Origin of the sequence: Novosphingobium sp. PY1 (assembly GCF_017312445.1) — a bacterium.
Taxonomy (GTDB): Bacteria; Pseudomonadota; Alphaproteobacteria; order Sphingomonadales; family Sphingomonadaceae; genus Novosphingobium.
Genome location: NZ_BLTI01000001.1, coordinates 225,603 through 340,945, shown reverse-complemented (window position 1 = coordinate 340,945; position 115,343 = coordinate 225,603). Strand labels below are relative to the sequence as shown.

The window sequence follows — 115,343 nt, the reverse complement described above, 5'->3', positions numbered from 1 at the left end:
AAGCCGAGGGGCTCGACAGGATCTTCCTTTCCGCCGGGTTCGAGTGGCGTGAGGCCGGCTGCTCCATGTGCTTCTTCGCCGGCGGCGAGAGCTTTGGAGAAGAAGAGCGCGTGATCAGCACGACCAACCGCAACTTCGAGAGCCGACAGGGTCCGCGCACACGCACCCACATCGCCTCACCAGCAACGGTCGCGGCTTCTGCCATTGCCGGCAGGATCGCCGATCCGCGGACGCTGGAGGCGCACTGATGGAAAAGTTCCTGACCTTGCGTTCCACCGCAGCTCCGCTGATCCGCGACAACGTCGATACCGACGCGATCATCCCCTCGCGCGAGATGAAGTCGGTAAGCAAGAGCGGGCTTTGCGAAGGTCTTTTCGCAGGCTGGCGCTACAGCGATGTCGATGCACGTATTCCCAATCCCGCCTTCGTCCTGAACCAGCCGGAATACGCGGATGCCCGGATCCTGCTGGGCGGCGCCAACTTCGGTAGCGGTTCGAGCCGCGAGCACGCCGTATGGGCGCTGGCCGAATATGGATTTCGCGCCGTCATCGCCAAGGGGTTCAGTCCGATCTTCAGGGGCAACTGCATTCGCAACGGGATGCTGCCCATCGTGCTCGATCCCGAGCCGTTCGACCGACAGGGGCTCGTGCTGGAAATCGACTTGCCCGAACAGGAAATACGCGCCGGCGCAAAGACCTGGCGCTTCGACATTGACGAGGAAGCGAAACTCATGCTGACCGAAGGGCTCGACCCGATTGCGCTGACCCTGATCAATAGCGCCGACATAGAATCGCACGAGACCGCCGACCGCACAACGCGGCCCTGGGCCTGGTCGGTACTCCCAAAGGGAGACGAGGCATGAGCGAGACGATGCATGTCCCCGTCGTCGTGATCGGGGCCGGCGCCACCGGGCTTTGCGCAGCGCTCGCCGCGACCGATGCCGGCGTCGAGGTCCTCGTGATCGAGCGTGACGATACACCGCTGGGCTCGACGGCGATGTCGACAGGCCTTATTCCTGCCGCTGGAACACCCGAGCAAGCCGAGCAGGGCATCGTCGATTCCCCGGAAATCTTCGCGCAGGACATCGCAAGGAAAACCAAGGGTACAGCCGATCCGGACATGGCGCTGAATCTCTCGCGCGAGTCCGCGGAGACCGTCGGCTGGCTGCGTAAGAAGCACGGTATTCCGCTCGACCTGCTGGACGGCTTCACCTACCCGGGCCACAGCGCCCGGCGCATGTACGGCACCCCCAAGCGTTCTGGCGGAGAGCTCATGGGCTGCCTCCAGGGCGCCGCCGAAGACGCCGGCGTCATGCTGCTGACCAGCGCGACCGTCACCGAGCTCGTCGCCGAGAACGGCCGCGTCACGCTTGTCCGCTTCCAGCGCCCCGACGGCGCCCTTGAGGAAGTGTCCTGCGATGCCCTGATTCTCGCCTGCTCGGGCTTCGCCGGCAATGCCGAACTCGTCGCACGGCACATCCCCGAGATGGCCGAGGCGACGTTTCATGGGCATCCCGGCAACAAGGGCGATGCCTTGCGCTGGGGCGAGCAGCTGGGGGCAGCCATGGCCGACCTCACCGCCTATCAGGGGCATGGGGGACTTGCCGCCGGACACGGAATCCCGATCCTGTGGCCGCTGATCATGCAGGGCGGTTTTCAGGTCAATCTGCAAGGCGAGCGGTTCAGCAACGAGGCCGCCGGCTATTCCGAGCAGGCGGCCAAGGTAAATGCCCAGCCAGGCCATGTCGCCTGGTCCATATTCGATGCCCGCCTGCACGAACTGATGTGCGATTTCGAAGACTATCGCGATGCTCTCTCGGCCAATGCGGTGGTCAAGGCAGGCACGCTCGAAGAGCTTGCCAAGGCGACGAAATTACCCGCCGATGTGCTGGCGCGGACCACGGAAGACGTAGCTGCAATGACCCGCGGGGAAGCGCCCGATCCTTTCGGACGCGATTTTACCGGCAAGCCGCAACTGGCCGCTCCCTGGTACGCCGCCAAGGTGACCGGGGCACTGTTCCATACGCAAGGCGGCCTTGTGGTCGACGATCATGCCCGCGTGCTGCGCGCCGACGGCAGCCCGCTGCCCAACCTCTATGCCGGCGGAGGAGCTGCGCGGGGAATCTCCGGCGACGGAGCAGACGGCTATCTTGCCGGAAACGGCCTGCTTACGGCTACAACCCTCGGGAAACTGGCAGGAAGGGCTGCTGCAGCGCAAGTCGAGGTGAAATAGGGACGAAGCCGCGACCGGCGCCTGTCGCCAGTCCGGTCAAAGAATTTGCCATATATGTATTACATTTGTAGCATTGGTGATCTCCACTCCCCGCTCCCAACCGCAAGCAAATGGACATTCAGCGCATGGCTTCATCCGCGATTATCCCGCTCAATCGCAGATCGTACGAAATTCCAGAGACAGCCAACGATGCCGAAGACGGCGCGGCAGGCGGCCGCGGCATTCCCATTCGAGCCATAAGCCGCGCGATCAGCGTGCTGCAGGCCATCAACCGCGCCGGTTCGCTGAACATGATGGAAATTTCGCAGGCCTCGCAGGTTCCCTATCCCACGGCCTGCCGGATCGTGCAGACGCTGCTGCACGAAGGCCTGATCGAGCGCGAGGAACGTCGCAAGCGCTATCGCCCGACCGCGCTTGTCCAGACGCTCTCGCACGGTTTTCAGGGCCACGGCGATCTGGTGCGGGCCGTTCACCCGCACATCGCCCAGCTCACCCGCGAGATCGGCTGGCCCATTTCGCTCTCAACCCATGTCGGCAGCACCATGGTCCTGCGCGATTCCACCCATTCGCTGACTTCGCTGACTTTCAACGAATACCATCCCGGCTACACGATGCCGATTCTCGACTGCGCGGCAGGCCTCGTCCATCTGGCTTTCTGCTCGGCAGACGAACGCGAAACCATACTGGAGAACCTCGAACGCTTCGGCGACGAGGAAACGCGCAACCTGCTTCTACTCCTGCGCGAAGGTGGATTGATCGATTCGGTGCGCAGCAGCGGGTATGCGGCTCGCGGCTACAATCGCTTCACTCTCAACCCGGGCAAGACCTCATCGATCGCCGTGCCGCTTCTCGTCGACAAGGACATCAGGGGCTGCCTGACGGTCGCTTTCTTCGCCACGACGATCGACATGCGGGACGCCGTGCGCGAGTTGCTGCCCAAACTGCGCGCATGCGCCCAGACTATCGGCAATGAACTGGCCAAGGAGGCCCGCGAGGACTGAACACAACGCCAAGACCCGAATATCCGGTCTCCACTGCGCCCCTTGCCCGCGGCAAAGCGGAGACGCCTTGAGATACTTGACCCTGGACGGCGCAATTACTGGCCCTTTGGGGTAAGTCCGAGGGCTTACTTGTGTGCCTGTGTTCACAATGAGACGATAGGCGCATCGGGGGAGTACGAATCCTACCAGTGCGACAGTCTCCCGGCGCCGAGGGTCATTTGCATGGTCTATCCTTCTGAACTGTCAGACTGGCGAGCGGACGGACCGCTCGACAAGGAGGCAATTATGGATGACCGCGACGAGGGTGCCGGGGAACGGTTCAACAAGGTAGCCGCGTTGGCCTATGCCCGTTGGGAGGCCCTTCGCGAAGATGACCAGTTGCCCTCGATCGCCCACAGCGCGATCGAGGAAACCCGCCTGTTCACGCCAAACTGCGTACAGGTGGCATGGGATCCGGAAATCACCTTGCCGACGATTTCCTATCTCGGCGAAGATCTTGCGCCGCAATTGGCGGAGATCTCCGGCGATCCTTGGCCGAACCTCCCGATCGAGAACCCGATAGTCCTGCTTTTGCATCGTATTTCGCAGCAGGCAGTCGAAGAAGCCGATGCGACGGAGTTCAAGGAATGCGTCACGGACTGCAATGGCATGGTCAGGGAATGCCGGGGACTGGCCCTACCCTTTCTCGGGCGCGAGCGCGGGACATTTCTGGTCGACGTCATGTTTAATCTCGACCAGCCCATACAGCCGCTCGAACAGGCCGAGGAGCTTGGCGAACTTCTGCTCGAACAGGAGTTCAATCCACAAGAGATGCCGCGTCTGGCAACAGCGCCGCAGCAACCGCCGGTGCTTTTCGTCTGCGTGTCCGGGGATCGCGACCGCGTTGCCGCACCGCTGCCGCAGCGCCCCCACGATGCGACCATGAAGCCGTATCTCCTGCCGATCAGTGCCGAGATACCGGCCGAGGACGAGGTAAAGGCGAGCAAGCTCGAGGAGGATGAGCCGCTCCTCCTGACCGAGACGTTCGAGGCGCCATCGGCGGACGAAAACCTGCTGATCAACTACGACGAGTTCCTGATGTCGCTGGAAGAGGCGCGCCATCAGGTCGAAGCGGCCAGTTCAAGCGAGGAACGATCGCATGTCGCCCTCTATAAGGCGATCGGCGCGGCCTATGACTTTTCACTCTATGCTCTCGACGCGCCCGACCGGCTGGAACGCATGGTTCTGGAAGCGGGTCTGACGATGCAGGCGCGTGCGCCGATGACACCGATCGTAAAACTGGTCTTCGGCAGCCATTACGATCGCTCGCGGCTTGCCGAATATGCAACTGCGCTGGCCCATGGCCGGCGCAAGGGCGTGGCGGCCGGTGGCTTCGTCGCCTATCTGCTCACCTACGATGGCGGACTCAAGGGCATCGTCAAGACCGAGCGCGCACGCAAGCGCAAGGTCGGGGCGCCGCGCCAGTCGAGGATGGAAAGGATCGAGAGCAAGCTGCGGGAGCTTCCCGCAGTACCCGCCCAGGCGATTACACCTAAAGGCGAAGAGTTCGCCCTCGTCATCGCCCGTCGCATGCCCGACGGCACCATCGCGCTGCTCGGCGAAGTGCCGAACGACGAAAAGCTGCTCTGCACGGCCGCGCAAAAGCTTCTGAAGTCATAGGTTTTCATTCGGGCTGACCGCATTGGCTTAACATCGCTGACCGGCCATACCCATTTCGCGTGCGACCTACCGAATCCGGCCATGGCCGGTTGTGCGAGCCCAGCCGGCAACGCGGAATAAAGGGGCATTCCCAAGGAACTATCCCCAGTCCTGCGGTACTTATCGCCCTCTACTTCGAACGCTCCGTCGCCTACTCCAAAAGCTCGCTGGCAAGCCAATCCGATCAACAGCATCCTGCCTCCCGTGAAGTTTCCCGCCCCCCCAGGTTTCGCCCGTTCGCGCATGGCGGCAACGCCGGCCAAACACGTGAAGCAGATGCTCCTCGACCGTGAGACGAAGTACGCGGTCGCGGGGGTCGTTCCCGTCTTCGTGATGGTGATGATGCTGGCCCACAGCGCCAGCCCGGCACCCACGCGCCACGAGGCGATACCGCGCCTCGGCGATACAGTTCCCCCGGCATCGGTCAGATCCGCGAAATTGGTCCAGGCCGCACTGCCGGCTTCACACTGGGTCGGCTCGCCGCAACAACCGGCCATGCTGACTGTGACCTATGCCAAGCCTCGCAGTGCAGCGCCGTTTTTCTACAAGGGGACGACCAGCGACCGCGAACGTGCTGTCAATTGCCTGGCCGCCGCTGCGTGGTACGAAGCCGGAAACGATCCGGAAGGACAGAGGTCGGTTATGCAGGTCGTCCTCAACCGCGTCCGCCACCCCACCTTTCCCAGTTCCGTGTGCGGCGTCGTGTTCGAAGGCAGCGAACGCACGACCGGATGCCAGTTCACCTTCACTTGCGACGGATCGATGCAGCGCCGTTTCCCCTCGCCGCGGCAGTGGACGCTGGCGCAGGCACTGGCGGAGAAGGCGCTGACCGGCTCGGTCGACGATACCGTCGGACAGGCCACGCATTACCATGCAGACTATGTCTCGCCCTGGTGGAGCGGCGCGCTGCAGCAGGTCAGCCAGATCGGTGCCCATATCTTCTACCGCTGGCCAGGCGGCCGCGGCCATCTCGCCAGGAACCGGAATTCGGGAGGCGAAGCGAATGAGGCCGAATTGGCACAGGGCCGGCCGCGGCCGGAAACGCAGGGCGAGACCGCCGCGCTCATCCCTCCGCAAGCGGCCGCACTCGGTGCAGCTGCGGTCTCGCCGGTCATCCCGGTCGGCGTCAGCCAAGCCCATTTGATCGGGCTCGACCCGACCTCGCCGAGTGGACCTTGGGCCGTCACTGCCCTGACCCAGTGCCTGAAAAAGCCGGCCTGCATGGTCATGGGGTACGGGCAAGGCTCTGAGCTGAGCCGCAACACGAACCTCATACCGGCGCAGATGGAGCGCCCGCTGTTCCTGTTCGTGCGCGATCGCGCCTCGGGAATGGAAGTCATTCTATGGGATTGCGATCGGACCGCCCGGCCCAGGGAGGATCAGTGCCTACCCAGGGATCGCAAGGCGCTAGACCAGCTCATTCGCAATCGCTGACCGCAAGCACTGACTGAACGGCACTCGAAAAATCGACATGTTCCGCAGTCCGGCGCGGCATTTCACGAACAAGGACCGGCCCTTAACAGGAATAGGCGGGCCGGGGATGGCCCGCCTGTTCAAGATCCGGTGACGGGTCGCCCAGGACGCCCCCGACACCTGTCCTCAGGCATGCAGTTCCATGTCGGACAGCCCGCGTGAGCTGGCCCAGATCGCAGCCTGAGTCCGGTTATGGACATTGAGCTTGCGAAGGATGGCCTTCACATGGACCTTGACCGTCGCTTCGCAAACCATGAGTTCGCGAGCGATAACCTTGTTCGAATAGCCTGCCATCAGGCAGCACAGAACATCAAGTTCGCGCGGTGAAAGGCGGGCTCGGTTGACTTCCTCGTCCGGCTTTTCCGCGGTACGCAGTACCGGCGTGAATGTCTGCTGCTCGAACACATCGACAAGATCGGGCGGCAGTACGCGTTCACCCATGGCGGCGAGCCGCAAGGATGTCGTCAGCGGCAATGCCTTCATCGAACGCACAATATACCCCTGTGCGCCGGACTGGAAGCATTCCAGCATCGTGTTGAAGTCGAATCGCTCCGACAGGATAACAACGGGAACGGTATCGAACCGCGCCTTCACCTTTTGCACCGCATCAGACTGGTCATCCGCGGCAATTCCATCGAGAACGAAGAAGAACTCGGCTCCGAAATCCTGCTTTTCGAGGTCCTTTATGGCCCCATAGGATCCGATAATGTTGAAGCCCTCTGACTTCAGGATATTACCCAGACCTTCCCTGGTTATTTCGCATTCGCTTACTAGACAGACGTCGCTGTACATGTGCAGTCCCCCCGATTGACCCCGCAGGGTAGTGCGACGGTCCAGCAGCATGCCGGACCGATCGGAAGCGCGACTCCATTTTTCTTATGCTGAGACGATGCGGCAACCTGATATGGGAATCAACTATCAGCTAACATGCTTAGTCGTATTATGGGACAAGCATGCCAGATACCTCCAGTAAAGGTACGCTTTTACATGGAGTTAAGGCCGATATAACTCTTTCTGGGTATATCCGAACGAAGAGTGCCGGAGTCCAGCTTTGGATCAGTTTGCAGCCCTCGGTTAACGGGTACTTGTGATCAGAAGAAAGATTCCTGGATGATGATGGTGTCTCCCGGTGCGATCTTCAGGGGCGTTCCGTCCAGTTTGATTCGCGTCGCGACTTGCGCGCTCTGGCGCTGAAGCTTGATCACGCGCTTGTTTGCCCGGGCCGTGAAGCCTCCCGCCTTCGCCACGGCCTGGTTGAGCGTAAGCTCTCCGCTATAGGGATATTCGCCCGGCTTGGTCACTTCCCCGAGGATGTAGAAGGGACGGTGCTCGGTCACCTCGACGGCCACCTTCGGCACGAGAACATAGCCCCCTTTCTGCAAGCGGGTGGAAATCGCCTTGGCCAGTTCACTGGTGGTCAGCCCGTTCACATCGACCGGATCGATCAGCGGAAAGGCCACGGCGCCATCGTCACCCACTTCGTAGTCGCCGGTGAGGGTCGGTTCGTCGAACACGGTTATGCGCAGCTTGTCTCCGGTCGATACCTGGTAACCGGAAACGAGCCCGGCGTTGGCCTCCTGTGCCGACCTGAGCGGCAGGCCTGCCTGAGCTGGCGCTGTTGCGAGCAGGGTGCCCAGAACGATTCCCGAAAGAAGCAGGTGGGACCTTTTGCAAAGTCTGCGATCCTGGGGACGCATCAACGATCTCCTCAATCCCGAAATGCAACAAACGGGGACGCGGACTCACTTATCGAGCCTCGCGTATGGCTATCGTAACCGCCAATTAAACAGCCTGAAACGACCATTTAGAGCGAATGGGAACACCACTCGGACGACCGGTTTAGCCTCATTGGGTAGAAAGGCGCTACACCGGATGCCCGGTTGTGCGGCACCCCAATCTGGGAAATCGTCAGGGTGCGGTCTGCGATCATTTTTGAACGCAGGCGGGTGGCAGGAATGACTGGTCGAATAGATCGAGAGATGCACACAACAAGCACAGACATGTCACGCAAGGGGAGCGAGGGGGATGAAGCATATGGCTCCTGCATTGCCGTGTCATCGTCCAGCGCCGCCGAGGCGGCGCTGATCTCGAAACCTCGATTCGAAGCGGTGCGCAGCGCCGCCGGGACCGCAGACACTGCGGTCCGGTCGAGGTTGATCACCGCACAGAGCGGAGATCCTCCCCGCTTCGGGCTGTGCCGGATACGTGACATCGTCTGCGCCCTCGCCCTCATCATCGCGCTCTTGCCTGTATTCGTCGTATTGATCGCCGTCATCCTCATAAATGACCCGGGTCCGCCGATATTCGCGCATCAGCGGGTGGGCAAGAACGGCCGTGCCTTCAAATGCTTCAAGCTGCGTTCCATGTACTGCGACGCGCAGGAGCGCCTCGTCGTCCTGCTGGCCAACAACCCGCAGATGCGGCGCGAATGGGAAGCCATGCACAAGCTGGCCGAAGATCCGCGCGTGACACCGCTCGGCGACTTCCTGCGCCGGACCAGCCTGGATGAACTGCCGCAGTTGTTCAATGTGCTGATGGGATCGATGACGCTCGTCGGCCCGCGGCCCATCGTCTATGACGAACTGCGGCACTACGGGCGCCATGCCTCGTGCTACCTGACCTCGAAGCCGGGCCTCACGGGCCTGTGGCAGGTGACCGGACGCAGCGAGGTTTCCTATCGTCGGCGGGTCGCAACCGACCGTCTCTATGCGCGGCGCAAGTCTTTCAAGCTCGACCTGCGCATTCTGCTCGCGACGATTCCGGCCGTGCTGGCTCGGAAGGGCGCTTGTTGATGGGGGAACGAAATCAGGTGAGCAGGCAGAAGACCAGAGCCCACAGAACAACCGCAGCGGGCAATGCAATCGCAAGGCCCCGCGCGAAACTGCGCCGTGGGCCACGCGAAGGCGCTTGCGCGGCGGATCGCTTCTCCGTGGTCGGTTTGGTCATGGCAATTACGCTATCCATCACAAGTCGCGCTCTACTCCTTTTGGGCAGCTTGATCCAGCCAATCTTAATCATTCCGGCTATCAGGCACCGAGTCAACGCACAAAGCGGCTTCGGGTTGCGCAAATCCGCGGGTTTTGCGGCGAATCGGACGCGCCTCTCGACGTCTCGATGTGTCGGCCTGCTGGAGACGATCCCGCTGATCCTGCGCCTGGCCTTCTCGCAAGGGGAACAGCGTGAAAGGCTGGTCCAGCAGGTGATCTACGTGGGCACCCCGGGCAGCGACAGGTCCAGGCCCTCGCTCGCGGCACGCGGCGCCATTTTCCTGGCCCTGCTTGCGATGCCGCGCCTTGCCTCGGCGCAGGCGGTCGACGTTGTCGAGACGCCCACCGACATCTTCGAGCCGGAACGCGGCGCCGGCGTACCGCTTTCCGGAAGCGTGCTGCTCTACAACACCTCGGTCCTTCAGGGCGTGTACGATTCCAACATCTACAACGTCGATCGGAACCGGACCAATGACACCAGCGCCCTCATCCAGTCCGAATTCCACCTGACCACGAACCTCGCGCGTCACGAAGCAGGCGTGCGCGCCGGGGTTACGGCCCGCAAATATTCGGATACATCCGCCGAGAATTCCACGACCTATCATGTCGACGGGCACGCCCATCTCGACCTGGGCGATCGCATCGACGTCTATGCGCGAGGCGGATATCTGCGCGGAATCGAGATTCGCGGCACCGCCGGGGACCAGTTCCTGACCGACCGCCCGGTCCGCTTCGACGACAAGTACGTCGAAGGCAGCATCGAACGCACCGGCGGCATTCTGGAAGCCGGCCTCGCCGGCTCCTTTACCCGCCGCAAGTACCTCAACGCGAGCGTCAACGACACGAGCATAGACCTGAGCTTTCGCGACGCCGAGATCAAGAAGGCCACGCTCAAGGCCAGCTATCGCCTGTCGCCGGTCATGCGGCTGTACAGCGAATTCTCGGTCAACGATGTCACTTACGACCAGAACCCGGGCGTCTCACGCGATTCCAGCGGCTATTCGGCGCTTGCCGGCATCCACTACGAAGTCAGCAAGCTGGTCGATGTGATCGCCGCGGTTGGCTATATTCACCAGAAGTTCGACGCACCGGGCACCAAGGCCGCAACCGGCCTGAACTACCGCGTCGAGGCAACCTGGACGCCGACACCGAAATGGAAGCTTACGGCCAGCGGCGAGCGGTTCGTCGATTCCAGCCCTTTGAGCGACATTCCCGCGATCGTGCGCAGCGATTTCCGGCTCAAGGTGCAACGTGCACTGGGCGACCGGATGCTCGTCGAGGCAGGGGCCGTCTACACCGGCGAAGATTACCGCGGACTGTCCGGAACCGATCGCCGCTACACCGGCTACGGCAACGTCCAGTACCGCATCACGAGGAACATCTCCGCCGTGGTCGAAGGCGGCTACCGCAAGCAGACCGGCGGCGCGAGCGGCCGCAGCTACAGCGGCGCATCGGTTTCGGCCGGCATAAGGGTCGCATTGTGACGATCCAGCCCGGCCATACGCGTACGGACCGCAATCCGCGCGCTGGAGAATGACAATGAGCGGATCACGTGAAATTGTTGCGTCCGGGGCCGAATCGGGCTCGTCGGCGCTCGAGAGGACCACCGGACGATCGCTGGCTTCGGCTGACCGCCTCGATCTCAGCGGAAGCATCAGCTTCTTCCGCCGACGCCTGAAGATCATCATCGCCTTCGCGCTGCTCGGCCTGCTGGCAGGACTGGCAATCAGCCTGCTGTCGAAGAAAGTCTATCGCGCGGAAGCGACCGTCATGCTGGTCGAGCAAAGCAGCGGCTTGCCCAGCGCGGATGACACCCCGACCGCCCCGGTGCCCCTGACCAGCCAGCTGGTCGACACCCAGGTGGAGATCATCAAGTCCCGCCAGATGGCGCGCCGCGTCGCCGATGCGCTGAAAATCGACAAGGGCCTGGATGCAGAGGAGCAGCGCACGCTCTTCGATCTCATGCAGGAAAAGGTGAATGCCCAGCGCACCGGCACCAGCTTCGCGCTGACGATTTCCTATGATGCCGCCGTGCCCAGCGATGCGCGCCAGATCGTCAACGAATACGCCCACCAGTTCGCGAACTGGCAGACCTCGCAGGACGAAGAGCGCAATTCGCAGATCCGCAAGCAGGTCGAGGACCGCCTCGTCAGCCTGCGCGAACAGGCCCAGGCCGACACCAGTGCGCTGCAGCAATACCGTATCGCCAACAACCTGCTCAGCACTTCGGGCGCATCGCTGACCGAACAGGAAATCTCCAACTACAATCTCGAGATGACACGCGCCCGGGCAGAGGCTGCCGAGGCCAGTGCGCGCCTGCAGACCGCACTGGGGCAGTTGCGCTCGGGCTCCTCCGGCGACGACGTCGGCGAGGCGCTGGATTCGCCGGTCGTCTCCTCGCTGCGCACGCAGGAAGGCACGCTGGCCGGCGAAGTGGCAAGCCTCGAAGCTCGCTACGGCCCCAATCACCCGCAGCTCATCCGCACGCGCAACCAGCTCGCGCAGGTTCGCCAACAGATCCAGGACGAGATCGGCCGGGTCATCTCCAACTTGCGCGCCAAGAAGGACGTATCGGAAGATCGCCTCGCCTCGATCGCCGGCAGCCTGTCGAACGCGCGCTCCAAGCTTGCTTCGAACAATGCGGCGATGGTTGGCCTCAGCGAGCTTGAGCGTTCCGCCGAAGCGTCGCAGGGCATCTACGAGACCTATCTCAACAGCTACAAGCAATTGCTCGCGGCCGAGGGCACCTCGAAGCCGATGGCCCGGATCCTCTCACTTGCCAACGATCCGATGAAGCCGATCTCCCCGAACCTGAAGCTGAACCTCGCGCTCGCACTGGTCATCGGTCTCGGGCTTGGCGTGATTGCAGCCTATATCGCCGATGCGCTGTTCCACGGCATCAAGTCGGCGCATGAGGTCGAACACGATCTGGGCGAGAACTGCCTCGCCTCGATTCCGCTCCTGGCCTCGGTCCACGAAGGCAAGCCACATGCCATTTCGGCAATCCGCGACAATCCCAAGTCGGTATTCACAGAATCCTTCCGGGTCCTGAGCACGGCCATCGACCAGGCGACGATGAACCGGGCGCAGGTCATTGCCATAACTTCGGCGCTTCCTGGCGAAGGCAAGACGGTGTTGTCGTGCTGCCTGTCCCATGTGCTGGCAGCCGACGGCGAGCGCACGATGCTGATCGACTGCGACTTGCGCCGCCGCGGGATCAGCCGCCTGCTCGACGTCGGCCCCGATCAGCCAGGCCTGATCGAGGTACTCAACGGCACTTCGCCGCTCGATGTGGAAGAGCTTCTGCGAGACCGCGTGCTGTGCGTCCTTCCGCTCGGGCCCAAATCCGACGGACCGGACAAGCTGCTGACTGGACAGCCCTTCATCGACCTGCTGGAAAAGCTGCGGCCGCATTTCGATCGCATCATCCTTGACCTGCCGCCGATCCTGCCGATCGCCGCCACCCGCTCGATTGCCTGTCAGGCCGATGCGGTCGTCCTCGCCGCGCATTGGTGCAAGACATCCAGCTTCGCGATCCGCACCGCCCGCGCGCGCCTGCCCAAGAAGCTGGTCAACGTCGTGGGCGTCGCACTCAACCAGGTCGATCTGCGCAAGAAAGCCTACTTCGACCGCGAGGACGTCTCATTCTACTACAGCAAGTACAGCGAGTACTATTCATGAACGTCGTCGCCAGCCGCAGCGACTGGCGCGCGTCCGCGGACGCCGCGCCATTCTCGCAGCCCCGCGTGGCGATAGTCCATTACTGGCTGGTTTCCATGCGCGGCGGCGAGCGGGTGCTGGAGCAGATGCTGGACCTCTATCCACAGGCGGACATCTTCACCCACGTCTACGATCCCGATGCAGTCTCCGCGAAAATTCGCGCGGCCAAAGTAACGACCAGCTTCATCGACCGCATGCCGCTCTCGAAGAAGCTCTACCAATACTACCTGCCGCTGATGCCGATGGCCCTCGAGGAACTGAACCTGAGCGGCTACGACCTCGTCATCAGCAGCGAAGCGGGGCCGTCCAAGGGCGTCATCACCGCGCCGACCGCGCTTCACGCCTGCTACTGCCATTCGCCGATGCGCTATTTGTGGGACCATTACCATCGCTACAAGAAGGAGGCGAACTGGTTGGCCCGCGGCGCCATGCCGATGATGTACCACCGGTTGCGCGCCTGGGATGTCAGCTCCAGCGCGCGCGTGGACCGTTTCGCGGCCAATTCCCAGTTCATCCGTCAGCGCATCCGCAAGGTCTGGCGGCGCGAGGCCGAAGTCATCCACCCGCCGGTCGAAACCGGTCTGTTCACGCCTTCGACCGAGATCGACGACTACTACCTCTGGGTCGGCCAGATGGTGCCCTACAAGCGCCCCGATCTTGCGGTGGACGCCTTCAATGCGAACGGGTTGCCCCTGCTCATGGTCGGCACCGGCGGCATGTCGAAAGCGCTCAAGGCGCGGGCCCGGCACAACATCCGCATCGTCGACCGGCTCGATTTCGCTGGGCTTGTCAAAGCCTATGCCCGGTGCCGCGCGCTGGTGATGACCGCGGAGGAGGATTTCGGCCTCACTCCGGTCGAAACCATGGCATCGGGACGCCCTGTCGTCGGCTACGCGCGCGGAGGCCTGCTCGATACGGTCGAACACGGCCGGACCGGGATCTATTTCGAAAGCCAGGAAACCGATGCACTGGTCGACGCGGTCGCGGCAATGGAGGCGTTTCTGCCCGAGTTCGACCCCCGCCATGCGATCCAGCGTGCGGCACAATTCTCACCGCAGAGTTTCGGACAGAAATTCAGGCAGTTCACCGAGCTGGAGCGCGCATAGCACCCAACAATTGCAAGTTTCGCATGATATTGCGGGATCAGCCAATGAACGCGTGAACAACACATTGGGACACCGTACCGATAACGAGGTGCCTGGGATCACTTGCAGAAATAAATGGAGGGTCGGCCATGCAAGTTAATAAGAGAAGGATCAGCAAGTTAGTGCGCAAAACGGGACTTATCCACGAGTCTTAGCCCGTTTACCCGTTCCGCCGACGCGCCGGACAATGCTAAGAGTATTGCCTATAGAACCTAACGGGTGATTTCGGATAACGGGCGCGGAAGCCGCAGAGGCATCTATCTGCTGGTATTGCACATTTCCCGATTGTCCTGTGGAAGCCGACGTCGAGCTGGGGGCCTCGGCATAATGTGTACGCGCTGCAGCAATCGCTTGCAGCTTGGGTTGGATGAGCGCCGATGACATCGTCTGACGATCGATCTGCAAAAATAATGAGAGGACTACAACGCTTGCTCGCAGATCAAAGTTCCTCGAACTTCGTCGACTTCGTCGAGGTGGCGGAGTCCCTGATGGATGGCTATGCCAAACTCATAAAGAATGGCTCTCCGGCGTCCACGGTCGCACTCGCCATGCTGGGCGCCACGCTCAACATGTACGAAATGCTCGGGATGCGCTCGGAGCTACCCTCGCTGCTGCGTACGGTGGCAGACCAGATCGAGTCCGAAAACCGCATGAACTGAAAGCGGGCGCCGCTTGGACCGGGTTCGGGCGCACTAGCCCGCGTCCGCATGCTACGCCGCGCAACAACCCGACTGCCATCGCAGTTGACGGCCCGCCTCGCGCGCCGTCCTTTCAAAGCTCAATAGAGAACTGAAGTCAGTCTGGCGGAACAGTGCCGGAATTCGTTCCTGCGGCGCATGTCCCACGAGCGGAACCGATAGAGCGCCCGCCGCGCCAGCGAGATGCCCTTGCGAAACCGGCGTAGCTCCGGATACTTCCTGAGATAGTCGCGATAGACATCGTGCTCGCGCCGGCCCCAGGGAAAGAACACGCCGTCCCAGGGCTTGGGGTGCGACATGTAATGGATGATCGCCGGCGCCTCCTCGTCGACGAGGTGCATGAACTGACGCGGGAAGTTCCACTTGTTGGAAATCGGGATCCAGGCGTCCCCCTTTACGGCATTCAGCGCTCCCTGATCGTGATAGGCCCCGCCGTTCTCAACAAAGAAATCGAAGGCCCTGCGTCCGATCCAGCCGTTCCGGTTGAACTTTATGACACCGGAATTGAAATAGTCCTCATGGCTCGCTCCATTCAGGACAGCGAGCACCGGAACATAGTCCAGTGCGGCGAGAAACTTGCCCTCGGGCACTCTGTAGTTCTCGAGGTAATCGAGCGGTCCCACGACCTGCACGTCGCCATCCAGGTATATGATCTGCTCGTAGCTTTCGGGAAGCACCGCAGGCAACAGCAGGCGCCCCATGGCGGCAATGCTGATCCGGCCGGCGAATTTCGATTTGTCGAGCACCGACAACCGCTCGCTGAAGAAGGCGCTGGTATCCCGGAAGACGATATTCTCCTTCGCGCACAGGTCCTGTGCGACCTGGCGACCTGAAGAGGCTTCGGTGAAGGTGATCACGACGTCGGTGTCGGGCGAGCAGTGCTTGCGGGCCAGAATGGCCGCAACGAAAGTCGGCAGGAAGAAGTTCTGGTCGGTGACGAATGCAATGCACTGCGTGTTCAATGTATCACCCTTGATCCCGTGCTTGCGTTCGCAAGCTAGATTTTCGAGGCCTGGATCCAGTCGCATTCCGCCCTCGTCAGTTCGGGGTGCGGGAAATCGACCAGCAGCACGACCCGCGGTTGCGCGGAAGTGTTCTCCGCCTCGTGCGCATAGGACGAATCGAAGATCAGCGGCTCGCCGTAGCGCCACTCGCGCCGAATCCCGCCGACCTCGATGTGCCCGCCGAGGGGAACGATCAACGGCAGGTGCAAGGTGAGAAAGACGTTGGAGACGTCGCGATGCGGGCGAATGAAACCGCGGGGCCCGAGAATCGAGAACATCGCGTCGCGGAAGGCCGGATACCCGGGAATCGTCTTCAGCAAGCCGGCCACAACCGGGCACAAGGCAAGGTTCTCGGGCACTTCCTCGTGCCGTTTGATGAAGCTGAAGTTGCGCCAGAAATCACCGTCGAGGCCGACATAGTGATAATGTTCGATCTGCGTCTCGTGATCGAGCAGGACAGCCTCGGCCTCGGCCCGCACGTCATCCACCGCGTCGACGAAGGCGGGCAGCCAGGCAAAGTCCTTGGGATCGTGCCAGGGCCTGGAGGTGAGGCCGGCGAAAGTGAAGCCCTGCGGATTGGGTCGCACCGAGACCGCAGATGCACTGCCCTCCCAGTCGATCGAGGCCCTGACCCGGCCCAGTTCTGCCGGGGCCCCGTTGATTTCGAGGGCCTCGCGCATGATCGCTATGCCGGAATTGATCGCCTGCCAACGCCGCAATGCCGAAACCAGCAGCAACGCCGTCACCGCGGTCGGCACGAGCAGAAGGACGAAGGACACGATCGAGGATTCGACGCCCCCGGGCGATGCCCGGTGGGTCACCAGTACGATCACGGCCGTCGCGGCGAACATGCAGGCAATGGCCAGCAACACCGGCAGCATCCACTTGCGCATGCGTACCTTGGCGCTCGTGCCCCAATAGATCTCCACCGGCTCCAGCAGGGCGGACCACGCGAACCACAGAAGCGCGAGGATCGCGGAGACAAGCAACAGGTGCTCGGCCATCCCCATCGGCCCGGCGAATGAAAAGGCTTCACTGATGAACAGGCTGATGTCGGTCAGTTCGAGCAGCAGGAGCAGCAGGAACTGCAGCATCAGGAAGGCAAAGATGCCGTTGAAGGATTTAACCGTTCCCATCTTGCGATCTTTCTTCCTTGCGACCTTCCAGGATCCGGCTGATCCTCTTGCGTCCCATCGCGGCAGCATCCTTCGCGAGGGCTGCCGCACCCAGCAGGTTCCATGGGTAGTAATTGAGCTTCATCCGCGGGCGCTCGCTTGACGTCCAGAAGGCAGTCCAGCCCGCCGCCTTGCCGAGGAACTCGTAGCGCTTCAAACCCAGGGTCGCGGCGCGTTGTATGCTCTCGAGCATCAGGAGCTGGCCCGGGGAACAACGGGCGAAGCGCTCGTCGTAGCCGATCTTGAACAGCCAGAAGCTGCCGTCGCATTCAGCGCAGATCTGGGCTGCGGCGATCTCTGTCCCGATCTTCATGAAGGCAATGCGGAAAATGCCTTCCTGCGCGGCGAGCCGGGCATAGCGGCGAAAGAAGTCGAGCTGCACCTTGTTGTCGGCAATCGCGGTGCGGGTGCGCGATTTCCAGCTCTTCGCTTCCACCTCGATCGCCTGCTCGAGCAGCGCTTCAGCCTCGTCGGGGCCAGGCTCGTGAAACTCGAAAGTGACTTCGCCGCCTTCCTCGGCACGGCGGCGCATCCGGCGAAAATCCGCACGTCTGCGCGAATTGAAGCGCGCGAGGGCATCCTTCCAGCTCTCGTCAAGTTCGATGTAGGGCGACCCTTCGGTCGGCGCCGTCACCAGCAGGCCGCGCCGCTTTGCCTTTGCCACGAAGATCTCCGAAAAGATCGTTCCCGCAGGTGGCTGCCCCAGCTTCACCGGCAGGCGATGGTCCAGAATGGCATCGGCAAGCCGCTCCGCTGCTCCTGCATCGGCGTAGGCCGCCTCTGCCGGTTCGGCCAGTTCCTCGGCACCTGCCAGGAACAGGGTCGGCACCGCCCCCTTGCGGACGAAGGCGGCAATTCCCCCGTCGGTGGTAAGCAGAACGGCCTTGCGGTTGCGGTACATCGTCGCAAAGCAGGCTTCGTTCCAGATGAAATGCTTCATCGGAGTAGGATCGATCGCATCCAGTCCCGCCCAGATCGAACGTGGCAGCAAGGCCTCCAGAGAAGAGGCATCGCTTGCAGGCACGATGGAACCGATCTTCATATCGCAGTCAGCTTCTCTGATTTTGACCCAATCTGAATGCGTTGCGTGAGATACCGTCTCCCGGGACGCGCGCCGCCGTCATGGCGCATACACGTAAACCAACGGTCTGCATGATGGCTCAGCGCCATCCACCGGGCACTTGCTGATAAGGATTAGTCCGCTTTTTCAGCGCGCTTCCGGGCGGGAAGAAGCCCTTGCAGGCGCTGGTCGCCGCCCCCCGCCCTTCCGTCTGCAAAAGCCAGTTCGACGCCAAGGCTAACTCGAATGCGCATTGGCGGCACGCTCGTTCGCGGTGTTAGGTTCCTGCTCATGTTCGGCTGCCTGAAGGCATGGAACGCAACGTGCCTAACGAGGTCCAGACAGGCTTCGGACCAGTGCGTACAGATTGGGCAAGGCCCTCTTCGTCCAATCGCATGGCTGCCGAACGGCGCGGGATCATGGGGAATTCTCTTTGGAACTCACCTTCATCGGATTGATCCAGATAGTGGTCGGCGGAGCGATTGTGCTTTTCGGCACCCCCGGCAGCGCTTTCATCTTCCTCATTCTGAGCGGCCTGTTCGACGGATCGGCGGCGATCCTCCTGCCCTCGCTCGGTGGGTCCTCGATCCCGCCCGTCCAGTTCGCCCTGCTATTCGTCTACCTGCGTATCGTTGCGCCAAAAGGCGGCCTCTACGGTTACTTTCCCGACGCCGTGCGTGCGAATGCCTGGCTCGTGCTGTTCTGCTTCTACGGCATCGCCAACGCGTACATCGGCCCGCGCCTGTTCGGCGGTGCGATCGAGGTCTACCCAATGCGCCCGATACCGGGGTCGGGCCTGTTCGACGTCATTCCCCTCGGCCCGACTTCCCAGAACCTGACTGCAGCCACCTACCTTGTCGGAACGCTGCTGCTAGCCATTGCCGCCTACATCTTCTGCCAGGCACGTGGATCGAAGAAGGTCCTCATCGACACCGCGATCTGGAGCGGCTGGTTCTTCATCATCACCGGCCTGCTCGATCTGTTGGCACGCGGAACGCCCCTGGAGGATGCCCTCGCGATCTTCCGCAACGGCGACTATGTGCAGATGAACGTCGAAGTCGACGGTTTCGTGCGCATACGCGGTCTTCTGCCCGAAGCCTCGTCCTACGCGGGCTCTTGCTTCATCGCCCTCGTAGTCAATGCCGAGCTTTGGTACCGCTCGATCCGCCCCCGGCAGACGGGCCTGCTGGCAACGATCCTGACCGTCATGCTGGTGATCAGCACCTCGTCAACTGCTTATGTCGCGCTTGCCGGTTATGCCCTGATCTTTCTGGTGCGCGCCCTCGCCTTCCCCCATCTCGCGCCGCAGGGAAAGATCCAGCGCCTTGCGCTCGTCGGGTTCATGATCGTGTTCCTGGTTGCGATCCTGATGGCGCTGATCCCTGAAGTGGCGACGGCGATCTGGAACCTCGTGCTGGAAATGACCGTGGCGAAATCCTCTACCGATTCCGGTCAGCAGCGCCTGTTCTGGGCCATGCAGGGGATCCACGGCCTCATCGATTCCTTCGGACTTGGCATCGGCCCGGGCAGCTTCCGCTCATCCAGCATGCTGACCGCAATCATCGGAGCCATGGGGGTTATCGGCATCGTCTCCTTCGTCATGTACCTGCTGACGATCTTCCAACCTTCCCGTCGCTCCAGCTGGGGCATCGGCGCCGATTCGTCGCAGACGCTGGGCGGTGCCTTCGCCAGCGCGGCGGTATTCAGCCTCATTCCGGCAGCCATCGCCTCGCCGCTCGCCAATCCGGTGGCGATCTTCTCCATCCTGTCAGGCGCTGCGCTGGCCCTGCGGCCGGGCCGCGAGACAGCGCAGGCCGACCGCGATTCCGACCGCGATTCTTCGCAAATGGCAAGGACCGGAGCGCGCAAGCGCACGGCACTGGACCACCCATGACCCGATCCCCACCTCTTCGCCGCTGCCCGAACCGGCTACCCACTTCCGTCCGGGAGAGGGCTGCATGAAGGCAAAAGTTCTCCCGCCGTCGCAGCTCGACCGCGATCTTCTCGCCTGCTGGAGCTGGCTTTGCGACGCCAATCCTCTTTACCAGAGCCCCTTCTATCGCCCTCAGTTCACCTTGGCGGTGGCCGCGGCGCGACCGGATGCACGCGTCGCAGTACTGGAACGGGGCGGCAATGTGGTCGGCTTCTTTCCCTTCCACCTGACACGCGGTGATGTCGCCAAGCCGGTCGGCGGACACATCAACGATTATCACGGCCCGATCCTGGCGCCCGGGATAAGCGTCACCGGCCCCGCCCTTCTGCGCGCCGCGGGCCTTTCTGCCTACGATTACAACCACCTGCCGACCGCGTTCTCGACGCTGGCAGAAGGCGCGCATACGTTCTCCTACTCGCCTCGTATGGATCTGTCGGATGGCTACGATGCCTACGTCGCGCGCAAGGATTCGCGCTGGACCAAGGCGCAGCGCGAAGTCCGCCGCCGCCAACGCAAGACCGAGACGGAGATCGGCCCGCTGCGCTTCGCCTTCCACGATCCTTCCGAGGCCGTTCACGAACGGCACGTCGAGATGAAGAACGCCCAGTACGCACGCATGGGTCTCAGGGCCATGCTGGGCAGCGGCTGGGTCGGCGATGTCCTCGACAGGCTCAGGACCGTAGACGAGCCCGACTTCGCCGGCGTCATGAGCACACTGCACGCAGGCGACCGCCTGATCGCCGCCCACTTCGGCATCCGTGCAAAAGGCGTGCTGCACTGGTGGTTCCCGTCTTACGACCTTGCGCTCTACAAGCTGGGTCCGGGGATCAACCTCATCAACCAGTGCGCGATGACGGCCAACGAACACGGCGTGACCCTGATCGATTTCGGCAAGGGCGACGAGGACTTCAAGCTCCACTTCGCCGACCACCGGGTCGACTTGTGCGAGGGATCGATCTGCCGGGCCCGCAGCATGGCAGCCACCCTGCGCCAGGGCACGCAGGCACTGGTGGGTCTCGCCGAACGACTACCGCTGGGCCAGTACCGCACCGTCCCGCGCCGTGCCGTCGCCCGGTTGATTTCAGGTGTCACGCTGCCCGAACAGGCCGGATAGGAGACCAGCCGATGAGGCAATGTCCATATTCACCGGCCGATTTCGGGGTAGGCCGAATTATTCACCCTTCGCACGGCCCGCCCGGACCGTGACTAAGGCGGGTTACCGCGATTACGAGGTCGCTCAAGTGCCTGAAATCGGCAAGAGTTTAGTGAACCACAAGCGCAAAAGGATCGGCATTCGAAGGACCGCGAAGACCGAATACCGGGTACCCTCAAGCCAGCCGATCGGCATAAATTGTAATGGTGACGTAGGTTTATGACAGCTGCCAACCTCAACATCGCTAGACAGAATTGCAGCTCCCCGCTTCGGATTCATGTCATCATCGCCACTTATGGCCGGCCCGATTCCGTGCGCAAGCTGCTCAAGCATCTCGAAAACCAGACCCGACCAGCGGACGGTATCGTCGTCATCGGCACTTGTCCCGCGGACATAGCCGGTCTCGACAATGTCTCCGCGAACACGCGGGTGATTGTCGGTCCCCGCGGCACGTGCTGCCAGCGCAATTCTGGCATCGAGATGATCAAGGACGAAGCAGACGTCGTGATCTTCTTCGATGACGATTTCGTCCCGGCCAACGATTACCTCGCTGCGACCGAAGCCCTCATGGTCGCCGATCCGGAAATTGCCGGGTTGACCGGGATGCTGGTTGACGACGGCGTCTCGCACGAGCCCATTCCCTTCGACGTGGCAGTGCGCCGCCTCGAAATCGATGGTGAGCGCCCCCCGCAGACGGAGCATCTACCGCGACAGGCGCTTTATGGCTGCAACATGGCGATGCGTCTCGCCGTGCTGGGCGACTTGCGCTTCGACGAAAACCTGCCGCTCTACGGCTGGCTGGAAGACGTCGACCTGACGTATCAACTCGGCAAGCGCGGCAAGCTGATTTCCGGCCCGGAGATCACCGGCATTCACCTCGGCGACCGTGGCGGAAGGCAGCCGGGCAAGCGCCTGGGCTATTCGCAGGTCGCCAACGTGATCTACCTCTATCGCAAGGGAACGATGCAGCCCGATATCGGCTGGCGCCAGCTACTGAAAAACATCTCGGCCAACCTGGTGCACAGCATCTCTCCCGAACCGCACATCGACCGGCGCGGCCGGTTGGCCGGCAACCTGCTGGCGATTGCCGATTTCCTGCGCGGAAAGCTGGATCCGCGCAAGATCGTCTCACTTTGAAGACTCGTGTGATCGCGGCGGGCCCCGCACCACTTTCACGCCGGGCACGCGCAACCCGGCAGTCGGGATAGGATCATGAACCTCAGGCTCGGCATGATGCACGGGGTCATCTCGCTCGGCAGCGCGCGCCTGACCGGCAACCTGCTGGGCGCGGTCGCCCTTGTCGTGCTGGCGCATCTGCTGACGCCCGAAGACTTCGGCATAGTCGCTATCGCCAGCTCGGTGCTCAGCGTCGTCCAGTCCTGCACCGAACTCTCACTGTCGAATGCCCTGATCCGCAAGGACAAGATCAATGCGAGCCATGTCGACACGGCATGGACGATGGCGCTGCTGCGATCGCTTGCCCTTTGCGTCTTCTTCGTGCTGCTCGCCTGGCCGTTGTCGCTCGTCTATTCGGTTCCGGGCCTGATCCCGGTCCTGCTGGTCTCCGGACTGACCGGCGCCCTGATGGGCCTCCAGAACCCGATGGTGACCGTCGTCACCAAGGAAATGCGTTTCTGGCCCCTCGCCATTTCGCAGCTCAGTCTCAAGCTGATGAGCCTGGGCGTGGCCATTGGCCTGGCCATCCTGCTCCAGTCCTATTGGGCGATCATCGCGGGCAACGCCATCGGTGCCCTCGTCGCCACTGTCCTCACTTACGCGCTGGTGCCCTATCGCCCTCGCTTTTCGCTGGTTCACCTTCGGGAGATCTGGTCCTTCTCGGGCTGGATGTTCTTCAAGCAGCTTTGCGAAACGCTCAACTGGCGGGTCGACCAGCTGATCATCGGCGCGCTGGTCCCGAGGGCGCAATTGGGCATCTATGCCATGGCGGACAGCCTTGCCGTCGTGCCCGCGCGCGAGATGGTCCAGCCGATCCGCATGGCGCTGTTTCCGGGCCTCGCCAACCTCAACGGAGACCTCAACCGGCTGCGCAATGCCTGCCTGCGCGCACAGTCCACCCTGGCCATGATCACCGCACCGCTCGGCATCGGCCTCGCACTCGTGGCGGAACCGGCCGTAAAAGTGGCACTGGGGCCGCAATGGATCGCGGCAGTACCGTTCGTCCAGATCAGTGCGGTCTTCTACACCATCAGCCTGTTCAGCACCGGTCTGCAGCCGGTGGCCATGGCGCTCGGCAGGACGAAGATCCTGTTCGTGCAGCAGGCCCTCGTCCTGGTGCTCAAGGTCCCCCTGGTGGTGATCGGCTTCCTGCTTGGCGGCATGATCGGCGCGGCGCTGGGCCGATGCGTGTGCGAGTTCATCTCTATGGTCTTCGAACTGATCGTCGCCCGGATGCTGACCGGCGTGACCGTCGCCGCGCAGGCCGCATCCCATTCGGTCACTCTCGTGGGGCTCGGGGCCATGGCTGTCGGCACATACTTCGTGCATGGCGCGCTTTCGCCGCTGCAGGCCAGCAACCTCGTCCAGCTGGCCATCGAGATCTGCGCCGGCGGCGCAGTCTATGTCGTCGCGGTGGCAGCCAGCTGGCTGGTGATGGGCCGCCCGGACGGCCCCGTGCGCGAGATCGTTCAGCTCGTCCGGCGCCCGGGCGCGGCCGTCTGGCAGATGCCCACCGCGCAACCGAATTCCGGGCCGGTCGTCCCCTGAGGACGGGGACGCGCCGATGTACATGACGAATTCAGGTGCGGTGCGCCACTGCGCGCGAACCGTGGATGATTGAGGCAACCTTGCGACGTCTGACCCGAGCCAACTATTTCTGCCTGCTGCTCGCTTCCTCGTTCGGCTTTCTGATCGCGGGCATGTTCACGCGCCTGCACCTGCGACACATCGAGAGCCGGCTGCAGATCGCCGCCTTCTGGATCATCGCCATCACCTTTCAGATCATCGTCCACAGGACGCTGAAAGTGCGCTCGGGCAAGTTCGCAATTCTTGTGAGCGGCGTTTCCGCAACCATCGGCATCGTCGCCATCAAGTGGCTGATCGAAGGCCCGCCCCCACTGTCACGTTGGGCCGAGATTCTCCTCTAGGCGCGCTTGGCCGGATTACCGGGAATAAGCAGCACCGGAAGGCGATGGCGTATTGGGCCGTGCATGGAAGCCGTTCAGACCGATCGGCGAACCGCTGCCGTATCCATCGAGAACCGCTTCGGGCGGACGGATCTCTCCACGCTCGCCCCGCGCTTCGGCGACGAGAGCCATCGCCATGTCCTCAACGTCCTTGCTGTTGCGCGGCGCCCAGGGCAGTTCCTCTTCGTCGGTCCGCTGGCGCGGCACGTGCAGCGCATCGAGGACGAAAGGCGCATGAACCGCAAGGGCATCGCGAATCTTCGGATTGTAGCGGAACTTGAGAAAGTCGATCCGGGCATTGAGCCTGTCGACGCTCGACTGTTCGGGAATGAAATCGGCCCAGACCGTGTCCGCCAGCTCGCTGCGGTACCAGCGCGCAGCATCCTGCCAGCGCGCGGGCCGCCGCTTCGACCACGGCTTGGTCGAGGTATAGTGTTCCAGATTGGGTGTCAGCGCGCCGCCGAACTCCAGATAAGTCTCGTGCAGGTTCCAGCGCGGATCGAGGGGCAGCCACTGCCCCTCCAGCGCAAAGTTTAGCGCATCCTGGTCCGGGGCTTCCTGGCAGCTTTCCGGGTGATCGACGAGGAACTGGCGGGCCCGGTCAAGCACCCCTTCCGACAGCATGCGCGGCCAGTCGAAGACCATGACGCCGGACTGCAGGTAAGGCGCATCGTCGGCAAGGAACAGGTCCTTGCGCCGACGGCGAATATTGCCGGTCAGGTAATAGACGAAATCGTGCACAGCGCCGGCGATCCTGCCCTTGAGATCGAGCGACAGCAGCGGAGCGAGCGAAGTCATGATCCGCGTGTCCGCATCGAAATAGATCAGTCGTTCGATGTCCGAACCGAAGATCCGGTCGAAATACAGGCGCAGATAGGCGGCACGCGGCCAACGGGTATTGATCGGCCGTATCGCCTGCTCGACCTCTTTCGATGCGAAGATCCGCACGCTCATCTGTCTCGCCGCGAAGAACTTGCGCGCGGCCTCGAGTTCCGCTTCGTCGACGTCGCAGCACACCAGATTGAGCTCGACGTCACACCCCGGCGGAAGATGGTCCAATACCGACTTCAATTGGCAACAAGCCGCGGGCAGATACCCGCGATCGGAGGCCGTTGTAATTGAAGTCTTCATAATGCCAAATTCCACGACTTGAACCTGAGACGCACGAACCGGCGCGCCGAATACGGATTTTCAGAGGAAAGTCACCTCGCACGATATGCCGAGGCTGCTGACGTAGTCCTCGATTTCGTCCTTGTAGATCCTGTTCATGATCACGATCAGGCCCGGCTTGATCTTGGCCAGTTCCTCCGGCGCGACGATCGGATGGCCGGTGCCGGGCATGAAGTGACCGTGACGGTTGGGATTGATGTCCGTGACGCATGTCACTTCCTCGTCGAGATCGAGCGAGGTCAGGAACGACACCGCCTTGGAGCCCGACCCCCACAGCACCACCGACTTGCCTTCCGCCGCGGCGGCCTTGACCCTGTCTCGCCAGTGCGCCTTGTGGGCCGCCACCCGCTCGGGGAAGCTGGCGACAAGCTGCGCGAGATCCGCCAGCGAGCATCCGTCATCGCCTTCCTGCTTGCCCGAAGCCGTGGCCTCGATCGTCAGGTACTGGTCGTCGTATTCGATGGCAGTACGCGAAACCGCGAAGTCGCAGTCCTCGAACAGGCGGCGCAGCGAAGTCTCGGTGAAGTACGAGCAATGCTCGTGATAAATGTCCTCGAACGCGCAATGCTCCAGGATGCGGTAGGTCTCGGGCACCTGGAAGAAGACGACGGTGCCCTTGTCCTCGGTCAGTCCGGCCCGGATCGTCGAAATGAAGCTCGCCGTGTCCGGGATGTGCTCCAGGGTCATCTTGCAGCACAGGAAGTCCGGCTCGCTGGCGCAGTGATCGGGCCGGAAGTATTCCGGGATCAAGGTCACCCGCTCGGCGCCCTCGACGCCTTCAAGCCGTTCCGGCAGCGCGCCGGGATCGACTCCGACGCCGGAATTTTCCCCCAGTTGCGAGAGCAGGACGAGGAATTCGCCCTTGCCGCAGCCGATCTCCATGACCTCGCGCCCACGCAAGCCGTGCCGCTCGATCAGTTCCGCCGCAAGATTGCGGTGGAAGCGCGAAAACGTCGGAGAGAACCCTTGCGTCTCCTCGTAGCGTCCCGAGTATTCGGTTAGGAACTGGTCGAAGCTCGCATTGAATATGAAGCCGCAGTTGCTGCAGAAATGCAGCGCAACTTCACCGCGCAGACACCCAAGCGCTTCCTCGCGCGTTGCGAACAGGATGCAGGAGTTCGTCGGGACGTTCTCCACCTTGTAAAACAGCTGCGTCTGAGCCGCCGCGCAACTGGGGCAAGCCACCGGCGTCCCTTCACGCGCGAGCGCGTCTTGGGTCCGCGCCGAAAGGGCTGGATCGACCAGGTTCATTCGACAATCCTCGGTTCGGGGACGGGGACAATGAAGCGGCCGCCGGCATCGCGGTATTCCTGCTGCTGGGCGAGGATCTCGTCCGCGAAATTCCAGGCCAGCATGAGCACGAAATCGGGCTTGCGGGCGACCAGTTCCTCGGGCGCCAGAATGGGCAGGTGTGCGCCGGGCATCAGCATGCCCTGCTTGTTCACATTGCGGTCCACCACGAAATCGAGCTGACGGGTGTCGAGGCCGCAGTAATTGAGCATCGTCGCGCCTTTGGCCGCCGCGCCGTAGGCGGCGATCGAGTGGCCTTCACCTTTCAACTTGTAGACGAGGCCGAGCAGCTTTTCCTTGAGGGTATCCACCCGCGCCGAAAACTCGGCGAAAAAGTCCAGCGTATCGAGCCCGATGGCCTTTTCGTGGGCCATGAGCTTTTCGACGCTCTCGCCGGTAGCCTCGAAGGGTTCGACGAAGATGCGCAGCGAGCCGCCGTGGATCGCCAGTTCCTCGACCCGGTTGAGGAACAGCCCGTGCCGCCGGAACAGGTTGTCCAGCGCCGTGACCGAGAAATAGCACAAGTGTTCGTGATAGATCGTGTCGAATTCGACATGCTCGATCAGTCGCAGCAGATAGGGCATCTCGATCACGGCCACGCCATTGGGCTTGAGCAGGTTGCGGATGCCGGCGACGAAGCCGTTGGTATCCGCCACGTGGGCCAGCACGTTGTTGGCGTGGACGATGTCGGCCTTGCCGTGCTCGCCCACGAACTTGCTTGCGAATTCCTCGGTGAAGAAGTCGCAGAGCGTTGGGACGCCCACCTTGCGGGCGGCGGCGGCGGGACCGTCGGCCGGATCGATGCCGCAGACCGGCACGCCGTGCTCGACATAGTTCTTGAGCAGGTAGCCGTCATTGCTGGCCAGTTCCACGACCAGGCTCGATGGACCGAGTTCCCGCTCGTCCAGCCGCTGCAGGACGTTCGCGCGCGAATGCTCGAGCAGCGCCGGCGAGAAGGACGAGTAGTAGGGATAAGCGTCTGCGAAAAGGATTTCGGGCGCGACCGTTTCCAGGATCTGGACCAGCGCACAATCGGGGCAGAACGCGACCACGAGCGGGAAGGTCAGCTCGGGCGTATCGCCATCCTCGGGCCGGATCAGCCGGTCGGCCAGCGGCGTGAAGCCGAGGTCGAGAAACGGATGGAGCGACTGGCCGCCGCAACAGCGGCAGGCGGTTTCGGTCTGCGATGCAACGCCGGGTTGATGCAGGAGAATCTGGTTCATGTAGTCCCCCTCAGGCTACGGCAAACTGTTGGACCGGGAAGAGGTCTTCGTTGAGCGACCCTTCACGGATACGCTGCTGGATGTGCGCGATACGCTTGAAGCGCGGCCCTTCGAACTGCTCGACGGTCAACCCGCTGGACGTGAAGGCCGCGAACAGCTGCTCGACGCCGCGCCGGCAGGTCCATTGCGGCTTGAAGGCGTGGAGCCGGCGCGCGATGTAATTGCAGTCCACGCGGTAATTGCGCAGGTCCGGGCTGGCATCGTCGGCGAAAGCGATCTTCGATCCCGGCACGACATCGCGCACGATCTCGGCAATCTCGCGGATCTGGTAGTTCTCGCTCGTCTGCCCGACGTTGAACACCTCGCAGTGGACGTCTTCGCGCGGGGCTTCGACCGAGGCGATGTAGGCGAGCGCAATGTCCTCTACATGGACGATGGGCCGCCACGGCGATCCGTCGCTCTTGAGATGGACATCGCCGGTCGTCGTCGCCCACGCCGTCAGGTTGTTGACCACGAGGTCGAAACGCAACCTGGGCGAGAGCCCATAGGCCGTCGAAGCGCGCAGGAAGGTGGGGCTGAAGGTTTCGTCGGCAAGAGCGAGGATGCCCTTCTCCGATTCCACCTTCGACACGCCATAGGGCGTTACCGGATTTAGCGCGCCGTCCTCGGTGATGAAATTGTCGTCCGAGGCCCCGTAATTGGAACAGGACGAGGCATAGACGAAGCGCGAAACTCCTGCCGCCTTGGCAAGGCGTGCGAGGTCCACCGAGGCCCCGGTATTGATTTCCTGCGTCAGTCCGGGGCGATAGTCGCCAAGCGGATCGTTCGACAATCCGGCAAGGTGAATGACCGCGTCGAAACCGCGCAGCCGGTCGATGGCATCGGGTTCGAGAACGAAGCTGCGAACGTCCTGACCGATCGAGGCGATGTTCGGAATCGCACCTGAAAAGGTGCACTCGGCGAAGAGATCGCTGTCGAGACCGACTACTTCATGCGCTCGCTCTAGCAAGCGGGGAGCCAGCACTGTCCCGATGTACCCCAGATGCCCAGTCAGCAGGACTTTCATGAACCGTATCCCTCCAGAGTTTCCAGGGCGCCTGGCCCGACATCCAGTAATCGTTGAGAATCTGCTTTTCACGCATGGTATCCATGCACTGCCAGAACGAGGTGTGGCGGTAGGCCATGAGCTGGCCGTCCTGCGCCAGACGGGAGAGCGGGTTCTGCTCGAACATCTCCTCCTCGCTGTCGATGTAATCCATCACGCCCGGCTCCAGCACGAAGAACGCGCCGTTGATCCAGCCTTCGCCAAGCTGCGGCTTCTCGGCAAAGCAGGTGATCCTGTCGCCGTCGAATTCGAGGTGGCCGTAGCGTGCCGGCGGGCGGACCGCGGTCAGCGTGGCGAGCTTGCCGTGCGACTTGTGGAACGCCAGCAGCTTGGGAATGTCGATATCGGCCACGCCGTCGCCCCATGTGACCATCATCGTGTTGTCGCCCAGCCAGGGCGCCAGCTTCTTGATGCGTCCGCCGGTGCCGGCCTTCATGCCGGTTTCAACGAGATCGACGTTCCAGTTGGGCGCGCAGTCGGGCGAATGGCGCACCAGTTCACCAGTCCGCGTGCTCAACGAGACCGATCCGGAGACCGAGAAATGCTCGTGGAACCAGCGCTTGATGAATTCGCCCTTGTAGCCCAGCGCAACGCTAAAGTCGTTGAAGCCATAGTGGCTGTAGATCATCATGATGTGCCAGAGCATCGGCATGCCGCCGATCTCGACCATCGGCTTGGGCCGGGTTTCGGTCTCTTCCGACAGTCGCGAACCCAGGCCGCCGGCCAGGATGCCTACTCTCACCTTGGAGAAATCATGCATAGTCATTTGAACACCACCTGTTTGAGCTGGCGGGGGCCGATCTGCCCGGCGAAATTGCGCTTGAGGAATGCGGCCATCTTCGGCGAGATCATGCCGGCCAGTTCCAGCGAATAACGGCCCAGTTCCACCGGCGTCAGGCTGCGGCGGATCAGGCCCGCCCAGAGCCGATAGGGCGCCACGACATCGCCGTGCCGCGATGCGATCCGGAACAGATGGGACGCCAGCTGGATGTGCTCGGCCGCGGCGCTGCGGCTCTTGCGCCCTGTCTGCCAGAGACTGCGCTGCAGCTTGTCGTCGATGTTGATCGAGCGTTCTTCGTGTTCGCGGTTGTAGAACACCGCATCCTCGACCAGCAGGAACTTGCCCAGGATTGCCATTTCGGCCAGCAACGCGCGGTCCGATCCGTAGTAGGAGCGATGAAGCATCGAACGCTCCAGCAGCTCGGGCCGAAACACCCCGAAGATCGGGAAGCAGGTCTTCGACAGGGCTATCGTCTGCCTGAAGCGCTGCGCCGGATCGTCATTGTCGATCGAGGGCGTCTCGTATTCCGGAATCTCGAAAATCTCGTCCTTGGGGCTGATCTGCAGGGTCCTGCCGTAAGCCAGGCCTACGTCGGCGCGCGCTTCCAGTGCATCCACGCAGGCTTCGAGATAGTTGGGGCTGAGGCGATCGTCGTGCGCGCACCACTTGAAGTACTTCCCGGCCCGGTAGGTGAAACCCAAGTTGTAGTTCGCGGCGGCGCCGATGTTTTCCTTATTCCTCACCAGAACGACGCGGCTGTCCTTGCGGGCGTAGGACGAGACAATATCCGGTGTGTCGTCATGGGAGGCGTTGTCTGTAACGTACAACCTGAAATCGGTGAGCGTCTGACCGAGAATAGATTCTATAGCGTCGGCTATGTAATCTGAACCATTAAATACTGGCAGAGATAATGTTACTTTTTCAGCTCTATCAGTCATGCTTTCACCAAATCGGAATAAAATAAAACGGAAACGACGCCCTCAAGCAAAGTTGAACTTCAGGACCGGAAATCGCATCCAATTCACGACTCATATTGGCATGTTAGGTCTGGGGCAGGAATCACGCACTGTGGTTAGACCGAAGGAGCAGAACCCTAGCCCAAAGGGGCAAAGGGATCGGAAAATCGTTGCGATTGCGTGATTTACCTGGAGACGTGCGGCAGCCCAGAAATCCAAGTGCAGCGCTTTGCAAGCTGCGGAAACGCCCCGCGAGGAGCGCCCTGCGGCAGATCGTGCGATCACGCAAAGGATTGCCGCAGGGCCGGTTCGCGCACGCGCCCTGACTGTTGCAACTTTTCCTCGAAGATATCGATGAACGCGCCGATCCAGCTGTCGGGCGTGTGACAGAGCGAATGGGCATCTGCAAAGCCCGCCCGGCTCATGCTTTCGACCAGTTCGTCGTCGGTCGCCAGCTCTCCCATCAGGTTCGCCAGCTTGTCGAAGCGATCGATGTTGAAGGTCCTGGCAAAGCCCAGCCGGACCGCATCGTCGGCGAGGTAGGCATGCGATGCCAGAATGACCGGAAGCCCGCTCATCGCCGCCTCGAGAATCACGAGCCCGAAAGGTTCGGTGACCCTGCTCGGTACGATGATCGCGCGGCATTGCCTGGCTATTTCGGCGATGCCTTCCCGGTCCTGCCAGCCGATGACACGCGCGTACTTGCTCTTGCGCGCTTCTGTGGTCCCGAGTTGGCCGCTGCCGATCAGGGTGATCTTTTGCCCGGCAGCAACGGCCGCCTTGATCGCAAGGTCGGCGCCCTTGTCGTGGCCAAGCCGGCCGACGAAGAGAAAGCCCTCGTTGCGCTCCGCCGCCACCCGCTGCTCGGTCCAGGCCTGCGCGGGATTGGGGATCGCGACCCTGTTCGGGGCCCGAAATCCACTGCTGGCGAATTTCTCCAGCATCCGGTCATGCAGGAAAGTGAAGGTCGCGCGATTTTCGGCAAAACGCGCAACACTGTTCAAACGCATGTGCCGCAATGCGCGCCAATACTTGCGCGCGCTGCTGATCCGGTCGCACTGGCTCGCGAGGCATTGCGCCGAGAGCGAGCGGTGCTGGCACGGCGTAGCGCTCGGGAAATGGCTAAATCCGCCATTGGGACAGATGTTGAAGAAGTCGTGACAGGTCACGATCAGCCGGTCCTCCACCTCGCGCAGTGCGCGGAAGATGGAAGGGGACAGGATCTGCGACCAGTTGTTCAGGTGATAGACCGTGCCATGGGTATCGTTGTCGCGGATCCAATCGGCAACCATGCGCTCGGCAGCGGGATTGTGCAGCCCCTGCATCAGCGCACGGCGCGCCGGGAGGTCGAGCAATGCGTCCGATCCCAAGGTCACCTGCGTCACGCCCATGTCGCTCAGCCGCGATGTCGGCGCATCGCCGCAGATATAGGTTACCGGGTATCCCAGCCGGCGATAGAGCCTGACCGCCTCCAGCGCGATAACGGTTGCGCCTCCGCGCGATGCAGAGGCAAAGTCGTTGATGACGACCACTTGATCGATCGCAGTCATCGGGTCATTCGCTCCCCCTGAGATATTGCGAGCGGGCCGACCGCATGCCGAGCGCCGCAGACACCTTGCCCTCGGCCGTGCCCACGCGCGGTACGGCGCCTGTCGCAGATCGTGAGGCCGAACGGCCGCGCGCAAGGCCAGCAAAGCCGCCGACGCGCCTGCGCACGTCCATCACTACCCTCCCGGCCCGCACGTCGAAGTGATGGCAGCCGGTTATGCCGGGCTCGAAATCCGGCTCGATCGCATAGGCGAGGCTTTCCCGGTAGTTGTCGAGGGACAGGTCCTCGATTTCCATAAGCCGCACGCCGTAGCCGTACGTGCCGTGCGAATTGTCCTGCGCGGGGCGATAGAGCCTGCCGTCCAGATCCAGGATACGCCCGGCATTGCGTGCCTCGCGCGCGTCGACGACGACGGGATTGAGGGCGTGGGGTTCCAGCTTCGCAAGATCGGGCCCGTCGGCGCGGAAGATGTGCAACTGCGTGTTCATGTCGAGAAAAGCGTCGTCGGAGATATTGGTGAAAAGCCACCAGTTGCCGTCGATCAGGTTCAGCGTCGAATCGGCCGCCACAACGCCCTCCAGCGCAGTGGCGTGCAGTTCCCAGTCATGCGGAAACGCGCGACACTTCCAAACTTCGAGCCGCCGAACCTCGCAGCATTCGGGCATCATGTAGAGCTCGCCCTCGTGCTCGAAGAGATGGGGAAATGACAGGTGGTAATCCCGGCGCAGCGCGACCTGAATGTCGGTGAGCTGTCCGTCCTCGAAACGCCCCACGCTGATGTGCCCGCGCCCGGTGCGGTAGTCGAACTCCTCGAAGAAGCAGTACAGCGCCCCCGCCCGCTCCCACAGGAAGGGATCCGCGAAATAGCTGTTCCTCGCCGAGACATGCGGCGTTGCCCTCGCGGGATCGAACTCGGACCACGCTGCGGCGTAGGACTTGAGAAAGAACATGCCCGGGCGTGCGCCCAGCTTCTCACCGACTTTCTCAACCACTTTGGCCACCCCGTCACCCCCAAGACGAGCCAGATAGGTACAAAGACCAGCTCCTCCCGGCTGCAGCGGCTCTGCGGACCTGGGCAAGGAAGGCAGTTCGGATGCTTGCGACTGATGCGCCCGCTTCAAGGCGTTGACGATCAGCGGCACCGCCTTTTCGAGCATGAAGTCCTCGTTGCGCGTGGCCAAGAACTTGGTGTTGAGCCGCCCCGTCGCGATCGTGGTCTCCTCCTTGTCCGCAGCGCCGCGCAGTAGCGAAATCGCTATGACCGGATCACGCGCGAGAATCGCGGCCATCGCCGTAGTCCCGGCAGGGCGCCGCAGGAAATCGGGGTACCAGATCCCCAGCCGTGCAGCCTCTGACGGAAAGATCCCGACGGCCCGGCCTGACAGATCGACGATCACGTCGAGGTCCATGCCCACAATCGCAAGGTGATCGTCACTGGCAAGGATCGGGAATTTGCCAGGCCGGTCAGCCCCATCGAGAGGGTCTGAGCCCTGCAGCTTGCCCACGACCCTGCGTTCGAACGCGTACCATGTGCGGATCAGGCCGGTACCCGATGATAGCTCCATGCCCGAAGGACAGGCGATGAGGGCCCGCAGGTCGAAACGCGGCTCGGCCTCGATCTGCTCCACCAGACGCGTGCACCATCCGGCGGGCCGATCGGGCGTTGGCAGAACGATCGCAATGCGCAGAGCTTGCATCCTCATCAACCGGCTGCGTGTGGGGGCGCGTCGAAAGGCAATCGGGGCCCACCCCGACAGCGCCTGATACCTAACGATAGGTCGCGACCGCGATGCTTCCCATGCCCTATTAGGCGGTAGCTACAATGGGCTGCGCGCACGAAACGGGCAGCAGCGCTAATCCATTCGGATTGTTCGGAATCCCTCGCCCGAGACTGGACCGGTCAGTTCGCGACCGGCGTTGCGGGCATCTGCGCCGGGTCCAGCGACGGCAGCACGAAGTTCCTGCCGCCGATCAGGTCACGGCCCAGCCAGTAAAGCGTCTTCGGGCTCTTGATCGCGCGCTTGAGCGAATAGGGCAGCCAGGCTTCGCCATAGGGAATGTACAGCCGTGCCCCGGCCCCGTAAGGCGCGCCTTCGCACAGGGCAGCCTCGATAGGCAGCGGATAGACGAACTCCTGCTCGAACGGCGTTCCCGCCTCGGCAAGGATGCGCATGGCCTCTCGCGCAAGCGGCGCATCGTGGGTGGCGACGCCCACGAAGGCGGCCTTTCCGGCAAGACGCCTGATGATGCCGAGATACCCTTCGCGCAAGTCGATACCGGGATGGTCGGGATCGATCCACTCGCCCTTGACCACCCGCACGCGCACGCCCAGCTCGATAGCACGGTCGGCATCGCGCAGACTGCGCTTCCAGCGACCGGGAATGGCAAGGCCGACACCCTCGCGCGGATAGCGCTCGAGAGCCTTGAGCGTGTCGTCCGTCTGCGGCGGCGCGTGGGCATCGAATATGACCGGAGCACCGACCTTGCGGGCCTGCGCGACGACTTGTTCGACCAAGTCCTCCCGCTCCTTGAGCGCGGGCAGTTTGGCGGCGAGCGCGCCATTGATGCGACCCTCGCCGACCAGCGAGAGGATCCTCGAATATTCGCGCACGACAATTTCGGGGTCTTCGGTTCCGTCGTTCCAGTAACACAAGGTGCAGCGCAGGTTCTGCTGGCCGGCACGCAAGGCCAGGTCGGCAGCATCTTCCAGAGTTTCGCCGGCCACGTACTTGCTGGTTGCCCGCTTCAGAACCGGACCGAGAATGGACTTGAGAGCTTCGCGCATCGTTCCCCGCAAATGCATTTTCTCAATCGTTTCACGACGACCCTTTCAGGATTTCGGCGTGACTTCGCGAGACTTCCCCTATGCCCTGACAATAGTCGGACATGCGCGGGTGCCGGTATCGTCCATTGGCATTTAACCCGGAAGAGTAGTTCGCAGGGGCCCGGTCTATACTCTTGCGCGGCAGCTTGCCTTGCAGTCGCCGGTGCGGCGTGCAAACTGCAGGCAGTGGCCCGCCTGGTCTTCAGGCGCCTCCATCCCTTTCCTGTCGGCGACGCTGCGATGAAACCGTTCGGATACTCGATCCTGTCACTGGTGGCGGTGATTGCCTGCCACGGCCCGGCGCTTGAAGGCGCAAGCCACAAGCAGGCCGACGTGACCGAAGGCGCAATCACCGAAGCGCAATTCGTCGACTCCATGGGGGTCAATGTCCACCTCAACTTCACCGACGGCGCCTATGCCCGGCTCGACCGGGTTCGCGACGACATGCGCTATCTGGGACTGGTCCACGTGCGGACCCACGACGGCGGCGACACCGTACCGCTCTCCGACTATGCCCGCCTCGCCTCCGAAGGCCTGCGCTTCAACCTGATCGCGACGGCGGACCAGATGGACCGGAACGTCGATTTCGCGGCAAACCTCATGGCCCAGGTCCCCGGAGCGGTCGTGAGTATCGAGGGCTTCAACGAGATCAACAACTGGCCCGTCAGCTATCGCGGCCTGCACAAGGACGAAGCGGGGCGCGCGGCGCAGCGCGATCTCTATGCCAAGGTCAAGGCGCATGCCGACCTTTCGCACCTGCCCGTGCTCTATTTCACGGGCGGAGAAGCGGTTTCGGACCTGTCGGGAATGGCGGACTGGGCGAATGTCCATGCCTATAGCAACAATGCGCAGCAGCCCGGACCGGCGATTCGAAGCGCGTTCGACAAATACACCGGCAAGGCAGCAAAGGCACCGCGCGCCAATACCGAATTCGGCAATTTCACGCTTCCCGAAGGCTGGCCCGAGGGCAAGCCGTACTGGGCCAACTACACGCAGCTCGGCATCGATGAAGTCGCCCAGGCCAAGCTGGTCCTCACCGCCTATTTCGAGGGCGCCGAGAGCGGCATCAGGCGTAGCTACATCTATGAACTGCTGGACGAGAAGCGCGATCCCAAGGGAACGGAGCCGGAATTTCACTTCGGCCTCTTCACTTTCGAACATCGGCCCAAGGCCGCGGCAAAGGCGCTTCACCGCCTGACCGGGTTCCTGGCCAAGACCCGCTCCGACAGGAACGAAGGCCCGATCGGGGCCAGGCTGAAGACGGCGGACGGATCGATCGGCATACTTCCGCTCCAGCGCGAAGATGGCAGCCTGATCGTTGCGCTGTGGAGCCGGGCTCCGTTCTGGCGCTGGGACCAGACTTACGCGGGTCCGGCCCAGATGCCTACGAAGCAGGTGGATCTGGTTTCATGGTTCGGCAGCGGGAAGATCAAGGCCGTCGCTTTCGACCCGCTGGAGGATACGACCGTAAAGATCAAGGTTCGGGGTGGACGCAACATCAGCGTCGCGGTGCCGAACTACCCGATCCTCATCTATCTCCAGAAGGGGTAGCAGGCTCCTTGCAGAATCGGGCGACCCAGCGCCCCGCGGTCTGATTGACCTTCGGGACGCTGGGCCGCGGGACCTGAAAGAGCGGGGGGACGGGTTTCAGGCCCGTTTCGGTTCAGGCGCCGTCGGTCGTGCTGACGTTCACGCCCAAGCTGGCCGAACCGCTGGCGCCTTCCTTCGAGGCCGAGCCACTGCCCGAACCCGATGCGCTGGAGCTGGCATTACCGGCCGAAGCATTGGCCGAACCGCTGCCGTTACCGCTTGCCTGGGTGCTGGCAGCCGTGCTGGCGGCGTTGCCGGCCGCGCCGCGAACCTGCGAACCCAGTGCGGTGGCCCGATCGCGCACGGCGCCAGCCGCGCTACCGGCGGCGTCGGTCAGCTGCGAAGCCGATGGCGCCGAGCCGACCGGCAGGTCCGCAGCACCGGTCAGGGCCGAGTTCGCCGAACCGGAAGCCGAGCCGCTCGCGCCCGAGCCATTGGCGGAGCCCGAAGCCGCGCCGGTCGCCGACCCCATGGCGCTGCCGCTGGCCGAACCGAGCGCACCCTTGGCGCTGCCCACCGCGTTGCCGGCGGTATCACGCGCGGTACCGACGAGGCCGGTGGCGCGGTCGCGGGCATTGGCGGCGGCACTAGTGGCCTTGCCGGTCAATGCGGAAGCATCCGGCGCGGAAACCTCGGGAGCCGTGACCGACTTGGAGGCCGACGCCTCGCCCGAGCCGTTGACGGTGGACGTTACTGTGCGGCCGGCGCGCGAAACCCCGATGTCGCCCATAGCGCTACCGGCGCCGCCAATGGTGCTGCCGACGCTCCCGACGCTCCCGCCAAGGGTTCCGCCGATCGAGCCGCCGAGGCCGCCCCCAAGGCTGCCCCCGCCAAGCAACTGGGCATTGGCTGCGCCCGGCAGGGCGACGAGTGCCAGGGTAGCGATTGCAGTTGCGAATGTGAGCTTCTTCATGATCTTGCTCCTTCCTTTGCTTTCCTTCCCTTCGGCGTGAACCTTGCCTCGGGGGTCTCTGGTGGAAGGAACGGATGGCACTTTGCCTTTCATCCGCGCGGGGGCCGATTTTTTTGAAAGTTTTTTGACTTTGTCGGTCAGGCGCCCTTGCGGCAGGCCCCGCAGAGCACCCCGCGCCCGGTCCGGCCCGATCCATCGATCGCCTCTGAATCGACCGCTTTGAGCGCCGTTACGGAGCTGCCGAGGCGCGGATACCGGGCCGCAATGCGGGCCGCGGCAAGCGGCGCGGCAAAGGAGGTCCCGCGCAAGGGTATGCGCCCCCGGCCGGGCACGAGCGCGGACATGTCCGCTCCCGGAGCCGCGTAATCGAGATGCAGCGCCTTGCCGGCCTCGATCAGGACGCGGCCCTTGCCATCGACCCCGGTCACGGCAACGACGCCCGGGTAACTGGCCGGGTAGGCCGGGGGCGCCGCGGCGCCGTCATTGCCCACGGCCGCGACCACGACCATGCCGTGCGCACGCGCTGCGGCAATGGCTTTGGCGAGCAGCAGGTTTTTTGGGCCGACCAGGCTGATCGAGACCACCGGCACGGCGTTCTGGCGCATCCAGCCGATTGCCTTGGCAATCGCCAGCGCATTGCCGCCAGCCGGGTCGTCTCCATAGACGTCCGCGCCATAGAGCCTTGCCGTTCCGGCACCGGCAAGGAGCGAGGCGATCGCCGAAGCATGTTCGCTGGCCTTGGGCGCCCCTTCGGCAAACCCGCGCTGGCTGGCCAACCGGTCGGACCCGGCGATCCCGCCGTCGATCACACCAACGGTCCCGCCCAGTGGCAGGTCTGCCCTCGCGGCGGACGATGCGGCCACGCTCAACGCGCTGCCGGACGGAAAATGTATCTGGTCAGCCGTGATCTCGCGCTCGGGAAGCAGCTTGCGCAGGGACCGGATCGCCTTGCCCAGCGGGCGGCCGCCCGGCACCGACAACCGTGCATAGGCAAGGCCGAGACCTTCGATAGTTCCCTGTTCGATCACTCCATAACCCGCGCCTTCGGCCCGGGCGACGTCCTCGCCGGCCGGATCGATCAGGAGCACTTCCCCGCGCCGCGCGGGCGCGCCGGTGTCGTCGAGTTCCACCGTCTCCCGGTTGCTGCGGGCAAAGCGGGTCAGGCGCTGCACCCGTTCGCGCGCGAGGCCGCGGGCACTTCGCGCCACATCGCGCACCGGCTCCAGCGCGTCGCGGGCGGTATCGCCCAGATCCTGCGTCACCTGCCCCAGGGTGCCCAGCGGATCGCCGGGCAACGGCAGGCCCAGTTGCGCGCGCGCCGGACCTGCGATCAGCAGGATCACGGCCGATACAAGGGCGCATCGCTTGAGGTTCCGGGTCTTCATGGTCTTGTCCGATAACAAAAAAGATAGCACTCAGGGATGAAACGTTCCCGTCCATCCGTTTCATCCCCAGGCAAGGCAATTCGATGAGCACGACACGCTTCTGCGAGGAACTGACAGCGCTGCTGCCGCGATTGCGGCGGTTTGCGCGCGGATTGACGCAGGACAGTGCCGATGCCGACGACTTGTGCCAACAGACGATCGAACGGGCGCTGAAGGCCCGCCAGCAGTGGCAGGAAGGCACGCGGCTCGATGCTTGGGTATACAGGATCATGCGGAACCAGTGGATAGACGAAGTCAGGGCAAGAACGCGCCGGTCGCAGACTTTCGTCCATGAGGACGAAGGCGCGAACGTGGGCGTGGCCGGCGACAGGGACGCGGAGAACCGCGTGGAACTCGGCAATGTCGACCGGGCCCTGCAGCGCCTGCCCGAAGAACAGCGCGAGGCGGTCGTTCTCGTGATGGTCGAAGGCTTCGGCTACAAGGAAGCTGCGCAGATTCTCGGCATTCCGCAAGGAACGCTGACCTCGCGGCTGGGACGCGGGCGCGAAGCCCTTTTGCGCGAACTGGGAGAAGCGGCATGAAGGTGACCGACGAAGAGCTGATGGCCTATGCCGACGGCGAGCTTTCGCCGGTCGACGCTGCGCGGATCGAAGCCGCGATCGCTTCCGATCCCGACCTCGCCTTGCGACTCGATGCCGAACGCAAGCTACGGGCTGCCTTGCGCGGCCATCTCGATCCCGTTGCCGAGGAGCCCGTTCCGGACGCCTGGAAGGCAATGATCGCCGCCGCGGCCGAAGAGGACGCGCAGGCCGAGGAACGCAAGGTCGTGAGCCTTGCCGCCGCGAGGGCCGAAAAGGCGAAGAAAGCCGCGCAGGAAGCCAGGGAGACGGCCCGGGCGCGCCCGTTCATGCAGCGCTGGGGCACCGGCGTCGCCATTGCCGCTTCGCTGGCCCTGGGGGTGTTCATGGGCACCCAGCTTACGCTCAAGGGCTCGGTAACCGACCGCGATGGCACACTTGTGGCCTCGGGCGCGCTGGAACGTGGGCTGGACACCCAACTGGCCGCTGCGAGCGACAAGGGATCGCTCCAGATCCTGACGAGCTTTCGGCGCGGCGACGGCGACTACTGCCGCGTCTTCGCTTCCGGTGGCACCTCCGGTATCGCCTGCAAGGACGATCGCGGCTGGGTGCTCGAACGCACGATCGACGGCGGGGCGCGGCAGGGGACCGAATACCGGCAGGCGGGCTCGGCCAATTCCGAACTCATGGCCGCCGCGCAGGACATGGCCAAGGGCGCCCCGCTCGACGCGGAGCAGGAGAAGGCTGCGAAAGCGAATGGGTGGAAGGACTGAAGGCCGCAAGCTGCGCGTGCCCCTTCGGCGGGCTCAGGATGATCGGGCTTATCTCGTCACCCCCGCGCAGGCTGGGATGACGGTGTCTGAGAAAATGACGCTCTCTGGGTAAACCTTCAGATTGCCGTTCCGGCCTCCAGTAATGCCACCGCGGCGTCCGCGTCTTCGGGTCGGGCCATGGCCCGACCGATCAGCAGCAGCGCGGGCCCGTCTCCCAGCGCGGTGCGGGCGGCGAGGGGGAGCAGGTCGAGGCGGGTATGGAAATGGCGTTCCTGCGGCAGGCTGGCGCTTTCGACCAGGGCAACCGGTGTATCGGCGGGAAGACCGGCCTCGATCAGTCTGGCCGAGACTTGCGGGGCCGCCGCCTTGCCCATGTAGACAGCGAGCGTGCCTTCCGGATCGGCAAGTCGCGACCAGTCGAGCTGCAGCTCCTCTCCGGCGCGCGCATGAGCGGTCACGAAAGTCAGCTTGCGGGCAAGACCGCGCAAGGTCAGCGAGGCGCCAAGGCTGGCCGCCGCTGCGCTGGCGGCGGTCACGCCCGGGCAAATTCCCACGATAACGCCCGCTTCGCGGCAGGCTTCGAGTTCCTCGGTGGCGCGGCCGAAGATCGCCGGGTCGCCGCCTTTGAGACGCACGACTTTCTCTCCCTGCAGCGCGGCTTCGACAATCAGCCTGTCGATCGTGCCCTGGTCTTTCGAGTGGCGACCGGATCGCTTGCCGACATGGACGAGGCGTGCCGAGCGCGCGGCCATCTCGAGAATCTCGGGACCGACCAGCGCGTCATAGAAGACCACGCTGGCCTCGCCGATCAGGCGTTCGGCCTTGCGCGTCAGCAATTCGGCATCGCCCGGACCGGCACCGACCAGCCATACCGATCCGGCCGGGAAGTCCCCTTTGAACACATCGGTCATTCTGCAGCTTCCCTTTCAAGCGTCGAACAGACTTCCAGCAACCGGGCAATCGCCGGCCGGCACGATCCGCAGTTGGTGCCTGCGCGGGTGCAACCGCCCACTTCGGCCACTGTCGCCGCGCCCTCGTTGACCGCCAGTTCGATGTCCTTCTCGCCCACGCCGTGGCAGACGCAGACGATCGGACCGCGATCCGGCAAGGGCGCGCTCGGGCGTCCGGCAAGCAGTTCTGCCGTGCTCGCCTCGTCAAGGCCGAGCTGGTCGGCCACCCAGCCGCGCGAGGGAAGTTCGCCCGAGCGGGTGAGGTAGGCTGCGGCAACGAGCGAGCCCCCTTCCCCGCGCACCGCGATGCGGCGCATGCCGCGCGCAATGTCGGCGACTTCCAGCCGTTCGCCGTCGGGCAGCAACGCGCTGATGTCGATCGCCCCTTCGCCCGCGAGTTCATAGAGCCAGCCCGCCTTGATGCGCGAACGGGTCCAGTACAGCAGTCCCTCGGGCGCGATGACGTCACCGCGCACGACGAAGGCCCGCCACGCGGGCGAAAGGGCGACGACACGCGCGGCGCCGTTCTTGAATCCGGGTTGGCCGGAAACGGGATCCACCGCCTGTGAGGGCAAACGGTTGGAGCGCCCTTCCCCGGCCATGGCGTCGGTCCAGTGCATCGGCACGCAGACTTCGCCGCGGCGTTGCCCCGTGGACACCTGAACCCGATAGACCGCCGATCCGCTTGCCGTCTCGACCCTGCCGAGGCCGCCATCGACAAGGCCGAAGGTTTCGGCATCGGCGGGATGCACTTCCAGCAGCGGCTCGGGACGGTGCTGCGAAAGCGTGGCCGACAGACCGGTGCGCGTCATCGTGTGCCATTGGTCGCGATAGCGCGCGGTGTTGAGGCGCAGCGGGAATTCGGCGCTCGTCACCGGCGCCGGTGGCCGCACCGACACGAGCCGGGCCTTGCCGCTCTCCGTAGGGAAGCGCCAGGCCAGCGGCCGCTCGCCGCCCCACTGGAACGGCTCCATCGCTTCGTATTCATCGTCGCTCAGCCGGGCATGATGCGTCAGGTCGAGGACCTTTCCGCGCGCCTTGGAAAGCGACGTCATGAGCGCGTATTCACGGAAGATCTGCGCAGGCTTGTCCCAGGCGAAACTCTCCGCCCAGCCCATCCGCGCCGCGACGTCGGCCATGATCTTCCAGTCGGCGCGGGCCTCTCCCGGCGCAGCGAATAGGGCACGCTGGCGGCTGACGCAGCGTTCGGAATTGGTGACGGTGCCGTCCTTCTCTCCCCAGCCATGCGCAGGCAAGCGGACGTGGGCGAACCTGGCCGTGTCGGTATCGGCAATGATGTCGGAGACGACCACGGTCGGGCAACGCGAAAGCGCTTCGCGCACGAATTGGCTATCGGGCAGCGAGACGGCCGGATTGGTGGCCATGACCCAGAGGAACCTGATCTTGCCCTGATGAATGGCGCGGAACATGTCGACCGCCTTGAGGCCGGGCCCGGCGCATATGTTGGGCGCGTCCCAGAAGGCCGAGACATCGGCGCGTTCCTGCTCGGAAAATCCGAGATGGCACGCGAGCGTGTTAGCCAGTCCCCCCACCTCGCGACCACCCATTGCATTGGGCTGGCCGGTGATGCTGAACGGCCCCGCGCCAATCCGGTTGATCCGGCCTGTCGCGAGGTGGAAGTTGATGATCGCATTGCCCTTGTCGGTGCCGCCTACCGACTGGTTCGCCCCCTGGCTGAACAGGGTGACCATGCGCGGATGCTCGGCAACGATATTGCACAGCTTGGCAAAGAGTCCCGGGGTCACGCCGGGATCGCAGTCAAGCCCATCCCAGAAGCCGGCGTCGGCTTCGACCCGATCGCGCAGGAATGCCTGGTCCAGCTTGCCGCGCCGGTTCATCTCGGCCAGCAGGGCGTTGAACAGCGCGGTATCGCCATCGGGGGCGATCGGCACGTGCAGGTCGGCCTGCTCCGCCGTCTCGGTACGGCGCGGATCGATGACCACGATCTTGGTGCCGCGCCGCTCGCGCGTCTTCTCGATGCGCTGCCAGACGACCGGGTGGCACCAGGCGGTGTTCGAGCCGACCAGCAGGACAAGGTCGGTCGCGTCCAGATCCTCGTAAGAGCACGGCACGACATCCTCGCCGAAGGCGCGGTTATGGGCGGCCACTGCGCTCGCCATGCAAAGCCGCGAATTGGTGTCGATATTGCCGCTGCCGACGAAGCCCTTCATCAGCTTGTTGGCGACGTAATAGTCTTCGGTGAGCAATTGTCCCGAGACATAGAAGGCGACGCTGTCGGGCCCGTGCCGGGCGATGCAGTCGCTCATCCGGTCGGCGACGAGATCGAGCGCGTCGTCCCAGCTCGCCTCGCCCTGGCCGATCATCGGCCTGAGCAGGCGGCCCTCCAGCCCTACCGTCTCGGCAAGGTGGGTGCCCTTGGAGCATAGCCGGCCGTTGTTCGCCGGATGCTGCCGATCCCCGACGATGGCGACCCCCCGATCACCATCGCCGGAAACCTCGGCAGTGATGCCGCAGCCTACTCCGCAATAGGCGCAAGTCGTGCGGATCACCTTCATGGCGATCAGGCCGCCGCCCGGGTCTGGGCGGTATCCGTCTCGCCTGTGCCGATAACGGCGGAACGCAGCAGGTAGATGCGCCCAGCATCGACCTTGAGCGGAATGGTCGGGACGCAGCCCTCGTCATCGCCCAGCGCCTTGCCGCTGCGCAGCGAGATGTTCCAGTTGTGCAGCGGGCAGGTCACGACGTCGCCGTGGACGATGCCCTGGCTGAGCGGCCCCTGCTTGTGCGGGCACTTGTTGCGCAGCGCGAAGAATTCGTTGCGCATCGTGTGGAACACCGCGATTTCCTCGCCCCCTTCCACCGGAAGGGTGCGCGCGGTGCCGGCTTCGATCTGCGAAATCGGTCCGATATCAAGCCAGTCGCCGATCATTATGCCTTCTCCAGTTCCAGGGCCATGTCCAGCGGACGCACGGTGGCGATGTGGGCGTGCAGGTCCTTTCGGTCTCCCGCGGCCCGCTTGGCCCAGGGATCGTCCTGCATGAATTGCTGCGAATAGAGGAACCGGGCAGCGTAGGTCCGGACCGCGCCATCTTCAGCCAGCTTGTCCTTCACGTATTCCAGCCCGACCCGTTCGACCCAGGGAGCTGTGCGCTCGAGATAATGTGCTTCCTCCCGGTAGAGCTGAATGAAGGCAGCGCACATCTCGAGCGCATCTTCCTCGCTATCGACCTTGCAGAGCAGGTCGGTCGCGCGGACCTTGATGCCGCCGTTGCCGGCGATGTGCAGTTCGTAGCCGGAGTCGACGCAGACGACCCCGAAGTCCTTGATCGTCGCCTCGGCGCAATTGCGCGGGCAACCGCTGACGGCGATCTTGAACTTGTGGGGCATCCACGAGCCCCAGGTCATCCTCTCGATCTTGACGCCAAGCCCGGTCGAATCCTGCGTGCCGAAGCGGCACCATTCGGAGCCGACGCAGGTCTTCACCGTGCGCAGCGACTTGCCGTAGGCGTGGCCCGAGACCATGCCGGCGGCATTGAGGTCGGCCCAGACGGCAGGCAGGTCTTCCTTCTTGATGCCGAAAATGTCGAGGCGCTGTCCGCCGGTCACCTTGACCATCGGCGCGTTGTACTTCTCGACGACATCGGCAATCGCACGCAGTTCGGTGGGGTTGGTAAGCCCGCCCCACATGCGCGGGACGACCGAGTAAGTGCCGTCCTTCTGGATATTGGCGTGAAGGCGTTCATTGACGAAGCGGCTCTTCTGGTCGTCTTCGTATTCGCCCGGCCACGCGCAGAGCAGATAGTAATTGAGCGCGGGGCGACACGAGGCGCAGCCGTCCGGCGTGGTCCAGTGCAGTTCCTGCATGACCTCGGGAATGACCTTGAGCTGCTTCTCCACGATCAGCTTGCGTACGTCGTCATGGGTAAAGCTGGTGCACTTGCACATCGTCTTCGGGCCGCTCTCGACTTCGCCGCCCAGCGTCACCGCCAGCAGGCTTTCGACGAGGCCCGTGCACGAACCGCAGGAGGCCGAGGCCTTGCAGCCGCTGCGCACGGCATCGAGCGAGTGTGCCCCGCCGGTGATGCACTGGACGACGGCGCCCTTGGAAACGCCGTTGCAGCCGCAGATCTCGGCATCGTCCGAGAGGGCAGCAACGGCGGCGTTAGGGTCCGCGAGCGCACCCCCGGACGCGAAGGCCTGGCCGAAGATCAGGGCCTCACGGATTTCGGAAACGTCCTCGCCCTTCTTCATCAGGTCGAAGTACCAGGAGCCGTCGGCAGTATCGCCGTAAAGCACTGCGCCCAGGACCTTGTTGTCCTTGACGATGACGCGCTTGTACACCCCGCGCGAAGCATCGCGCATGACGATGTCCTCGCAGTCCTCGCCGCCGGAGAAATCCCCGGCCGAGAACAGGTCGATCCCCGAGACTTTCAGCTTGGTCGACGTGACCGAGCCTTCATAGCCGGTCGGGCTCTCGGTAACGAAGTCGGCCAGGGCACGGCACATGTCCCAGAGCGGCGCGACGAGGCCGTAGCACATGCCGCGGTGCTGGACGCATTCGCCCACGGAGAGGATCGCCGGATCGGACGTGACCATGTGGTCGTCGACCATGATGCCGCGCTCGACCTCGAGGCCGGCGGCGCGGGCAAGGCCGGTGGCCGGGCGGATGCCGACGGCCATGACGACGATGTCGGCCGGGATCTCGGTGCCGTCATCCAGCATGACCCCGGCGACCTTGCCGTCCTTGCCGAGGATTTCCCTGGTATTCGCACCGGTCAGGATGGTCTGGCCACGGCGTTCCAGCTCGGTCTTGAGCAGCCAGCCGGCTGCCTCGTCGAGCTGGCGTTCCATCAGCGTGGGCATGAGGTGGATGACCGTGACCTTCATCCCGCGCAGCGAGAGGCCGTGGGCCGCTTCGAGGCCGAGCAGGCCGCCGCCGATGACGACGGCATTGCCGCCGCCCCTGGCGTTGCCGGCTTCGGCCGCACCGAGCATCTTGTCGACGTCATCGAGGTCGCGGAAAGTAACGACGCCATCGAGGTCCTTGCCCGGCACGGGAATGATGAAGGGATCGGAGCCGGTGGCGATCAGCAGCCGGTCGTAGGGTTCGGCGCGGCCGGACGCGGAAATCACCGTCATCGCCTCGCGGTCGATGTGATCGACCTTGTCGCCCGAGATCAGCGTGATGCCGTTATCATCGTACCATTGCTGGGTATTGATGACGATTTCGTCGAAGGTCTTCTCACCGGCCAGAACCGGAGAAAGCATGATGCGATTGTAGTTCACCCGCGGCTCGGCGCCGAAAATGGTGATGTCGAAGCGCTTCGGATCGCGCGCCAGGATTTCCTCGACGGCGCGGCAACCCGCCATGCCGTTGCCGATCACCACGAGCCTTTCCCGGCCTTGGCCGGGAAGGTCGCCCTTCTCGAAGTTCATCGGTGCATTCACGTCACGTCTCCGTTCGCAACGCGCACACAAAAAAACCGCCTCGTGCCTGTTCCCAATCGGGAAAGGTACGGGCGGCGTCGTTGCCACGCGTCTGTAAATCTGAAGGCGAGGCGCTCAATTCGTCCAACGGTGGACGGACGCTTTCTCGCTTGGGCTTGTTTAACCGATTCGCCGTGTGCGGCGCAAGACGGTTTTTTGCAGTGCAGCAGGAAAAGGTTGATTATTCATACAAATCAGATGTTTATGATTACAGATCGACCTTACCCCGGATGGAATGGCGGTGGAAAGGCGAACAGTCTGAACCTGGCGACCGTCACCCTGAAACGAATTCAGCATGACGGTCGACCAGTGGTACTTCCCCTTACCAGCTCTTGTAGGGAAGGAACTTGCCCGACATCTTCACTTCGATGCGATCGCCCTTCTCGTTGGGGATCTTCTCGACGGTCATGTCGAAGTCGATGGCGCTCATGATGCCATCGCCACCCTTTTCCTGAATCAGTTCCTTCAGCGTTTCGCCATAGACGCCGACAATCTCGTAGAAGCGGTAGATGCACGGATCGGTGGGGACGGTCGCCTCGAACATCTTCTTGGGATATTCGGCCAGCACGACCGCTGCCTCCTGCGGCAGGCCCAGGCCTTTAGCAACCTTGTCGGCGCTCTCGCGCGGAAGCGAATTCATGCCGAGGCATGCCGACGTCACGAAGACTTCCTGCATCCCGGCCATCTCGGCGATCTGGGCCCAAGTCACGCCGCCAGCGCGCTTCTTTTCATAGATCATGTCGGTGACATCGGCCTTGGTCATCATTCCGGGATCTCCTCGGTTCTGGGGGTGGAAACTCTATTGGCGCTACCATGACTAGCGCCAGGCTCGCGCTCGTTGCCGCGTGTCGCGATGGACAGGGCAAGGGCCAGCGCCAGGGCGGCGCTGATCGCCTGCCACAAGCGTTCCGGTCGCCGAGCCAGCCAGGGACGCGGCGGCGGCGCGGCAAGCGCGGTATTGGGATGGGCAAAGTCGTACGTGAATTCGGACAGTTCTTCGTAGCGATCCGCCGGATCGAGCGCGAGTGCCCGTGCCAGTGCGGCATCCATCCAGTCGGGCACTTCGGGGTTGATCTCGCTCGCCGGGATATAGGCCAGCTTCCTCTGCGCCGACCGTGTACGCGCGGCGCTGAGACGCACACCGTAGGGAAGGCTGCGGGTCAGCATGAAATAGGCGATTGCGCCAAGCGACCACAGGTCGGACTTCCGGCTTGCGCCAGCGCCCAGCCATATTTCCGGCGCGGTGAACTGCATGGTCCCGGCGAACATCGCATCCTCCGCCCGCGGCGCCAGCTCGTCGAGCCCGGCTACGAGTGCGGAGCCGAAGTCGATGATCCGGGCTGTCCCCTCACTGTCGACTATGACGTTGGCGGGTCGCAGGTCGCGATGGAGGATCTCTAGCCGATGAAGCGCCTGCAGGCCGGAGGCGACCTGCTTCACGATCGAACGTATGGCCACAAGGTCGGTGGGCCCGGACTGGAACCCGACCCAGTCCTCCAGGGTCGCGCCTTCGAGAAATTCGGTAACCGCATAGGCGTGTCGGCGAGACGCTCGCGCAGCGGGCGCGCCCAGAACGTGCGTATTCCTGACGCGCCGCGCGATCCATTCCTCCAGCATCAGGCGGCGCAGCTCTGCCGGATCCGCACCATTTTCGGTGGAGGGCACCTTGATCGCCACCCGCTGCCCGGTCTCATCATCGCGCGCGAGATAGACGTGGCTGCGATGCCCGGCATGCAGCTCGCGCAGGACCGTGAAGCCTTCGAAATCCTGCCCGGCAATCAGATGCGGCGCAGGCGGCAGCGCCGCTTCTTCCCCCGCAAGATCGTCCAGGTCGCTTTGCGGCAAGTCCTCCACGCGAAGGATCTGGACCGTGAGATTGTCCTCGCTGCCTGCCGCCAGCGCGGCATCGGCGAGGAAGCGCGCCGCCGCGTCGAGGTCCTCTCCCCTCGCCGCCTCGAGGAAGGCAGTGTCGGGCAGCACGTCGTGGACGCCGTCGCTCGTCAGGATGAAGATGTCGCCCCTCGCCACCGGCACCTTGCGGCGGTCGATCTCGACGCGCCTGTCGATCCCGAGCGCGCGGGCAAGATAGCTTTCCCCCCCGCCCAGATAGACGCGGTGCGGTTCGGTCAGCGGCTCGAAGACCGAGCCGCTGACCCGCGCCACGCGCGCATCGCCGACATGAAAGACGTAGGCCGAGCGCGACTTGAGGACCAGCGCCGAGAGCGTGCAGACCATGCCCCGCTCGCGCTCCTCGTCGGACAGGTTCGTGCCGCGCCCCTTGAGGTTCTGCGCGTGCATCCAGGAATTCGTCGCAGAGATCACGCGGGCCGCGCTGGTCTGGACCGACCAGGCTTCGGAGGTCGCGAAATAGTCTGTAAGGAAGGACTTTACCGCGGTCTCCGCCGCTGCCGCGCCCAGCGCGCTCGTGCTGATTCCGTCGGCCAGGGCAAGGGCCACGCCCTTGGTCCACAGTTCCTCGCCATCGGGAACCAAGGCGCCATGGAAGTCCTGGTTCGCCTCCTTGGTTCCGGCCGTCGAATACTGGCCGATGGTTACGGCAAGCTGGTTTCGCAAGGATCCGTCCTCGCCTGCGGCAGGCTCAGGTAATCGGGAAAGGGATCGGGAGGGTTTGCTGGGCCCCTCCCGATCGAATGCAGCCAGCAGGATAGCTCAGGCTGCCATCTTGACCACGCGCTTCGCGCCGGTACGGGCGTGCGTGGTGTAGAGCATGAGACCGGTAAAGGTCAGGCCGCCGACCAGGTTGCCCAGGACGGTCGGGATCTCGTTCCACCAGAAGTAATCGCCGATGGTGAAGTTACCGCCGAGCATCAGCGCGGTCGGGAACAGGAACATGTTCACGATCGAGTGCTCGAAGACCATGTAGAAGAACAGCATGATCGGCATCCACATCGCGATCACCTTGCCCGATACGGTGGTCGAGATCTGGGCACCCACGACGCCGGTCGAGACCATCCAGTTGCACAGCATGCCGCGCACGAAGATCGTCAGCCAGCCGGCCATGCCGTATTCGGCATAGCCCACCGTGCGGGCGACACCGGTGCCCGCGAGTTTAACACCCACTTCGCTTGGCTCGGCGGCAAAACCATATGTGAAGTAGATGGCCATGAGCACGGCTGTCGTCAGGGCCCCGGCGAAGTTGCCGGTGAAGACGAGCCCCCAGTTGCGCAGGACACCGGACCAGTTGCAGCCCGGCCGCTTGTCCCATACCGCAAGCGGGGCCAGCACGAATACACCGGTCAGGAGGTCGTAGCCGAGCAGGTAGAGCATGCAGAAGCCGACCGGGAACAGGACGGCGCCCGCCAGCGGCTGACCGGTCTGGACGTTGATGGTAACGGCAAAAGCCGCAGCAAGGGCCAGCGTGGCACCGGCCATGTAGGCGCGAACCAGCGTGTCCTTGGTCGACATCATGATCTTCGATTCACCAGCATCGATCAGCTTGGTGACAAATTCTGAAGGCGCAAGATATGCCATCTACGAATACTCCCCGTTGCCAGATAAAAGGTTCAATGCGTACGCTAGACTTTTCCCTCGTTTGAAAGCGTTCGGTTCCGGCTGCAGCCCGGGCATTGCTTCGGCATTCGCTCGACCATGCCTGAACTGCAGCCAGTTCCCCTCCTCAAGTCGGTCAGTACTTGAATGCCAGTTGCAGCCAGAACTTCTCGGTATCGGTACCGAAGTTCTTGGCATCGTAATTCGCGTATTTGAGCAGAACGGCGTAGTTCCTGATCGAGAAGCCCAGGCTGGCATCCCATTCCTGGCCGTAGTTCACGCTGCCGAAATCGCTTTCGAACTTGTGATAGACAACCGCGCCGTTCAGGCCCTTGAGCGGACCGGCGTCGCCGATCTTCTTGGTGAAGCCGCCGTAATAGTCACGCAGACCTGCCGCCGGCGTGGTCAGGAACAGGTCGGCCCAGCCGTTGAAGGCATGGGCGGTGGCCAGAGGGGTCTGGAAGGCGGCCACGCCGTCATCGCTGCCCAGTTCCTCGTATCCGGCCTTGAGCCCGAAGCCCATGATCGATGCGCCCAGTTCGGCATTGATGTAATCCGCGGCATAGTTGACCGGATTGAGCTTGTAATCGCTCTGGCGTGCATAAGTCGCCGAGAAGTTCAGCTTGAACGCATCGCCGAGCGGAATGGCGCCATTGGCGAGCACGCCGTAAGTCTGGCTCGAATAGGCGAGACGGCTGTCGTAGTCGAGCAGGTAGGCGAAGCCCTTCACCTTGGCGACTTTCAGGTCCAGCCCGCCCTGGACGAGGAACATGTCGCCATCGAAGTATTCGTTCGGGCTGTCCGCACCGAAGATCGTGCGCTGGGAAATGGCGTAAGTGCCATCGAACATCACCGGACCGATCTTGGTCTCGGCGCGAATTGCATCGAAAGTCTGCTCGTTCTGGCGCCAGCCGACATTACCGACGAAACGGGCATTGTCGAGAATGATGCGCTGGCGACCGATGGTCACCTTGCTGCCCTTGGCCGCATAAGCCACCTGCAGACGGTTGAGTTCGATGTTCTGCGGATCGGCCACGACCGAATAGGGCTCTGCGCCCAGATATCCGTTATTGCCGGGAATAGTGTCGTTGTAATGGTCGACGATCGCCAGGGTGCCCTCGCCTTCGGCCAGCAGCGACAGGCCGTGGGTGGACACTTCGGCGCCCGCGCGCAGGCGCACGGTCACGGCATCTGCATCGAGATTGATATCGTCCTGGTCGACGTGTTCATAACGCAGGACACCGTCGATGATGGGGTCGATGGTTACATCGTCACTGACCTTGACCGGGTCCCCGACCTTGGCCTGTGCTGGCGCAGACAGGCCAAGCGTGGCGACAGTGGCGGCCAGAGCGGCAAGCGAGAGAGTCATTTTCATATGCGTAAGCCTCCACGGGCGCCATCCCCCGGCGCCCCTTCCGAACAGGAACGAAGGCAGACACCGTTGCCCGCCGCTATGACCCTCTCCCGGTGCGAACCGTGCGATCCGCTTGTGCGCGTCGGACGAACGGACTCCATTGCCCGTCGCCGCCCCTCATGAGCGCGCGCGTTCGCGGCCGCCGCGCTTTGCGCGCGTGCGGCCATCTTTGTATCAGGCGGCCTTGGCCGCCGGTCCGTGATCGTATTCGGCCAGGAAGTGCAGCACTTCCTGCCGGTATTGGTAGAACTTGGGATGATCGAGCAGCGCCTTGCGATCGCGCGGGCGCGGCAGGTCGACCTTCAGAACCTTGCCGATGGTGGCCTGCGGGCCATTGGTCATCATCACCACGCGGTCGGCCAGCAGGATCGCCTCGTCGACGTCGTGGGTGACCATGATCGCGGTGACCTTGGTGCGGTTCCAGGTCTCGACCAGCACGTCCTGCAGGTCCCAGCGCGTCAGGCTGTCGAGCATGCCGAAGGGCTCGTCGAGCAGCAGCAAGCGCGGCGAAAGCGCGAAGGCGCGGGCAATGCCGACGCGCTGGCGCATGCCGTTGGACATCTCCGCCGCCATCTTCTCCTTGGCATCGGCGAGGCCCACTCGGTCGAGGTAATAGTCGACGATGTCGCGGCGCTCGGCCTTGGACGCATGCGGATAGACCCGCTCGACCCCCAGCGCGACGTTCTGGCGCGCGGTAAGCCAGGGCATCAGGCTCGGCGCCTGGAAAACCACCGCCTTGTCCGGCCCCGCAACGTCCACCTCGCGGTTATCGAGGATGATGCCGCCCTTGCTGATCTCGTTGAGGCCGGCCGCCATCGTCAGCACGGTCGACTTGCCGCAGCCAGAGTGTCCGATGAGCGAGATGAATTCGCCCTTGTCCATCAGGAGATTGAAGTCCTCGACGACGGTCAGCGGCCCCTTGGGCGTCGGGTAGACCTTGTGGAGCTTGTAGAACTCCATGTAGCGCCGCTCCACCGCGGTCTTCGCGGCTTCCGTATAGGCTGCGGGAAGCTCGGCTTCCTTGCCCGCGAACAGGTCCAGCGGCACCACTTCGGGCAGTTCGACAGAGCTTTCGCCCACGCTTGACCCCTGCTCGTTGAGCATGCCGAGGTAGGCGACGATCTGCTTGCGCAGCGACTGGAAGTGGTGATCGTCGTTCACCGCTTCGCGGTCGCGCGGGCGCGGCACGTCGACTTCGAAGATCCGCCCGATCGTGGCGGCAGGCGCAGGCGTCAGGATCGCGACCCGATCGGCCAGCAGGAGTGCCTCGTCGACATCGTTGGTGACGAGAATAATGGTGCGCTTTTCTTCCTTGCGGATACGCTCGATCTCATCCTGGAGCTTGGAGCGGGTCAGTGCGTCGAGCGCGGAAAGCGGTTCGTCGAGAAGCAGGATCTCCGGCTCCATCGCCAGCGCGCGGGCCACCGAGACGCGCTGGCGCATGCCGCCGGAAAGCTGGGCGGGCTTGCGGTCCATCGCGTGACCCAGACCGACCAGTTCGATCTTCTGCTTCACAAGTGCCGCACGGTCCTGCTTGCTGCGGTCCTTGTGGACGGCATCGACGGCCAGCGCGACATTCTTTTCGACCGTCAGCCAGGGGAACAGCGAATAGGACTGGAAAACGAGGCCACGGTCCTTGTCGGGCCCCTCGATCTGCTTGCCGTGCAGCAGGATCTCGCCCGCGTCGGGCTCGATCAGTCCGGCGATCGAGGAGATCAGCGTCGTCTTGCCCGCGCCCGAGAAGCCGAGGATGGCGATGAATTCGCCCTCCTCGACATCGAGGTCGATACCCTCGAGCACTTGCGTGACGCCGCCATTCTGTCCGCCCTTCGCCTTGGACGAGTAGGACTTGGAGACACCCTTGAGCGAAAGGATCGTGGCCATTGTCTGTTTCCTTCGGCTGGTGGGGTTGACGATCAGATCGTGTGGTTACGGTTGGCGAGCGACTGGAGCATCATCATGATCCGGTCGAGCAGGAAGCCGATCAGGCCGATCACGATCACCGCGAACATGATCCGGGCAAGCGACTGGCTGGAACCGTTCTGGAACTCATCCCACACGAACTTGCCGAGGCCAGGGTTCTGGGCGAGCATTTCCGCGGCGATCAGCACCATCCAGCCCACGCCCAGCGAGAGGCGCATGCCGGTGAAGATGTAGGGAAGCGAGCTGGGCAGGACGAGGCGGGTCAGCTTCGCGAACCAGCCGAGCTTGAGCACGCGGCCGACGTTGAGCAGGTCCTTGTCGATCGAGGCAGTGCCGATGGCGGTATTGATCAGCGTCGGCCACAGCGAGCAGAGCATAACGACGATGGCCGAGATGACGAAGCTCTTGGCCAGCATCGGGTCGGCGCTGGAAACCGTCGCCGAGACGACCATGGTCACGATCGGCAGCCAGGCGAGCGGGCTGACCGGCTTCATGATCTGCACCAGCGGATTGATCGCGGCGTTGAACATCGGCGAAAGGCCCGCGGCAAGGCCGATGGGCACGGCGAACACCGTGGCCAGGATGAACCCGAGCGCGACCGTCTTGAGCGAGGTCAGCACCTGGTCGAGAAAGGTCGGCGGGCCGGCATAGTTGAAGGCCACCGCCTGGGTTCCCGCCGCGATGCGGCCGTCCTGCGCCTCGTAGAACTCGGCCTTGGCGACATTCGCTGCCTGCCATTCATCGTACAGGGCAACACCCTGCTCGGCGACTTCCAAGGGGCCAGGAAGCGCGCCGAGCGAGGTGTCGACCTGCGGGGCGAGAGCCGCCCAGATGGCAAGGAATGCCGCGATTCCGAGGATCGGGGCAATCAGCCCCTTGCCGAATTTCGCAATGACGTCCTGCACCTTGGCCAGGACTGCCGGCGGCGCGGCCTTTTCGGCCTTGCTTTCGGACGCAGCCGGCTCGGTTGCAGCTTGGGTCACGGGGTTCTCCGACTGGGCCAGAGCCATTCCCTTCGGCTCTACATCGGCAAAGGCGGTTGCCATCGAAATTCTCCTCGGATTAGCTTGGGTGTCAGCCGCCGGTCACGCCGGAAGCCGTCACCTTCTGGCCCTTCTTCAGACCGATCTTGAGCGACTGGATATAGGCATTCGGCTTGTGGCCATCGTAGGGGATGTGATCCATGAAGCCGTTGTCGACCGGCTTGAAACCGTCGGTTTCGGGGATCGCATCGGCAGGGATCACGCCCTTTTCGGCAAGGCCCTTGGCAGCTGCCAGATAGAGGTCGGGACGATAGACGGCCTTGGCCTGGTCGATGTACCACTGGTCATCGTGATCCTCGGGGATCTGGCCCCAGCGGCGCATCTGCGTCAGATACCAGATCGCGTCCGAATAGAACGGATAGCCGGCGTTCTTGTCGAAGAAGATGTTGAAGCCGGGCGCATCGCGGGTATCGCCCGGCTCGAACGTGAACTTGCCGGTCATCGATGCGGCGATCACCTTCTCGTCAGCGCCCACATAGTTGGGCTGCGAGAGGATCTTCACCGCCTCGGCGCGGTTCTTGCCGCCATCGGCATCGAGCCACTGCTGCGCCTTGATGATCGCACGCAGCATGGCTGCGGTCGTGCCCGGATACTTCTCGGCGAAGTCCTTGCGCAGGCCGAAGACCTTCTCGGGGTTGTCATGCCAGACTTCGTTGTCGGTGATGATCGGCACGCCGATCTTCTTCTGCACCGCCGCCTGGTTCCACGGCTCGCCCACGCAATAGCCTTCGATGGTGCCGGCCTCGAGCGTGGCAGGCATCTGCGGCGGCGGGGTAACCGAGAGCTGGACGTCCGCGTCGACCGTGCCGCCGACATCGCCGGGCGTGTAAAAGCCCGGGTTCAGGCCGCCGGCGGCAAGCCAGTAGCGCAGCTCGTAGTTGTGGGTCGAAACCGGAAAGACCATGCCCATGTTGAAGGGCTTGCCCTGCTGCTTGAAGCTGGCGACGACCGGCTGGAGGACCGAAGCCGAAATCGGGTGCTTGGGCTTGCCGCCTTCCATCGGAAGGCTTGGCTTGACCATGTCCCAGACCTTGTTGGAAACGGTAATGGCATTGCCGTTGAGATCGAGGCTGAGGGGGGCGATCAGGTCGGCCTTGGTGCCATATCCGATGGTGGCGGCGATAGGCTGACCGGCCAGCATGTGGGCGCCGTCAAGCTGTCCGCCGATCACACCGTCGAGCAGAACCTTCCAGTTCGCCTGCGGCTCGAGCGTGACGTTGAGGCCTTCCTCGGCGAAGAAGCCCTTCTCCTTGGCGATGGCGAGCGGGGCCATGTCCGTGAGCTTGATGAAACCGAGCTTGAGCACCGGCTTCTCGATGCCGCCCGGTGCCGCTGCAGCTTTCACCGCATCACCCGACGGAGCCTCGCTCTTGCTGCCGCACCCGGCCAGCGCCACGCTGGCCATCAGCGCGATAACTGCAGCGCGACGTGTAAACCCGAACCCCCGCTTCATGCTCATCCGAACAAATCCCCAAGTACATCAGGCAAACGCAAAAAAACCGCCTCGACGCGAACCCAAGCAGGGTTACATCGGGCGGCTGCGTTGCCACTGATTTCTGATACCCGCAGTCCGATCTTGCGATGCTCCCGTCCTTGGGAGCTGACCGTTCTGCGTGACTTGATGTTTAAGCGATTCGCCCCGCTCGCGTAAAGGCCTTTTTGCACCGCACAACGAATTTCCGCTCAGGGAAGCCGGGACAGATAGCCCTCGATGTCGCTCGGATCGAACACTTCGCCATCAAAAAACCTGTTCGGTTCCAACTGGATAGCGCCCTGCTGGGTACCAACCACCATGGACGTCTCGATGCTGCCCTCGACCTTCGAACTGGCTCCTGGCAGCGGCTCACCCGTACCCAGGAGTGCACTGCGGTAAACGTCGGGGCGGAACACGCGGGCCGCCCTTTGCGCATCCTGCGCATCGAAAGGCACGTTATCCCAGCGTACCATCTGGGTGTAGAGCCACTCCGCCTGGCTGACCCAGGGGAAGTTCGCCGCCTCGCGGTACTGGAACATGAAATTGGGATAGTGGATCAGGGCGCCCCCGCGCGCGATCAGCAACTGGTCCGAGATCGCGCGGCGGATCAGTTCGGCCGATCCGTCGAGATATTCCGGACGCGCGAGAATCTCGGCATTGAGCTCCCAGTTGACCGGATCGACGAAGTGCGCACCGGCCTTGCACAAGGCGCGGATCAGGCGCTGCACGCCCTCGCGCTTCTCGTCGAGAACCTGCTCGCGCAGGGCCAGCACCTTCTCCACGCCCCGCCGCCAGATCTGCGCGGTGGATAGCACGATCTCGCCGGCGCCCTGTTCGACCGCAACCGAATTCCACGGCTCGCCGACGCAAATTCCGTCGACCTCCCCCTGCTTGAGCGCATCGGCGCAGAAGGGCGGCGGAACCGTTGTGATGTCGACGTCGATGTCGGGCCGGATGCCGCAGCCCGCCAGCCAGTAACGCAGCATGTAGTTATGGCTGGAATAGCGATGGACGACACCGAAAGTCAGCGGCTTGCCGGCGGCCTTGCGTTCCTGGGCGATTGTCTTGAGCGCCGCGCCCACTTCGGCCGCATCGCCGATCTGCCCTTCAGGCCGGACCATCCGGGCGATCTCGGGCCGCAAGGTCACGGCATTGCCGTTAAGGCCGAGGACAAAGGGCACCGAAAGCGATTGCGCCGGACGCCCGCGGCCCAGCGTCGCGGCAATCGCCAGCGGAGCGACGAGATGCGCGGCATCGCTGTGGCCATAAAGCAGACGATCGAGCACGGTCGCCCAGCTCATGTCCTTCACCAGCGAAAGCGTGACGCCCTCTTCCTCGGCAAAGCCATGTTCCTTCGCCAGAATCGGCAGACACGCATCCACCAGAGGCAGGAAGCCGACGGTCAGCTCGGTACTCACGTCAATGATCCCCCATCAGCCGGTCGGCCGTCACAATGGCCTCGGCGATATCGACTATGCGCTTGCCCTGGTTCATCGCCGCCTTGCGCAGTTCTGCATAGGCCTTCGGTTCGGGCAAGCCCCTGCTGTTCATCAGGATGCGCTTGGCCGCATCGATGGTTTCGCGTTCGGCCAGCTTGCCCTTTGCCGCGGCGAGGTCGTTCTGAAGGCGCGAAAAGGCATTGAAGCGCGTGATTGCCAGATCGAGGATCGGCCGAATACGGTTGGGCGCCAGGCCGTCGACGACGTAGGACGAGACGCCTGCCTCCACCGAAGCGGCAATGGATTCGTCGTCCGACTCGTCGACGAACATCGCGATCGGCCGGTCGAGCGCCCTGCTCACCGAGAAATACTCTTCCAGCACGTCGCGCGAGGGGTTGCCGAGGTCCATGAGGACGATGTCGGGATTGATCTCGCCGATCCGCGCAAGCAGGCCCCGGCGCTCCGTCAGGACAAAGATCTCGCAATCATCCAGGGCGACCAGCCCCTCCTGGATGATCGAGGCGCGCGCGGCGCTTTCGTCGATGACGGCAATTCGCATGATCACCCCATTGTGCAGCGCAGCAGCGCCGTTTGGCAAGTAGCCAGATGCTCGATGCCCCCCCCGGGCGGATGCGGCTCATTGCGGCAAAGCGCCCGAATGGCAAGCGTAGAGTGCCGATCAGGCCGATTCAGATCGCGGCGAAGCGCACTTCGCGATCATGGCGGCGCACTTCCACGCGAATGCCGCCGTCCTGTTCGCGCGCTTCGTAGACAAACCCTTCGCTATGCGGGTTCTCCCAGTCGGCCACGGACTTGGGCTCGCCGTCGAGCCTGTGCCATGCGACCGTATCGGGAAAGCGCGCAAACCACGCGCGCCGCTTCGCCCGGACCAGCGAGAGCCGGGCGACATGATCCTCCAGAGCGAGATCGCGGCTTTCCCAGTCGATCCAGCCGATTTCGTTGTCCTGGCAATAGGCGTTGTTGTTGCCCTGCTGGGTGCGGCCGAATTCGTCGCCCGCCGTCAGCATGATCGTCCCGGTCGAGGCGAACAGCGTACCGAGAAGCGCGCGCAGGTCATGGGCGCGCCTTGCCAGCACGTGGGGATCGTCCGTCGGACCTTCGGCGCCGTTGTTCCAGCTGTAGTTCTCGCCATGCCCGTCCCGGTTCTCCTCGCCGTTGGCCTCGTTGTGGCGGTGCGCGTAGGAAACCGTGTCCGCCAGCGTGAAGCCGTCGTGCGCGGCAAGAAAGTTGACCGAGCGGCAATCGGCATGGGGCCAGTGCGGCCCGAAGATGTCGGAAGACCCTGCCAGCCGGGTGGCCAGCTTGCCCACGCCCTCCTCCTCGCGCCAGAACCGGCGGACGTCGTCGCGGAAACGGTCGTTCCATTCCAGCCAATGCGCCGGAAAATTGGCGAGCTGGTAGCCGCCCGGGCCGATATCCCAGGGTTCGGCGATCAGCACCCGGCTCGACAGCAGCGGATCGTCCTCGATCTCGGCGAAGATCGGCGCGGCGGGATCGAAGCCCGGCCCGCGCGCAAGGATGGGAGCGAGATCGAAGCGAAAACCGTCGACGCCGCACTGACTGACGAAATGGCGCATGGCATCGAGCGCGATCCGGCGCACTGCCGGATTGGCGAAGTCGAGCGTATTGCCGCAGCCGGAATCGTTGATCAGCGCGCCGTCCGGTGCGCGGCCATAGACCGCATCGTCGAGACCGCGCAGCGAGATCACCCCGCCCTCGACATCGCTTTCGCCGGTATGGTTGAAGACCAGATCGAGCAGGACGCCGATCCCCTCGGCATGAAGCGCCGCGACTGTCTTACGCAGTTCGGCGACGCCGCCGGGACACAGGCCGGGATCGAGCGCCATCATGGCTACGGGGTTGTAGCCCCAGGCGTTCACGAGGCCGAGCGTCGGCAAGTGCCGCTCGTCGATCCACGCCACTACGGGCATCAGTTCGACAGCCGTGACATGGAGCTTTTTCAGGTGTGCCACTACCGCCGGATGCGCCAGCGCCGCCACGGTCCCGCGCAGGCGCCGGGGTACGTCGGGATGGCGCATCGTGAAGGCGCGCACATTGATTTCGTAAACCAGTCCGCCGGCGGCGAAGCGCGGCGTCTCGACCGGCACGGATGGCTGGCTCGCGGGAACGCGCGCTTTGGGAACGATGGCGGCGGTATCCTTGCCGAAAGCAGCCAGACGCGGATCCTGACGGAAACGGCGGTCCAGTTCCACGGCATAAGGATCGACCAGCAGCTTGGCAGGATCGAACCAGCAGCCCTGCTCCGGCGCCCACTTTCCTGCGGCACGGTAGCCATAGCGCGCGCCGGACAGGTCTTCCGGCAATTCGAGCGTCCAGACTTCGCCATCGCGCGCCATTTCATGGCGGGTTTCCCTGCGGCCTGTGAACAGGCACAGCCAGACACGTTCGGCCCTCGGAGAGCGCACCGCAAAACGCGTGGTGCCTTCCCGAACCCTCGCGCCGAGCGGGATCATGCGATCAGCGAACGATAGAGGTCGGCATAGGCCTTGCCGCTTGCCTTCCAGGAAAAGTCGCACTTCATCGCATTCTTCTGGATCTTCTGCCAGACCTCGGGCTGGCGATAGAGATCGACCGTTCGGGTCAGCGCGGCGGCCAGGGCATCGTAGGTCACGCCGTCATGCTGGATGCCGGTGGCGCAGCCCGCGGCAAGCGCGGCCGGGTTGGCGTCGATCACCGTGTCGGCCAGACCGCCGGTGCGCGAGACAACCGGGATGCAGCCATAAGCCAGGCCATAAAGCTGGGTCAGCCCGCAAGGCTCGAAGCGCGAAGGCACAAGGATTGCATCGCCCCCGCCCTGCATCCGGTGCGACAGGTCCTCGTCGTAACCGATGCGGATGCCGATCCGGCCGGGGTGACGCGCGGCGCCTTCGAACAGCTGATGTTCGATATGGGGATCGGCCGAGCCGAGCAGCGCCAACCTGCCGCCGATGCCGACGAGGTGGTCGAGCACTTCGGGCAGGACGTCCATGCCCTTCTGCCAGGTCAGGCGACTGACGACGATGAACAGCGGGCCATCGTCCTCGTCGAGATCGAAATCGGCTTCCAGCGCGCGCTTGTTCGCCATGCGCCGCTCCAGCGTACGCGCCGTGAAGGTAGAGGCCAGCGCCTTGTCGGTGGCGGGATTCCACACATCGGTGTCGATGCCGTTGAGGATGCCCGAAACCGCATTGCCGCGCGCGATGATCAGGCCCTCCAGCCCCATGCCGAACGTCCCGGAGCGGATCTCACGCGCGTAAGTGGGGCTGACCGTGGTCACTGCATCGGCCGAGGCGAGCCCCGCCTTCAACATGCCGACGCCGCCGTGATACTCCACGCCGTCCATCGTCCAGGCCTTGGGCGGCAGGCCGAGCTGCGCGAAGATCTCCCGGCCGAACCAGCCCTGGAAGGCCATGTTGTGGATCGTCACCACCGATGGGATGCGCGCAACGCCATAGGGCGCGAAACGCAGGTAGGCGCAGGCCATCGCAGCCTGCCAGTCGTGCGCATGGACGAGGTCAAAGCCCTGCGGCTTGCCGCGCCTTATCATGGCGCCCCCGGCAATATCGGCTGCAGCGCGGCCAAGCGCTGCAAATCGCCGCCAGTTGTCGTTCCAGTCCTTGCCCGAAACGTCGCTGTACGGTGCCCCGTCCCGCGTGAAGAGTTCGGGCGCATCGAGCACCAGCAGCGGATGCTCTGCGCCCTTGGCGCCGATCTTGCCCGACAACAGCCGCGCCGGCGAACCGAGCAGCGAATCCCACTGGTGCACCGCCCTGGCCCGGGCCATGGCCTTGAGCACGGAAGGATAACCGGGAAGCAGGGTCGTCATCGCCACGTCGTGATCGGCCACGGCACCCGGAAGCGCCCCGGCCACGTCGGCCAGACCGCCCGTCTTGATCAACGGAACCGCTTCGGAAGCGACGCTCAGGACTTTCAACGTCACGCCCTTACTGCTCCAGTCGATCGATCATCGGCTTGGTGATGAGGCACACCCCGTTCTCGGTACGGCGAAAGCGTCGGCCATCGAGAACCGGGTCCTCGCCCACGACGAGACCCTCAGGGATACGCACGCCGGAATCGATGATGACCCGGCTTAGCCGCGCCTTGCGGCCGATATTGCAGTACGGCAGGATCACCGCTTCATCGACGCTGGAATAGCTGCCCATCTTGACCCCGGTGAACAGCAGAGACCGGCGCGCGGTGGCGCCCGAGACGATGCAGTCGTTGGAGATCAGCGAGGAGATCGCCATGCCGCGCCGCCCTTCCTCGTCATGGACGAACTTGGCCGGCGCGGCGACCACCGCATCCGACCAGATCGGCCAGTCGCGATCGTACATGTCGAGCTTTGGCACGGTGTCCGTCAGGTCGAGGTTGGCCTCGAAATAGGCATCCACCGTACCGACGTCGCGCCAGTACTCCTCGATCTCCTCGGCCGCGCGAATGCACGAATTCGTGAAACGGTGGGCCTGCGCCTTCCCGTGCTTGACGATGTAGGGAATGATGTCCCCGCCGAAATCGCGCTTGGAATTGGGATCGTCGGCATCGCGGCGCAGCTGGTCGAACAGGAATTCGGTCTCGAAGACGTAGATGCCCATCGAAGCGAGCGCCATGTCCTCCTGCCCGGGAATGCCCGGCGGGTCGGCCGGTTTCTCGACGAAGGCAGTGATGCAATCGTCCTTGTCCACGTGCATGACGCCGAAACCGGTCGCCTCCATGCGCGGCACGACAAGACAGCCGACAGTGACGTCCGCGCCCGAGTTGACGTGCTGCTGCAGCATCAGCTCATAGTCCATCTTGTAGACGTGGTCCCCGGCGAGGATGACCATGTACTTCGGACCGTGGGCGGCAATGATGTCGATGTTCTGGAACACCGCATCGGCCGTGCCTTCGTACCACAGCATTTCGGAAATGCGCTGGCTGGCTGGCAGGATGTCGAAACTCTCGTTGCGTTCGGGGCGCATGAAGTTCCACGCCCGCTGCATGTGGCGGATCAGGCTATGCGCCTTGTACTGCGTGGCGACACCGATGCGGCGAATGCCCGAATTGATCGCATTGGAAAGGGCGAAGTCGATGATCCGCGTCTTCCCGCCGAAATAGACCGCAGGCTTGGCGCGATTGTCTGTCAGTTCCGCCAGACGGCTGCCCCGCCCACCGGCAAGGACATAGGCCATGGCATCGCGCGCAAGCGGCTGACCGATCGGACTTCTCATCACCCCTCTCCTGCTTCAGCCCGCATATTCGAGCATGATAGTACCCAGCGGCGGCAAGGTCACCGTCGCCGCACCGCCTTCGGACTTCACCTGCCCCAGGTTACCCTTGCCCGATCCGCCGTAATGCGCGGAATCGCTGTTGAGGATCTCGTTCCACTTGCCCTCGTGCGGCAGCGGCACGCGGTATCCGCTGCGCAGCGCCGGGGTCATGTTCGATATCACCGCAACCGGCTTCGCGCCCGGCGCCTTGCGCAGCCACGCGAAGACCGAATTCTGGGAATCGTCGACGATGAGCCATTCAAAGCACCCCGCGTCGCAATCGCCTGCATGAAGCGCGGGCTTCTGGCGGTAGAGGCGATTGAGATCCTTCACCAGATTGCGGATGCCTTCGTGCGCGGGGGCGTCGCACAGTTCCCAGTCCAGCGCGCGCTCCTCGCTCCATTCGCGGCGCTGGGCGAATTCCTGCCCCATGAACAGCAGCTTCTTGCCGGGATACCCCCACATGAGCGCATAGTAGGCACGCAGATTGGCGAACTTCTGCCAGTCGTCGCCGCTCATCTTGTTGAGCAGCGAGCCTTTGCCGTGGACGACCTCGTCATGGCTGAGCGGCAGGACGAAGTTCTCGCTGAAGGCGTACATCAGGCCAAAAGTGATGTCCTGATGGTGATAGCGCCGGTGCACGGCATCGCGGCTCATGTACTGCAACGTGTCGTGCATGAAGCCCATGTTCCACTTGAAGCCGAAACCCAGCGCGGTCGGCCGTTCCCCTTCTGCGGAGTCGTAGGCAGGCTGGGTGACGCCGGGCCATGCAGTGGATTCCTCGGCGAATGTCATAAAGCCGGGATGCGTGCCGTAAAGCGCGCGGTTGGTGGCGCGCAGGAAATCCACCGCTTCCCAGTTCTCTCGCCCGCCCTGCGGGTTGGGTATCCATTCGCCGGCCTTGCGCGAGTAGTCGCGGTAGAGCATCGAGGCGACGGCATCCACGCGCAGCCCGTCGACATGGTAGCGTTCGGCCCAGAACAGCGCATTGTTGACAAGGAAGCTCGACACCTCGCGCCGGCCGAAATTGTAGATCAGCGTGTTCCAGTCCGGATGATAGCCGAGCCTGGGGTCCTCGTGCTCGTAAAGCGCGGTGCCGTCGAAGCGGACAAGTCCATGTTCGTCGGTGGGAAAGTGCGCCGGAACCCAGTCGAGGAGCACGCCGATGCCGGCGCGGTGCGCCCCGTCGACAAACCGCGCAAAGCCTGCCGGTTCGCCGAAGCGCGCGGTCGGCGCGAACAGGCCGGTCGTCTGGTAGCCCCACGAGGGATCGTAGGGATGCTCGCTGATCGGCAGGAACTCGATATGGGTAAAGCCCATGTCGACAACATAGGGGATGAGACGATCGGCCAGTTCATCCCAATTCAGAAACCAGTTCCACTGGTCGCGCTGCCACGAGCCGGCATGGACCTCGTAGATCGAGATCGGCACCTTGCGCGGATCGACCGAAGCCCAGTGCGCACGATGCGCCTCGTCGCCCCAGTCCAGCTTGGCCGGGTGCGCCGTCATCGAGGCGCTCTTGGGGCGGATCTCGGCCATGAAGGCGAAGGGATCGGCCTTGAGCGGCTGCACCGCGCCGTCGGCCCCGACGATGCGGTATTTATAGGCGCGGTAGTCGCCGATGTCGGGAATGAAGATCTCCCAGACGCCGATGTCCTTGCGATGGCGCATGACATGGCGCGCAGGGTCCCAATCGTTGAAATCGCCTACCACGCTGACGAGGCGGGCATTGGGCGCCCAGACCGCAAAGTGGACGCCGCTCGCCCCCTGGTGATCGATGATGTGAGCGCCCAGCTTGTCGAACAGGCGCTGGTGCGTTCCTTCCGCGATCAGCAGGTCATCGAGCGGGCCGAGCACAGGCCCGAAGCTGTAGGGGTCTGTGACGAGCCAGTCGTGCTCGCCGGCGCTGCAGCGGTAGCGCACCGGCTGCGGTTTGCCTGCCAGTTCCCCTTCGAACAGGCAGCGGTCATCGACCTTGTCGAGCGTGCCGAGAGCCTTGCCGTCGAGACTGAAGGCCTCGACCGTATCGGCCCCGGGCAGGATCGCCCGCGCGAAACTGCCAGTGGGACCGGAATACAGACCAAGCAACGAAAATGGATCGGCGTGAGAACCTAGAAGAAGGGATTCAAGGGCGCTCTTCGTTGGCTTCACATCACCTTCCAGATGTCTTTGGCATATTCCGAGATGGTCCGGTCAGAGGAAAACCAGCCGACATTGGCGATGTTGCGGATCGCCGCCGCACGCCAGCCGGCCTTGTCCTCCCAGCGCGCGTCGACCGAACGCTGGGCCGCAGCATAACTATCGAAGTCGGCCGCGCACATAAACCAGTCGTGGTCGTAGATGCCGCCGACAAGGCCTGTGTAGCGGTTCGGATCGTCGGGCGAAAACACGCCGGAGGCGATGGCGGAAAGCGCCTGCCCCAGTTCGCGCGACCCTTCGATGACTTCGCGCGGATTGTACCCATCGGCACGCTTTTCCGCCACCTCTTCGGCAGTGAGGCCGAAGATCACAATGTTTTCGTCGCCGACGTGGTCCCTGATCTCGACATTGGCGCCGTCGAGCGTGCCGATGGTCAGCGCGCCGTTGAGCGCGAACTTCATGTTGCCGGTGCCCGAGGCTTCCATGCCCGCAGTCGAGATCTGTTCCGACAGGTCGGCCGCGGGGATGATCCGTTCGGCCAGGCTGACGTTGTAGTTGGGCACGAACACAACCTTGAGCAGCCCGCCTACGGACGGGTCGGCGTTGACCCTGCGCGCGATGTCGTTGGCCAGTTTGATGACGAGCTTGGCGTTGTGATAGCTCGGCGCGGCCTTGCCGCCGAAGATCTTCACGCGCGGAATCCAGTCGCGCTCGGGATGGCTGCGAATCTGGTCGTAGAGCGCCACCGTCTCGATCAGGTTCAGGAGCTGGCGCTTGTATTCGTGGATGCGCTTAATCTGGACGTCGAACAGGGCATCGGGATCGAGGCGGATACCCATGGTGCGCTTGATGTAGTCGGACAGCGCAACCTTGTTCGAGCGCTTTACTTCGGCGATCCGCTCACCCAGCGCGGCATCGCCGGCCAGGGCATTGAGGGCCGTCAGCTTCGCGGCATCGTCGAGGAATTCGTCGCCGATCGCGTCGCGAATGACCTTGGTCAGCCCGGGATTGCACTGCTGCAACCAGCGCCGCGGAGTGACGCCGTTGGTCTTGTTGTTGATCCGATCCGGATAAAGGCGGTGCAGGTCGGCAAAGACCGTCTCCTTCATCAGTTCGGTATGCAGTGCGGCCACGCCGTTGATCGAATGGGCCCCGGCAAAGGCGAGGTTGGCCATGCGCACGCGCCGCTCTCCGCCTTCGTCGATAAGCGAGATCGCCGCGATCTGCGCGTCGTCGCAGCCCGCCTTGCGCGCCTCGCGCAGGACCCGGCTGTTGATCGCATAGATGATCTGCATGTGGCGCGGCAGCAGCCGTTCGAACAGCGGCAGCGGCCAGGATTCCAGCGCTTCGGGTAAAAGGGTGTGATTGGTGTAGGAAACGGTCTTCTGGCACAGCGCCCAGGCCTCGTTGAACTCCAGCCCGTGTTCGTCGACGAACAGGCGCATCAGTTCGGCCACCGCGACCGAAGGGTGCGTATCGTTGAGCTGGATCGCGGCTTTTTCCGGCAGGGTCCGGATGTCGTTCTCGTATTGCATGTGCCGGCGCACGATGTCCTGCACCGATGCCGCAGTGAAGAAGTACTCCTGCCGCAGCCGCAGTTCCTGCCCGGCCGGGGTCTGATCAGCCGGATAGAGCACGCGCACGAGGCTGTCGGCCCGCACCTGCTCTTCCAGCGCGCCGAAGTGGTCGCCCGCATTGAAGGCATCGAGCCGGATCGGATCGAGCGGACTCGCGGTCCACAGGCGCAGGGTGTTCACCCGCTTGCCGCGCCAGCCCACAACCGGGGTATCGACGGCCGTTGCCTCGACCGCCTCGGCCGGATTCCAGGTCACGTGGTCGCCCTTGGCCACGACCTCGCCGCCGAAGCCGATCCGGTAGGAACATTCCATCCGGTCGAATTCCCAGGGGTTGCCGTGGGCCAGCCAGGTCTCGGGCAATTCGACCTGCCAGCCATCGCTGATGCGCTGGCGGAACATGCCGTTCACGTAACGGATGCCATAGCCGTAAGCGGGAATGTCGAGCGTCGCGAGGCTTTCCATGAAGCAGGCGGCAAGGCGCCCGAGCCCTCCGTTGCCGAGCGCCGCGTCGGGTTCCAGCTCTTCCAGCTCGGCAAGGTCGAGGCCGTGGGCCCGCAGTGCCTGCTCCATCTGGCGGGTCATGCCCATGTTGGACAGCGCATCGCGCAGCAGCCGCCCGATCAGGAACTCCATCGAGAGGTAGTACACCCGCTTGTCGCCGGCATCGTAGGTGCGGCGCGTCGATTCGATCCAGCGGTCGATAATGGCATCGCGCAGGGCATAGATCGACGCATTGTACCAGTCGTGCTTCTTGGCCGCCTTTTCGTCCTTGCCGATGCGGTGACGCAGGACCCGGACGATATGTTCGTCGAACTCCGACTGGAATGCGGACTTGGAAGCGAGGACAGGATCAGTAGCCACGGGCGCACTCCTGAACATGCCGTCCGGGCCGCCCGTTCAGGCGCCAGGATGCGGCACCGATTATCGCCGATACGGGGGCGACACCCTCCTCTCGATCCCAATCTTCCGATACATGGCTAGCACAGCCCCACCGCTCTACAAGAGCCATTGTGCAGTGCCGCAAAAAATTTGCGCGCAGCGTCAATCGGTGATCTATGTTCGCGCTGAGCCCCCAGCCGCGAAAGGTGCGCATGAGCCTGCCCGAGACCGCCCATTCGACGCCCTGGTGGAAGGGCGCCGTGATCTACCAGATCTACCCGCGCAGCTTTCAGGATTCGAATGGCGACGGCATCGGCGACCTGCCGGGAATCACCCGGCGGCTTGACCATGTCGCTGCGCTGGGCGTCGATGCCATCTGGATCTCGCCCTTCTTCACCTCGCCAATGCGCGATTTCGGCTACGACGTGGCCGACTATTGCGATGTCGACCCGATCTTCGGCACCCTCGCCGACTTCGACGCACTGGTCGCACGCGCGCACGAACTGGGCCTCAAGGTCATCATCGACCAGGTCTATGCCCATACCTCGGACCTGCACCCGTGGTTCACCGAGAGCCGCGCCTCGCGCGAAGGCGACAAGGCCGACTGGTACGTCTGGCACGATCCCCGGCCCGACGGGGGACCGCCGAGCAACTGGCAATCCGTGTTCGGCGGCCCGGCATGGACCTGGGACGCCCGCCGCCGCCAGTACTACATGCACACGTTCCTCAAGGAGCAGCCGCAGCTCAACATGCATGAACCGGCGGTGCAGCAGGCCGTGCTGGACGTTGCGCGGTTCTGGCTGGACCGCGGAGTCGACGGATTCCGCCTCGATGCGCTGAACCACGCGATGCACGACCCGCTGCTGCGCGACAATCCGCCTGCGCCGGAGGATGGCCGCGTCCGGACCCGGCCCTTCGATTTCCAGCTCAAGACCTACAGCCAGTCGCACCCAGACATGGTCCATTTCGTGCACAGGCTGCGCGCGCTTTGCGACGAATATGGCGCGGGCGCGATCCATACCGTGGCCGAGATCGGCGGCGACGAACCGCAGGCCGACCGGCGCGCCTATACCGCGGGCGAGAATCGCCTCAACAGCGCCTACGGCTTCGACTTCCTCTATGCCCCGCTGCTGAGCGCCGATGTCGTTGCCGCGACGCTCGAGCGCTGGACCGAAGGACCGGATGACGCGGGCGGCTGGCCGAGCTGGGCTTTCGAGAACCACGACGCACCGCGCGCCGTCTCGCGCTGGTGCGGCGGAGGCGACATGGCCCGTTTCGCCCGTACCAAGCTGGCCCTGCTACTCGCCCTGCGCGGCAATGCAATCATCTACGAAGGCGAGGAACTGGGCCTTGAACAGGACACCATCCCCTACGATCTGCTGCAGGACCCGGAGGCAATCGCCAACTGGCCGCTGACACTGTCACGCGACGGGGCCCGCACGCCGATGCCCTGGGACGAAAGCGCGCAAGGCGGGTTCACCACCGGCACGCCCTGGCTGCCCCTCTCGCCGCAGAACCTCTCACGCGCGGTCTCGCGGCAGGAAGACGATCCGCAATCGCTCCTGCAGTTCACCCGCAGGCTTCTTGCCTTGCGCAAGGCCCATCCCGCACTGCGGCTTGGCGATCTCACCGATTGCCGGGCGCAAGGCAACCTGCTGTCGTTCATCCGCAGCTTGGGCGAAACGCGCATCCTGTGCCTCTTCAACCTTGGCGAAGAGCCGGTCGCAGTGCCCGAAGCGGCGCAGGGCGAAGTGCTGCTGCTGGTGAACGGGGGCGGCGACGGCGCCCTTCCCGGCTTCGGCTCGATCTGGCTGGAACTGGGCTGACGCGGCGGCGCGTGAACGCTGGTGCCCGCCGATTCTGTCCGGGCGAGCTAGGAAATCGTTCCAGGTCAGGCTAATGTCCCACCCATGCATGACCTGACCGCGTTCGACGCCGCCGCGATCCTCATCGTCCTTGCTGCCGGGCTCGGTTACTTCAACTACCGCGTTCTCAAGCTCCCTTCGACCGTCGGACTGACGGTCATGGGCACGCTCGCCTCGCTGCTGATCGTCGCTTACGACAAGCTGGTGCCCAGCAGCAGCATGGCCGAGAAATTCGGACGCTTCCTCAACGACATCGACTTCAGCACCACGCTGATGGAGGGGATGCTCTCGTTCCTGCTGTTCGCCGGTGCGATGCACGTGAGCTGGTCGAACATGCGCAAGGGCCGCTGGCCGATCCTGGTCTTCAGTACCGTGGGCGTAGTCCTGTCGACGGCAATCGTCGGCTTTGCCTTCCACTACCTGACCATGCTGCTCGGCCTCACCGTGCCCCTGATGTGGAGCCTCGTCTTCGGCGCACTGATATCGCCGACCGACCCGGTTTCGGTCATGGCGGTGATGAAGCGCGCGGCCATGCCCGATACCCTGCAGGCGACGGTTGCGGGCGAGAGCCTGTTCAACGACGGCATCGGCGTCGTTGTCTTCACCATCCTCGTCTCGCTGGCGACCGGCGCAGAGACCTTCAGCTGGTCCTTTGCCATCGGACATTTCGTGCAGGAAGCGCTGGGCGGCGCAGTGCTGGGCCTCGTGGTCGGCTGGATCGGTTACGTCGCGATGAAATCCATCGACGAGTACAACATCGAGGCGATGATCAGCCTTGCCGTCGTGATGGGCGGCTACAGTCTTGCCATGGCGCTCCATGTCAGCGGACCGGTAGCGATGGCGGTCGCCGGCCTGATCATCGGCAATGCCGGTGTCGCCCATGCCATGAGCGACGTGACGCGCGACTACATCATCAAGTTCTGGGCGCTGATCGACGAGATTCTCAACGCCGTCCTGTTCCTGCTGATCGGCCTCGAAGTCATCGCCCTCGAATTCGAAAACACGTATATCCTCGCCGGGCTCGGCGCGATCGTGATCGTGCTCATCGCCCGGATGATCGCGGTCGGCGTGCCGCTGGCAGCCATGAAGAGGATGATCGACATGGGCCCGCTCGCCTTTCCCACGCTGGTCTGGGGCGGACTGCGCGGCGGCATTTCGGTGGCGCTCGCGCTGGCCCTGCCCGCCTCGGTCATTCGTGACGAACTGCTGGTCGTCACCTACATCGTCGTTCTCTTCGCGGTCGTCGCGCAGGGCAGCACCATCTCCGGCCTGATCGCCCGCATCAGGAGCCGCCAGGCAACGGCCCCGGCACAGAAAGCCTGACCATGAACGACACCCCGACGGCCATGCCCGACGACCCATTGCCGGGTCAGTCGAACCCATCCGGCGCTGGCCGGTCTTCCCCGCACGACGCACGCGAACCCAACGCCGCATTCGCCAGCCGGGTCGAAGCCGCCTGGAAGAAGCGGCCCATGTGGATACGCCGCGCCGAGGCATTCGTGCACCTCATGCGCCTGCGCCTGGCCCACGCTGTGCTGTTGCCGCAATTGACGCCGGATCAGGCCTACGACTTGCGCCAGCACGTGCGCAAGGACGGGGAACTGACCAACGGTTATATCCTGATGTCCGCCCTCGCCGCAGGCATCGCCACGCTCGGCCTGCTGCAATCCTCGACGGCTGTCGTGATCGGCGCGATGCTCGTCTCGCCGCTGATGGCGCCGATCGCCTCGATGGGCTTCGGCTTCGCCTCGCTCGACGGCCATCGCATCCGCGACGCGGCCAAGGTGGTGGCGGTGGGCGCGGCCATCGGCATCCTTACCGGAATGCTGCTGACATGGCTTTCGCCGATCCGCAACGCCACGCCCGAGATCCTCGCGCGCACCGAACCCAACCTGCTCGACCTCGCCATTGCGCTGTTTTCGGGGATTGCCGGCGGCTACTCGACGGTGATCGGCAAGGGGGGTACTGCCATCGGCGTTGCCATCGCCACTGCGCTGATGCCGCCGCTGACCGTCATCGGCTACGGCATCGGCGTGTTCCAGCCGATGTTCGCGATGGGCGCGCTGCTCCTCTTCCTGACCAACCTTGCCGCGATCACTTTCGCCTTCGCGCTCATCGCGCGGCTATCCGGGGCTGCCCGTCCCTTCGGCAAGGTCGAATGGACGCCGCGTTACGTGACCATCCTTGTCGCGGCCTTCCTCGCCCTCGGCACGCCGCTGTCGATGACGCTGATGAAGCTGTCGACCGAGGCCAAGATCCGCACCGCCGCGCGGGCCGCGATCCTGCAGGCTTGCGGCACCAAGGGCGTCACCATTGCCCAGCTCGACGTCAAATCCGGCGTGTTCAGCGCGCCCTCGGTCGACGCCCTCGTGATCGCCCGCAGCTATACGACCAATGCCGAAGCCTCCGCCGAGGAGCTGATCCGCAAGGCCCTGGGCGACGAGGTGACCATCAACCTGCAGCAGGTTCTGGCCGCCGACGTGCAGGCCCAGACCCGAGCCATGGTCGATGCGGCGATGGAGCGCACGGCGGCCGGCATCGCGGCAGACGTCCCGCCGTTCAATGCCATCCGCCAGAGCGTGGGCCTGCCCACGCGCTCGGTATGGAGCGACCGCGCCCAGCGGATGGTCTATGTCGAACCGATCCCCGCGCCCGGCTGGACCCTGGCGGACTATCGCACGACCGAACAGGCTGCGAGCAAGGAGACGCAGGGCTGGACAGTCCGGATCGTGCCGCCGGCACAGGCCGTCATGAACGTTGCCCTGTCAGGCGAGAACGGCAGGAAGCACCCGGAAGGCGCGATTTCCGCCGATCTGGCGCTATGGGCGCTCCAGCGCTGGGGCATGGCCAGGGTTTCGGTTTCAAGCGAAGACGAGGAACACCTCGGCGCCCTGGTGAAGTTCTTCTCGGACGCCGGGATCGAAGTGCAGGTCCAGCATCCGGTGCCTGCCCCGGGCGCCTCGCCAAAGCCGAAGGACACGGCCAGGCCGGGACAGGCGACGGACGAGGAAAGCGAAATGCTGGTGCCCACGGCGACAGTCAGTGTCTATGGGCAAAGCCCTTCGCAACAGGCTGCCGAAGCTGCACGCGCCACCGCTCAGAAGGCGGCAGCGGACAAGGCCGCGGCGCAGGAGGCCGCGGGGCAGCAGACTTCGGGGCGATAGACGCTATCAGGCAATCATCCGAAGCGGCGGCGAAGCCGAATTGCGCACCGAAGTCAGGAACGTGCGGTGGTTGCGGTGCAAGTGCTCGACGACCGGCGCATACAGTGGCTGGACGAAGCGGATGCCAGCCTCGCGGCCAATGACCCAGCGCACTTCACCGCCCAGTCCTTCGAGCATTTCGGGGCGGACCACGACGATGTCGCCGACCCGCAAGGTCACCGCGCAGCTCTTGATCCGGCAACCGCCGGTGGAAATGTCATATACCATCACCTGGTCGCGAAACCCGTTGCGCAGGCGGCAGACGGCAGGGACCATGACGGACAACCTCTCTGCCTGGCGCGATGCGCGATCACCCTGATCCATTCCTGAAACTCCGACCCGATTTTATCTGCCGGGCAGATGCGACCCTTCGCCCGGCTCATGATCGGATAGGACGGCGACGGCGAAACAAGGTTAATAGGGGCAGGCCCTGAGTTCACCCTTAGGATTGCAGGAATACTGAGGGTCCGGCGGGCTGGCCGCCGGTTCCTGTCAGCCAATCGCGAAAAGCGCGATCGCGACGGCAAGGCCGATCGTCGGCACCACGACGGTGAGCAGGCCCACTGCAGGATAGGCGTCGCGGTGGGTCTCCCCGCAGATCGCCCGGATCGTCGTTACCACGTAGCCGTTGTGCGGCAGACTATCGAGCGCGCCGCTGGCAATGGCCACGGTCCGGTGGAGTTGCGAAGGGTCCGCGCCCATGGCCAGATAGCCGGGTGCCAGCAAGGGCAGCGCGATCGACTGGCCGCCCGAAGCGGAGCCGGTAAGCCCCGCGATCACTGTTACCGCAATGGCTGCGCCGATAAGCGGATCGCCCGGCAGGTGCTGGACGGCATCGAGCGCCGCCTGAAATGCGGGTGACAGCGATGCCACGGCCCCGAAGCCGACGACCGCGCAAGTGTTGGTGATCGCGACGACTGCGCCGGTCGCCCCGCGCGAAAATGCGGCGGGCATCGCCCCGCGCGAGCGCAGCCCGATCAGGACCGCGATAGCCGTACCTGCGCCCAGCGCGACGACCAGCGCCCATTTGCCCAGCGACGCGCCGGGCAGCAGCGCCGCCAGACCGGCTATCGCCTGCGGATACTGGAAAAGCATGAAGACGCCGAGCACGGCGACAAGCGGCAGGATGCACAATAGCGGATGGGGCAAGTGCCGGTCGGCGGAACTGGTATCGTCGCCCGGCCTGCTCTCGAAGCGCTCACCGCGCGCCACGGCCCGCTTCACCATGCGGTCGAGCAGGAAATAGCCCAGGCCCGCCATCAGCAACGCGACGACGAGGCTGACCTGCCAGCCGGCGTAGGCGTCGGTACCCAGATACTGCATCGGGATCAGGTTCTGTATCTCGGGAGAACCCGCGCTCGTCATCGTGAAGGTCACCGAACCGAAGCAAAGCGCGCCAGGGATGAAGCGGCGCGGCATGTCTGCCTCGCGGAAAAGGTGGACGGCCAGGGGATAGACCGCGAAGCCGACGATAAAAACCGACACGCCCCCGTAAGTGAGGATGGCACAGGCCGCGACGACCGCGAGCACGGAGTGACGGATGCCGATCTTCCTGACAACCCAGTGCGCCACGCTGGCAGCCGCACCGCTTGCACCCATGACTTCGCCGAAGATTGCGCCCAGCAGGAACATCAGGAACCAGTCGCCGAAGAAACCGGTGAAGCCTTTCATGTAGGCAGTCGCGAAATCCGGCGCGCCTTGGGCAGCGAGCGGGGGCAACCACGCCAGCCCGCTCGTCCACGCGACGATCGCGGCGGCAATGGGCCCGGCAAGAAGGATGTTCACGCCCCGCACCGTCATCCAGATCAGCAGGATCAGGGCTCCTGCAAGACCGATGGCACTGATCAAGACCTCATTCTCCCTCAAGCATTGCCCGTCTTCGGCGAACGCGCGCATCCCTTGCGGATTTATCGCGTGTTGTCCTCATGTTGCAGTGACGGGCGCGGCTTGTCCATGAAGCAATGTGTCAGTTGGTTAAACGACCGTTACCCAAAGAAACCATAACCTCTTTTAACGCTATGACCCGTAACCTGCGGCTACTGACAAAACTTGGCGGTCGCATGGCGTTAAAGAAAATTTCCACGTCCCAGGTCGAACTGGGCATGTTCATTCACGGTTTTCAGGGAAATTGGCTGAGTCATCCCTTCTGGAAGGCCCGCTTCGTCTTGAGCGATGAAGACAAGCTCGAGACCTTGCGGTCAAGCAAGCTGGACGCCATCATCATCGACACCGATCGCGGCATCGACCTGCCCGCAAACGAGGACAGGGCTGCAGCGACCGTGGTTTCGGCGCCGCGCCCGAACGGCACCATGCAGTCCCGCCAGTTCGAAAGCCGCACGATGCCCCGCCCAGCCCCCGTCATCGCGCGTCCGACCGGCGGCGATTCAGCCGCGTTCAGGTCGGGGCCCGTTCCCATGGCGCGCGAATTCGGCAAGGCCCGGCAAACTGCAGGCAAGGCACGCAAGGTCATCTCCAAGGTCTTCCTCGAGGCACGCCTCGGCAAGGCGCCGCGGGTTGCCGAAGTGACTCCTGTAGTCGAGGACATCTACGCCTCGATCCAACGCAATCCTTATGCCTTTTCCGGCCTGATGCGCTGCAAGGCGGAAAGCGAGACGATCTACCAGCACATGCTCTCGGTCAGTGCGCTGATGATCTCACTGGCCCGGCAGATGAAGCTGTCGCCCAACGACACGCGCAATGCCGGGATGGCCGGGCTGCTGCTCGACGTCGGCGTGAGCCGGCTCTACGTCAACATCGATCCCCACGCGGGCGGCATCAGCGCGATCCCCAGCGATGTCTGGCATCGCCATCCCTACATCGGCAAGGACCTGCTCGAAGCGGCAGGAGAAGTTCCAGAGGACGTACTGAACGCGGTGATGCGCCATCACGAACGGCTGGATGGAACCGGCTTTCCGCAAAACCTCTCCGGCTCGCAGGTCGACCTTCTCTCACGCATGGCTGCGGTCTGCGACACGTACGACCACATCGTCTCGGGCATGCTCAACGGGCATGCGGCGGACCCTGCCAATGCCATGCAGGAACTGATCGAGATGCGCGACGTGTTCGACGGCGAAGTGCTGGACCGCTTCGTCGAGGCGCTGGGCGTCTATCCGGTCGGCTCGTTCGTGCTGCTGCGTTCTGAACGGATCGCCATGGTCATCGACCAGAACCCCGAAGAGCCCGCCGCGCCGACGGTACGCACTTTCTACTCGCTGGCGAACCGCAAGCGCATTGTGCCCAAGACGATCGTCCTGTCCAACTGCTTCGGCGAGGACGCGATCATCGGCGTGGAATCGCTGGACGGTCTGGGCCTGCCCCCGGTGGAGGAACTGCGCGAGCAGATCCTGACCGGAAAGTCCGCTCAGGACTAGGGATGCAGGCGCCGCAATTGCGCAACTGCCCGTCGCCCCGGCCCCGATCCGGGATAACAGGTAGTTCCGGGATGACTGGCAGTCAGGCGGTGTCTGGCGCCTAGATTCCGTACCAGTAAACCAGCGTGGTCGAAAGCGCGGCGACCATGATCAGCACCAGCGGGATGCCCGAGCGCAAGTAGTCCGCGAAACGGTAGTCACCCTCGGTCAGGATCATCATGTTGGTCTGGTAGGCGACCGGGGTCGCGTAGCACAGGTTGCAGCCGAACAGCACCGCCAGCACCAGCGGCTCGGGCGGCAGGTTGAGCTGGCTGGCGATGTTGAAGGCGATAGGGGTGCCCACCGCCGCTGCCGCGGTGTTCGAGGCGAAGTTGGTGAGCATGGTGACGAAGACCATGATCGCGGCCAGCACGCCTGCGGGCGGCAGGTACTGCAGGCCGCTTGCCAGCAGTCCGCCCATCCATGCCGCGGCGCCCGAGACGAGGATGAACTTGCCGAGCGCAATCGAGGCGGCGACAAGGACGATGACCTGCGCCGACAGCGCCCGCCCCACCCTCTCGAAGCGTACGCACCCCGTCACGAACATCAGGATCGCACCGGCCAGCGAGGAAATCGCGATCGGCACGAGACCGACGCTGGCAAGGCCGACGGCGCCGGCCATGATCGCAAGCGCGACCGGAGCCTTGGTGGAACGCGTCACTTCCTGCCCGCCTTCCAGCTGCAACAAGCCGTCGCTCTCCGCAAAGCGGCGCAGATCGCCGGCCATACCCATGACCAGCATCACGTCGCCTTCCATCATGGGTGCATCGGGCGAATGCAGGCGGGTATCGCGGAACGGCTGGCGGGCGTGGTGGATGCCCAGCAGCGCCACGCCGACGAAGCCTGCCGTCTTGGGCGTCAGGCCGATCAGGCGGCTGTCGGGAGCAATGATCATCTCGGCGACCATCAGATCGTCGCCGGTGCGGCTGGAATTGGCGCGAATGCGCTCCAGCAGCCAGGTCGGCGCGAGCTTCGCGGAGAGCTTGCGGGCGGCCTCCTGCAGGTCTTCCAGCGTGCCCGAGGCCATGACCCGGCGGTCAACCGAGCCGTTCGCGCCGACCGGCAGCCAGACGCTCACCCCGGCAGGTACGTTGCCGCGCACTTCCTCGATGGTCTTGCCGCGCATCGGCGAATCGCCCTCGACCCGCAGCTTGGCAAGAAACGTGCGGCTCTCGACCGCCACGGCCTTGGTATTGTCGGGGAGCAGCCGCGGCATGACCAGCCAGATGTAGGGCAGCGCGAAGACCATTGCGCACAGAACAATCGGGGTGAAGTGGAAGACCGTGAGCGTCTTCATGCCCAGGTCCTGCGCGATCGAGACGACCAGCAGGTTCGTCGAGGTGCCGATGGTCGTCGCCATGCCGCCGATCAGGATCGCGGCATTGACCGGGATCAGCGTCTTCGATGCCGGCATGCCCCCGCGCCCCGCCAATTGAGCCAGAATCGGGATCATCAGCACCAGCACCGGAGTGTCGTTGATGATCATCGAGAGGAACATGCACATGACCACTGTCAACAGCAGGCCAATCGACCGGTTGTATTGCCATACCCTGGCCAGTGCCCGCGCCGCCGGGTCCAGTGAGCCGGTCACGACCAGCCCTCGACCGAGGATCATGAGCGAACAGATCGTCACCAGCGCGTAGTGCCCGAACCCCTCGAAGGCGAGCGCCAGTCCTGCATACTTGTCCTGCCCCGGCATCGGCAGGACGTAGAGCAGGAGCGCGATCGAACCGATCGTCAGCAGCGAGACGATTTCCACGCGCAGGGTGCCGTTGGCAAAGCCGTAGAACATCCCCAGCGCGATGAACATCGCGCCGAAGGCGTGGAGGTCTGGCAAGGCCATTGCGGGTTCCCCGGCCTCAGGCCTGCTGCTGCGTCCACTCGACCCGGTAAAGGTCGAAGCGGCGGTCGCGCAGGTTCTGGACGGTTCCCGACTGACGCGCGGTCAGCAGGGAATCGAGCGATAGATCGGCAATGGCGATGGTCTCGGTGTTGGCGGGAGCATGGGCCGCCACGCCATCGCGCGAGAAAGGAAAGTCCGAAGGCGTCAGGATCGCGCTCTCGGCATAGTGGACGTCCATGTTCTCGACGTTCGGCAGGTTGCCGACGACGCCCGAGGTCACGACGTAGACCTGGTTCTCGACCGCGCGGGCCTGGCAGCAGTAGTGCGCGCGCAGGAAGCCGCGCCGCTCGTCGGTGCAGAACGGCACAAAGAGCATGAGCGCGCCCTGATTGACGAGATGCCGCGCCAGTTCCGGGAACTCGCTGTCATAGCAGATCATGACCCCGATCGGGCCACAGTCGGTGGGAATGACATTGGCGCCGTAGCCGCCCTGGATGTTCCACCACCTGCGCTCCGAGGGCGTGGGATGGAGCTTTTCCGATTCGTGCACTGCACCGTCCCGCAGGAAGGTGTAGCCGATATTGCGGATCTCGCTGCCGCCGCCTTCGCGCTTCACCTTGGTCGGGTGCGAGCCGCCGACAATGTTGACGTTGTAGCTTACCGCCATGCGCGACATGAACTCGACGAAACGGTCCGTATAAGTAGCGACTTTCTCGATCGCCTGGGCCGGCTGCAGCTTCTTCTCCTCAATGGAGAGAAGTTCGAGCGTGAACAGCTCGGGGAAGACCACGAAGTCGGACTCGTAATCCGAAGCGACGTCGACCCAGTACTCGACCTGTTCCTCGAACTGGTCGATCGTCTCGATCTTGCGCATCATGAACTGGACGGTGGCAACCCGCACCGAACTGGGCACGCGTTCCTTCAGGCCAGGCACGGCCTTGCCGGTATCGCGCGGTGCCAGCGGGTTGGTCCAGTACATCAGGACCGCGTAGCCACCCGATTCCTTGTCGTTGGGAATGTAGTCCGGCATGATTCCGCGCGGCTCGTACCCTTCGTTCATCTGGAACAGGATAACCTGGTCGCGGACTTTCTTCTCCCGCACGGCGTGCACGTAATCGGCCGGGTTGGGATACTGGCGGCGGCGGCGCGCGTAGCCGGGCATGCGCCCGGCAAAGGCGATGCCTTTGAGCTCGAAATGCTGACACAGTTCCTTGCGCTTGCGGTACAGGCGCTGGCCGATGCGCAGGCGGCGGAAGTCGGGATCGACGCAGACCTCGAAACCGTAGAGGACATCGCCGTCCACGGCCGGCGGGCGGCCATAGCCGCCGTTGCTGATCTCTTCCCAGGTATGCGGCTTGAACGCGAGATCGGCACTGACGATCATCGTCGCGCAGTGGCCGACGATCTTGCCTTCGTACTCGGCGACGAACTGGCCTTCGGGAAAGTTGATGAGCTGGCCGCGGATTTCGGCGCGGGTGAAGGAGTCGGCCTTGCCATAGACCTTGATGGACAACCGCGCGATGGCCGGAGCATCGGCAACCGTCGCTGGGCGAATGATGAGTCTTGCTTTGGTATGATCCATGTGCCGCCTTCTTACGCGCAGCCGCGCGCCGGGTTCCAGTGTCTATTGCATCGAAAGGAAAAAATCCGCGGACCGCGCCATCGAGGCTCCCGCGGCACGATGCCGTTGCGAGGTGTGGCATTTCTCACGCGCGACCATGGGGCATTGCCCACATCGCGACCCGCAGTTCCCGCCTACAAATAGGATGCGCGTTGCAAGTTGCAATGCGCGCCCGGAACCAACGCCCTGAACGGCAATGCTTTTTCGTGGATCGCAATTTTCTTGCCCGGATCGGGATACTTTTACGCATCCGCTCCGTTACTTCTGATGAAAGGAGACATAGGCATGAGTGCTACACTGATCGCCCTCGCCCTGTTCGGCTGCAGCGACGACGGCAGCGCCTGCGAACGCCTCCGCATGCCGGTGGAAACCTATCAGACCCGCGCGCAATGCACGGCCAGGCTCGACGAAGCGCTGGGCAGCGACGCCGCCATGCGCGCCGAATATCCCACCGTCTACGCCCAGTGCCTGTCGAGCAGGCAGCTCTCGATGCTGGGTGGCGGCAAGGTTGACCTGCGCCGCGTCAACGGCGTGAATTTCGCCGCTGCGGGGCTTTAACCGCGCCCGCGGTAGCTCTGCACGCCCTGATCGGGAACCCAGAGCCCATCGGGTACCGCGCCCGACTGCCAGAAGACGTCGATGGGTATGCCGCCGCGCGGATACCAGTATCCGCCGATACGCAGCCAGCGCGGTTTCATCTCATCGAACAGGCGCTGGCCGATCCCAACCGTGACGTCTTCGTGAAAGCCGCTGTGATTGCGGAAGGAGCCGAGAAAGAGCTTCAGGCTCTTCGATTCCACGATGGTCTCGCCAGGCGCATAGTCGATCACGAGATGCGCGAAATCGGGCTGACCGGTGACCGGACACAAGGAAGTGAATTCCGGCGCGGCAAAGCGGACCATGTACAGGGAACCGGCGCGCGGGTTGGGCACATAGTCCAGCACCGCTTCGGTCGGAGACGCGGGAAGCGCGCTCTGCTGGCCAAGGTGAAGGGGGTTCGCGGGTGTATCGCTCATGCCCCGGCCATGACGCGAACGCGCCGCGATGACAAGCCTGATATGGCAGCGACGGAAGCAAGCAAGCGCCGGTTTGGCGGCAGGCCGCAACGGCTCGGCGCGGAGAGCCCGCGCATTAACTTTCGGTTCAGCGAGAATCCTGTGATGGCTCGCGCATGAGGGGCTTGAACGGGACTCACACTCGCATCACTCTTGCGCTGCTGCTGGCGGGCACACCGGTCATCGGCCATGCGCAGCCGGTCGGCTCGTGGAGCTTGCCCGAACCGGACTCGGCCTCCAGCGCACCTGCGCCGCAAGGGCCGGTCGACGCCCAGCACCCGATCCTTCGCCCGGAAACCGTTGAGACCGCTCCGTCGGCCAAACCTGCCGCCAGTCCGACGCCGGCTCCACTGGTCACCGCGCCGCCGCCTCCGCCTGCCGAGCCCACCGCACGCGCGGCGGCCAAGCCCGCCACGCCCAAGACGACCACGCCCTCCCAGCCCTCAGCCTCACAGCGCCCAGCAGCGCAGGTCCCCGCCCCGGAGCCGACCGCAAGCGAAAGCCCCGCGCCCGTCGAGCCCTCTGCGCAGCCTGAACACCCCCCTGCCCCGCAGACAATCGAGCCCCAAGCCTTCGGCGCCGAGCCCCCGTCGTGGCCCGCATGGTGGTGGGCGCTTCCCGCAGGCATCGCCGCGATTACCCTGGCGCTGTTCCTCCTGCGCCGACGTCGTCCGCAGGACCTGGAGTGGGAAGAAACCGGCGAGACCGCTGCCGAGGCGCAGCCGGAGAGCCCCCCTGCCACACCCCCGCTCGATGCCGCGCCGACGCCCGATTCCGCACCGAGGCGTCCGCTGCCCGAACCCGCCTTCACGCCGGCTCCGCGCAAACCGGTCGTACCGCCACGCCCGGCCCCTGCCGCGGGCAGCCCAGCGCAAGTTGGCGTCGATCTCGAACCGGTCACAATGCGCCTCTCGCTGTTCTACGCCACGCTGCAGTACCGCCTCACGCTCACTGCCGAGGAAGCGCGCGGGCCGGTCACGGTGTCGGGAGACATGATTTCCGCCCACGCCTCGCTCTCGCAGGATCAGCAGCTGGCCCCGCAAGTGCAGGACATGGCCCGGCTTCATGACCTGCAGGGCCTTGAAGCCGGCGGGACAGCGCAGCTCAAGGGCGAGATCCAGCTGCCGCTGGCCGAGATCCGCGCCATGCGCCAGGGCGGCGCGGCGCTTTTCGTGCCGCTGGTGCGCCTGTGCCTGACCGGTGCCGATGGACTGGCGCTGCGCCGTGTCTTCACACTTGGTATTCGGGGCAGCGGCACCGGCCTGTCACCCTTGCGCACCGACACCGGCCCGCGCACCTTCGAGCCGCTTGCCGCCCGCGAAATCGAGGCCGCACGGCAAATACCCTTGCAAACGGGGACCTTGCCTCTCGACCCTCAACGCGCAGCGGGCTAGGCTTCTCCGCGCGACAGCGGAGATGATCTTGAGCGATTCAACGGGGCTGAAAAACAAGGCACATGCCACGAAGCTGGTCGGAGCCGGCCGGCGCAGGGAATGGACCGGAGCGGTCGTCAACCCGCCGGTCTGGCGTGCCAGCACGCACTTGTACGATAGCACGAAGGACCTCGCGGAAGGACCGCGCCGCAACGAGGACGGTCGGTTTTTCTACGGCAGGCGCGGCGCGCCCACGCAGTGGGCCCTGTGCGATGCGCTGACCGAAATCGAACCGGGGGCCGCCGGTACGGTGCTCTACCCCTCCGGCGTGGCGGCCATCGCCGGCGTTCTCTTGACCCTGCTGCGGCCCGGAGACGTGCTGCTGATGACCGACAACGCCTACGACCCGAGCCGGGCCATGGGCAGGGGCCTGCTCCACGACCTTGGCGTCGAGACCCGCTTTTTCGACCCGCTCGACCTGTCCGCCTACGAGGCCCTGTTCTGCGAGAAGACGCGCGCAGTCCTGCTGGAGGCGCCGGGCAGCCTCTCGATGGAAGTGTGCGACGTGCCCGCGCTCGCCCGCATCGCCCGCGAGAAGGGCGCGGTATCGGTGCTCGACAACACCTGGGCCGGACCGCTGGGCTTCGCCGCTCTCGACAAGGGCGTGGACATTAGCCTGATGGCCCTCACCAAGCATGTCGGCGGGCACTCGGACCTGATGATGGGCTGTGCCAGCGCGGGGCCGGAACTCTATGCGAAACTGCGCCAACGCGCGCAGCAGCTGGGCACCGTCGTCTCGCCCGACGACGCATCGCTGGCCCTGCGCGGCCTGCGCACGCTCAACTTGCGGCTCGGTCAGGAAACCGCCTCGGCTCTCGCCATTGCCGAATGGCTCTCGCGGCGGCCCGAAATCGCGCAGGTCCTGTGCCCGATGCTGCCCGGATCGACCGGCCATGAGTTCTGGAAGCGCGACTTCACCGGCGGCTGCGGCCTGTTCAGCTTCACCTTCAAGGGCGGCGACGGGGCAAGCCGCAACCGCTTCATCGATGCGCTGGAGCTGTTCGGGATCGGCTATTCCTGGGGCGGCTACGAAAGCCTTGCCCTGCCGATAGAGCCTTCGCACTATCGCACATGCATGGCCTGGCCGCCGCACGGCGGCGATCCGCAGGACTGCCACGGCGTGCGCATGTCGATCGGGCTGGAAGACCCGAACGACCTTATCGCCGACATCGAACAGGCGCTCTTGCGGATGCAGTGGGCGTGAGCGCCCCGCTCGATCCCGCGGCGTCCGGCACGCCACTGTCCGATTCGACCAGCGCGGTCGATCCCGGCGTGCTGGTCCCGGCCCCCTCGCCCACCCCGATTGACGATCAGGCGATCTCAGGGGCAGAAGGGCTCAAGAACGCCGTCGCTTCGAAAAGCGGCACCGTCGGCGACATCATCAACTCGCTCGACAGCCTGGCGGTACAGGTCGGCGGGACGCGCATATCGGTGTGGGACCTGATCGTCGTCATGCTGGTCTTGGCCCTCGTGATCACGGTCGCCTGGGCTGCCAGCAAGTTCGCCGCAAGGGTGATCGGCCGCATGAGCCGGCTCGACACGACCCAGCATCTCCTGGCCGAGAAGATGGTCAGCCTCGTCATCTGGGGCATCGCGATCCTCGTGGGCATCGATGTCCTGGGCATAGACCTGACAGCCTTCGCGGTCTTTTCCGGCGCCTTCGGTCTGGCCATCGGTTTCGGCCTGCAGAAGACCTTCGGCAACCTGATCGCGGGAATCATCCTGCTGATGGACAAGTCGATCAAGCCCGGAGACGTCATCGCCATCACCGACCAGGCGGGCAATTCCACCTTCGGCCAGATCCGCCGCATCGGCATTCGCGCGGTTTCGCTTACGACCCGCGACCAGAAGGAATACCTGATTCCCAATGAAAACCTGATGATCAATCAGGTGGAGAACTGGTCCTACTCATCCAAGAACGTGCGCATCCAGGTGCCGGTCGGCATCTCCTACAATGCCGATATCGTGAAGGCCGAGGAACTGATGCTGGAAGCGGCGCGCGGCGTGAAGCGCATTCTGGCAGCGCCGCCGCCCACCGCATGGCTGGAATCCTATGGCGACAGCTCGGTGAATTTCATCGTCCACTGCTGGATCACCGATCCCGAAGAAGGCACCGGAAACGTGCGCTCGGCGGTGCTCAAGAACCTGTGGCACCTGTTCCACGAGCACGGCATCGAGATCCCGTTCCCGCAGCGCGACATCAACTTGCGCCAGAACGAGGCGCTTCGCGACCTGATCGAGGCCATCCGCGAGAGCAAGGCAAGCAGCGGGAAGAACGCAGGACCCGGGCCCGAAGCCTGATTCGTCCGCCCCGAACGCGCAGCCCGAACGCTCAGTGCGTGGCTACGGGACGTTCCTTTTCCAGCTCGAGGCGGTTACGCCCCTTTGCCTTGGCGCAGAACAGCGCAAGCTCGGCCCGCTCGATGGTCCGGTCGAGATTGTCGCCGATGTGGGCGATGCTGGCACTGGCGGTGATGGCAAAGCGGCTCTCGCCCACCTTCTGGCGCAGTTCGGCCAGCGTCGTCACCACGCGGTGGCAGATCGCCTGCGCCTGCTCGGTAGAGGTCCGCGGCAGCAGCACCGCAAAGCGCTCGGAACCGATCCGCGAAATGATGTCCTCGGCCCGCAGCATCTCGCGAAGCAGATCGGCGAAGACCTGCAGGACCTCGTCCCCGGTCGACTGGCCGTACTTCATGTTGATCGTGCGGAAGAAATCGATGCTGAACAGCGCCAGGCAGCCGTCCATGTTCGATTCGATCATGTGTTCGAGCATCGAGATAAAGGCGGCGCGGTTGGTCAGGCCGGTCAGTGGATCGGTATAAGTCGCGGCGAAGAGCTGGTCCTTGAGCTGGCGGCGCTCGTCGATGCTGCGCATGATGCTGAGCGCGCCGTAGATTTCGCCCTCGTCGTCGCGCAGGGCGCGCGCCTGGATCTCGAACCAGTGCTGGCGTTCGTCGGCGGTGACAGCCGGGAATTCGACCCATCGGCCCACTTCACGCCCTTCTAGCGCATCGGATAGCGCACGGCTGACCATGTCGCGGTGCGAGCTTTCGACGATGTCCAGCAGGTTGGGCGATATCAACGATCCGGGGATGCGGAAGCCAAGCCGCTCGAACGCCGGCGAGGCATGGACGATGAAACCTTCACGGTCCGTCTTCAGGATCACATCGGAACTGCTGTCGGCCAGCAACCCGTAAAGTGCCGAAGTCTCCTGTACCGTGAAATTCATGCCCATCGTCATAAGCCCCGGACTCTCGCTTCCCTACTGGACCGGAGAGCACCCGGGGCCCTGCCCCGGCGCACACATCCGTCCGATAACTGACGGAAACATCCGTCGCGTTAGTCCTGTTACCTAACGAAACTAAATATTTCCTTAATATTCAGTTATTTAACATCGAAAAACGGAACGGAAAAGCGGGATTCTCAGGGGTTGGGCCGGTTAACCATCTTTTATGCACAAGGCTTACGGGGCCGATCCCTCCAAGCCCCCGAATCTTGGGAAAGATGGAGCTTCACAGCTCGATCATGATCTTGATCTTCTCCGGAGTCGTTTCGACCGCTTCGGCAATCTGGCTGCGGCAGCGGGCGATCAGTTCGGGCAGGCCGACGATCGTGCGAGTCGGCTTGAGATCGGACGCAGTGACGCCCAGAGCCTGCGCAATCGGCTCGATGCGATCCTCGATCGGCCGCGCACGGTCCTGTTCCCAGGCCCATACGGTCGGTTTGCTGACGCCCAGCTTCTCGGCGAGTTCGCCCTGGGTCATGCCGCGCAACTTGCGCAGGCGGTGCAGTCGCTCGCCCAGCGTTTCGCCGCCGATCGCGGCAACGCCCTGGACCTTGGCCGAACCGTCCGGCTCGACACCCGGTTCGACCGCGCCGCGCAATTGTGCCGCGCTCAGTGCGAAAGCGGACAGCGCCTTGTCGAAGCTGCAGCCGTAGAGCGTGCCGCTTGCCCATTCGACCGTCGCGTGGACCTGGCCCGCCTCGGGGAAATCGAGGTCGATGGCCTCGCCGATCTCCAGTTCGGTCTTGCTCTCCATGAGCATGCCCGATTCGGAGAGGTTATGAATGACGACGGAGGTCTCGGTGCCGGACTCCAACGCACCGCGCGCTTCCAGCCGCAGCTTGCGCCTGTGCGCGCGCGGTCGGGCCGCATCGACCGGTAGTTCATCGAATTGAGCGGCAATGGCCATGCACGTAACCTCCTGAAAGATCCCCAAATCGTCACCCCTTACGGTTAAGATTTGGTTAGGAGGGCCTCCGCAGTCCGCCCCGGCATGTTTCGGACCACTGGCGAAACATGCGAAACTGGCGGAATTGCGCGCGCCGGAAGCCTCAACGGTTCGTCGCAACCGTGGCCTAAAGCTCCCCTTACCCCCTCGAAAGCCATTATGGCTGGCAATGGCGGGCCATCGCGGCCAAATGGCGCACCATGCAAGCGAATCCCGCCACTACCGGTCAGGAAGGCCGCATCGGCACCGTCTATCTCGTCGGCGCAGGCCCGGGCGATCCGGACCTGCTGACGCTGCGCGCCGCGCGGCTGCTGATGTCGGCCGGCCTCGTCGTGCACGATGGCCTTGTCGATCCGGCGATCCTCTCCATGGCCCGCTCGTCGGCGCGACTGATCTCCGTCGCCAAGAGCCGCTCGCGCCACACCATGGAGCAGGAGGCGATCTGCGACCTGCTGGTGAAGGAAGCGCTTGCCGGCAACGACGTCGTGCGCCTCAAGGGCGGCGATCCCTTCGTCTTCGGGCGTGGCGGCGAAGAAGCCGAAGCCTGCCGCGCTGCCGGGGTCCCGGTAGAGGTCGTGCCCGGCATCTCCTCGGCGCTGGGCGCATCGGCGGCGGCGCAGATCCCGCTGACCCACCGCGACCACGCCTCGATCGTCTCGTTCGTCGCCGGTCAGTGCAAGGGCCTTACCGATCAGGACTGGTCGGGCCTTGCCGGCAAGGGCCGCACCCTGGTGATCTTCATGGGTCTGGCCACCGCCGCCCAGATCTCGGAAAAGCTGATCGCCGACGGCCTGACGCCGGAGGTTCCGATCGCCGTCATCGAGAACGCGACCCGCAAGCAGATGCGCGTGCTGCGCGCCTCGCTGGCCGGCCTTGCCGATCTTGTTCGCGATGAGAGGGTGCAAAGTCCCGCCCTCATCGTTATCGGCGACGTCGCACGCGCCGAATCCGGCGATACCGACAATTCCATTCGCGCCCTGGCGCTTGAGGCCCAGAACATGGAGATAGGGCAGTGAAAATTCTTACGGGCAATGACCTGAAGACCGGAGCGGTCATCTGGTGGACCGGCGTGGGCTGGTCGCTGGACGTCAACGAATCGGCCGATGTCGGCGAGCATGGCGCGGCGGTCATCGCCCGCGAGGAAGGCGCGCAGAACGTCTTCGCCGCCTATATCATCGACGGCCAGAAGGACGCCGAGGGCGTTCGCCCCGCCCATATCAAGGACCGCATCCGCGCCCTGGGCCCCACCGTGCGCCCCGACCTGACGCTCAAGCCGTCCGAACCCGAAGCCGTGAACTGGGTGATCTGATGTACAAGTACGACCAATACGACCAGCAGATGGTCGACACGCGCGTCGCGGAATTCCGCGACCAGGTGAAGCGCCGCCTCGCCGGCGACCTGACCGAGGACCAGTTCCGGCCGCTGCGCCTGCAGAACGGCCTGTACCTCCAGCTGCACGCCTACATGCTGCGCGTTGCGGTGCCCTACGGGACCCTCAACTCGACGCAGATGAAGATGCTGGGCGACATCGCGGACAAGTACGACCGCGGCTACGGCCACTTCACCACCCGCCAGAACATCCAGTACAACTGGATCAAGCTGGAAGACACGCCCGACATCCTCGCCGATCTCGCCTCGGTCGAGATGCATGCCATCCAGACCAGCGGCAACTGCATCCGCAACATCAGTTCGGACCAGTACGCCGGTGCGGCCGCGGACGAAGTGATCGACCCGCGCCCCTATGCCGAGCTGCTGCGCCAGTGGTCGAGCTTCCACCCGGAATTCCTCACCCTGCCGCGCAAGTTCAAGATCGCCGTCATTGCCAGCGAGACCGACCGCGCGGCGATGAAGCTGCACGACATCGGCATCAGGATGGTCAGGAACGACGCCGGCGAGATCGGCGCGCGCTTCTACGTCGGCGGCGGCATGGGCCGCACCCCGATGATCGCGCCGGTCATCCGCGAATTCGTGCCGCTCGACCAGCTGATCACGTACTCCGAGGCGTGCCTGCGCGTGTACAACCGCTATGGCCGCCGCGACAACAAGTACAAGGCGCGCATCAAGATCCTCGTCCATGAACTGGGCAAGGAAGAATACACGCGTCAGGTCGAGGAAGAGTTCGCGCACCTGATGTCGCAGGGCATCGAGCCGCCGCTGGCCGAACTTGAGCGCATCAAGCAGTACTTCGTCGACCCCGCCTACGAGACCGGCCTGTCCGACGAACTCGACCTGACCGATCCCGACTTCCGCCTCTGGGTGGAGCGCAACTGCCAGGAACACAAGCAGGCCGGCTACATCATCGCCACTGTCTCGCTGAAGCCGGTGGGCGGCATTCCGGGCGACGCTTCGGCCGACCAGATCCGCCTGATGGCCCAGCTCGCCAAGGACTACAGCTTCGACGAACTGCGCGTCACCCACGCCCAGAACATCGTCTTCCCGCACGTGAAGAAGGCCGACCTCTACACGCTGTGGCAGAAGCTCGACGAGGCCGGTCTCTCGACCGCCAACCTCGACACCGTGGGCGACATCATCGCCTGCCCGGGCCTCGACTACTGCAGCCTTGCAAATGCCCGCTCGATCCCGGTGGCGCAGAAGATTTCTGAGCGCTTCGGCAGCGCCGAGAAGCAGGCCGAGATCGGCGAGCTGAAGCTGAAGATCTCCGGCTGCATCAACGCCTGCGGCCACCACCACGCGGGCCACATCGGCATCCTCGGCGTCGACCGCAAGGGCGTGGAGAACTACCAGCTCCTGCTCGGCGGCTCGGAAGGCGCCGACACGTCGCTGGGCAAGATCACCGGCCCGGGCTTCGATGAGGACGGTATCGTCGATGCCGTCGAAAAGGCCACGCAAGTCTATCTCTCCAACCGCGAGGACGGGGAACGCTTCCTCGACACGTACCGCCGGATCGGCATGGATCCGTTCAAGGAGGCTATCTATGGTTGATGTCCAGTTCCGCTTCCGTGACGATGAAGCGGTCAACGATCCCGCCGTCACGGTCGATGCTTTCACCGAGCAGAGCAATGCCTCGGCCGTGCGCATCGAGCCGGGCGACGACGCCCGCGACCTGCTGCCCCACCTCGACCGCATTGCGCTGGTCGAAGTGAATTTCCCGGCATGGACCGACGGGCGCGGCTATTCCTCGGCCCGGGTCCTGCGCGAAGCGGGATTCACCGGCGAGATCCGCGCCGTGGGCGATGTCGTGATCGACATGCTCAGCCATCTCAAGCGCTGCGGCTTCGACGCTTTCGCGCCCGACAAGCCGCTCAACCCGACCGACGCACAGAACGCGTTCGAGCGTTGGGACAATGTCTATCAGGCGACGGCTGACGGCCGCCAGCCGATCTGGGCGCTACGGCGCCCGGCCTGAGGCCGGCGCCAGCCCCCGGAACTTCACCGAGGATTTCCGATATGACCGAAGCGACACGCATCCGCGACCGCATTGACACCGGCCCCCGCTTTGCCGAGGCCGATGCCGTGCGCCTCAACCGCCTCTTCCGCGGTACCGACACGATCGAAATGCTCGAGACGGTGCTCAAGGAAGGCATGGCGGGCGATGTCGGGATCGTGTCCAGCTTCGGTGCGGAATCCGCGGTGCTGCTCCACCTCGTCTCGCAGGTCGACCCCGGCGTGCCGGTCCTGTTCCTGGAAACCGGCAAGCACTTCCCCGAGACACTCGCCTACCGTGACCTGCTGATCGAGCGCCTTGGCCTCAAGGACCTGCGCAGCCTGACCCCGGATGCCGAGGAACTGGCCAAGAAGGACGAATCCGGCCTGCGCTGGTCCTACGATCCGGACGGCTGCTGCGACATCCGCAAGGTGAAGCCGCTGGCCAAGGCCCTGCTCGGCCTGGATGCCTCGATCACGGGACGCAAGGCTTTTCAGGCCTCGACCCGCGCGACGCTGCCGCGTTTCGAGATCGACACGACCGACGAACAGGGCCGCCTCAAGATCAATCCGTTGATCGACTGGTCGCCCGAACGGATTGCCGCCTATATCGAGAAGCACGACCTGCCGCCGCACCCGCTGGTGGCCGAAGGCTATCCCTCGATCGGATGCATGCCGTGCACCAGCAAGGTCGCACCGGGCGAAGACCCGCGTTCGGGCCGCTGGCGCGGTTGGGACAAGACCGAGTGCGGCATCCACGTCGCGCATCACACCCCCGACCATACCGAGCAGGTTGCACCGGAATTCGACCCGGGCCTCTAAGGGCTCCCTAGCGACCCCACTACCAACCCGGCTGCGTAACCGCGCCCTTGTGGTTCCGCCCAAGGAAGGGGGCTTACCCGCCTGACGTCGGGTCCGGCTCAGCTTGTCGCGGGCGCGGTGCCGCCGGGGTGCCTCCCTGCCCTTTGCGGCAGAACTGCAACCAGCAGGACGATGCCGAGGACCAGCACCGCCGTTGCAATCGGGCGGCTGAAATCGAGCCCGCCCTGCGCCAGCGGCTTGTCGAGGAAATCGCCAACGGTGGCGCCCAGCGGGCGAGTGAGCACGAATGCCACCCAGAACAGCGCCACGCGGTTCGCCCGGGTAAAAGCCCAAAGCGCAACGAGCCCCAGCAGCAGGCCGCCGAAAAGGGCCGCGCCTCCCAGATAGCCCAGACCGCCGTCATCGGCGGCCCAGTCTCCCAGCGCGGTTCCAAGGGTCTGCGAAAATGTGATGGTCAGCCAGTAAAAGGCCTCCGTACGCGCCGAAACGACCGTATCGACCGACACCGAGCCATTCACGGCTTTCCAGACGAGCAGCGAGCCGATCACCAAGGCTCCCAGAACAAGCGTTCCGCCGGGATAACCGATACCAAGCGAGCGGGTGGCGAAGTCGGCCATTGTCGTGCCGGCCGTGGTCGAGGCCACGATCGTCGCCCAATAAAGCCAGGGGCGAAACTGCGCAGCCCGCACCTGGGCCAGGATCAGGAGGACGAGCGGCACGAAAAATACCAGGGTGCTCAGCCAATAGCCAAGGTCGTAAGTCATCGACAGCGTATCGCCGCCGGTTTCGCCCAACGTCGTCGCCAGAATCTTGATGATCCAGAAACCCAGCGTAATCGCCGGCACTTTCGTCGCTTTATGTCCCATCATGCCTCGCCGCATCGAATTGCACGTCTCTGCATGATGCCGCGGGACGGCCCATTCCTCAGTGCCTGCCCAGATTTTTCAAGGGTCGCTTGCGGTTGCATGGAAAGAACCGGGGCGTGAGATAAACGCAAGGCCGCTGCCCTTACCCTCGCTGGCGCAGGGCATTACATCGCGAACATGTCCATACCGCAGTGCAGCATCAACGAGTCGAGCGGCGCCTCCGCCCGCGCGGTCCACCCCTTTCTCGTCACACTGGCGCTGGCAATGGGTGCCTTCGCGATCGGCACGACCGAATTCGCGGCGATGAGCCTGGTGCCCTATTTCTCCCGCGATCTGGGGATTACCGAGCCCCAGGCCGGCCATGCGATCAGCGCCTATGCCTTGGGCGTGGTGGTGGGCGCTCCGGTCATCGCGGTACTGGCCGCGAAGCTGCCGCGCCGCGCGCTGCTGATCGGGCTCATGGCCATGTTCGCGCTGGGCAACGGCCTGTCCGCCATGGCCCCAAGCTATGACCTGCTATTGCTCTTCCGGTTCCTAAGCGGCCTGCCGCATGGGGCCTATTTCGGGGTCGCCGCGCTCGTCGCAGCCTCGCTGGTGCCATCGAACAGGCGCGCGCAGTCCGTTGCGCTGGTCATGTCCGGCTTGACGGTCGCGACGATCATCGGCGTGCCGCTGGCGAACTGGCTCGGACAGGCAATGGGCTGGCGCAGCGGCTTTGCCGTCGTATCGGGCCTTGCGCTGCTGACGATGGCTCTCGTCGCGCTGTTCGCGCCGCACCAGACTGCCGCGAAAGGCGCCAGCCCGATGCGCGAGTTGGGCGCACTGCGCCGCCCGCAAGTCCTGCTGACGCTGCTGACCGGCGCCATCGGCTTCGGCGGCCTCTTTGCCGTCTATACTTACGTCGCCTCGACCCTGATCGAGGTCACCCACGTCTCGGAAAGCATGGTGCCGGTGATCCTGGCCGTGTTCGGCGTCGGCATGACGGTGGGCAACCTGTTCTGGGCCTGGGCCGCCGACCGCGCCCAGAACCGCGCGGCCATAGGTGCCCTGCTGTGGAGCGCGGTCGCCCTTGCGCTGTTCCCGCTGGGGGCGGGCAATATCTGGAGCCTCACTGCGGTCATCCTCCTGATCGGTTTCGGCGGCGGGCTCGGCACGATCCTCCAGACCCGGCTGATGGACGTTGCCGGCGAGGCGCAGGCGCTGGCCGCCGCAGCGCACCACAGCGCCTTCAACATCGCCAATGCCCTTGGTCCATGGCTGGGCGGGCTGGCGATCACGGCGGGCTATGGCCTCACGTCGACCGGTTGGATCGGCGCCGCGCTTTCACTGGCCGGTCTCGGCATCTTCATCGTGACGATAACGCAGCATCGCAAGCAGGTGGACCTGCAGCCCGCCCTGGCCTGATGCTTGCGGAAGGCTAATGCTCGACGCGGCGTTCGAGTTTCATGTGCACGGCGCCCGGTGTCGTTTCCACGGCGCTGACGAAGAATTCCTTGCCCGGCTTGCCAGGCCCGAACAGGGGCGTGCCGCCGCCGGTTTCCTTGGCAATGACGCGCAGCCACATCTCGTCGGCCATGCCCGACAGCAAAGCGGCCTGCACCGTGCTCGCCTCGCCGATGGCAAGGACGGCTTTCTCTCCGGCTGCCTGCTCCGCCCGCTCGAACGCTTCGGTGAAAGTGTCGAGGAAATGGAACCGCAAGCGTTCGTTTTCCTTGGGGTAGCGTGCTGGCGGCGGATCGTCGGAAACGACGAAAATCGGCACCTGCAGCTCGTAATTGTCGGCAAACCAATCCGGGTCCGTCACCGTATCGAAGCTGCGGCGGCTCATCACCACCGCCCCGCAGGCGGATACCAGCGGCTGACGCAAGTCCGCACGGTTGAGGGCCTCGATGGGAATGATGCTTTGGCCGCGAGCATCGGCACAGAACCCGTCCATGCTGGTGGCGGCATCGATAATCATCCTGCCCATTCCACTCACTCCCGACTTTGTGCCACGCCGCATGCAGTGGCACACTAGCGGTAACAATCCGCCCAACCCCGTCAGAGTTCCCATAGGTCGGTCAGGCGGTGCTGCGACTAAACGACCACAAGGGGCATAGTCTACCATGCTCCTATCCAACCGGGCTACGTCTTTATGCGAGGGTCCCTGCCCCATCGCCGCCATGTCATCCGCAGTATGGAAATTGCGTCGCAATAAGGATTAGCCAATTGTCCTTTTGACGCACGGCCTCAATGATCGCCAACTGTTCCTTCGGTCAGGCAGCAATCGGGCCGGTTTCGACAATAGACCATCCAAAGCAGCAGCTTAACCGATCATCATCAGGCTGGCATTGCCGCCTGCCGCAGTCGTGTTGATAGAGATGGAGACTTCCTCCAGCAGGAAATCGAGCGGCCACTCCAGATCCTTGCCCGGCAGAGAAGCGTGGACCGTGACGATCGCGCCGGGGCGTCTTGCGACTGCCTCGCAAGCCTTGCGAACGTCCTCGCTACCCCCTTCGACAAGCACGGCACCGAACGATTCGTCCGAGTCGCTTTCGAAGAAGGACGCCACTTGTCGCGGCAAGTCGGCGGGAAGCGCCATGCCTTCCACCACCGCGCGGTTGCCCGTTGCCAGTGCTGCGGCGATCTGTGCGAAGAGCCCTTCGCGCGTCTTCGGGAACAGCAGGATCCGGCCGCGCGGATGCAGCGCATAGAGATTACGTTCTCCGACCGGGCCCGGCAGCGCAAGCTCGGTGCCGAGCGCGCTGGCCGCACCCATCGCGCGGGCGCGATCGGCGGCCGCAGTCTCGCCTTGCCTCTCCAGCCACTCGATAAAAGCACCAAGCGCATCGAAAGGTGTTCCCGAGGGCGGGAGGACCTGCGGCGGAACCGTGACCAACCGCCCCTGGTAGAGCGGCCCGCCGGCCTTGGGGCCGGTCCCCGAAAGGCCGCGCCCACCGAAAGGCTGCACCCCGACGATGGCACCGATGATGTTGCGATTGACATAGAGATTGCCTGCCTTCGCGCGCGAAGTGACTTGTGCCACCGTACCGTCCAGTCGCGTATGCAGGCCGAAAGTCAGGCCGTAGCCGGTAGCGTTGATCGCATCGACCAGCTTGCCGAGGTCCGCCCTGCGGAAACGCAGCACGTGCAGGACCGGGCCGAAGACCTCGCGGCCGAGATCCGCAATGCTGTCGATCTCGATGATCGTCGGGGCCACGAAAGTGCCATGGGCTGTCTCGTCAGCGGGGACCGCGACCTGCTCGACCTTGTGCCCGCGCTTGCGCATCGCTTCGATGTGCGCGTTGATGTTGTCCCGGGCCTCGGCCGTAATGACCGGGCCGATGTCGACGGCCAGTTGCTGCGTGTTGCCGATGCGCAATTCGGCCAGCGCCCCCTTGAGCATGGTCAGGGTCCGCTCGGCGATATCTTCCTGCAGGCACAGCACGCGCAATGCCGAGCAGCGCTGGCCCGCACTGTCGAAGGCCGAAGCGATGACGTCGCCCACGACCTGTTCGGCCAGTGCCGAGGAATCGACGATCATTGCGTTCTGTCCGCCGGTTTCGGCGATCAGCGGGATCGGCTTGCCGGCCGGCGACAACCGCGAGGAAAGCTGCCGCTGGATCAGGCGCGCCACTTCGGTGGACCCGGTGAACATCACCGCTGCAACCTTGGAGGCGGCCACCAGCGCCGCGCCGACCTTGCCGTCTCCCGGAACGAGTTGGAGCGCATCCCTGGGAACGCCGGCCTCGTGCAGGATACGCACGGCTTCGGCAGCAATCAGCGGGGTTTCCTCGGCGGGTTTGGCCAGCACCGGATTGCCCGAGACAAGCGCGGCGGTGACCTGCCCGATGAAGATTGCCAGAGGGAAGTTCCACGGGCTGATGCAGACCACAGGGCCAAGCGGCGCCTGATCCTCGCCCAGCGTATCGCGGGCCTGCGTGGCGTAGTAACGCAGGAAATCGATCGCCTCGCGCACTTCGGCAATGGCATTTGCGGCCGACTTGCCCGCCTCGCGCATGACGAGACCCATGAGCACCCCGATCCGGTCCTGAAGGACGTCGGCGGCGGTTTCCAGCATCGCCGCGCGCTCGGCTACCGGCACATGCTTCCAGCGGCTGAGCGCCGCGCGTGAGACTGCCATTTCCGACACTTGGGGCGCGGCTTCGAAGACGCAGCCCACGACGTCACGATGATCGGCCGGGTTCAGGACCGGGCGCTCCTCTCCCTGCCCATAGTCGGGCATGGCATACCAATCGATACTTGCAGATTTGCGCAATTGACCGGCCAGGTCCGCCAGCTCGGTTTCGCTGGACAGGTCGATACCGTCCGAATTGCGGCGATGAGGATAGAGGTCGCGCGGCAGGGCGATCAGCGGATGTCGCGCACCCGGCTCGGGCATCGCGCGCACGACGTCGACCGGGTCGGCGGCCAGTTCCGAAACGGGCACCGACGGATCTGCGATGCGGTTCACGAAGGACGAATTCGCGCCGTTCTCCAGCAGGCGCCGCACCAGATAGGCCAGCAGCGTCTCGTGAGTCCCGACCGGCGCATAGATGCGGCAGGGCCGATCGAGGTTATCCTTGCCGACGACTTGCTTGTAAAGCGGTTCGCCCATGCCGTGCAGGCACTGGAATTCGTATTGGCCCACGCTGAAATCCGGCCCCGCAAGGTGGTAGATCGTCGCCAGCGACTGCGCATTGTGGGTCGCGAACTGGGGGAACACCGCGTCCGGCGCGGCCAGCAGCTTGCGCGCGCAGGCGATGTAGGCAACGTCGGTATGGACCTTGCGGGTATAGACCGGGAAGTCCTCCAGCCCGTCGACCTGAGCGCGCTTGATCTCCGCATCCCAATAGGCGCCCTTGACGAGGCGGACCATGATCCGCCGCTGCGCCCGGCGGGAAAGATCGACGATCCAGTCGATGACGGCGGGACAGCGCTTGCCATAGGCCTGGACCACGAAGCCAAGGCCGTTCCAGCCAGTAAGTTCGGGATCGAGCGCAAGGCTCTCGAGCAGGTCCAGCGACAGCTCGAGCCGGTCGGCTTCCTCGGCATCGATGTTGAAGCCAATGTCATACCGCTTCGAAAGTACCGCCAGCGCCTTCACCCGCGGCAGCAGTTCGTCCATCACCCGCCCTGCCTGCGCCCGACTGTAGCGCGGATGTAACGCGGAGAGCTTGATCGAGATGCCGGGGCCTTCATAGACGCCCTTGCCGCCCGCAGCCTGGCCGATGGCGTGGATAGCGTTCTCGTAGTCCGCATAGTAGCGAGAGGCATCGGCCGCCGTCGTCGCAGCCTCGCCGAGCATGTCGTAGCTGTAGCGGAAGCCCTTGGCTTCCAGCTCGCGTGCTCGCTTCACGGCTTCCTCGATAGTCTCGCCGGTGACGAACTGCTCACCCATCATGCGCATCGCCAGATCGACGCCGCGGCGGATGACCGGCTCACCGGCACGCGCGATCAGCCGGGTGAGTGCAGCGGACAGACCCTTGTCATCGACGCTGCCGACAAGCTTGCCGGTCACCACCAGCCCCCAGGTCGCGGCATTGACGAAAAGCGACTTGCCATTGCCGAGGTGGCCGCTCCAGTTGCCCTCGGCGATCTTGTCGCGGATCAGCGCGTCGCGGGTATCGTCATCGGGGATACGCAGCAGCGCCTCTGCAAGGCACATGAGCGCGACGCCTTCCTGGCTGGAGAGCGAGTATTCCTGCACGAGCCCTTCGACACCGCTGCCCCTGGGACCGCTGCGCAGTGCAATCACGAGACGGCTGGTGGTATCGCGGATATCCGAACGCAGCTTGTCGTTCAGGCTCGCCGCACCGAGCAGAGGAGCCATGCACTCGGCTTCGTCCCGGCGATAGGCGGCCGTTATCGTCTCGCGCAGCGCGGAAGCGGGGCGGACTGGCGGGGCGAAGTCAGAAAAGGGCTCGATCTGGGTCATGCCGTCATGATAATCCAAGGCAATGCGGCAATCTGCCTTTTCAGATGCCATCGGAAGATCTATTTTCCCAATTATCAGGACAATTTTAGGCCATATGAATGACTTTGACCGACAAAGAGGTCGATCTGGATAGAACGGATCGAAAAATCATCGCAGCACTGCGGGAGGACGGGCGCATGACCGTGACGGACCTCGCGCGGGAAGTCGGAATCAGCAAGACGCCCTGCCAGGTGCGCCTGCGCCGCCTGCTGGAATCCGGGGTCATCCGGGGCTTTCGTGCCGTCGTCGACCCGGCCAGCCTCGGCCTCGATCACGTCGCCTATACCGAGGTGAAACTGTCGGACACGCGCGAGCAGGCGCTGAGCGAATTCAACGCGGCAGTACGGCGCCTGCCGGAAGTCGAGGAATGCCACATGATCGCCAGCAGCTTCGACTACCTGCTCAAGGTCCGCACGGCTGACATCCGTCGCTACCGCATCGTGCTGGGCGAAAAGATCTCCAGCCTGCCCCACGTGTCTAGCACATCGACTTTCGTGGCGATGGAAACGGTCAAGGACGCCAACAGCTGACCGGGAAATTGCCCGAACGACGGTAAAATAATACCCATGCGCTGCACGGCCGCGCGATACATTCCGCTGGCCAGAACCGACAGTCGGCAAGGCTGCCTCAGGTCATCGCAACAGAGCAATGAATCGTCGATGTGACAAGCATGAAAGTCACGGTTTCGGAGACATGCACGAATTTCTGGCCGTCGGTGGTTCAGTTATATATTTCGATCTGATAAGCACCCCATATTACTAGGAGTAACCAGCACGAGCACCGGCAGTGCGGCCGGCAGGACGGTAAAAGAACAATCCCTACGCGAAAGTCCCTAGACCGGAGGCCCCGACTGACCTCCGCAAGTCGATCGCTTTCCCCTCGTGCAATCCGGCGCGAAACCCCGCGCAAGCCGCGTCACCTGCGGCTGTCCGGCACCCTGATCGCGGCAGCCATGGCCGTGTCGGCCATCCCTGCTGCCGCAATCGCTGCACCGGCTCCGTCCTTCTCTGCCAACGAACCGCTTTCCAGCGACACCGGCTATACCAAGCTGGACTGGGACGCTTCGGGCGAGGTTGTCATCCAGCAGGCGCGCAAGGCGGATCTTTCCGACGCCCGGACGATCTACGAAGGCCCGAACCATGCGCTGTTCCTTTCCGGACTCTCCGGCGGAACGTATTACTTTACGCTGCGCGACGAGACCGGGGCGCAATCTGCGCCGCTCAAGCTCACGGTCACGCACCAGTCGCTGACCCAGGCGCTGATCCTGACCGCAATCGGCTTCCTCGTCTTCATCGCCACGGTCGCGGTGATCTTCCGGGGAGCGCGCGATGACAAGTGAAGCCGCCCTCCTTCCGGCCGGCGTCGGATGGGCCCTGCTCGCCGCCTTCAGCGTGCTGTGGATCGGCCTCGGCATTTACTGGGGCCGCCGCAACAAGAGCTTCGAGGATCATGCCCTGGCCGGGCGCAATATCGGCCTCGCGCTGGGATCGGCAACGGCAGCGGCGACCTGGATCACCTCGAACACGACGATGCTGGCCCCTCAATTCGCCCTGCAACTGGGCGTATGGGGCATGCTCGCCTACTCGACGGCGGCGATCGGCCTGCTGCTCTTCGCGCCGATGGCAGGCCGCATCCGCAAGCTGATGCCCAACGGCTATACCAGCGGGGACTTCTTCCGCCTGCGCTACGGCCGCGTCGCCTGGGCGGTGTTCCTCATCTTCACCCTGTTCTACTCGCTGACTTGGCTGGTTTCGATGGCGATGGCCGGCGGCATCCTGCTCAATACGCTATCGGGCATCCCCTATGCCTGGGGCATGTCGGTGATCCTGGGCGTTTGCGTCCTCTATACGATGCGCGGCGGTTTAGCCGCGGTGATCGGCACGGACTTCATCCAGAGCCTGATCATCATCGTGGGCATCGTCATTGTCGGCGTGGCGGTGCTCTCGCACGTCCCGGTCGAGAAGATCCACTCCAATCTCGCCGCCGAGCGCCCTGCCCTGCTCGACGTGCTGTTCCCGGCGGCGATCATGGCGATCTTCAACAACCTGCTGTTCGGGCTGGGAGAGGTCTTTCACAACAACGTGTGGTGGAGCCGCGCCTTCGCCTTTCGGGAGGGCGTGGCGGGCAAGGCCTTTGCGCTGGGCGGCCTGATCTGGTTCCCGATCCCCTTCGCGGCCGGTTTCGTCGCTTTGGCCTCCGGCGCGCTCAACGTGCCGGTGCCCGCCGCCGACATGGTGGGCCCGCTGGTCGTCGCCGAAGTGCTGGGTGAAGCCGGTGCCATCGGCATCTTCATCATCGTGTTCTGCTCGCTCGCCTCCAGCATCGACAGCCTGCTGGCGGCAACCGCAGACCTGATGACCGAGGACGTCTATCGTCGCATGTTCCGGCCTGCCGCCCATCCCGAGACGCTCAAGAAGATGGCGCAGTGGGTAACGCTGGGGCTCGGTCTGTTCACCTGGGCGGTATGTTTGCCGCGCATCGGCACGCTGGCGACGGTACTGTTCTTTGCCGGCCCCCTGGTCGGCTCGATGATCTGGCCGATCGTCACCGGTCTTTACTGGCGCCGCGCCAACACGACCGGCGCAGTCGGCGGGATGCTGCTGGGCGCCGGCGTCGGCCTGTTCTTCTATTTCGCTATCGGCTTCTACGTGGCATCCTTGATCGCCACTGCCGTCTCCATGATCTGGGTGCTGGCCTGCAGCGCCCTGTCCAAGACCCGTTTCGACTGGGCCCTGCTGAGGGAGGCTGAATGACCTTCTCGACCCAATTCCTGTCCGTTCTCGTCTATGGCTCGCTGGCATGGTGCGCCGTCACCGCGCTGGGACTGGGCGCCCTGCTCATCCGCGACATCGCGCGGGGAGAGATCTGGTGACCCTGCCGGCATCGCGGGTCGACCACGCCCCCGCCATCGTCAAGCGCCCGGGCAAGATCGGCAATTGCCCGAACCCGGTCGACTTCATCGCGAAATCGCCCAAGCTCAAGCTGCACGTGCTGGACCAGTTGCGCGGTGCATCGGTGCTCTCCGCCGCGCAGTTCGACAAGGACCTGCTGTGCGAACTGGCCAAGTTCGCGGCCTACCTGCAGCTCAAGCGGTTCGAAGTCGGCCGTGCCATGGACGACAAGATCATGGCCGCGGCCTTTTTCGAACCCAGCACCCGCACCCGGCTTTCCTTCGAAAGCGCCATGCTCCACCTCGGCGGCAAGACGATCAGCGTCGCCGACGGCAAGACCACCGGCGTCGCCAAGGGCGAATCGATGCGCGACATCGGCCAGATGTTCAATTCCTACGCCGACGTCGTCGTGGTGCGGCACACCGAGCAATCGGCCGTGAGCGAAATGTGCGAGTACTTGCGCGTGCCCCTGCTCAACGGCGGCAACGGCTCCGACGAACATCCCACGCAGGCGCTGGCCGACTGGTACGCACTGCTCAAGTGGCGGCCCGAGATCGCGTGGGCCAGCCTGCCGGAGAAGTTCCGTCTCAACATCGGCATCATCGGCACGCCGGGCAACATGCGCACGGTGAAGTCGTTCCTGATGCTGGCGCTGCTGTTCCACGAGAACATCAACCACATCACCATCTTTTCCGAGATGGCCGACCCGCTCGGCGAGGAACTGCGCGAACTGACGAAGAACAGCCCGATCGGCATCGACTTCTCGCAGAACCTGCAACAGAGCCTCGAGTATCTCGACGTCATCTACATGAACGCCATTGCCTACCTGGGCGACGGCTATCGCTTCTTCGGGGATGCCTTCTCGCTCAACGACAAGAGCAGGCTGAAGGACGACACGGTCATCCTCCACCCGCTGGCGCGCGGCGAGGAACTCGACGTCAGCCTCGATGACACCCAGCACAACCTCTATTTCAATCAGGCCGACGGCGCCGTCTGGATCCGCCAGGCGTTGCTGCTCGCGATTTTCGGTCGGGTCGCGGAAGTCGTGCCTGCAGAACTCCTCGCCTGACCGGCGGGCCCAGAACCAAGGAAACAACGACGATGTGTGGCATTGCCGGACTGTGGAGCCCCAGGGGCTACTCCGACAACACCCCGAAGCTGGCCGAGAAGATGGCCGACCGCCTCTACCACCGCGGCCCGGACGGGCGCGGCTTCCATTTCGATCCGGACCATGGCCTCGCCATGATCCACACCCGCCTCTCGATCATCGGCCTCAATGCCGGCGACCAGCCGATCTTCGACAAGGACGCAGGCCTCGTCCTGACCGCCAATGGCGAGTTCTACGACTACAAGCGCCTGCGCGGCCTGCTGCGCACCGACGGCTTCGAGTTCACCACCAAGTCCGACAGCGAGATCGCGCTCAAGCTCTACCGCAAGCACGGCTTCGATTTCGTCGAACAGCTGCGCGGCGAATTCGCCTTCGCGATCTTCGATGAAAAGAAGGAACAGCTGATCCTGGTGCGCGACCGCTTCGGGATCCGGCCGCTGTTCTGGCACAGCGGTCCCAATGGCTTCTTCTGGGGCAGCGAGATGAAGGCCATGCTGGCCCATCCCGACGTGCCGCGCGAAGTGTGCCCCAAGGCCCAGCTGCACCAGATGATGCAGGTCATGGTGCCGGGCATGACGCTATACAAGGACATCCAGGCCGTGCTGCCCGGGCACATGCTGATCGTCACCCGCAAGGGCGACGGCTTCGAGGTTGAGCAGAAGCGCTACTGGGACGCCGAGTTCCCGCTCGATGGGCACCACGACGTCCGCTCGGACGACGAGCACATCGAGGCCGTGCGCGAAAAGCTGGTGGAATCCATCACCTTCAGGCTGGAGGCTGACGTTCCCGTGGCCTGCTATCTTTCAGGCGGCATCGATTCCTGCTCGATCCTGGGCATGGCCGCGGCGATCCAGCAGTCGCCGGTCAAGGCCTTCACCATCTCGTTCGACGACGACCGCTACGACGAGGCCCATATCGCCACGGAAATGGCGGAAAAGGTCGGCGCGGACCAGGACATCCTGCGGGTCAAGGCAGAGGACCTCTACGGCAAGAACTTCGAGGACGCGGTGATGTTCTCGGAGCGCACGTTCTACAACACGCTGGGCGTCGCCAAGATGCTGATGAGCAAGCACGTGCGCGACGTCGGCTACAAGGTCGTGATCACCGGAGAAGGCTCGGACGAACTGTTCGGCGGCTATGCCCAGTTCAAGGCCGACCTGTTTCTTCACGATCCCGACTATGCCGCGACGCCTGCGGCTGAGGAGATGCGCAAGCGCAATGCCATCTTCTCAGGCTCGGTCCTCGCCGAAGAGACGATCAGCCACCCCGCTTTCGAGGAAGTCATGGGTTTCACGCCGAGCTGGATCCAGCCCTGGATGCTCACCCTTGAGCGCGTGAAGCCGCTGCTTTCCGACGAGTTCAAGGCAAGGCTCGGCGACTACGATCCCATCGCCGCCATCGCTTACAGCCTCGACAAGTCGATGCTTGATGGGCGCCACGTGCTCGACAAGGTCCAGTATTCCTGGATCAAGACCATGCTGGAAGGCCAGATCCTCAACTGGGGCGGCGACCGCGTCGACATGGCCAACTCGCTGGAAAGCCGCCCGGCCTTCCTCGACCACCACGTGGCCGAACTGGCCATGCGCATCCCGCCGCATGTGCGCGTGCGCGACGGAGTCGAGAAATGGGTCGTGCGCGAGGCGATGAAGCACGTCCTGCCCGAAGTGCTCTACAAGCGCGAAAAGTTCGCCTTCATGGCGCCCCCGGCGCATACCGACGTGAAGAAGGCGGCCGAGATCGACAAGCTGATCGAGAAGTGGCTGTCCTCGGAAAAGATCGCCTCGCACGGGATTTTCGACGAGGCAAAGATGCGCGCCTCGATCGAGGAATACCGCAAGTCAGACGATCACGCGCAGAACACGCGCAAGGACATCATCCTCAATCACGCCATCGCACTGCACGCGATGGAGGAGCTGATCTGAGGTTCGAAAAAACACGCCGGGATTGACCGTCAAGGTCAATCCCCTGCCAGTAGGTCGCTACCTTCCCGTCGAACTGGAACCGGTCAGTCGGTACCTACGGCGAAAAGCTGTTTGTCGTCGGGGCGCGGCAGGGAACCGTCGAAGTTCGGCAGCGGCTCGAAGACTTCTTCGGTCACGGACACATTTGACAGGCCATCGACCTTGAAGTGGCCAAGGCGACGTTCCTCGTCGCTGCGCCAGTTCTTGCGCGGATTGAGCGCGCTCACGAAAAGGTCGCCGTGCCGCTCGAAAAGCTGATGCGGGGCAAGCTCCATCTCGCTGCCATTGTACATGGCAACGATAAGGCGCTTGAGGGCAATGGCCTCAATAATCGATCGTTCTGGCGACACCGTAGTCATAGTAGCGTTTTGCATTGCAGCAAAATGACGAATTCACCCCTTCGTATCAAGTTGCATTCTATGCCATATGTCTTGCGCATGACGCAACTCAATCGCTGTCAGCCGCCCACCACTTCCCCGCGTTCGGGCAAGACGGCTTCGTTGCAGGCCAGTTCGGTGACGCATTCGTAGAGCAGCTGAGTCCCGCGCTCGATGTCGGACCAGTGCGTCCATTCGTCCGGTGCGTGACTTACGCCCTTGACACTCGGCACGAAGAACAGCCCGGCCCGCGTATGTTCGCAGAAGAACTGGACATCGTGCCCGGCGCCCGAAGGCATGATCTTGTAGCTGTACCCGAGCTTTCTGGTCTTGTCCTCGATCAGGCCCATGATCGCGCGGTCGCAATAGGCGGGCTCGAGCCAGGACATCTGTTCGTACTCGAAATGCAGCTTGTGCTTGCGGGCAATCGCTGAAAGCACCCGCTCGCAGGCTTCCGCCAGCGCCTTCATCTTTTCGTGATCGAGGTCACGCCCGACGATGGTGAAGTCCACTTCGCCCGGAACCGTGTGGGGAAAGCCCGGCTTGCAGGCGACATGGCCGATGGTGACGCGGCTCTTGTCGGTGCCCTCCTCGTCGATGATGCGCGGGATTTCATGGGCGAAATCGACCATGCCCATCAGCGCATCGGCGCGCATGTCCATCGGCGCGGTCCCGGCGTGGTCGGCCTTGCCGATGAGCCGCACCTTCCACTTGAAGACGCCGGAAATGCCCTCGACGATGCCGATGGTGATCTTTTCCGTATCGAGCACCGGCCCCTGCTCGACGTGGAGTTCGAGAAAGGCGCGGATCGTTTCGGGCCGACGATAGGCGTGCAGCGCCTTGAGGTGATCGAGGCCGACTGCTGCCATGGCGTCGCGCAGCATCAGCCCATGCTCGTCAGCCGCGCTGTCCAGCCATTCGCGGGTCAGGTGCCCGGACAGTGCCTGCGCGCCGAGCATCCCGCCGAAGCGGCCTTCCTCCTCGCTGGTGGCGATGACTTCGACCGGAAAGGCGGGTTCGACGCCGTTCTCCTTGAGCGTGCGAACCACCTCAAGCCCGGCGATCACGCCCAGAACGCCGTCGAACATGCCGCTGGCCGGGACGGAATCGAGGTGCGAGGCGATCACCACTGCGGGCTTGTCCGCAGGGCCGTAGCGACCGATGACGTTGCCTGCACCGTCCATCTCGTGGGTCATGCCCAGGCTCTCGAACTGCTCGCGCAGCCACGCCCGGGCGGCCATGTCCTCCGGGGAGAAGCCCTGTCGGTAGACGCCGCGATCAGCCTCGTTGAAACCGAACCTCGATACGGCGGTGATGTCTCGCTCGATCCGTTCGATATCAACCTGGGCCACGCGTCCTCCTTCTTGTTTTGCGTGACGCGAGGGTAACGCCTTCAAAGCCAAGGGGGCAACCCCCGGCTCGGACTCGTCTCAGCCCTGGTCGATATACTTCGTTTCCAGAAAACGGTTGCGTGTCGCCAGTGCGTCGAGGTCATTGCGCGACAGGTCATGGCTCATCGCCTCGATCTCGTCAGCGATTACGCACAGCCCGTCGACGAGTTGTTCGGACGGCGTGCTCCCGGCATGCTCCTTGTTGCGCAGGGCCGGCGGGATACGGGTATAGCTGTCGACGAGCCCGGGCAGATGTTCGGCGAGCAACTTGCGCACCTCGCGCGCGGCCGGTCCGTTCTCGTTGAGCGTGGCCAGCTGCGGCGCGAGCTGTTCGAGGCGCACACCGATCATGTCGATGGCGTCGATGGCGGCATTGGGCAGCGCCCGGCGGCGGGCCTCCAGCCACAGTTCGGTCGATCCCGCCAGTTCGGCCAGTTCGACGCCCGAAAGCTGGTCGGCCCTGGGCCGGGGCGTTGCCGGGTAGATGGACAGGACCACGAAGACGATGAAACCCAGCAGCATCGTCAACAGCCAGGTCGTGTCGGACAGGCCATCCATGAAGATACCGGTGCCGATTGCCGCGACCAGGATGGCCGCCAGCGCCAGGAAGGCGCGGCGGATACGCCGCCAGCGAAAGCGCCAGCGTTCCTTGCGCGCATGGTGGAGCCGCGCCGCGCGCTGCCTGCGGGCGGCACGGATGATCTCCTGCTGGACGGGGGAACGGCCTCGCGCCATCGCGGCTTAGTCCAGGGCCTCCAGCATCGACTTTGCCGCCTTGCCGTCTCCCGATGCCGCCCCTTCGGACTGGCCCTGCGCGCGGGCGATATAGGCCTTCGACTTGCCGATCTCGCCTTCCAGCGAAGTGACCGTCTGCTTCATGCTGTCGAGCGCCTGCAGCTTGAACGTGTCTATCGAATCCATCGTATCGTAGATGTTCTGGAAGGCGCGGCTGAGCGTCTCCAGCGGGATCGTCGAACTGGCCGCCTGCTGGTGGATCTGGGCGGTGTTGTCCTTCAGCATCTGCCCGGTGGCATCGATGATGTTGGCGGTCGTCGTGTTGAGCGCGGTGATCTGGTCGAGCACGAGACGCTGGTTCGTCATCGCCTGCGCGACGGTGACCGCAGTGCGAAGCGCGCCGACCGTGGTGGTCGAGGCACGATCCACGCCCTTGATCAGCTCGACGTTGTTCTTCTTCACAAGGTCCAGCGCCAGGTAGCCCTGCACCGTGACTGCCATCTGCGTCAGCAGGTCCTGCGTGCGCTGGCGGACGTAGAACAGCGCGGTTTCGCGCAGGGCCTTGGCCTTGGCCGGATCGGTGTGATCGAGATCCGCCGCCTTCTGCTCGAGCGTCTCGTCGAGGGCCTTTGACATGAACACCATCTGTTCGAGCTTGCCCATCGCCTTCCACAGGTTCTGGCGCTCGACGTCGATGGCAGCATTGTCCATCAGCAGTTCGTCCTTACCCCCCTGCAGGCGCGCAAGGATCGCGCTGATATGGCTTTGCGCGGACTTGTAGCTGTCGAAATAGTTGCGCAGCTTGCTGCCGAACGGGATGATCCCGAAGATCTTGCGGCGCGTCGTGAGGTCACCCTTCGTGGACGGGTCGAGATCTTCCACCGTGCGCCGCAGTTCGGCAAGATCCGCGCCGACGCCGCTCGTCTCGTCCATCGCCCGGATCGGGCGGTCGAGGAAACGGTTGGACTGCCCGGCCGCCTCGGCGATTTCCTTGCGGCCCATGTTGGTGATCTGGTCGACCCGGCGGCCGAACTCGGGTGAGTTGGAATCCTGGGCAACCAGATCCTCGACGAATTCATCGACACGCACCTGCAGGCGGGACTTCTGCTCCTCGTCGACCGGCACGAGACCGGCGGCCCTCTCGGGCTTCACGACGGGCACCGGATCGGGTGGAGTCAGCTTGAGCTCTTCAGAAGCCTGATCCGTCGCTAGCGCCATCTACTGTCACCTTCTTGCCTGCGGAATGCACCAAGTCGCTGTGAAGTTAGGTTTGCTGCCGGCCGAGTACAAGGAAAACAGGGCCCGGTCGCCGCCCTTGGTCGGATCGCGTCAACGCTTGCTCGATTCCTCCTCGCCTGCGCCGATCCAAAGCATCGTGTCGTCCCGGGCCACCACGGCAAGGTCCAGCCCCGAGGCCCGGGCCCGGCGCACCGCAAGGTCGGTCGGCGCGGAAATCGCCACCAGCAGCGAGCACCCTGCGCGCACCGCCTTCTCGACCAGTTCATAGGAACAGCGCGAGGTGACGACGATGAAGCCCTGCCCCGGATCGATGCCCTCGCGCGCCATCGCGCCGACCAGCTTGTCGAGCGCATTGTGGCGGCCGACATCCTCGCGCACGAGCTGGACGGTTCCGTCAATAGCACTGAAAGCTGCGGCATGCGTTGCCGAAGTCCGCCTTCCCAGGTCCTGCCGCTCGCGCAAGGCCACAAGCGCGCTGCGGATAGCCTCGGGACGAACGGGCGACGCGGCGGGCAACCGCGGCAGCGGACGCAAGGCGGCTTCGACACCCTCGATCCCGCAGATCCCGCAGGAACTGTCGCCCACACGGCGGCGGGCGCGTTCGAGAATGGGGCCAAGCCGCGCCTCCGGCAGGTTCACCCGCGCGACGAAGCCTTCGCCCCAATCGCCGTTCTCGACACGGTGGACCGCCACCTCGCCGACTTCACCGGCCTGCGCGAGACCTTCCGCCATCAGGAAACCGGTGACGAAATCCTCGATATCGAGCGGAGTTGCCATCATCACGGCATAGGCAATCCCGTTGGTCTCGATGGCGATGGGCGATTCCACCGGAATGGCAACTTCGCACGGCTCGCCGGCGCCTGTCGCATAAGGGTTGCGCTCCGCGTCGATCAGGGCTGCGCCCATCGGGGCCCCGCAGGCCGTTCCGTTCCTGTGATCATCACTCATGGCACCGTGATAGGCCCTGGGCCGCGAAAGGCCATGCCCGAAAGCTCAGATCTCCGCCTGAATCTGGCCGTAGGCCAGCAGGGCGAACAGCCCCGTGCCGCCGATGACGTTACCGATCAGGGTCGGCAAAAGGTGCAGCCCAATCGCCTCGCCGAAGCTCATGTCGCCATGCAGCGCCAGCATGAACATCTCGGTCGACCCGGCGATCACGTGGGTGAATCCACCCGCCGCGATCAGCCACGCGAACAGGCCGACGACGATGATTTCAAAGCCCTTGGAACTGGGCAGCATCCAGACGATGCCAGCCACGAAGAAGCCGGCCGGAACCCCGTTAAGCAGGGCTTCCATGCCCCGGCTCTCCGCAGCATGGCGCGACACCGCGAGCATCGCGGCGATCAATTCGCTGTCCGGCGAACCGATCGTGACGGCAATGATCGCGCTCGCCATCGTCCCGATCATGTTCGCCAGCAGAACGATCAGCCAGAGCCGCCCCGTGCGGTAGAGCCGCTTACCGCTCGGTCCGGCCAGCAGCGGCAGGACGACGCTCAGGGTGTTTTCGGTAAAAAGCTGGAGCCGCGATAGCACGACAAGGATAAAGCCCATCGCATAGCCCCACGCAGCAATGATCTCGCGCTGGGGATGGCCCTCGTATGCGTCGTAAAGCAGGCCTTGGCACAGGACAGACGTGGAGATGCCGAAACCCGCGGCAATGCCCGACCACCACAGGGAAGCGGCGGGGCGGTGCAATTCCTCTTCGCCCTCGCGCCGGATGACGGAAAAGACAGTCAGGGCCGAAAGCCGCTGACTGTCCTTGACCTTCGACCTTTCGCGGCGGCTCAGCCCGGCCTCGTCCTGCGCGAGCTCCCTGCTCACGTCCTCACGATCGGGATGGGTCATCGCGCGTCTGGTTCCTCCGGCGGATTGCCCGGAAGAAACGTCTCAGCTTCCCGCGATGTTCCCTTCCGGTCAGGCTTTCAGGCGCTCGGCATGCCAGTCGACATGCTCGGCCATGAACGTCGAGATGAAGTAGTAGGAGTGGTCGTAGCCTTCCTGCATCCGGATCGTTGCCGGCTGGCCCGTCTTCTCGCAGGCCTGGATGAGCAGATCGGTGCGCAGCTGTTCCTCGAGGAAGCCGTCCGCCGTGCCCTGGTCGACCAGCAGGTCGGGCAGGCGAGCGCCGTCCTCTATCAGGGCGCAGGCATCGTATTCGCGCCAGTTCGCACGGTCGCCGCCGATGTAGCCGGTCAGCGCCTTGTCGCCCCAGGGGCATGACAAGGGCGAGACGATCGGCGAAAAGGCGCTTACCGAGCGGAACCGCCCGGCATTGCGCAGGCCGATGGTGAGCGCACCATGGCCACCCATCGAGTGGCCGGTGATGCCCTGTCGGCTCGTGTCGACCGGGAAGTTCGCGGCAATCAGTGCGGGAAGTTCCTGTTCGAAGTAGGAGCGCATGCGAAAGTTCTTCGCCCAGGGCTCCTGCGTCGCATCGACGTAAAAGCCTGCGCCCTTGCCGAAGTCATAAGCCTCATCGTCCGGCACGTCGTCGCCGCGCGGCGACGTATCGGGAGCGATGAAAATCACGCCATGCTTTGCGCAGGCGGCGCGAAATTCGCCCTTTTCGGTGACATTGGCATGGGTGCAGGTCAGCCCCGAAAGATACCACAGCACCGGAAGTTTCGCGCCCGGCGCATGGTCCGGGACGAAGACAGAGAATGTCATCTCCGTCTTCGTCTGCGCGGACTGGTGCCGATAGACGCCCTGGACGCCGCCGAAGGACTTGTTGTTCGAAACGGTTTCCAGAGTCACTGCGTCACTCGCCCTCGGGCAACTGGGTGAAGGCGCAGATCTTGTTGCCGCAAGGGTCGCGCAAGTAGGCGCCATAAGCATTGCCGGGGGCCTGCGCGCGCCTTCCCGGCGCACCTTCGTCGCTACCGCCATTGGCAAGGCCGGCCGCGTGGAAGGCGTCGACAGCCTCCTTGGTGGCCGCGGCGAAGCCGATCGTCCCGCCATTGGCATGGCACGCCGCATTGCCGTCGGCCGGCTTTCCAACGCCGAAAGCGCCGGTCGGGCTCTGGTAATAAACGCGATCGCCGAAGGTCATTCCTTCCCCGATCCCCAGTGCACCCAGGGTCGCGTCGTAGAACTGCTTGGCCTTCGCGGGGTCGTTGGAGCCGACCATGACATGCGTGAACATCGGGCTATCCCCTCTTGAAGCTTAGTAGACGACTACACTGCGGATGCTCTCACCCGCGTGCATCAGATCGAAACCCTTGTTGATTTCTTCAAGGGAAAGGACGTGGGTGATCATCGGGTCGATCTGGATCTTGCCGTTCATGTACCAGTCGACGATCTTGGGCACATCGGTGCGGCCCTTCGCGCCGCCGAAAGCCGTGCCCTTCCAGACGCGACCGGTGACGAGCTGGAACGGACGGGTGGCGATTTCCTTGCCCGCTTCGGCAACGCCGATGATGATCGATTCACCCCAGCCGCGATGGCAGCATTCGAGCGCCGTGCGCATCACTTCGGTGTTGCCGGTGCAATCGAAAGTGTAGTCCGCACCTCCGTCGGTCATCTGCAGGACCTTGGCGATGGTGTCCTCGCGGCTCATGCCCTTCACGTCGAGGAACTCGGTCATGCCGAACTTGCGGCCCCAGTCCTCGCGGTCCGGGTTGATGTCGACGCCGATGATCTTGTTGGCACCGGCCAGCCTGGCGCCCTGGATCACGTTCAGGCCGATACCGCCCAGGCCGAAGACGACGACGTTGTCGCCGACCTGTACCTTGGCGGTGTTGGTCACTGCGCCAACGCCGGTGGTGACACCGCAGCCGATGTAGCACGAGGTCTGGAACGGCGCGTCCTCGCGGATCTTGGCGACGGCGATCTCGGGCAGGACGGTGAAGTTCGAGAAAGTCGAACAGCCCATGTAGTGGAAGATCTTCTCACCCTTGTAGGAGAAGCGGCTGGTACCGTCGGGCATCAGGCCCTGCCCCTGCGTCGCACGGATCGCGGTGCACAGGTTGGTCTTGCCCGAGAGGCACGACTTACACTGGCGGCATTCCGGCGTGTAGAGCGGAATCACGTGATCGTCCGGCTTCACGCTGGTGACGCCCGGGCCGACTTCACGCACGATACCGGCGCCTTCGTGGCCCAGGATCGAGGGAAAGATGCCTTCGGAATCGAGTCCGTCGAGCGTGTAGGCGTCGGTGTGGCAGATGCCGGTCGCCATGATTTCGACCAGGACTTCGCCTTCCTTGGGGCCTTCCAGGTCGACTTCGACGATTTCCAGCGGTTTCTTCGCTTCGAAAGCGACTGCGGCGCGGGTCTTCATGTGCGCAAACTCCTCTTGATCGAAGCGCTTTGTAGGACTCACAGGTACTGTGATAAAGCGCCCCGCAGGAAAAGGATTATCACAGCAAGGGGATAATGGTGCTGGCCAACTGGGACGGTATCGAAGAGTTCGCGATGGTCGCACGTCTGGGCAGTTTCACGGCCGCGGCGCAGGCCTATGGCGCCTCGGTGACGCACATGAGCCGCTCGCTCGCTCGGCTGGAAGGCCGCTTGCAGGCCCAGCTCCTGCACCGCACCACCCGCTCACTGCGCCTGACCGAGACGGGGCAGATCTTTCTCGAGACCTGCAAGCGCCTGATCGAGGAGCGCGACGAGGCCATCGCCGCCATCGCCTCGCAAGGCGAACCGAGCGGACACTTGCGCATCACCTGCTCCTATGCGCTGGGCGAGAAATTCGTGGCGCCGATCGTGCGCGAGCTGTCGACCGCCTACCCGTCGCTGACGGTCACGCTCGATCTCGACAATGCCGTCGTCGACCTCATCGCCGATGGCTACGACCTTGCGATCCGTACCGGCCAACTCAACGATTCCCGCCTCGTCGCCACGCGGGTGGCCTCGCGCGCACTGATCACCCTTGCCTCTCCGGCCTATCTCTGCCGCCGCGGTCGGCCTGCGGACATCGAGGACCTGCGCCGGCACGAGTGCCTCGTGGGATCGAGTGCGCAGTGGCTGTTCAAGGGCAACGCGACGTTCCGCCCGCAAGGGCGCTGGCGCTGCAACAGCGGCAATGCGCTGATCGAGGCGGCGCTCGCAGACATGGGCATCTGCCAGGTCCCGCGCTTCTATCTCGGCAATCACCTTAGCGAAGGCCGGCTTGAACCCGTCCTGCCCGATCTCAACCCCGAGGAGGAGCCAATCTGGGCCGTCTATCCGCAGCGCCGCCACCTCTCGCCCAAGGTCAGCGCCATGGTCGAAGCCCTGCGCACGAGCCTGCCCGCATATCTCGCCACGGCCAGCGGCCTCGTCGCCTGAGCCCGCTGCGGCTATCCCCGCCCGCGACCGTCGCCTCCGCAAAAGGGGGCGTCAGGACCAAGTCCGGGGTCAAGTCCGGGGTGACGGCAATATCGCGAACTTCTATGGACCACTCCCAGGTCCTGAATCCACCAGCCGGAGCTCGTTCATGTCCCTACACCTCGTCCGCGAAGGCGCCGTCGCCCGCATCGAGATCGACCGGCCCGAGCGCCGCAATGCGTTTCGACAGGACATGTGGGCGCGCCTGCCGGAACTGGTCGCGGAAGCAGCGGGCGACAGCGCCATAAAGGTCATGGTGCTGACCGGCAGCCACCCGGGCATGTTCTGCGCCGGGGCCGATATTTCCGAGATGCTCGACAACCGCGCCAACCCAGACTGGCTCGCGGCCAACCAGGCGGCGATCAACCGCGCCCAATACGAGCTGACACGCGCCCCCATGCCGACCATCGCTTTCGTCGATGGCGACTGCATCGGCGGAGGGCTGGGCCTCGCACTTGCCTGCGACATGCGCCTGGCGGCGCGGCGCGCCCGCTTCGGAGTGACGCCGGCCAAGCTGGGCATCGTTTACCCGCTGCACGACACCCGGTTGCTGGTCGATCTCGTCGGCCCCGGACAGGCCAGTCGCCTGCTCTACACCGGCGCGTTGATCGACGCCGAAGAAGCCTTGCGCATCGGTCTGGTCGAGGAACTGGCCGAAAGCGCCCATGCCCTTGCCGCCTCGATCACCGCCAATGCCACCTACAGCCTCAAGGGCCTCAAGCAGATGATCCGCTGGGCCCGCGACGGACAGATCGAGGACGACCGGGGCTCGCTCGACCTCTTCGCAGCAGCCTTCACCGCACCCGAATTCGAGGAACGCGCCGCGGCGTTCGTGGCTCGCCGGCGCTCATGACCTTACGTTTCTGATCCGAGCCCGCGCAGGATCAGACTGGTCACCAGCCGAGCGGATTCCCGCGCACTGAGGCGGCAGCTCGTCAACTCGCGGTGACCGGAAGAAAACAGGCAGGCGAGCAGCAGTTCTTCGGCACCGTAGAGTTCTGGTTCGCTCAGATCGGGATTGGCGACGAGGGCCATTTCGCGGAAGATCGCGCGATACTGCAGGTTGATGGCGCGGACGGCCTCGGCCACTTCCGGATTGCGATGCCCTTCGGCCAGCACCTCGTGGATCAGCGCCGAATCCTTCTCGACGCTACAGCGGACAATCATTTCCTCCAGCACGGCTCCGATGGACGCCTCGCCTTTGCGAATGCGGCAGACGTCGGAGGTAAGTTCGACAAGCAGGCGCGCGGTATCGGCCTGAATAATTGCGCGGATGATGTCCTGCTTGCTGGGAAACACGCGATAGATGGCACCGACGCTGACTTCGGCCTCTTTCGCCAGATCGGCCATGGCCGTCTGGTGAAACCCCCTTTCCGCAAACAACTTGCGCGCGGCGAAGACCACCTTGTCCTCCGCACTCAATTTCTGCTGCACTGCACAATCGCCAGCCAATTTCCCCTCCAATTCGCTTGACGCCACATTGGCAGAGTGTTTAGAGGGCTGCAAGCGGAATGAACGTTCATTCCGGATTTCCTTGATCCCCCCAAGGTGAACATGACCTTTAAGAACGCCTCCTCCATGGTGCTCGCACTGGCCCTTCTGGCCGGCTGCAGCTCGTCAGAACAGCCGCAGCCCCCGGCGCCGAAGGTCGGCGTCGTCAAGCTTGCCGAGCAAGCGGTGGAACTGACGACGGACCTCCCGGGCCGAATTCAAGCCTCTGAAACTTCGGAGGTTCGCCCCCAGATCAGCGGCGTGATCCGCAAGCGTCTCTTCGCGGAGGGCAGCTACGTGAAGGCCGGACAGATCCTTTACGAGATCGAGGACGCACCGTACCGGGCCGCGCTGGGCACCGCGCAGGGCAATCTTGCCAACGCCCGGGCGACCGTGGGATCGACCCAGCTGCAGGCCGATCGGTTTCGCGACCTTGTCACGATCAATGCGGTCAGCAAGCAGGAATACGACAATGCGCTAGCGGCCGCGCAGCAGGCGAAAGCCAATGTTGCGGCGCAAAAATCGGCCGTTGATTCGGCCCGCGTCAACCTGGAATTCACGCGCATCCGCGCGCCCATCTCCGGGCGGATCGGCCGATCGTTCTATACCCGCGGCGCCTTGGTCCAGACCGGCCAGAGCGATCCGCTGGCAACGATCATGAGCACCCAGAGCGTTTACGTAGACGTGACCCAGTCCGCTGCGCAGATCCTCGACCTCAAGGAAGCGCTGGCAAGCGGCGGCCTCTCGCGGGAGAGCCGTGACAGCGCCCGCGTCAAGCTGATCCTGCCCAACGGCAAGACCTATCCCATCGAAGGCAGGCTGCAATTCGCCGAAGTTTCGGTCGATCCCGAGACCGGCAGCGTCACCCTGCGCGCCACCTTCCCCAACCCGGACGGCCTGTTGCTGCCCGGCATGTTCGTGCGGGCCCGGCTCGTCGAGGGGGAGAAGCAGAACGCCATCCTCGCCCCGCAGCAGGGCATCAGCCGCGACCCGCGCGGACGCGCCACGGCGCTGGTGGTCAACGCCGAGAACAAGGTGGAGATGCGCCAGGTCAAGGCAGAACGCCCGATCGGGGACAAGTGGCTCGTCACCGAAGGCCTGAAGCCCGGCGACCGGCTTATCGTCGAAGGACTCTCCGGCCTGCAGGCCGGCACCACGGTCACTCCCGGGGCCCCGCAGCAGGTCACGGCCGCCAGGACGCCTGACCGCACCAAGACCAAGACTGCAACCGTCGCCGAAAGGCGCTGATCCGTCATGTCGCGCTATTTCATCGACAGACCCATCTTCGCCTGGGTCATCGCCATTGTCGTCATGCTCGCGGGCATCATCGCCCTGCGGGTTCTGCCGGTCGCCCAGTTCCCGACCATCGCCGCGCCGGCGGTGACGGTCAGCACGACGTATCCCGGCGCCGATGCCCAGACGCTCGAGAACACCACCACGCAGGTGATCGAGCAGCAGATGAAGGGCATCGACAACCTGCGCTACTTCTCGTCGACGAGCGATTCGGCGG

At 64.0% G+C, this 115,343-nt stretch carries 97 protein-coding genes (2 of these 97 cut by a window edge); 43 read left to right on the top strand and 54 right to left on the bottom strand.

Annotated features, from left to right (window positions below):
* The 6 genes from J3474_RS01575 to J3474_RS01550 form a co-directional block, all read left to right on the top strand.
* Positions 1–248: the 3' portion of a 3-isopropylmalate dehydratase large subunit gene (locus J3474_RS01575; protein ID WP_207092864.1), read on the top strand. Its footprint begins 1,171 nt before the window's first position; only the last 248 of its 1,419 coding nucleotides appear in the window; the start codon falls outside the window, past its left edge; its stop codon occupies positions 246–248.
* Entirely contained in the window at positions 248–862 is a 615-nt protein-coding gene (gene leuD, locus J3474_RS01570) for a 3-isopropylmalate dehydratase small subunit (RefSeq protein ID WP_207092863.1), read from the top strand. The genes J3474_RS01575 and leuD overlap by 1 nt, the downstream gene beginning before the upstream one ends.
* Positions 859–2,232: an FAD-dependent oxidoreductase gene (locus tag J3474_RS01565; RefSeq protein WP_242528133.1), complete on the top strand. Its 1,374-nt coding sequence runs from the start codon at positions 859–861 to the stop codon at positions 2,230–2,232. Before leuD ends, J3474_RS01565 begins: the two co-directional genes overlap by 4 nt.
* A gap of 125 nt (positions 2,233–2,357) precedes the next feature.
* Positions 2,358–3,233 carry a helix-turn-helix domain-containing protein gene (locus J3474_RS01560; RefSeq protein WP_013832364.1) on the top strand — a complete coding sequence of 292 codons (876 nt, stop codon included), beginning with the start codon at positions 2,358–2,360 and terminating at the stop codon, positions 3,231–3,233.
* Positions 3,234–3,518: 285 nt separating this feature from the next.
* Positions 3,519–4,892 carry a hypothetical protein gene (locus J3474_RS01555; protein WP_148274954.1) on the top strand — a complete coding sequence of 458 codons (1,374 nt, stop codon included), beginning with the start codon at positions 3,519–3,521 and terminating at the stop codon, positions 4,890–4,892.
* A gap of 243 nt (positions 4,893–5,135) precedes the next feature.
* Entirely contained in the window at positions 5,136–6,365 is a 1,230-nt protein-coding gene (locus J3474_RS01550) for a cell wall hydrolase (protein ID WP_242528132.1), read from the top strand.
* A gap of 165 nt (positions 6,366–6,530) precedes the next feature.
* Here J3474_RS01550 and J3474_RS01545 read toward each other — a convergent pair whose 3' ends face one another.
* Both J3474_RS01545 and J3474_RS01540 read right to left on the bottom strand, forming a co-directional pair.
* Positions 6,531–7,196 carry a response regulator transcription factor gene (locus tag J3474_RS01545; protein WP_013832360.1) on the bottom strand — a complete coding sequence of 222 codons (666 nt, stop codon included), beginning with the start codon at positions 7,194–7,196 and terminating at the stop codon, positions 6,531–6,533.
* Positions 7,197–7,495: 299 nt separating this feature from the next.
* Positions 7,496–8,101 (bottom strand): polysaccharide biosynthesis/export family protein, encoded by a 606-nt coding sequence (locus J3474_RS01540; RefSeq protein ID WP_013832359.1) that lies wholly within the window; start codon positions 8,099–8,101, stop codon positions 7,496–7,498.
* A gap of 303 nt (positions 8,102–8,404) precedes the next feature.
* Here J3474_RS01540 and J3474_RS01535 point away from each other — a divergent pair, with 303 nt between their 5' ends.
* From J3474_RS01535 to J3474_RS01515, 5 genes are all read left to right on the top strand, one after another.
* Positions 8,405–9,196, top strand: a complete 792-nt coding sequence (locus J3474_RS01535) for a sugar transferase (RefSeq protein ID WP_207092862.1) — start codon at positions 8,405–8,407, stop codon at positions 9,194–9,196.
* Between the two features lie 269 nt (positions 9,197–9,465).
* The gene (locus J3474_RS01530; RefSeq protein WP_242528131.1) at positions 9,466–10,875 is read left to right on the top strand and encodes an outer membrane beta-barrel protein; all 1,410 of its coding nucleotides are present in this window, start codon (positions 9,466–9,468) and stop codon (positions 10,873–10,875) included.
* A 55-nt stretch (positions 10,876–10,930) separates the two neighbouring features.
* Complete coding sequence (locus tag J3474_RS01525) at positions 10,931–13,072, top strand: Wzz/FepE/Etk N-terminal domain-containing protein (RefSeq protein WP_013832356.1); 2,142 nt, start codon at positions 10,931–10,933, stop codon at positions 13,070–13,072.
* On the top strand, positions 13,069–14,217 hold the full coding sequence (locus J3474_RS01520) for a glycosyltransferase (RefSeq protein ID WP_207092861.1): 1,149 nt from the start codon (positions 13,069–13,071) through the stop codon (positions 14,215–14,217). The genes J3474_RS01525 and J3474_RS01520 overlap by 4 nt, the downstream gene beginning before the upstream one ends.
* A 467-nt stretch (positions 14,218–14,684) precedes the next feature.
* Positions 14,685–14,915 (top strand): hypothetical protein, encoded by a 231-nt coding sequence (locus J3474_RS01515; RefSeq protein ID WP_051010015.1) that lies wholly within the window; start codon positions 14,685–14,687, stop codon positions 14,913–14,915.
* A 119-nt stretch (positions 14,916–15,034) separates the two neighbouring features.
* Here J3474_RS01515 and J3474_RS01510 read toward each other — a convergent pair whose 3' ends face one another.
* Genes J3474_RS01510 through J3474_RS01500 form a run of 3 tightly spaced genes read right to left on the bottom strand, consistent with a single transcriptional unit; the run spans position 15,035 to position 18,175 of the window.
* Positions 15,035–15,916: a glycosyltransferase gene (locus tag J3474_RS01510; RefSeq protein ID WP_041559245.1), complete on the bottom strand. Its 882-nt coding sequence runs from the start codon at positions 15,914–15,916 to the stop codon at positions 15,035–15,037.
* Between the two features lie 35 nt (positions 15,917–15,951).
* On the bottom strand, positions 15,952–17,094 hold the full coding sequence (locus J3474_RS01505) for an aspartyl/asparaginyl beta-hydroxylase domain-containing protein (protein WP_242528130.1): 1,143 nt from the start codon (positions 17,092–17,094) through the stop codon (positions 15,952–15,954).
* Positions 17,081–18,175, bottom strand: coding sequence for a GNAT family N-acetyltransferase (locus J3474_RS01500; protein ID WP_207092860.1), 1,095 nt, complete (start codon positions 18,173–18,175; stop codon positions 17,081–17,083). The genes J3474_RS01505 and J3474_RS01500 overlap by 14 nt, the downstream gene beginning before the upstream one ends.
* Positions 18,176–18,626: 451 nt before the next feature.
* Here J3474_RS01500 and J3474_RS01495 point away from each other — a divergent pair, with 451 nt between their 5' ends.
* The 5 genes from J3474_RS01495 to J3474_RS01475 all read left to right on the top strand — a co-directional run bounded on the left by J3474_RS01495 (position 18,627) and on the right by J3474_RS01475 (position 24,383).
* Positions 18,627–20,087, top strand: a complete 1,461-nt coding sequence (locus tag J3474_RS01495) for a hypothetical protein (protein ID WP_041558791.1) — start codon at positions 18,627–18,629, stop codon at positions 20,085–20,087.
* 64 nt (positions 20,088–20,151) lie between these two features.
* A complete protein-coding gene (locus tag J3474_RS01490; RefSeq protein ID WP_207092859.1) occupies positions 20,152–21,240 on the top strand; it encodes a GNAT family N-acetyltransferase in 1,089 nt (362 codons plus the stop codon).
* Between the two features lie 258 nt (positions 21,241–21,498).
* On the top strand, positions 21,499–22,416 hold the full coding sequence (locus J3474_RS01485; protein WP_207092858.1) for a glycosyltransferase family 2 protein: 918 nt from the start codon (positions 21,499–21,501) through the stop codon (positions 22,414–22,416).
* A gap of 75 nt (positions 22,417–22,491) precedes the next feature.
* Positions 22,492–24,003 (top strand): lipopolysaccharide biosynthesis protein, encoded by a 1,512-nt coding sequence (locus J3474_RS01480; RefSeq protein ID WP_207092857.1) that lies wholly within the window; start codon positions 22,492–22,494, stop codon positions 24,001–24,003.
* A gap of 65 nt (positions 24,004–24,068) precedes the next feature.
* Positions 24,069–24,383 carry a hypothetical protein gene (locus tag J3474_RS01475; protein ID WP_007013597.1) on the top strand — a complete coding sequence of 105 codons (315 nt, stop codon included), beginning with the start codon at positions 24,069–24,071 and terminating at the stop codon, positions 24,381–24,383.
* Positions 24,384–24,398: 15 nt separating this feature from the next.
* Here J3474_RS01475 and J3474_RS01470 read toward each other — a convergent pair whose 3' ends face one another.
* The 9 genes from J3474_RS01470 to J3474_RS01430 all read right to left on the bottom strand — a co-directional run bounded on the left by J3474_RS01470 (position 24,399) and on the right by J3474_RS01430 (position 35,281).
* The gene (locus J3474_RS01470) at positions 24,399–25,553 is read right to left on the bottom strand and encodes a glycosyltransferase family 8 protein (RefSeq protein ID WP_207092856.1); all 1,155 of its coding nucleotides are present in this window, start codon (positions 25,551–25,553) and stop codon (positions 24,399–24,401) included.
* A 60-nt stretch (positions 25,554–25,613) separates the two neighbouring features.
* Positions 25,614–26,843 carry a class I SAM-dependent methyltransferase gene (locus tag J3474_RS01465; protein ID WP_207092855.1) on the bottom strand — a complete coding sequence of 410 codons (1,230 nt, stop codon included), beginning with the start codon at positions 26,841–26,843 and terminating at the stop codon, positions 25,614–25,616.
* The gene (locus tag J3474_RS01460; protein ID WP_013832343.1) at positions 26,840–28,105 is read right to left on the bottom strand and encodes a class I SAM-dependent methyltransferase; all 1,266 of its coding nucleotides are present in this window, start codon (positions 28,103–28,105) and stop codon (positions 26,840–26,842) included. The genes J3474_RS01465 and J3474_RS01460 overlap by 4 nt, the downstream gene beginning before the upstream one ends.
* Before the next feature lie 10 nt (positions 28,106–28,115).
* On the bottom strand, positions 28,116–29,171 hold the full coding sequence (locus J3474_RS01455; RefSeq protein WP_207092854.1) for an NAD(P)-dependent oxidoreductase: 1,056 nt from the start codon (positions 29,169–29,171) through the stop codon (positions 28,116–28,118).
* Positions 29,095–29,976 (bottom strand): glucose-1-phosphate cytidylyltransferase, encoded by an 882-nt coding sequence (gene rfbF / locus J3474_RS01450; RefSeq protein WP_274378217.1) that lies wholly within the window; start codon positions 29,974–29,976, stop codon positions 29,095–29,097. The genes J3474_RS01455 and rfbF overlap by 77 nt, the downstream gene beginning before the upstream one ends.
* Entirely contained in the window at positions 29,973–30,929 is a 957-nt protein-coding gene (locus J3474_RS01445) for a glycosyltransferase family A protein (RefSeq protein WP_207092853.1), read from the bottom strand. The genes rfbF and J3474_RS01445 overlap by 4 nt, the downstream gene beginning before the upstream one ends.
* Before the next feature lie 299 nt (positions 30,930–31,228).
* Positions 31,229–32,497, bottom strand: a complete 1,269-nt coding sequence (locus J3474_RS01440; RefSeq protein ID WP_207092852.1) for a glycosyltransferase family 4 protein — start codon at positions 32,495–32,497, stop codon at positions 31,229–31,231.
* 4 nt (positions 32,498–32,501) lie between these two features.
* Positions 32,502–34,199: a hypothetical protein gene (locus tag J3474_RS01435; protein ID WP_242528129.1), complete on the bottom strand. Its 1,698-nt coding sequence runs from the start codon at positions 34,197–34,199 to the stop codon at positions 32,502–32,504.
* A gap of 197 nt (positions 34,200–34,396) precedes the next feature.
* Positions 34,397–35,281 (bottom strand): proline dehydrogenase family protein, encoded by an 885-nt coding sequence (locus J3474_RS01430; RefSeq protein WP_242528128.1) that lies wholly within the window; start codon positions 35,279–35,281, stop codon positions 34,397–34,399.
* Between the two features lie 225 nt (positions 35,282–35,506).
* On the opposite strand from J3474_RS01430, the gene J3474_RS01425 reads away from it, so the two are divergent.
* Positions 35,507–36,871: a calcium-binding protein gene (locus J3474_RS01425; RefSeq protein ID WP_242528127.1), complete on the top strand. Its 1,365-nt coding sequence runs from the start codon at positions 35,507–35,509 to the stop codon at positions 36,869–36,871.
* 112 nt (positions 36,872–36,983) lie between these two features.
* On the opposite strand, the gene J3474_RS01420 is transcribed toward J3474_RS01425, so the two are convergent.
* On the bottom strand, positions 36,984–37,823 hold the full coding sequence (locus J3474_RS01420) for a hypothetical protein (RefSeq protein ID WP_207092850.1): 840 nt from the start codon (positions 37,821–37,823) through the stop codon (positions 36,984–36,986).
* Positions 37,824–37,960: 137 nt separating this feature from the next.
* A complete protein-coding gene (locus J3474_RS01415) occupies positions 37,961–39,208 on the bottom strand; it encodes a S8 family serine peptidase (RefSeq protein WP_207092849.1) in 1,248 nt (415 codons plus the stop codon).
* An 83-nt stretch (positions 39,209–39,291) separates the two neighbouring features.
* Here J3474_RS01415 and J3474_RS01410 point away from each other — a divergent pair, with 83 nt between their 5' ends.
* Both J3474_RS01410 and J3474_RS01405 read left to right on the top strand, forming a co-directional pair.
* Positions 39,292–39,789: an RNA polymerase sigma factor gene (locus J3474_RS01410; protein ID WP_007013584.1), complete on the top strand. Its 498-nt coding sequence runs from the start codon at positions 39,292–39,294 to the stop codon at positions 39,787–39,789.
* A complete protein-coding gene (locus J3474_RS01405; RefSeq protein ID WP_207092848.1) occupies positions 39,786–40,559 on the top strand; it encodes an anti-sigma factor in 774 nt (257 codons plus the stop codon). Before J3474_RS01410 ends, J3474_RS01405 begins: the two co-directional genes overlap by 4 nt.
* 116 nt (positions 40,560–40,675) lie before the next feature.
* On the opposite strand, the gene cobA (J3474_RS01400) is transcribed toward J3474_RS01405, so the two are convergent.
* The 18 genes from cobA (J3474_RS01400) to J3474_RS01315 form a co-directional block, all read right to left on the bottom strand.
* Entirely contained in the window at positions 40,676–41,470 is a 795-nt protein-coding gene (cobA, locus tag J3474_RS01400) for a uroporphyrinogen-III C-methyltransferase (RefSeq protein WP_207092847.1), read from the bottom strand.
* Positions 41,467–44,046: a nitrate reductase gene (locus J3474_RS01395; RefSeq protein WP_207092846.1), complete on the bottom strand. Its 2,580-nt coding sequence runs from the start codon at positions 44,044–44,046 to the stop codon at positions 41,467–41,469. Before J3474_RS01395 ends, cobA (J3474_RS01400) begins: the two co-directional genes overlap by 4 nt.
* Positions 44,047–44,051: 5 nt before the next feature.
* Positions 44,052–44,420, bottom strand: a complete 369-nt coding sequence (gene nirD / locus J3474_RS01390) for a nitrite reductase small subunit NirD (RefSeq protein WP_007013580.1) — start codon at positions 44,418–44,420, stop codon at positions 44,052–44,054.
* Positions 44,420–46,927, bottom strand: a complete 2,508-nt coding sequence (gene nirB, locus J3474_RS01385) for a nitrite reductase large subunit NirB (protein ID WP_038575673.1) — start codon at positions 46,925–46,927, stop codon at positions 44,420–44,422. The genes nirD and nirB overlap by 1 nt, the downstream gene beginning before the upstream one ends.
* Positions 46,928–47,300: 373 nt before the next feature.
* Complete coding sequence (cynS, locus tag J3474_RS01380) at positions 47,301–47,741, bottom strand: cyanase (RefSeq protein ID WP_038577141.1); 441 nt, start codon at positions 47,739–47,741, stop codon at positions 47,301–47,303.
* Entirely contained in the window at positions 47,741–49,552 is a 1,812-nt protein-coding gene (locus J3474_RS01375; RefSeq protein WP_207092845.1) for a bifunctional protein-serine/threonine kinase/phosphatase, read from the bottom strand. The genes cynS and J3474_RS01375 overlap by 1 nt, the downstream gene beginning before the upstream one ends.
* A 96-nt stretch (positions 49,553–49,648) precedes the next feature.
* Entirely contained in the window at positions 49,649–50,470 is an 822-nt protein-coding gene (locus tag J3474_RS01370) for a formate/nitrite transporter family protein (protein ID WP_007013576.1), read from the bottom strand.
* A 154-nt stretch (positions 50,471–50,624) separates the two neighbouring features.
* Complete coding sequence (locus tag J3474_RS01365) at positions 50,625–51,863, bottom strand: alginate export family protein (RefSeq protein ID WP_207092844.1); 1,239 nt, start codon at positions 51,861–51,863, stop codon at positions 50,625–50,627.
* A gap of 213 nt (positions 51,864–52,076) precedes the next feature.
* Positions 52,077–53,786 (bottom strand): ABC transporter ATP-binding protein, encoded by a 1,710-nt coding sequence (locus J3474_RS01360; protein ID WP_007013573.1) that lies wholly within the window; start codon positions 53,784–53,786, stop codon positions 52,077–52,079.
* A 32-nt stretch (positions 53,787–53,818) separates the two neighbouring features.
* Positions 53,819–54,871, bottom strand: a complete 1,053-nt coding sequence (locus tag J3474_RS01355) for an ABC transporter permease (protein WP_207092843.1) — start codon at positions 54,869–54,871, stop codon at positions 53,819–53,821.
* Positions 54,872–54,899: 28 nt separating this feature from the next.
* On the bottom strand, positions 54,900–56,327 hold the full coding sequence (locus tag J3474_RS01350) for a CmpA/NrtA family ABC transporter substrate-binding protein (RefSeq protein WP_148274952.1): 1,428 nt from the start codon (positions 56,325–56,327) through the stop codon (positions 54,900–54,902).
* A gap of 224 nt (positions 56,328–56,551) precedes the next feature.
* Positions 56,552–57,760: a CmpA/NrtA family ABC transporter substrate-binding protein gene (locus tag J3474_RS01345; RefSeq protein ID WP_207092842.1), complete on the bottom strand. Its 1,209-nt coding sequence runs from the start codon at positions 57,758–57,760 to the stop codon at positions 56,552–56,554.
* 1 nt (position 57,761) lies between these two features.
* A complete protein-coding gene (locus J3474_RS01340) occupies positions 57,762–58,340 on the bottom strand; it encodes an ANTAR domain-containing response regulator (protein ID WP_041559243.1) in 579 nt (192 codons plus the stop codon).
* A gap of 130 nt (positions 58,341–58,470) precedes the next feature.
* Positions 58,471–60,276: a glycogen debranching protein GlgX gene (glgX, locus tag J3474_RS01335; protein WP_207092841.1), complete on the bottom strand. Its 1,806-nt coding sequence runs from the start codon at positions 60,274–60,276 to the stop codon at positions 58,471–58,473.
* Entirely contained in the window at positions 60,273–61,742 is a 1,470-nt protein-coding gene (glgA, locus tag J3474_RS01330) for a glycogen synthase GlgA (protein WP_207092840.1), read from the bottom strand. The genes glgX and glgA overlap by 4 nt, the downstream gene beginning before the upstream one ends.
* Positions 61,743–61,746: 4 nt before the next feature.
* Positions 61,747–63,009, bottom strand: a complete 1,263-nt coding sequence (gene glgC / locus J3474_RS01325; RefSeq protein WP_013832318.1) for a glucose-1-phosphate adenylyltransferase — start codon at positions 63,007–63,009, stop codon at positions 61,747–61,749.
* Positions 63,010–63,024: 15 nt separating this feature from the next.
* Positions 63,025–65,199, bottom strand: a complete 2,175-nt coding sequence (gene glgB / locus J3474_RS01320) for a 1,4-alpha-glucan branching protein GlgB (RefSeq protein ID WP_207092839.1) — start codon at positions 65,197–65,199, stop codon at positions 63,025–63,027.
* Positions 65,196–67,643: a glycogen/starch/alpha-glucan phosphorylase gene (locus J3474_RS01315; RefSeq protein WP_242528126.1), complete on the bottom strand. Its 2,448-nt coding sequence runs from the start codon at positions 67,641–67,643 to the stop codon at positions 65,196–65,198. Before J3474_RS01315 ends, glgB begins: the two co-directional genes overlap by 4 nt.
* Before the next feature lie 212 nt (positions 67,644–67,855).
* On the opposite strand from J3474_RS01315, the gene J3474_RS01310 reads away from it, so the two are divergent.
* From J3474_RS01310 to J3474_RS01300, 3 genes are all read left to right on the top strand, one after another.
* Entirely contained in the window at positions 67,856–69,469 is a 1,614-nt protein-coding gene (locus J3474_RS01310; protein ID WP_207092837.1) for an alpha-amylase family glycosyl hydrolase, read from the top strand.
* An 84-nt stretch (positions 69,470–69,553) separates the two neighbouring features.
* A complete protein-coding gene (locus J3474_RS01305; protein ID WP_207092836.1) occupies positions 69,554–70,831 on the top strand; it encodes a sodium:proton antiporter in 1,278 nt (425 codons plus the stop codon).
* Positions 70,832–70,833: 2 nt separating this feature from the next.
* Positions 70,834–72,672, top strand: a complete 1,839-nt coding sequence (locus J3474_RS01300; RefSeq protein WP_207092835.1) for a DUF389 domain-containing protein — start codon at positions 70,834–70,836, stop codon at positions 72,670–72,672.
* A gap of 6 nt (positions 72,673–72,678) precedes the next feature.
* Here J3474_RS01300 and J3474_RS01295 read toward each other — a convergent pair whose 3' ends face one another.
* On the bottom strand, positions 72,679–73,035 hold the full coding sequence (locus J3474_RS01295; RefSeq protein ID WP_013832312.1) for a PilZ domain-containing protein: 357 nt from the start codon (positions 73,033–73,035) through the stop codon (positions 72,679–72,681).
* A gap of 168 nt (positions 73,036–73,203) precedes the next feature.
* Entirely contained in the window at positions 73,204–74,559 is a 1,356-nt protein-coding gene (locus J3474_RS01290) for a GntP family permease (RefSeq protein ID WP_041559240.1), read from the bottom strand.
* 212 nt (positions 74,560–74,771) lie between these two features.
* Between J3474_RS01290 and J3474_RS01285 the strand changes: the two genes are divergently transcribed.
* Positions 74,772–76,082, top strand: coding sequence for an HD-GYP domain-containing protein (locus J3474_RS01285; RefSeq protein WP_242528125.1), 1,311 nt, complete (start codon positions 74,772–74,774; stop codon positions 76,080–76,082).
* Between the two features lie 100 nt (positions 76,083–76,182).
* Here the strand turns inward: J3474_RS01285 and J3474_RS01280 are convergent, their stop codons facing one another.
* Both J3474_RS01280 and J3474_RS01275 read right to left on the bottom strand, forming a co-directional pair.
* Positions 76,183–77,964, bottom strand: coding sequence for an SLC13 family permease (locus tag J3474_RS01280; protein WP_013832309.1), 1,782 nt, complete (start codon positions 77,962–77,964; stop codon positions 76,183–76,185).
* A gap of 16 nt (positions 77,965–77,980) precedes the next feature.
* The gene (locus J3474_RS01275) at positions 77,981–79,546 is read right to left on the bottom strand and encodes a carbon-nitrogen hydrolase family protein (RefSeq protein ID WP_207092833.1); all 1,566 of its coding nucleotides are present in this window, start codon (positions 79,544–79,546) and stop codon (positions 77,981–77,983) included.
* A 324-nt stretch (positions 79,547–79,870) separates the two neighbouring features.
* On the opposite strand from J3474_RS01275, the gene J3474_RS01270 reads away from it, so the two are divergent.
* A complete protein-coding gene (locus J3474_RS01270; RefSeq protein ID WP_238532552.1) occupies positions 79,871–80,143 on the top strand; it encodes a hypothetical protein in 273 nt (90 codons plus the stop codon).
* Here J3474_RS01270 and queF read toward each other — a convergent pair.
* A complete protein-coding gene (gene queF / locus J3474_RS01265) occupies positions 80,140–80,601 on the bottom strand; it encodes a preQ(1) synthase (protein WP_013832306.1) in 462 nt (153 codons plus the stop codon). The genes J3474_RS01270 and queF overlap by 4 nt on opposite strands.
* A gap of 164 nt (positions 80,602–80,765) precedes the next feature.
* On the opposite strand from queF, the gene J3474_RS01260 reads away from it, so the two are divergent.
* The 3 genes from J3474_RS01260 to J3474_RS01250 are packed head-to-tail and all read left to right on the top strand — an operon-like array spanning position 80,766 to position 84,374.
* Positions 80,766–82,034 (top strand): hypothetical protein, encoded by a 1,269-nt coding sequence (locus J3474_RS01260; protein ID WP_207092831.1) that lies wholly within the window; start codon positions 80,766–80,768, stop codon positions 82,032–82,034.
* A 22-nt stretch (positions 82,035–82,056) separates the two neighbouring features.
* Positions 82,057–83,277: a cystathionine beta-lyase gene (metC, locus tag J3474_RS01255; protein WP_207092830.1), complete on the top strand. Its 1,221-nt coding sequence runs from the start codon at positions 82,057–82,059 to the stop codon at positions 83,275–83,277.
* A complete protein-coding gene (locus J3474_RS01250) occupies positions 83,274–84,374 on the top strand; it encodes a mechanosensitive ion channel family protein (protein ID WP_207092829.1) in 1,101 nt (366 codons plus the stop codon). Before metC ends, J3474_RS01250 begins: the two co-directional genes overlap by 4 nt.
* Before the next feature lie 31 nt (positions 84,375–84,405).
* Here J3474_RS01250 and J3474_RS01245 read toward each other — a convergent pair whose 3' ends face one another.
* Together J3474_RS01245 and J3474_RS01240 are read right to left on the bottom strand one after the other, a co-directional pair.
* Positions 84,406–85,308, bottom strand: a complete 903-nt coding sequence (locus J3474_RS01245; RefSeq protein ID WP_207092828.1) for a GGDEF domain-containing protein — start codon at positions 85,306–85,308, stop codon at positions 84,406–84,408.
* 277 nt (positions 85,309–85,585) lie between these two features.
* The gene (locus J3474_RS01240) at positions 85,586–86,266 is read right to left on the bottom strand and encodes a helix-turn-helix domain-containing protein (protein WP_013832302.1); all 681 of its coding nucleotides are present in this window, start codon (positions 86,264–86,266) and stop codon (positions 85,586–85,588) included.
* Between the two features lie 239 nt (positions 86,267–86,505).
* Between J3474_RS01240 and cobA (J3474_RS01235) the strand changes: the two genes are divergently transcribed.
* From cobA (J3474_RS01235) to J3474_RS01215, 5 genes are read left to right on the top strand one after another with little or no spacing between them, the layout of a single operon-like run.
* Positions 86,506–87,321 carry a uroporphyrinogen-III C-methyltransferase gene (gene cobA / locus J3474_RS01235; RefSeq protein WP_013832301.1) on the top strand — a complete coding sequence of 272 codons (816 nt, stop codon included), beginning with the start codon at positions 86,506–86,508 and terminating at the stop codon, positions 87,319–87,321.
* Positions 87,318–87,614, top strand: a complete 297-nt coding sequence (locus J3474_RS01230; RefSeq protein ID WP_007013544.1) for a DUF2849 domain-containing protein — start codon at positions 87,318–87,320, stop codon at positions 87,612–87,614. The genes cobA (J3474_RS01235) and J3474_RS01230 overlap by 4 nt, the downstream gene beginning before the upstream one ends.
* Positions 87,614–89,248 (top strand): nitrite/sulfite reductase, encoded by a 1,635-nt coding sequence (locus J3474_RS01225; protein ID WP_013832300.1) that lies wholly within the window; start codon positions 87,614–87,616, stop codon positions 89,246–89,248. Before J3474_RS01230 ends, J3474_RS01225 begins: the two co-directional genes overlap by 1 nt.
* Entirely contained in the window at positions 89,241–89,672 is a 432-nt protein-coding gene (locus J3474_RS01220; protein ID WP_207092827.1) for a DUF934 domain-containing protein, read from the top strand. The genes J3474_RS01225 and J3474_RS01220 overlap by 8 nt, the downstream gene beginning before the upstream one ends.
* Before the next feature lie 41 nt (positions 89,673–89,713).
* Positions 89,714–90,511 carry a phosphoadenylyl-sulfate reductase gene (locus tag J3474_RS01215; RefSeq protein ID WP_207092826.1) on the top strand — a complete coding sequence of 266 codons (798 nt, stop codon included), beginning with the start codon at positions 89,714–89,716 and terminating at the stop codon, positions 90,509–90,511.
* Between the two features lie 98 nt (positions 90,512–90,609).
* On the opposite strand, the gene J3474_RS01210 is transcribed toward J3474_RS01215, so the two are convergent.
* The gene (locus tag J3474_RS01210; RefSeq protein ID WP_207092824.1) at positions 90,610–91,377 is read right to left on the bottom strand and encodes a hypothetical protein; all 768 of its coding nucleotides are present in this window, start codon (positions 91,375–91,377) and stop codon (positions 90,610–90,612) included.
* 177 nt (positions 91,378–91,554) lie between these two features.
* Here J3474_RS01210 and J3474_RS01205 point away from each other — a divergent pair, with 177 nt between their 5' ends.
* Positions 91,555–92,781, top strand: coding sequence for an MFS transporter (locus J3474_RS01205; RefSeq protein ID WP_207092823.1), 1,227 nt, complete (start codon positions 91,555–91,557; stop codon positions 92,779–92,781).
* Positions 92,782–92,794: 13 nt separating this feature from the next.
* Here the strand turns inward: J3474_RS01205 and J3474_RS01200 are convergent, their stop codons facing one another.
* Complete coding sequence (locus J3474_RS01200) at positions 92,795–93,346, bottom strand: dihydrofolate reductase family protein (protein WP_207092822.1); 552 nt, start codon at positions 93,344–93,346, stop codon at positions 92,795–92,797.
* Positions 93,347–93,682: 336 nt separating this feature from the next.
* Positions 93,683–97,294 (bottom strand): trifunctional transcriptional regulator/proline dehydrogenase/L-glutamate gamma-semialdehyde dehydrogenase, encoded by a 3,612-nt coding sequence (gene putA, locus J3474_RS01195; protein ID WP_207092990.1) that lies wholly within the window; start codon positions 97,292–97,294, stop codon positions 93,683–93,685.
* A gap of 98 nt (positions 97,295–97,392) precedes the next feature.
* Between putA and J3474_RS01190 the strand changes: the two genes are divergently transcribed.
* The 6 genes from J3474_RS01190 (at position 97,393) to asnB (ending at position 103,254) form a co-directional block, all read left to right on the top strand.
* Complete coding sequence (locus tag J3474_RS01190; protein WP_007013536.1) at positions 97,393–97,863, top strand: Lrp/AsnC family transcriptional regulator; 471 nt, start codon at positions 97,393–97,395, stop codon at positions 97,861–97,863.
* 422 nt (positions 97,864–98,285) lie between these two features.
* Positions 98,286–98,672 carry a hypothetical protein gene (locus tag J3474_RS01185; RefSeq protein WP_207092821.1) on the top strand — a complete coding sequence of 129 codons (387 nt, stop codon included), beginning with the start codon at positions 98,286–98,288 and terminating at the stop codon, positions 98,670–98,672.
* The gene (locus tag J3474_RS01180) at positions 98,662–100,086 is read left to right on the top strand and encodes a sodium:solute symporter family protein (RefSeq protein WP_007013534.1); all 1,425 of its coding nucleotides are present in this window, start codon (positions 98,662–98,664) and stop codon (positions 100,084–100,086) included. The genes J3474_RS01185 and J3474_RS01180 overlap by 11 nt, the downstream gene beginning before the upstream one ends.
* A complete protein-coding gene (locus J3474_RS22860; protein WP_007013532.1) occupies positions 100,083–100,205 on the top strand; it encodes a hypothetical protein in 123 nt (40 codons plus the stop codon). The genes J3474_RS01180 and J3474_RS22860 overlap by 4 nt, the downstream gene beginning before the upstream one ends.
* Positions 100,202–101,293 (top strand): aspartate carbamoyltransferase, encoded by a 1,092-nt coding sequence (locus J3474_RS01175; protein WP_041558779.1) that lies wholly within the window; start codon positions 100,202–100,204, stop codon positions 101,291–101,293. The genes J3474_RS22860 and J3474_RS01175 overlap by 4 nt, the downstream gene beginning before the upstream one ends.
* 32 nt (positions 101,294–101,325) lie before the next feature.
* Positions 101,326–103,254, top strand: coding sequence for an asparagine synthase (glutamine-hydrolyzing) (asnB, locus tag J3474_RS01170; protein ID WP_207092820.1), 1,929 nt, complete (start codon positions 101,326–101,328; stop codon positions 103,252–103,254).
* An 83-nt stretch (positions 103,255–103,337) separates the two neighbouring features.
* On the opposite strand, the gene J3474_RS01165 is transcribed toward asnB, so the two are convergent.
* The 9 genes from J3474_RS01165 to J3474_RS01125 form a co-directional block, all read right to left on the bottom strand.
* A complete protein-coding gene (locus J3474_RS01165) occupies positions 103,338–103,667 on the bottom strand; it encodes a WYL domain-containing protein (protein WP_239000596.1) in 330 nt (109 codons plus the stop codon).
* Positions 103,668–103,750: 83 nt separating this feature from the next.
* Positions 103,751–105,022 carry a Zn-dependent hydrolase gene (locus J3474_RS01160; RefSeq protein WP_207092819.1) on the bottom strand — a complete coding sequence of 424 codons (1,272 nt, stop codon included), beginning with the start codon at positions 105,020–105,022 and terminating at the stop codon, positions 103,751–103,753.
* A gap of 78 nt (positions 105,023–105,100) precedes the next feature.
* Complete coding sequence (locus J3474_RS01155; protein ID WP_207092818.1) at positions 105,101–105,796, bottom strand: hypothetical protein; 696 nt, start codon at positions 105,794–105,796, stop codon at positions 105,101–105,103.
* 6 nt (positions 105,797–105,802) lie between these two features.
* Positions 105,803–107,014 (bottom strand): toxic anion resistance protein, encoded by a 1,212-nt coding sequence (locus tag J3474_RS01150; RefSeq protein WP_207092817.1) that lies wholly within the window; start codon positions 107,012–107,014, stop codon positions 105,803–105,805.
* Between the two features lie 111 nt (positions 107,015–107,125).
* Entirely contained in the window at positions 107,126–107,983 is an 858-nt protein-coding gene (gene fdhD, locus J3474_RS01145; RefSeq protein WP_207092816.1) for a formate dehydrogenase accessory sulfurtransferase FdhD, read from the bottom strand.
* Positions 107,984–108,028: 45 nt separating this feature from the next.
* A complete protein-coding gene (locus J3474_RS01140) occupies positions 108,029–108,880 on the bottom strand; it encodes a formate/nitrite transporter family protein (RefSeq protein ID WP_207092815.1) in 852 nt (283 codons plus the stop codon).
* Between the two features lie 69 nt (positions 108,881–108,949).
* Positions 108,950–109,789 carry an S-formylglutathione hydrolase gene (gene fghA, locus J3474_RS01135; protein ID WP_207092814.1) on the bottom strand — a complete coding sequence of 280 codons (840 nt, stop codon included), beginning with the start codon at positions 109,787–109,789 and terminating at the stop codon, positions 108,950–108,952.
* Between the two features lie 4 nt (positions 109,790–109,793).
* Positions 109,794–110,177, bottom strand: coding sequence for a VOC family protein (locus J3474_RS01130; RefSeq protein ID WP_207092813.1), 384 nt, complete (start codon positions 110,175–110,177; stop codon positions 109,794–109,796).
* A gap of 21 nt (positions 110,178–110,198) precedes the next feature.
* Entirely contained in the window at positions 110,199–111,311 is a 1,113-nt protein-coding gene (locus J3474_RS01125; protein WP_207092812.1) for an S-(hydroxymethyl)glutathione dehydrogenase/class III alcohol dehydrogenase, read from the bottom strand.
* A 95-nt stretch (positions 111,312–111,406) separates the two neighbouring features.
* Here J3474_RS01125 and J3474_RS01120 point away from each other — a divergent pair, with 95 nt between their 5' ends.
* Positions 111,407–112,303 (top strand): LysR family transcriptional regulator, encoded by an 897-nt coding sequence (locus tag J3474_RS01120; protein WP_207092811.1) that lies wholly within the window; start codon positions 111,407–111,409, stop codon positions 112,301–112,303.
* Positions 112,304–112,451: 148 nt separating this feature from the next.
* A complete protein-coding gene (locus tag J3474_RS01115; RefSeq protein WP_207092810.1) occupies positions 112,452–113,195 on the top strand; it encodes an enoyl-CoA hydratase/isomerase family protein in 744 nt (247 codons plus the stop codon).
* Between the two features lie 2 nt (positions 113,196–113,197).
* Here J3474_RS01115 and J3474_RS01110 read toward each other — a convergent pair whose 3' ends face one another.
* Entirely contained in the window at positions 113,198–113,821 is a 624-nt protein-coding gene (locus J3474_RS01110) for a TetR/AcrR family transcriptional regulator (RefSeq protein ID WP_242528124.1), read from the bottom strand.
* A 99-nt stretch (positions 113,822–113,920) separates the two neighbouring features.
* Between J3474_RS01110 and J3474_RS01105 the strand changes: the two genes are divergently transcribed.
* Both J3474_RS01105 and J3474_RS01100 read left to right on the top strand, forming a co-directional pair.
* Entirely contained in the window at positions 113,921–115,081 is a 1,161-nt protein-coding gene (locus J3474_RS01105; RefSeq protein WP_242528159.1) for an efflux RND transporter periplasmic adaptor subunit, read from the top strand.
* A gap of 6 nt (positions 115,082–115,087) precedes the next feature.
* Positions 115,088–115,343 carry the start of an efflux RND transporter permease subunit gene (locus J3474_RS01100; RefSeq protein WP_207092807.1) on the top strand. 2,900 nt of this gene lie beyond the right edge of the window, so 256 of the gene's 3,156 nt are visible here — the first part of the coding sequence; it begins with the start codon at positions 115,088–115,090; its stop codon lies off the right edge, out of view.

Coding starts and splice junctions, on each gene's coding strand:
- nirB (WP_038575673.1), bottom strand. CDS start 46,927: ATGAACTTCGAGAAGGGCGACCTTCCCGGCCAAGGCCGGGAAAGGCTC.
- J3474_RS01350 (WP_148274952.1), bottom strand. CDS start 56,327: ATGAGCATGAAGCGGGGGTTCGGGTTTACACGTCGCGCTGCAGTTATC.
- J3474_RS01225 (WP_013832300.1), top strand. CDS start 87,614: ATGTACAAGTACGACCAATACGACCAGCAGATGGTCGACACGCGCGTC.
- J3474_RS01415 (WP_207092849.1), bottom strand. CDS start 39,208: ATGAAGACCCGGAACCTCAAGCGATGCGCCCTTGTATCGGCCGTGATC.
- cobA (WP_013832301.1), top strand. CDS start 86,506: ATGCAAGCGAATCCCGCCACTACCGGTCAGGAAGGCCGCATCGGCACC.
- J3474_RS01245 (WP_207092828.1), bottom strand. CDS start 85,308: ATGGGCATGAATTTCACGGTACAGGAGACTTCGGCACTTTACGGGTTG.
- J3474_RS01560 (WP_013832364.1), top strand. CDS start 2,358: ATGGCTTCATCCGCGATTATCCCGCTCAATCGCAGATCGTACGAAATT.
- J3474_RS01410 (WP_007013584.1), top strand. CDS start 39,292: ATGAGCACGACACGCTTCTGCGAGGAACTGACAGCGCTGCTGCCGCGA.
- J3474_RS01475 (WP_007013597.1), top strand. CDS start 24,069: ATGATTGAGGCAACCTTGCGACGTCTGACCCGAGCCAACTATTTCTGC.
- J3474_RS01130 (WP_207092813.1), bottom strand. CDS start 110,177: ATGTTCACGCATGTCATGGTCGGCTCCAACGACCCCGCGAAGGCCAAG.
- J3474_RS01125 (WP_207092812.1), bottom strand. CDS start 111,311: ATGAAGACCCGCGCCGCAGTCGCTTTCGAAGCGAAGAAACCGCTGGAA.
- J3474_RS01150 (WP_207092817.1), bottom strand. CDS start 107,014: ATGGCGCTAGCGACGGATCAGGCTTCTGAAGAGCTCAAGCTGACTCCA.
- J3474_RS01185 (WP_207092821.1), top strand. CDS start 98,286: ATGGCCGTGTCGGCCATCCCTGCTGCCGCAATCGCTGCACCGGCTCCG.
- J3474_RS01535 (WP_207092862.1), top strand. CDS start 8,405: ATGTCACGCAAGGGGAGCGAGGGGGATGAAGCATATGGCTCCTGCATT.
- J3474_RS01520 (WP_207092861.1), top strand. CDS start 13,069: ATGAACGTCGTCGCCAGCCGCAGCGACTGGCGCGCGTCCGCGGACGCC.
- J3474_RS01340 (WP_041559243.1), bottom strand. CDS start 58,340: ATGCGAATTGCCGTCATCGACGAAAGCGCCGCGCGCGCCTCGATCATC.
- J3474_RS01305 (WP_207092836.1), top strand. CDS start 69,554: ATGCATGACCTGACCGCGTTCGACGCCGCCGCGATCCTCATCGTCCTT.
- metC (WP_207092830.1), top strand. CDS start 82,057: ATGATCTTGAGCGATTCAACGGGGCTGAAAAACAAGGCACATGCCACG.
- asnB (WP_207092820.1), top strand. CDS start 101,326: ATGTGTGGCATTGCCGGACTGTGGAGCCCCAGGGGCTACTCCGACAAC.
- glgC (WP_013832318.1), bottom strand. CDS start 63,009: ATGAGAAGTCCGATCGGTCAGCCGCTTGCGCGCGATGCCATGGCCTAT.
- J3474_RS01565 (WP_242528133.1), top strand. CDS start 859: ATGAGCGAGACGATGCATGTCCCCGTCGTCGTGATCGGGGCCGGCGCC.
- J3474_RS01270 (WP_238532552.1), top strand. CDS start 79,871: ATGAGTGCTACACTGATCGCCCTCGCCCTGTTCGGCTGCAGCGACGAC.
- cynS (WP_038577141.1), bottom strand. CDS start 47,741: ATGACCAAGGCCGATGTCACCGACATGATCTATGAAAAGAAGCGCGCT.
- J3474_RS01115 (WP_207092810.1), top strand. CDS start 112,452: ATGTCCCTACACCTCGTCCGCGAAGGCGCCGTCGCCCGCATCGAGATC.
- J3474_RS01485 (WP_207092858.1), top strand. CDS start 21,499: ATGACAGCTGCCAACCTCAACATCGCTAGACAGAATTGCAGCTCCCCG.
- J3474_RS01210 (WP_207092824.1), bottom strand. CDS start 91,377: ATGGGACATAAAGCGACGAAAGTGCCGGCGATTACGCTGGGTTTCTGG.
- J3474_RS01280 (WP_013832309.1), bottom strand. CDS start 77,964: ATGGCCTTGCCAGACCTCCACGCCTTCGGCGCGATGTTCATCGCGCTG.
- J3474_RS01455 (WP_207092854.1), bottom strand. CDS start 29,171: ATGAAAGTCCTGCTGACTGGGCATCTGGGGTACATCGGGACAGTGCTG.
- J3474_RS22860 (WP_007013532.1), top strand. CDS start 100,083: ATGACCTTCTCGACCCAATTCCTGTCCGTTCTCGTCTATGGCTCGCTG.
- J3474_RS01430 (WP_242528128.1), bottom strand. CDS start 35,281: ATGCGCGAAGCTCTCAAGTCCATTCTCGGTCCGGTTCTGAAGCGGGCA.
- J3474_RS01405 (WP_207092848.1), top strand. CDS start 39,786: ATGAAGGTGACCGACGAAGAGCTGATGGCCTATGCCGACGGCGAGCTT.
- J3474_RS01120 (WP_207092811.1), top strand. CDS start 111,407: ATGGTGCTGGCCAACTGGGACGGTATCGAAGAGTTCGCGATGGTCGCA.
- J3474_RS01540 (WP_013832359.1), bottom strand. CDS start 8,101: ATGCGTCCCCAGGATCGCAGACTTTGCAAAAGGTCCCACCTGCTTCTT.
- J3474_RS01360 (WP_007013573.1), bottom strand. CDS start 53,786: ATGGCCACGATCCTTTCGCTCAAGGGTGTCTCCAAGTCCTACTCGTCC.
- leuD (WP_207092863.1), top strand. CDS start 248: ATGGAAAAGTTCCTGACCTTGCGTTCCACCGCAGCTCCGCTGATCCGC.
- J3474_RS01395 (WP_207092846.1), bottom strand. CDS start 44,046: ATGAAGGTGATCCGCACGACTTGCGCCTATTGCGGAGTAGGCTGCGGC.
- J3474_RS01465 (WP_207092855.1), bottom strand. CDS start 26,843: ATGAACCTGGTCGATCCAGCCCTTTCGGCGCGGACCCAAGACGCGCTC.
- J3474_RS01295 (WP_013832312.1), bottom strand. CDS start 73,035: ATGGATCAGGGTGATCGCGCATCGCGCCAGGCAGAGAGGTTGTCCGTC.
- J3474_RS01165 (WP_239000596.1), bottom strand. CDS start 103,667: ATGCAAAACGCTACTATGACTACGGTGTCGCCAGAACGATCGATTATT.
- J3474_RS01285 (WP_242528125.1), top strand. CDS start 74,772: ATGGCGTTAAAGAAAATTTCCACGTCCCAGGTCGAACTGGGCATGTTC.
- J3474_RS01365 (WP_207092844.1), bottom strand. CDS start 51,863: ATGAAAATGACTCTCTCGCTTGCCGCTCTGGCCGCCACTGTCGCCACG.
- J3474_RS01545 (WP_013832360.1), bottom strand. CDS start 7,196: ATGTACAGCGACGTCTGTCTAGTAAGCGAATGCGAAATAACCAGGGAA.
- cobA (WP_207092847.1), bottom strand. CDS start 41,470: ATGACCGATGTGTTCAAAGGGGACTTCCCGGCCGGATCGGTATGGCTG.
- rfbF (WP_274378217.1), bottom strand. CDS start 29,976: ATGACTATGCATGATTTCTCCAAGGTGAGAGTAGGCATCCTGGCCGGC.
- J3474_RS01555 (WP_148274954.1), top strand. CDS start 3,519: ATGGATGACCGCGACGAGGGTGCCGGGGAACGGTTCAACAAGGTAGCC.
- J3474_RS01205 (WP_207092823.1), top strand. CDS start 91,555: ATGTCCATACCGCAGTGCAGCATCAACGAGTCGAGCGGCGCCTCCGCC.
- J3474_RS01370 (WP_007013576.1), bottom strand. CDS start 50,470: ATGGCATATCTTGCGCCTTCAGAATTTGTCACCAAGCTGATCGATGCT.
- J3474_RS01480 (WP_207092857.1), top strand. CDS start 22,492: ATGAACCTCAGGCTCGGCATGATGCACGGGGTCATCTCGCTCGGCAGC.
- J3474_RS01460 (WP_013832343.1), bottom strand. CDS start 28,105: ATGAACCAGATTCTCCTGCATCAACCCGGCGTTGCATCGCAGACCGAA.
- J3474_RS01445 (WP_207092853.1), bottom strand. CDS start 30,929: ATGACTGATAGAGCTGAAAAAGTAACATTATCTCTGCCAGTATTTAAT.
- J3474_RS01220 (WP_207092827.1), top strand. CDS start 89,241: ATGGTTGATGTCCAGTTCCGCTTCCGTGACGATGAAGCGGTCAACGAT.
- J3474_RS01300 (WP_207092835.1), top strand. CDS start 70,834: ATGAACGACACCCCGACGGCCATGCCCGACGACCCATTGCCGGGTCAG.
- J3474_RS01155 (WP_207092818.1), bottom strand. CDS start 105,796: ATGGCGCGAGGCCGTTCCCCCGTCCAGCAGGAGATCATCCGTGCCGCC.
- J3474_RS01500 (WP_207092860.1), bottom strand. CDS start 18,175: ATGAAGATCGGTTCCATCGTGCCTGCAAGCGATGCCTCTTCTCTGGAG.
- glgX (WP_207092841.1), bottom strand. CDS start 60,276: ATGATCCCGCTCGGCGCGAGGGTTCGGGAAGGCACCACGCGTTTTGCG.
- J3474_RS01180 (WP_007013534.1), top strand. CDS start 98,662: ATGACAAGTGAAGCCGCCCTCCTTCCGGCCGGCGTCGGATGGGCCCTG.
- J3474_RS01105 (WP_242528159.1), top strand. CDS start 113,921: ATGGTGCTCGCACTGGCCCTTCTGGCCGGCTGCAGCTCGTCAGAACAG.
- J3474_RS01470 (WP_207092856.1), bottom strand. CDS start 25,553: ATGAAGACTTCAATTACAACGGCCTCCGATCGCGGGTATCTGCCCGCG.
- J3474_RS01140 (WP_207092815.1), bottom strand. CDS start 108,880: ATGACCCATCCCGATCGTGAGGACGTGAGCAGGGAGCTCGCGCAGGAC.
- nirD (WP_007013580.1), bottom strand. CDS start 44,420: ATGATCGGCGACTGGCTTGATATCGGACCGATTTCGCAGATCGAAGCC.
- J3474_RS01240 (WP_013832302.1), bottom strand. CDS start 86,266: ATGGCCATTGCCGCTCAATTCGATGAACTACCGGTCGATGCGGCCCGA.
- J3474_RS01490 (WP_207092859.1), top strand. CDS start 20,152: ATGAAGGCAAAAGTTCTCCCGCCGTCGCAGCTCGACCGCGATCTTCTC.
- J3474_RS01440 (WP_207092852.1), bottom strand. CDS start 32,497: ATGACTGCGATCGATCAAGTGGTCGTCATCAACGACTTTGCCTCTGCA.
- J3474_RS01200 (WP_207092822.1), bottom strand. CDS start 93,346: ATGGGCAGGATGATTATCGATGCCGCCACCAGCATGGACGGGTTCTGT.
- queF (WP_013832306.1), bottom strand. CDS start 80,601: ATGAGCGATACACCCGCGAACCCCCTTCACCTTGGCCAGCAGAGCGCG.
- fdhD (WP_207092816.1), bottom strand. CDS start 107,983: ATGAGTGATGATCACAGGAACGGAACGGCCTGCGGGGCCCCGATGGGC.
- J3474_RS01525 (WP_013832356.1), top strand. CDS start 10,931: ATGAGCGGATCACGTGAAATTGTTGCGTCCGGGGCCGAATCGGGCTCG.
- J3474_RS01215 (WP_207092826.1), top strand. CDS start 89,714: ATGACCGAAGCGACACGCATCCGCGACCGCATTGACACCGGCCCCCGC.
- putA (WP_207092990.1), bottom strand. CDS start 97,294: ATGACCCAGATCGAGCCCTTTTCTGACTTCGCCCCGCCAGTCCGCCCC.
- J3474_RS01505 (WP_242528130.1), bottom strand. CDS start 17,094: ATGGGAACGGTTAAATCCTTCAACGGCATCTTTGCCTTCCTGATGCTG.
- J3474_RS01355 (WP_207092843.1), bottom strand. CDS start 54,871: ATGGCAACCGCCTTTGCCGATGTAGAGCCGAAGGGAATGGCTCTGGCC.
- J3474_RS01310 (WP_207092837.1), top strand. CDS start 67,856: ATGAGCCTGCCCGAGACCGCCCATTCGACGCCCTGGTGGAAGGGCGCC.
- J3474_RS01315 (WP_242528126.1), bottom strand. CDS start 67,643: ATGTTCAGGAGTGCGCCCGTGGCTACTGATCCTGTCCTCGCTTCCAAG.
- J3474_RS01420 (WP_207092850.1), bottom strand. CDS start 37,823: ATGAAGAAGCTCACATTCGCAACTGCAATCGCTACCCTGGCACTCGTC.
- J3474_RS01190 (WP_007013536.1), top strand. CDS start 97,393: ATGACTTTGACCGACAAAGAGGTCGATCTGGATAGAACGGATCGAAAA.
- J3474_RS01435 (WP_242528129.1), bottom strand. CDS start 34,199: ATGAGGATGCAAGCTCTGCGCATTGCGATCGTTCTGCCAACGCCCGAT.
- J3474_RS01275 (WP_207092833.1), bottom strand. CDS start 79,546: ATGGATCATACCAAAGCAAGACTCATCATTCGCCCAGCGACGGTTGCC.